This is a genomic window from Neobacillus sp. DZ-9 (genome assembly GCF_059587065.1).
In genome coordinates this window covers 1-114,863 of record NZ_JCAIOL010000010.1, presented here as the reverse complement: position 1 = coordinate 114,863, position 114,863 = coordinate 1, and the positions used below count along the sequence as shown (strand labels likewise).

At 40.4% G+C, this 114,863-nt stretch carries 124 protein-coding genes, 1 tRNA gene, 1 pseudogene and 2 riboswitches (1 of these 128 running past the window's edge); of the genes and pseudogenes, 41 read left to right on the top strand and 85 right to left on the bottom strand.

All coding sequences use genetic code 11. From position 1 onward, the window contains the following. The 7 genes from AC59HZ_RS24275 to AC59HZ_RS24245 all read right to left on the bottom strand — a co-directional run. Positions 1-856, bottom strand: the 5' portion of a protein-coding gene (locus tag AC59HZ_RS24275) for an MFS transporter (protein WP_496548327.1). It extends 425 nt beyond the left edge of the window; 856 of the gene's 1,281 nt are visible here — the first part of the coding sequence; its start codon is at positions 854-856; its stop codon lies beyond the left edge, outside the window. Position 857: 1 nt separating this feature from the next. Continuing rightward, positions 858-1,817: a sugar kinase gene (locus AC59HZ_RS24270; RefSeq protein WP_496548326.1), complete on the bottom strand. Its 960-nt coding sequence runs from the start codon at positions 1,815-1,817 to the stop codon at positions 858-860. Continuing rightward, complete coding sequence (locus tag AC59HZ_RS24265) at positions 1,805-2,575, bottom strand: sugar phosphate isomerase/epimerase family protein (protein WP_496548325.1); 771 nt, start codon at positions 2,573-2,575, stop codon at positions 1,805-1,807. Before AC59HZ_RS24265 ends, AC59HZ_RS24270 begins: the two co-directional genes overlap by 13 nt. 40 nt (positions 2,576-2,615) lie before the next feature. Continuing rightward, entirely contained in the window at positions 2,616-2,783 is a 168-nt protein-coding gene (locus AC59HZ_RS24260) for a hypothetical protein (RefSeq protein WP_496548324.1), read from the bottom strand. 79 nt (positions 2,784-2,862) lie between these two features. Continuing rightward, on the bottom strand, positions 2,863-4,038 hold the full coding sequence (locus AC59HZ_RS24255; RefSeq protein WP_496548323.1) for a NupC/NupG family nucleoside CNT transporter: 1,176 nt from the start codon (positions 4,036-4,038) through the stop codon (positions 2,863-2,865). 1 nt (position 4,039) lies between these two features. Next, entirely contained in the window at positions 4,040-4,687 is a 648-nt protein-coding gene (locus AC59HZ_RS24250) for an AmiS/UreI family transporter (protein WP_496548322.1), read from the bottom strand. Positions 4,688-5,031: 344 nt separating this feature from the next. Beyond that, positions 5,032-5,130: a hypothetical protein gene (locus tag AC59HZ_RS24245; RefSeq protein WP_496548321.1), complete on the bottom strand. Its 99-nt coding sequence runs from the start codon at positions 5,128-5,130 to the stop codon at positions 5,032-5,034. 245 nt (positions 5,131-5,375) lie between these two features. Here AC59HZ_RS24245 and AC59HZ_RS24240 point away from each other — a divergent pair, with 245 nt between their 5' ends. The 3 genes and pseudogenes from AC59HZ_RS24240 (at position 5,376) to AC59HZ_RS24230 (ending at position 8,593) form a co-directional block, all read left to right on the top strand. Continuing rightward, positions 5,376-5,843 carry a DUF8821 family protein gene (locus tag AC59HZ_RS24240; RefSeq protein ID WP_496548320.1) on the top strand — a complete coding sequence of 156 codons (468 nt, stop codon included), beginning with the start codon at positions 5,376-5,378 and terminating at the stop codon, positions 5,841-5,843. A gap of 293 nt (positions 5,844-6,136) precedes the next feature. Next, positions 6,137-7,327, top strand: a complete 1,191-nt coding sequence (locus AC59HZ_RS24235; protein ID WP_496548319.1) for an MFS transporter — start codon at positions 6,137-6,139, stop codon at positions 7,325-7,327. A 369-nt stretch (positions 7,328-7,696) separates the two neighbouring features. Beyond that, a pseudogene (locus tag AC59HZ_RS24230) lies at positions 7,697-8,593 on the top strand (PhzF family phenazine biosynthesis protein). A gap of 39 nt (positions 8,594-8,632) precedes the next feature. On the opposite strand, the gene AC59HZ_RS24225 reads toward AC59HZ_RS24230, so the two are convergent. The 4 genes from AC59HZ_RS24225 to AC59HZ_RS24210 all read right to left on the bottom strand — a co-directional run bounded on the left by AC59HZ_RS24225 (position 8,633) and on the right by AC59HZ_RS24210 (position 12,179). Then, positions 8,633-9,511: a LysR family transcriptional regulator gene (locus tag AC59HZ_RS24225; RefSeq protein WP_496548318.1), complete on the bottom strand. Its 879-nt coding sequence runs from the start codon at positions 9,509-9,511 to the stop codon at positions 8,633-8,635. 406 nt (positions 9,512-9,917) lie between these two features. After that, complete coding sequence (locus tag AC59HZ_RS24220; RefSeq protein WP_496548317.1) at positions 9,918-10,496, bottom strand: bifunctional transcriptional activator/DNA repair enzyme AdaA; 579 nt, start codon at positions 10,494-10,496, stop codon at positions 9,918-9,920. Positions 10,497-10,517: 21 nt separating this feature from the next. After that, positions 10,518-11,294: an isocitrate lyase/PEP mutase family protein gene (locus AC59HZ_RS24215; protein ID WP_496548316.1), complete on the bottom strand. Its 777-nt coding sequence runs from the start codon at positions 11,292-11,294 to the stop codon at positions 10,518-10,520. A gap of 294 nt (positions 11,295-11,588) precedes the next feature. Further along, on the bottom strand, positions 11,589-12,179 hold the full coding sequence (locus AC59HZ_RS24210) for an NAD(P)H-dependent oxidoreductase (RefSeq protein ID WP_496548315.1): 591 nt from the start codon (positions 12,177-12,179) through the stop codon (positions 11,589-11,591). Positions 12,180-12,298: 119 nt separating this feature from the next. Between AC59HZ_RS24210 and AC59HZ_RS24205 the strand changes: the two genes are divergently transcribed. Next, positions 12,299-12,727, top strand: coding sequence for a MarR family winged helix-turn-helix transcriptional regulator (locus tag AC59HZ_RS24205; RefSeq protein ID WP_496548314.1), 429 nt, complete (start codon positions 12,299-12,301; stop codon positions 12,725-12,727). Positions 12,728-12,782: 55 nt separating this feature from the next. On the opposite strand, the gene AC59HZ_RS24200 is transcribed toward AC59HZ_RS24205, so the two are convergent. The 4 genes from AC59HZ_RS24200 to AC59HZ_RS24185 form a co-directional block, all read right to left on the bottom strand. After that, complete coding sequence (locus AC59HZ_RS24200; RefSeq protein ID WP_496548313.1) at positions 12,783-13,073, bottom strand: hypothetical protein; 291 nt, start codon at positions 13,071-13,073, stop codon at positions 12,783-12,785. Between the two features lie 64 nt (positions 13,074-13,137). After that, positions 13,138-13,635, bottom strand: a complete 498-nt coding sequence (locus AC59HZ_RS24195) for a hypothetical protein (RefSeq protein WP_496548312.1) — start codon at positions 13,633-13,635, stop codon at positions 13,138-13,140. A 194-nt stretch (positions 13,636-13,829) separates the two neighbouring features. Continuing rightward, positions 13,830-15,284, bottom strand: a complete 1,455-nt coding sequence (locus AC59HZ_RS24190) for a M20 family metallopeptidase (protein ID WP_496548311.1) — start codon at positions 15,282-15,284, stop codon at positions 13,830-13,832. Between the two features lie 3 nt (positions 15,285-15,287). Then, positions 15,288-16,517, bottom strand: a complete 1,230-nt coding sequence (locus tag AC59HZ_RS24185; RefSeq protein WP_496548310.1) for an MFS transporter — start codon at positions 16,515-16,517, stop codon at positions 15,288-15,290. A gap of 135 nt (positions 16,518-16,652) precedes the next feature. Here AC59HZ_RS24185 and AC59HZ_RS24180 point away from each other — a divergent pair, with 135 nt between their 5' ends. Then, the gene (locus AC59HZ_RS24180) at positions 16,653-18,701 is read left to right on the top strand and encodes a helix-turn-helix domain-containing protein (protein ID WP_496548309.1); all 2,049 of its coding nucleotides are present in this window, start codon (positions 16,653-16,655) and stop codon (positions 18,699-18,701) included. A 53-nt stretch (positions 18,702-18,754) separates the two neighbouring features. Here AC59HZ_RS24180 and AC59HZ_RS24175 read toward each other — a convergent pair whose 3' ends face one another. Next, positions 18,755-19,402, bottom strand: a complete 648-nt coding sequence (locus AC59HZ_RS24175) for a response regulator (RefSeq protein WP_496548308.1) — start codon at positions 19,400-19,402, stop codon at positions 18,755-18,757. 16 nt (positions 19,403-19,418) lie between these two features. Between AC59HZ_RS24175 and AC59HZ_RS24170 the strand changes: the two genes are divergently transcribed. Both AC59HZ_RS24170 and AC59HZ_RS24165 read left to right on the top strand, forming a co-directional pair. Then, entirely contained in the window at positions 19,419-19,604 is a 186-nt protein-coding gene (locus AC59HZ_RS24170) for a methyltransferase family protein (protein ID WP_496548307.1), read from the top strand. A gap of 127 nt (positions 19,605-19,731) precedes the next feature. After that, positions 19,732-22,401 (top strand): phosphoenolpyruvate synthase, encoded by a 2,670-nt coding sequence (locus tag AC59HZ_RS24165; protein ID WP_496548306.1) that lies wholly within the window; start codon positions 19,732-19,734, stop codon positions 22,399-22,401. A gap of 61 nt (positions 22,402-22,462) precedes the next feature. Here the strand turns inward: AC59HZ_RS24165 and AC59HZ_RS24160 are convergent, their stop codons facing one another. From AC59HZ_RS24160 to AC59HZ_RS24120, 9 genes are all read right to left on the bottom strand, one after another. Beyond that, positions 22,463-22,855: a J domain-containing protein gene (locus AC59HZ_RS24160; protein WP_496548305.1), complete on the bottom strand. Its 393-nt coding sequence runs from the start codon at positions 22,853-22,855 to the stop codon at positions 22,463-22,465. 211 nt (positions 22,856-23,066) lie between these two features. Next, positions 23,067-23,624, bottom strand: a complete 558-nt coding sequence (locus AC59HZ_RS24155; protein ID WP_496548304.1) for a hypothetical protein — start codon at positions 23,622-23,624, stop codon at positions 23,067-23,069. Between the two features lie 3 nt (positions 23,625-23,627). Next, a complete protein-coding gene (locus tag AC59HZ_RS24150) occupies positions 23,628-24,260 on the bottom strand; it encodes an SCO family protein (RefSeq protein ID WP_496548439.1) in 633 nt (210 codons plus the stop codon). Positions 24,261-24,430: 170 nt separating this feature from the next. Beyond that, the gene (locus tag AC59HZ_RS24145) at positions 24,431-26,065 is read right to left on the bottom strand and encodes a cbb3-type cytochrome c oxidase subunit I (protein ID WP_496548438.1); all 1,635 of its coding nucleotides are present in this window, start codon (positions 26,063-26,065) and stop codon (positions 24,431-24,433) included. A 62-nt stretch (positions 26,066-26,127) separates the two neighbouring features. Beyond that, positions 26,128-26,595 (bottom strand): cytochrome c oxidase subunit II, encoded by a 468-nt coding sequence (locus AC59HZ_RS24140; protein ID WP_496548303.1) that lies wholly within the window; start codon positions 26,593-26,595, stop codon positions 26,128-26,130. A gap of 12 nt (positions 26,596-26,607) precedes the next feature. After that, positions 26,608-26,748, bottom strand: a complete 141-nt coding sequence (locus tag AC59HZ_RS24135) for a hypothetical protein (RefSeq protein WP_496548302.1) — start codon at positions 26,746-26,748, stop codon at positions 26,608-26,610. A 239-nt stretch (positions 26,749-26,987) separates the two neighbouring features. Further along, a complete protein-coding gene (cyoE, locus tag AC59HZ_RS24130) occupies positions 26,988-27,920 on the bottom strand; it encodes a heme o synthase (protein ID WP_496548301.1) in 933 nt (310 codons plus the stop codon). Positions 27,921-28,329: 409 nt separating this feature from the next. Continuing rightward, positions 28,330-29,529 (bottom strand): phosphoglycerate dehydrogenase, encoded by a 1,200-nt coding sequence (locus tag AC59HZ_RS24125; RefSeq protein ID WP_496548300.1) that lies wholly within the window; start codon positions 29,527-29,529, stop codon positions 28,330-28,332. A 68-nt stretch (positions 29,530-29,597) separates the two neighbouring features. Beyond that, positions 29,598-29,676: riboswitch (ZMP/ZTP riboswitch) on the bottom strand. A gap of 45 nt (positions 29,677-29,721) precedes the next feature. After that, positions 29,722-30,783 (bottom strand): NAD(P)/FAD-dependent oxidoreductase, encoded by a 1,062-nt coding sequence (locus tag AC59HZ_RS24120; protein ID WP_496548299.1) that lies wholly within the window; start codon positions 30,781-30,783, stop codon positions 29,722-29,724. Between the two features lie 250 nt (positions 30,784-31,033). Between AC59HZ_RS24120 and AC59HZ_RS24115 the strand changes: the two genes are divergently transcribed. Genes AC59HZ_RS24115 through AC59HZ_RS24100 form a run of 4 tightly spaced genes read left to right on the top strand, consistent with a single transcriptional unit; the run spans position 31,034 to position 34,760 of the window. Continuing rightward, positions 31,034-31,879, top strand: a complete 846-nt coding sequence (locus AC59HZ_RS24115; protein WP_496548298.1) for an ABC transporter ATP-binding protein — start codon at positions 31,034-31,036, stop codon at positions 31,877-31,879. Then, positions 31,830-32,750, top strand: coding sequence for an iron-hydroxamate ABC transporter substrate-binding protein (locus AC59HZ_RS24110; RefSeq protein WP_496548297.1), 921 nt, complete (start codon positions 31,830-31,832; stop codon positions 32,748-32,750). The genes AC59HZ_RS24115 and AC59HZ_RS24110 overlap by 50 nt, the downstream gene beginning before the upstream one ends. 10 nt (positions 32,751-32,760) lie before the next feature. Continuing rightward, positions 32,761-33,756, top strand: a complete 996-nt coding sequence (locus tag AC59HZ_RS24105; RefSeq protein ID WP_496548296.1) for a FecCD family ABC transporter permease — start codon at positions 32,761-32,763, stop codon at positions 33,754-33,756. Next, complete coding sequence (locus AC59HZ_RS24100; protein WP_496548295.1) at positions 33,753-34,760, top strand: FecCD family ABC transporter permease; 1,008 nt, start codon at positions 33,753-33,755, stop codon at positions 34,758-34,760. The genes AC59HZ_RS24105 and AC59HZ_RS24100 overlap by 4 nt, the downstream gene beginning before the upstream one ends. Positions 34,761-35,535: 775 nt before the next feature. On the opposite strand, the gene AC59HZ_RS24095 is transcribed toward AC59HZ_RS24100, so the two are convergent. Further along, positions 35,536-36,450, bottom strand: coding sequence for a DMT family transporter (locus AC59HZ_RS24095; protein WP_496548294.1), 915 nt, complete (start codon positions 36,448-36,450; stop codon positions 35,536-35,538). Positions 36,451-36,729: 279 nt separating this feature from the next. Here AC59HZ_RS24095 and tagU point away from each other — a divergent pair, with 279 nt between their 5' ends. Both tagU and AC59HZ_RS24085 read left to right on the top strand, forming a co-directional pair. Continuing rightward, positions 36,730-37,671 (top strand): polyisoprenyl-teichoic acid--peptidoglycan teichoic acid transferase TagU, encoded by a 942-nt coding sequence (tagU, locus tag AC59HZ_RS24090; protein ID WP_496548293.1) that lies wholly within the window; start codon positions 36,730-36,732, stop codon positions 37,669-37,671. Positions 37,672-37,832: 161 nt separating this feature from the next. Next, positions 37,833-38,750: a hypothetical protein gene (locus AC59HZ_RS24085; RefSeq protein WP_496548292.1), complete on the top strand. Its 918-nt coding sequence runs from the start codon at positions 37,833-37,835 to the stop codon at positions 38,748-38,750. 160 nt (positions 38,751-38,910) lie between these two features. On the opposite strand, the gene AC59HZ_RS24080 is transcribed toward AC59HZ_RS24085, so the two are convergent. From AC59HZ_RS24080 to AC59HZ_RS24070, 3 genes are read right to left on the bottom strand one after another with little or no spacing between them, the layout of a single operon-like run. Further along, positions 38,911-39,543, bottom strand: a complete 633-nt coding sequence (locus AC59HZ_RS24080) for a YcnI family copper-binding membrane protein (protein ID WP_496548291.1) — start codon at positions 39,541-39,543, stop codon at positions 38,911-38,913. A gap of 16 nt (positions 39,544-39,559) precedes the next feature. Continuing rightward, complete coding sequence (locus tag AC59HZ_RS24075) at positions 39,560-41,185, bottom strand: copper resistance protein CopC (RefSeq protein WP_496548290.1); 1,626 nt, start codon at positions 41,183-41,185, stop codon at positions 39,560-39,562. Further along, positions 41,182-41,775, bottom strand: coding sequence for a DeoR family transcriptional regulator (locus AC59HZ_RS24070; protein ID WP_496548289.1), 594 nt, complete (start codon positions 41,773-41,775; stop codon positions 41,182-41,184). The genes AC59HZ_RS24075 and AC59HZ_RS24070 overlap by 4 nt, the downstream gene beginning before the upstream one ends. A gap of 312 nt (positions 41,776-42,087) precedes the next feature. Between AC59HZ_RS24070 and AC59HZ_RS24065 the strand changes: the two genes are divergently transcribed. The 4 genes from AC59HZ_RS24065 (at position 42,088) to AC59HZ_RS24050 (ending at position 43,532) form a co-directional block, all read left to right on the top strand. Then, positions 42,088-42,432, top strand: coding sequence for a hypothetical protein (locus AC59HZ_RS24065; RefSeq protein WP_496548288.1), 345 nt, complete (start codon positions 42,088-42,090; stop codon positions 42,430-42,432). A gap of 168 nt (positions 42,433-42,600) precedes the next feature. Beyond that, on the top strand, positions 42,601-42,819 hold the full coding sequence (locus AC59HZ_RS24060) for a DUF1659 domain-containing protein (RefSeq protein WP_496548287.1): 219 nt from the start codon (positions 42,601-42,603) through the stop codon (positions 42,817-42,819). A gap of 122 nt (positions 42,820-42,941) precedes the next feature. Continuing rightward, on the top strand, positions 42,942-43,160 hold the full coding sequence (locus AC59HZ_RS24055; protein WP_496548286.1) for a DUF2922 domain-containing protein: 219 nt from the start codon (positions 42,942-42,944) through the stop codon (positions 43,158-43,160). Positions 43,161-43,394: 234 nt separating this feature from the next. Continuing rightward, positions 43,395-43,532 (top strand): YvrJ family protein, encoded by a 138-nt coding sequence (locus AC59HZ_RS24050; protein WP_223594024.1) that lies wholly within the window; start codon positions 43,395-43,397, stop codon positions 43,530-43,532. A 353-nt stretch (positions 43,533-43,885) separates the two neighbouring features. Here the strand turns inward: AC59HZ_RS24050 and AC59HZ_RS24045 are convergent, their stop codons facing one another. Further along, positions 43,886-44,026, bottom strand: coding sequence for a hypothetical protein (locus tag AC59HZ_RS24045; protein WP_496548285.1), 141 nt, complete (start codon positions 44,024-44,026; stop codon positions 43,886-43,888). A 94-nt stretch (positions 44,027-44,120) separates the two neighbouring features. On the opposite strand from AC59HZ_RS24045, the gene AC59HZ_RS24040 reads away from it, so the two are divergent. Together AC59HZ_RS24040 and AC59HZ_RS24035 are read left to right on the top strand one after the other, a co-directional pair. Continuing rightward, the gene (locus AC59HZ_RS24040; RefSeq protein WP_496548284.1) at positions 44,121-44,717 is read left to right on the top strand and encodes a DUF421 domain-containing protein; all 597 of its coding nucleotides are present in this window, start codon (positions 44,121-44,123) and stop codon (positions 44,715-44,717) included. 195 nt (positions 44,718-44,912) lie between these two features. Further along, the gene (locus AC59HZ_RS24035) at positions 44,913-45,737 is read left to right on the top strand and encodes a peptidoglycan recognition protein family protein (protein WP_496548283.1); all 825 of its coding nucleotides are present in this window, start codon (positions 44,913-44,915) and stop codon (positions 45,735-45,737) included. A 45-nt stretch (positions 45,738-45,782) separates the two neighbouring features. Here AC59HZ_RS24035 and AC59HZ_RS24030 read toward each other — a convergent pair whose 3' ends face one another. The 3 genes from AC59HZ_RS24030 to AC59HZ_RS24020 all read right to left on the bottom strand — a co-directional run bounded on the left by AC59HZ_RS24030 (position 45,783) and on the right by AC59HZ_RS24020 (position 47,602). Then, entirely contained in the window at positions 45,783-46,208 is a 426-nt protein-coding gene (locus tag AC59HZ_RS24030; RefSeq protein ID WP_496548437.1) for an OsmC family protein, read from the bottom strand. A gap of 212 nt (positions 46,209-46,420) precedes the next feature. Then, positions 46,421-47,011 carry a YiiX/YebB-like N1pC/P60 family cysteine hydrolase gene (locus tag AC59HZ_RS24025; RefSeq protein WP_496548282.1) on the bottom strand — a complete coding sequence of 197 codons (591 nt, stop codon included), beginning with the start codon at positions 47,009-47,011 and terminating at the stop codon, positions 46,421-46,423. Positions 47,012-47,023: 12 nt separating this feature from the next. Next, the gene (locus AC59HZ_RS24020; RefSeq protein ID WP_496548281.1) at positions 47,024-47,602 is read right to left on the bottom strand and encodes a YdcF family protein; all 579 of its coding nucleotides are present in this window, start codon (positions 47,600-47,602) and stop codon (positions 47,024-47,026) included. A gap of 329 nt (positions 47,603-47,931) precedes the next feature. Here AC59HZ_RS24020 and AC59HZ_RS24015 point away from each other — a divergent pair, with 329 nt between their 5' ends. Further along, a complete protein-coding gene (locus AC59HZ_RS24015; protein ID WP_496548280.1) occupies positions 47,932-49,014 on the top strand; it encodes a DUF3231 family protein in 1,083 nt (360 codons plus the stop codon). Between the two features lie 82 nt (positions 49,015-49,096). Continuing rightward, positions 49,097-49,282: a hypothetical protein gene (locus AC59HZ_RS24010; RefSeq protein ID WP_496548279.1), complete on the top strand. Its 186-nt coding sequence runs from the start codon at positions 49,097-49,099 to the stop codon at positions 49,280-49,282. Positions 49,283-49,337: 55 nt separating this feature from the next. On the opposite strand, the gene AC59HZ_RS24005 is transcribed toward AC59HZ_RS24010, so the two are convergent. From AC59HZ_RS24005 to ggt, 10 genes are all read right to left on the bottom strand, one after another. Beyond that, complete coding sequence (locus tag AC59HZ_RS24005; protein ID WP_496548278.1) at positions 49,338-49,460, bottom strand: hypothetical protein; 123 nt, start codon at positions 49,458-49,460, stop codon at positions 49,338-49,340. A gap of 485 nt (positions 49,461-49,945) precedes the next feature. Continuing rightward, a complete protein-coding gene (locus tag AC59HZ_RS24000) occupies positions 49,946-50,953 on the bottom strand; it encodes a MupG family TIM beta-alpha barrel fold protein (RefSeq protein ID WP_496548277.1) in 1,008 nt (335 codons plus the stop codon). Then, positions 50,950-52,311, bottom strand: coding sequence for a PTS transporter subunit EIIC (locus tag AC59HZ_RS23995; protein WP_496548276.1), 1,362 nt, complete (start codon positions 52,309-52,311; stop codon positions 50,950-50,952). Before AC59HZ_RS23995 ends, AC59HZ_RS24000 begins: the two co-directional genes overlap by 4 nt. A gap of 78 nt (positions 52,312-52,389) precedes the next feature. Then, on the bottom strand, positions 52,390-53,244 hold the full coding sequence (locus tag AC59HZ_RS23990) for a MurR/RpiR family transcriptional regulator (RefSeq protein WP_496548275.1): 855 nt from the start codon (positions 53,242-53,244) through the stop codon (positions 52,390-52,392). Between the two features lie 15 nt (positions 53,245-53,259). After that, positions 53,260-54,159, bottom strand: coding sequence for an N-acetylmuramic acid 6-phosphate etherase (gene murQ / locus AC59HZ_RS23985; protein ID WP_496548436.1), 900 nt, complete (start codon positions 54,157-54,159; stop codon positions 53,260-53,262). A gap of 121 nt (positions 54,160-54,280) precedes the next feature. Beyond that, on the bottom strand, positions 54,281-55,132 hold the full coding sequence (locus tag AC59HZ_RS23980) for a Cof-type HAD-IIB family hydrolase (protein ID WP_496548274.1): 852 nt from the start codon (positions 55,130-55,132) through the stop codon (positions 54,281-54,283). A gap of 276 nt (positions 55,133-55,408) precedes the next feature. Continuing rightward, a complete protein-coding gene (locus AC59HZ_RS23975; protein WP_496548273.1) occupies positions 55,409-56,305 on the bottom strand; it encodes an acetamidase/formamidase family protein in 897 nt (298 codons plus the stop codon). Positions 56,306-56,328: 23 nt separating this feature from the next. Then, complete coding sequence (locus AC59HZ_RS23970; RefSeq protein WP_496548435.1) at positions 56,329-56,856, bottom strand: chromate transporter; 528 nt, start codon at positions 56,854-56,856, stop codon at positions 56,329-56,331. After that, a complete protein-coding gene (locus AC59HZ_RS23965) occupies positions 56,856-57,431 on the bottom strand; it encodes a chromate transporter (RefSeq protein WP_496548272.1) in 576 nt (191 codons plus the stop codon). The genes AC59HZ_RS23970 and AC59HZ_RS23965 overlap by 1 nt, the downstream gene beginning before the upstream one ends. 24 nt (positions 57,432-57,455) lie before the next feature. Next, positions 57,456-59,066 carry a gamma-glutamyltransferase gene (gene ggt / locus AC59HZ_RS23960; protein ID WP_496548271.1) on the bottom strand — a complete coding sequence of 537 codons (1,611 nt, stop codon included), beginning with the start codon at positions 59,064-59,066 and terminating at the stop codon, positions 57,456-57,458. 159 nt (positions 59,067-59,225) lie between these two features. Here ggt and AC59HZ_RS23955 point away from each other — a divergent pair, with 159 nt between their 5' ends. Then, positions 59,226-59,675 (top strand): Lrp/AsnC family transcriptional regulator, encoded by a 450-nt coding sequence (locus tag AC59HZ_RS23955; RefSeq protein ID WP_430066897.1) that lies wholly within the window; start codon positions 59,226-59,228, stop codon positions 59,673-59,675. A 118-nt stretch (positions 59,676-59,793) separates the two neighbouring features. Here the strand turns inward: AC59HZ_RS23955 and AC59HZ_RS23950 are convergent, their stop codons facing one another. The 10 genes from AC59HZ_RS23950 to AC59HZ_RS23905 all read right to left on the bottom strand — a co-directional run bounded on the left by AC59HZ_RS23950 (position 59,794) and on the right by AC59HZ_RS23905 (position 69,405). After that, positions 59,794-60,285 (bottom strand): VanZ family protein, encoded by a 492-nt coding sequence (locus AC59HZ_RS23950; RefSeq protein ID WP_496548434.1) that lies wholly within the window; start codon positions 60,283-60,285, stop codon positions 59,794-59,796. A 140-nt stretch (positions 60,286-60,425) separates the two neighbouring features. After that, entirely contained in the window at positions 60,426-61,232 is an 807-nt protein-coding gene (locus AC59HZ_RS23945) for a prohibitin family protein (RefSeq protein WP_496548270.1), read from the bottom strand. 128 nt (positions 61,233-61,360) lie between these two features. Next, on the bottom strand, positions 61,361-62,095 hold the full coding sequence (locus tag AC59HZ_RS23940) for a ZIP family metal transporter (protein ID WP_496548269.1): 735 nt from the start codon (positions 62,093-62,095) through the stop codon (positions 61,361-61,363). A 274-nt stretch (positions 62,096-62,369) separates the two neighbouring features. Beyond that, positions 62,370-63,029: a glutamic-type intramembrane protease PrsW gene (prsW, locus tag AC59HZ_RS23935; protein ID WP_496548268.1), complete on the bottom strand. Its 660-nt coding sequence runs from the start codon at positions 63,027-63,029 to the stop codon at positions 62,370-62,372. Between the two features lie 208 nt (positions 63,030-63,237). After that, positions 63,238-64,590, bottom strand: a complete 1,353-nt coding sequence (locus AC59HZ_RS23930; protein WP_496548267.1) for an Nramp family divalent metal transporter — start codon at positions 64,588-64,590, stop codon at positions 63,238-63,240. Between the two features lie 339 nt (positions 64,591-64,929). Further along, positions 64,930-65,130, bottom strand: a complete 201-nt coding sequence (locus tag AC59HZ_RS23925) for a hypothetical protein (RefSeq protein ID WP_496548266.1) — start codon at positions 65,128-65,130, stop codon at positions 64,930-64,932. A 46-nt stretch (positions 65,131-65,176) separates the two neighbouring features. Then, positions 65,177-66,253 carry a CopD family protein gene (locus tag AC59HZ_RS23920; RefSeq protein WP_496548265.1) on the bottom strand — a complete coding sequence of 359 codons (1,077 nt, stop codon included), beginning with the start codon at positions 66,251-66,253 and terminating at the stop codon, positions 65,177-65,179. A gap of 2 nt (positions 66,254-66,255) precedes the next feature. Beyond that, positions 66,256-66,798, bottom strand: a complete 543-nt coding sequence (locus AC59HZ_RS23915; RefSeq protein WP_496548264.1) for a copper resistance CopC family protein — start codon at positions 66,796-66,798, stop codon at positions 66,256-66,258. Between the two features lie 110 nt (positions 66,799-66,908). Next, the gene (locus AC59HZ_RS23910; RefSeq protein ID WP_496548263.1) at positions 66,909-69,044 is read right to left on the bottom strand and encodes a heavy metal translocating P-type ATPase; all 2,136 of its coding nucleotides are present in this window, start codon (positions 69,042-69,044) and stop codon (positions 66,909-66,911) included. Beyond that, positions 69,037-69,405, bottom strand: a complete 369-nt coding sequence (locus AC59HZ_RS23905; protein WP_496548262.1) for an ArsR/SmtB family transcription factor — start codon at positions 69,403-69,405, stop codon at positions 69,037-69,039. The genes AC59HZ_RS23910 and AC59HZ_RS23905 overlap by 8 nt, the downstream gene beginning before the upstream one ends. Positions 69,406-69,589: 184 nt before the next feature. Here AC59HZ_RS23905 and AC59HZ_RS23900 point away from each other — a divergent pair, with 184 nt between their 5' ends. From AC59HZ_RS23900 to AC59HZ_RS23890, 3 genes are read left to right on the top strand one after another with little or no spacing between them, the layout of a single operon-like run. Beyond that, entirely contained in the window at positions 69,590-70,591 is a 1,002-nt protein-coding gene (locus tag AC59HZ_RS23900; protein WP_496548261.1) for a multicopper oxidase domain-containing protein, read from the top strand. Positions 70,592-70,606: 15 nt separating this feature from the next. Further along, positions 70,607-71,773 (top strand): ZIP family metal transporter, encoded by a 1,167-nt coding sequence (locus tag AC59HZ_RS23895; RefSeq protein WP_496548433.1) that lies wholly within the window; start codon positions 70,607-70,609, stop codon positions 71,771-71,773. A 16-nt stretch (positions 71,774-71,789) separates the two neighbouring features. Further along, positions 71,790-71,957, top strand: coding sequence for a twin-arginine translocase TatA/TatE family subunit (locus AC59HZ_RS23890; protein ID WP_223593965.1), 168 nt, complete (start codon positions 71,790-71,792; stop codon positions 71,955-71,957). A gap of 50 nt (positions 71,958-72,007) precedes the next feature. Here AC59HZ_RS23890 and AC59HZ_RS23885 read toward each other — a convergent pair whose 3' ends face one another. Further along, the gene (locus tag AC59HZ_RS23885) at positions 72,008-72,175 is read right to left on the bottom strand and encodes a hypothetical protein (RefSeq protein ID WP_496548260.1); all 168 of its coding nucleotides are present in this window, start codon (positions 72,173-72,175) and stop codon (positions 72,008-72,010) included. A 41-nt stretch (positions 72,176-72,216) separates the two neighbouring features. Continuing rightward, a complete protein-coding gene (locus tag AC59HZ_RS23880) occupies positions 72,217-72,660 on the bottom strand; it encodes an ArsI/CadI family heavy metal resistance metalloenzyme (protein ID WP_496548259.1) in 444 nt (147 codons plus the stop codon). 221 nt (positions 72,661-72,881) lie between these two features. Between AC59HZ_RS23880 and AC59HZ_RS23875 the strand changes: the two genes are divergently transcribed. Next, positions 72,882-73,202, top strand: coding sequence for an ArsR/SmtB family transcription factor (locus tag AC59HZ_RS23875; protein WP_496548258.1), 321 nt, complete (start codon positions 72,882-72,884; stop codon positions 73,200-73,202). A gap of 105 nt (positions 73,203-73,307) precedes the next feature. Next, a complete protein-coding gene (locus AC59HZ_RS23870; protein WP_496548257.1) occupies positions 73,308-73,454 on the top strand; it encodes a hypothetical protein in 147 nt (48 codons plus the stop codon). A gap of 391 nt (positions 73,455-73,845) precedes the next feature. Here AC59HZ_RS23870 and arsC read toward each other — a convergent pair whose 3' ends face one another. The 4 genes from arsC to AC59HZ_RS23850 form a co-directional block, all read right to left on the bottom strand. Beyond that, a complete protein-coding gene (gene arsC, locus AC59HZ_RS23865; protein ID WP_496548256.1) occupies positions 73,846-74,265 on the bottom strand; it encodes an arsenate reductase (thioredoxin) in 420 nt (139 codons plus the stop codon). A 13-nt stretch (positions 74,266-74,278) separates the two neighbouring features. After that, entirely contained in the window at positions 74,279-74,920 is a 642-nt protein-coding gene (locus AC59HZ_RS23860; RefSeq protein ID WP_496548255.1) for an aquaporin, read from the bottom strand. Positions 74,921-74,940: 20 nt separating this feature from the next. After that, positions 74,941-75,288, bottom strand: a complete 348-nt coding sequence (locus AC59HZ_RS23855; protein ID WP_496548254.1) for an ArsR/SmtB family transcription factor — start codon at positions 75,286-75,288, stop codon at positions 74,941-74,943. A gap of 225 nt (positions 75,289-75,513) precedes the next feature. Beyond that, on the bottom strand, positions 75,514-76,395 hold the full coding sequence (locus tag AC59HZ_RS23850) for a DMT family transporter (protein WP_496548253.1): 882 nt from the start codon (positions 76,393-76,395) through the stop codon (positions 75,514-75,516). Between the two features lie 112 nt (positions 76,396-76,507). Here AC59HZ_RS23850 and AC59HZ_RS23845 point away from each other — a divergent pair, with 112 nt between their 5' ends. Continuing rightward, positions 76,508-77,377 (top strand): LysR family transcriptional regulator, encoded by an 870-nt coding sequence (locus tag AC59HZ_RS23845; RefSeq protein ID WP_496548252.1) that lies wholly within the window; start codon positions 76,508-76,510, stop codon positions 77,375-77,377. Positions 77,378-77,403: 26 nt separating this feature from the next. Here the strand turns inward: AC59HZ_RS23845 and AC59HZ_RS23840 are convergent, their stop codons facing one another. The 5 genes from AC59HZ_RS23840 to AC59HZ_RS23820 form a co-directional block, all read right to left on the bottom strand. Then, positions 77,404-77,793: an MmcQ/YjbR family DNA-binding protein gene (locus tag AC59HZ_RS23840; RefSeq protein WP_496548251.1), complete on the bottom strand. Its 390-nt coding sequence runs from the start codon at positions 77,791-77,793 to the stop codon at positions 77,404-77,406. Between the two features lie 76 nt (positions 77,794-77,869). Beyond that, positions 77,870-79,321 (bottom strand): 4-hydroxyphenylacetate 3-monooxygenase, oxygenase component, encoded by a 1,452-nt coding sequence (hpaB, locus tag AC59HZ_RS23835; protein WP_496548250.1) that lies wholly within the window; start codon positions 79,319-79,321, stop codon positions 77,870-77,872. Between the two features lie 208 nt (positions 79,322-79,529). Continuing rightward, positions 79,530-79,655, bottom strand: a complete 126-nt coding sequence (locus AC59HZ_RS23830) for a YjcZ family sporulation protein (RefSeq protein WP_496548432.1) — start codon at positions 79,653-79,655, stop codon at positions 79,530-79,532. A 586-nt stretch (positions 79,656-80,241) separates the two neighbouring features. Next, positions 80,242-80,631, bottom strand: a complete 390-nt coding sequence (locus AC59HZ_RS23825; protein WP_496548249.1) for a YybH family protein — start codon at positions 80,629-80,631, stop codon at positions 80,242-80,244. Between the two features lie 126 nt (positions 80,632-80,757). Then, entirely contained in the window at positions 80,758-81,021 is a 264-nt protein-coding gene (locus AC59HZ_RS23820) for a hypothetical protein (RefSeq protein ID WP_496548248.1), read from the bottom strand. Positions 81,022-81,410: 389 nt separating this feature from the next. On the opposite strand from AC59HZ_RS23820, the gene AC59HZ_RS23815 reads away from it, so the two are divergent. Further along, positions 81,411-81,980, top strand: coding sequence for a YitT family protein (locus AC59HZ_RS23815; protein ID WP_496548247.1), 570 nt, complete (start codon positions 81,411-81,413; stop codon positions 81,978-81,980). 25 nt (positions 81,981-82,005) lie between these two features. Here AC59HZ_RS23815 and AC59HZ_RS23810 read toward each other — a convergent pair whose 3' ends face one another. Both AC59HZ_RS23810 and AC59HZ_RS23805 read right to left on the bottom strand, forming a co-directional pair. Continuing rightward, complete coding sequence (locus AC59HZ_RS23810; RefSeq protein WP_496548246.1) at positions 82,006-82,515, bottom strand: hypothetical protein; 510 nt, start codon at positions 82,513-82,515, stop codon at positions 82,006-82,008. A gap of 9 nt (positions 82,516-82,524) precedes the next feature. Beyond that, positions 82,525-82,998, bottom strand: coding sequence for a hypothetical protein (locus AC59HZ_RS23805; protein WP_496548245.1), 474 nt, complete (start codon positions 82,996-82,998; stop codon positions 82,525-82,527). A 156-nt stretch (positions 82,999-83,154) separates the two neighbouring features. Between AC59HZ_RS23805 and AC59HZ_RS23800 the strand changes: the two genes are divergently transcribed. Both AC59HZ_RS23800 and AC59HZ_RS23795 read left to right on the top strand, forming a co-directional pair. After that, the gene (locus AC59HZ_RS23800; protein WP_496548244.1) at positions 83,155-83,463 is read left to right on the top strand and encodes a hypothetical protein; all 309 of its coding nucleotides are present in this window, start codon (positions 83,155-83,157) and stop codon (positions 83,461-83,463) included. A 48-nt stretch (positions 83,464-83,511) separates the two neighbouring features. Next, positions 83,512-83,934, top strand: a complete 423-nt coding sequence (locus tag AC59HZ_RS23795) for a hypothetical protein (protein WP_496548243.1) — start codon at positions 83,512-83,514, stop codon at positions 83,932-83,934. A gap of 30 nt (positions 83,935-83,964) precedes the next feature. On the opposite strand, the gene AC59HZ_RS23790 is transcribed toward AC59HZ_RS23795, so the two are convergent. The 4 genes from AC59HZ_RS23790 to ftsZ form a co-directional block, all read right to left on the bottom strand. Beyond that, positions 83,965-85,224 carry a LysM peptidoglycan-binding domain-containing protein gene (locus AC59HZ_RS23790; RefSeq protein WP_496548242.1) on the bottom strand — a complete coding sequence of 420 codons (1,260 nt, stop codon included), beginning with the start codon at positions 85,222-85,224 and terminating at the stop codon, positions 83,965-83,967. A 136-nt stretch (positions 85,225-85,360) separates the two neighbouring features. After that, on the bottom strand, positions 85,361-86,398 hold the full coding sequence (locus AC59HZ_RS23785; RefSeq protein WP_496548241.1) for a serine hydrolase domain-containing protein: 1,038 nt from the start codon (positions 86,396-86,398) through the stop codon (positions 85,361-85,363). Between the two features lie 121 nt (positions 86,399-86,519). Beyond that, entirely contained in the window at positions 86,520-87,038 is a 519-nt protein-coding gene (locus AC59HZ_RS23780) for an LURP-one-related/scramblase family protein (protein WP_496548240.1), read from the bottom strand. 85 nt (positions 87,039-87,123) lie between these two features. Further along, on the bottom strand, positions 87,124-88,275 hold the full coding sequence (gene ftsZ / locus AC59HZ_RS23775) for a cell division protein FtsZ (RefSeq protein ID WP_496548239.1): 1,152 nt from the start codon (positions 88,273-88,275) through the stop codon (positions 87,124-87,126). Positions 88,276-89,296: 1,021 nt separating this feature from the next. Between ftsZ and AC59HZ_RS23770 the strand changes: the two genes are divergently transcribed. Beyond that, entirely contained in the window at positions 89,297-90,022 is a 726-nt protein-coding gene (locus AC59HZ_RS23770; RefSeq protein ID WP_496548238.1) for a TerC family protein, read from the top strand. A gap of 354 nt (positions 90,023-90,376) precedes the next feature. Then, positions 90,377-91,111 (top strand): SIS domain-containing protein, encoded by a 735-nt coding sequence (locus tag AC59HZ_RS23765; protein WP_496548237.1) that lies wholly within the window; start codon positions 90,377-90,379, stop codon positions 91,109-91,111. A gap of 265 nt (positions 91,112-91,376) precedes the next feature. On the opposite strand, the gene AC59HZ_RS23760 is transcribed toward AC59HZ_RS23765, so the two are convergent. The 8 genes from AC59HZ_RS23760 to AC59HZ_RS23725 all read right to left on the bottom strand — a co-directional run bounded on the left by AC59HZ_RS23760 (position 91,377) and on the right by AC59HZ_RS23725 (position 99,361). Next, positions 91,377-92,303: an aminopeptidase gene (locus AC59HZ_RS23760; RefSeq protein ID WP_496548236.1), complete on the bottom strand. Its 927-nt coding sequence runs from the start codon at positions 92,301-92,303 to the stop codon at positions 91,377-91,379. An 18-nt stretch (positions 92,304-92,321) separates the two neighbouring features. Beyond that, positions 92,322-93,083, bottom strand: coding sequence for an IclR family transcriptional regulator (locus AC59HZ_RS23755; RefSeq protein ID WP_496548235.1), 762 nt, complete (start codon positions 93,081-93,083; stop codon positions 92,322-92,324). Between the two features lie 187 nt (positions 93,084-93,270). Beyond that, complete coding sequence (locus tag AC59HZ_RS23750) at positions 93,271-94,539, bottom strand: M20 family metallopeptidase (protein WP_496548234.1); 1,269 nt, start codon at positions 94,537-94,539, stop codon at positions 93,271-93,273. After that, positions 94,536-95,486 carry a DUF1177 domain-containing protein gene (locus AC59HZ_RS23745; protein WP_496548233.1) on the bottom strand — a complete coding sequence of 317 codons (951 nt, stop codon included), beginning with the start codon at positions 95,484-95,486 and terminating at the stop codon, positions 94,536-94,538. Before AC59HZ_RS23745 ends, AC59HZ_RS23750 begins: the two co-directional genes overlap by 4 nt. Before the next feature lie 17 nt (positions 95,487-95,503). Further along, entirely contained in the window at positions 95,504-96,478 is a 975-nt protein-coding gene (locus tag AC59HZ_RS23740) for an ABC transporter ATP-binding protein (protein ID WP_496548232.1), read from the bottom strand. Continuing rightward, on the bottom strand, positions 96,471-97,484 hold the full coding sequence (locus tag AC59HZ_RS23735; protein WP_496548231.1) for an ABC transporter ATP-binding protein: 1,014 nt from the start codon (positions 97,482-97,484) through the stop codon (positions 96,471-96,473). Before AC59HZ_RS23735 ends, AC59HZ_RS23740 begins: the two co-directional genes overlap by 8 nt. Before the next feature lie 18 nt (positions 97,485-97,502). After that, positions 97,503-98,345, bottom strand: coding sequence for an ABC transporter permease (locus AC59HZ_RS23730; RefSeq protein WP_496548431.1), 843 nt, complete (start codon positions 98,343-98,345; stop codon positions 97,503-97,505). A gap of 50 nt (positions 98,346-98,395) precedes the next feature. Further along, a complete protein-coding gene (locus tag AC59HZ_RS23725) occupies positions 98,396-99,361 on the bottom strand; it encodes an ABC transporter permease (protein WP_496548230.1) in 966 nt (321 codons plus the stop codon). A 233-nt stretch (positions 99,362-99,594) separates the two neighbouring features. On the opposite strand from AC59HZ_RS23725, the gene AC59HZ_RS23720 reads away from it, so the two are divergent. The 4 genes from AC59HZ_RS23720 to AC59HZ_RS23705 all read left to right on the top strand — a co-directional run bounded on the left by AC59HZ_RS23720 (position 99,595) and on the right by AC59HZ_RS23705 (position 104,224). Further along, positions 99,595-101,211, top strand: a complete 1,617-nt coding sequence (locus AC59HZ_RS23720) for an ABC transporter substrate-binding protein (RefSeq protein WP_496548229.1) — start codon at positions 99,595-99,597, stop codon at positions 101,209-101,211. Positions 101,212-101,302: 91 nt separating this feature from the next. Next, entirely contained in the window at positions 101,303-102,391 is a 1,089-nt protein-coding gene (locus AC59HZ_RS23715; protein ID WP_496548228.1) for an amidohydrolase family protein, read from the top strand. Between the two features lie 4 nt (positions 102,392-102,395). Continuing rightward, the gene (locus tag AC59HZ_RS23710; RefSeq protein ID WP_496548227.1) at positions 102,396-103,544 is read left to right on the top strand and encodes an amidohydrolase family protein; all 1,149 of its coding nucleotides are present in this window, start codon (positions 102,396-102,398) and stop codon (positions 103,542-103,544) included. A gap of 8 nt (positions 103,545-103,552) precedes the next feature. Further along, complete coding sequence (locus AC59HZ_RS23705; RefSeq protein WP_496548226.1) at positions 103,553-104,224, top strand: AroM family protein; 672 nt, start codon at positions 103,553-103,555, stop codon at positions 104,222-104,224. A gap of 309 nt (positions 104,225-104,533) precedes the next feature. Here the strand turns inward: AC59HZ_RS23705 and AC59HZ_RS23700 are convergent, their stop codons facing one another. The 3 genes from AC59HZ_RS23700 to AC59HZ_RS23690 all read right to left on the bottom strand — a co-directional run bounded on the left by AC59HZ_RS23700 (position 104,534) and on the right by AC59HZ_RS23690 (position 109,671). Then, positions 104,534-107,563 carry an efflux RND transporter permease subunit gene (locus AC59HZ_RS23700; protein WP_496548225.1) on the bottom strand — a complete coding sequence of 1,010 codons (3,030 nt, stop codon included), beginning with the start codon at positions 107,561-107,563 and terminating at the stop codon, positions 104,534-104,536. A 368-nt stretch (positions 107,564-107,931) separates the two neighbouring features. Next, positions 107,932-108,747: a 5'-methylthioadenosine/S-adenosylhomocysteine nucleosidase gene (locus AC59HZ_RS23695; protein ID WP_496548430.1), complete on the bottom strand. Its 816-nt coding sequence runs from the start codon at positions 108,745-108,747 to the stop codon at positions 107,932-107,934. Between the two features lie 175 nt (positions 108,748-108,922). Beyond that, a riboswitch (purine riboswitch) is annotated at positions 108,923-109,026 on the bottom strand. Positions 109,027-109,152: 126 nt separating this feature from the next. Next, complete coding sequence (locus AC59HZ_RS23690) at positions 109,153-109,671, bottom strand: M1 family aminopeptidase (protein ID WP_496548224.1); 519 nt, start codon at positions 109,669-109,671, stop codon at positions 109,153-109,155. Between the two features lie 292 nt (positions 109,672-109,963). Here AC59HZ_RS23690 and AC59HZ_RS23685 point away from each other — a divergent pair, with 292 nt between their 5' ends. The 4 genes from AC59HZ_RS23685 (at position 109,964) to AC59HZ_RS23670 (ending at position 112,913) form a co-directional block, all read left to right on the top strand. Next, a complete protein-coding gene (locus AC59HZ_RS23685) occupies positions 109,964-110,131 on the top strand; it encodes a hypothetical protein (protein WP_496548223.1) in 168 nt (55 codons plus the stop codon). A gap of 102 nt (positions 110,132-110,233) precedes the next feature. Further along, positions 110,234-110,746 carry a hypothetical protein gene (locus AC59HZ_RS23680; protein ID WP_496548222.1) on the top strand — a complete coding sequence of 171 codons (513 nt, stop codon included), beginning with the start codon at positions 110,234-110,236 and terminating at the stop codon, positions 110,744-110,746. Between the two features lie 267 nt (positions 110,747-111,013). Continuing rightward, a complete protein-coding gene (locus tag AC59HZ_RS23675; protein WP_496548221.1) occupies positions 111,014-111,541 on the top strand; it encodes an NUDIX hydrolase in 528 nt (175 codons plus the stop codon). A gap of 781 nt (positions 111,542-112,322) precedes the next feature. Further along, positions 112,323-112,913, top strand: coding sequence for a hypothetical protein (locus tag AC59HZ_RS23670; RefSeq protein WP_496548220.1), 591 nt, complete (start codon positions 112,323-112,325; stop codon positions 112,911-112,913). A 188-nt stretch (positions 112,914-113,101) separates the two neighbouring features. Here AC59HZ_RS23670 and AC59HZ_RS23665 read toward each other — a convergent pair whose 3' ends face one another. The 4 genes from AC59HZ_RS23665 to AC59HZ_RS23650 all read right to left on the bottom strand — a co-directional run bounded on the left by AC59HZ_RS23665 (position 113,102) and on the right by AC59HZ_RS23650 (position 114,862). After that, positions 113,102-113,398: a hypothetical protein gene (locus AC59HZ_RS23665; protein WP_496548219.1), complete on the bottom strand. Its 297-nt coding sequence runs from the start codon at positions 113,396-113,398 to the stop codon at positions 113,102-113,104. A 90-nt stretch (positions 113,399-113,488) separates the two neighbouring features. Further along, the gene (locus tag AC59HZ_RS23660) at positions 113,489-113,764 is read right to left on the bottom strand and encodes a hypothetical protein (RefSeq protein ID WP_496548218.1); all 276 of its coding nucleotides are present in this window, start codon (positions 113,762-113,764) and stop codon (positions 113,489-113,491) included. A gap of 160 nt (positions 113,765-113,924) precedes the next feature. Further along, complete coding sequence (locus tag AC59HZ_RS23655) at positions 113,925-114,407, bottom strand: hypothetical protein (RefSeq protein ID WP_496548217.1); 483 nt, start codon at positions 114,405-114,407, stop codon at positions 113,925-113,927. Between the two features lie 379 nt (positions 114,408-114,786). Then, positions 114,787-114,862: transfer RNA gene (locus AC59HZ_RS23650), tRNA-Val, on the bottom strand. Between the last annotated feature and the right edge of the window lies 1 nt (position 114,863).

The window sequence follows — 114,863 nt, the reverse complement described above, 5'->3', positions numbered from 1 at the left end:
CAACTAACATAAGAATAATAGCTAAAATATAAGGAACCGAAGACAACCAGCCAGTTTTGACGATATCCATATTTGGCGCTGCTTTAATAATGGATGGGAGCCACATAACAAATCCATAGACCCCAATGCTCCAAAGGAAGTATTGCGCACTTAACAAAATAACCGGTTTTGATTTAAAGGCTTCGCCATAATTTTTAACAGGTTTAATACCTTCCTGCTCTTTTGCTAACTGTTGTTCAAAATCTTTCTTTTCTTGCTCGGTTAACCATTTTGCTTCTCTAGGTTTGTCATTGACAACCTTCCACCAAATAAATGCCCAAATCACGGCAGGAAGACCTTCAGCAATAAACATCCATCTCCAGCCAACCGAGTTTACTAAATAACCAGAAACAATCGACATCCATAATACCGTTGCAGGGTTTCCTAAAATTAAGAACGTATTCGCACGAGAGCGTTCTGCTTTTGTAAACCAGTTACTTAAAAGGACCAGCATGGAAGGCATAACGGCACTTTCCACGACGCCAAGAGCAAAGCGAATCACAAATAATAATTTAATATTCGAGACCATACCTGTAAAAGAAGCTAATAACCCCCAGGCAATCAATGACCAGAAAATGAGGACCTTCGCACTCTTTTTCTCAGCAAATGCAGCACCAGGCACTTGGAAAAAGAAATATCCTAAGAAGAAAAGTGAACCAAGCAAGGAAGATGTACCAGCTGTAATGTGAAGATCCTCGGCTAAACCGGAAGCAGCCCCGAAGCCATAGTTGGCACGGTCAAGATAGGCAAGACTGTAAGTAATGAAAGCAATCGGAATTAAGCGCAGCCATCTTTGTTTCGCAATCGTTTGTTTCATGTCATTTCACTCCCTGTAAATTTTCTTCTATATATTCTTGCAGTTGATTTTGAGTTGGATAGCCATCGTTGTCTCCTGGTGATTGAACAGCTAGAGAACCAATTGCATTTCCCCTTGCAACTGTTTCCTGAATCGAAAGTTTCTCCAAGAGTCCGCTAATGACACCAACAGCGAAACCGTCGCCGGCCCCAACCGTATCAATAACCTCTTTCACTTTAAAGCCTGGAACTGTTCCTTCTTCAAAAGCAGTTTTATAAAAGGCGCCTTCTTCACCAAGCTTGATCACCACAAGCTCAACACCACTTTCTAAGTAAAAAGAAGCAATATCTCGCGGATTCTTATAACCGGTCAAGATTACACCTTCTGTAATTCCCGGCAGCACATAGTTAGCTCGAAAGGCAACGGCATTGATTTGTTCCACCATTTCTTCTTTTGATGCCCAGAGTGATGGCCTTAGATTCGGATCAAACGAGACGGTTCGGCCGTTATTTTTCATAAAAGATAATGCATGTTTAGCATAAGCCCTTGCCTGTTCCGAAATAGCCAATGGAATCCCGGTTATATGCAGGTGTTTGGCGGATTGAAAATAATCTTCATTGAAATCAGCGATTTTCAGGTGGCTTGCAGCCGATCCTTTTCTGAAATATTGTACCTCAGGATCCCCCTCCAACACTTTGGATTTCAGTTGAAACCCTGTTGGATGCTGTTCATCCATTAATACCTGCTCAATGTTGACGTTTTCATTTTTAAGCCGTTCAATAATGAACCTTCCAAAAGCATCATTGCCTACCTTACTGACCCAGCCAGCCCGATGGCCCAGCCGGGCAAGGCCGATGGCCACATTGGTTTCCGCACCAGCAAGCTCGAGGGTGAATTGATTGATTTGGTGTAAGGAACCAGGCTGATTGGCCATAAACATCGCCATCGCTTCACCAAAGGTAATGACATCTAGCTGTTGCATGAAATTGCCTCGCTTTCTAATACTAATTCCGAGATTAAATCAATATAGTCCTTCGTTTTCTCTTTCGGCTCAATCGGGAATTCAAGCGCTTTCACCATTGTGCTAGGAAATTGCTGCATGACTTTTCTCCAGCTATGATTCCCTTCCCTTTGAAGTGGTACCGTAATTGGCCCCTCTTCCACTTGTTTTAAATGTAGATAAAGGACGTACGGTGAGAGCTTATCCAGAGCATCCTCTACACTTTGGCCAGAATAATACCAATTCCCGGCATCGAAGGTCATTTTAACGGGAACTTCCTGTTCGGTAACGTTTTCAAAAAAGGATGTTAACTGGCTGACATTCCCGCCATGGGGCGTCTGGTCATTTTCGACCAATAATTGAATCTCTTTGTATTGGTTTAGGAAAGCCGCAAGTTCACTCATGCTTGAAGTTTCCTTTTTATAGTACCCAAGTGACACCTTAAGCCACTTTGCCCCTAGCGTCAGAGTCTCTTGGAAAATCTCAGTTAATTCCCTGTAATTTAATTGATGATCCTCTTTCCATAATTCAATGGGAGCGGAGTATACAGCAAAAAGTCCATTGCTTGCCATTTCATTTTGAATGTTATCTAGCTGCGGATCTTGGACCGGCAATAATTCACGGCGAATCTCGACTCCATAAGCTCCTGATTGAGCAATAAGACTGATAAAGGATTCCTGCCCATTCGCTAACACTTCGAATCTATCAAAAGCATTCATCGGAACAATCACGTTTTGCATGTTAAAGATCCTTTCTAAGCTGTAATTTCGATAAATCGATTTAGTAAACCGATTTAGTAAATCGATTTATTTTTATTATAAAGACAATGTAAGCGTTTTTCAATAGGGGAATTTTTATTTTTTTTGGCACCGTTAAACTTGGTTGTTGATTTGCGCTCCAGGCACTTCGCTTTCCGCTCCAATCAACAATGGCTTTTAACACTGCCATTTTTTTATAGGAAAAATAAAAACCCCTCTCATCACTTTTGTTTGTAAAAGTGATAAGAGGGGTTTTCAATATTAAATGATTATAGGAATAGACCTACCATCGTTCCAGTTAAGACTGATCCCATTGTAGCTACTAACAATACCTTAAGACCAACCTTCGCTAACTCACTTGCCTTTTCATTATTGATTGCTTGTACAGTTCCCAAAATAATACCAATAGATGAAAAGTTAGCGAAAGATACCAAGAATGCTGATACGATGCCTACCGTCTTATGAGACATATGAGGGATCATTTTCATGAAGTCTAACATAGCAACGAACTCGTTAGCGGCTACCTTAGTACCCATGACTGAGCCAGCTTTAATAATCTCATTTGCAGGTATACCCATGATCCATGCGATAGGAGCAAATACATATCCAAGTACGCCAGTGAAAGAGATACCGAAGATGGAAGTGAAAATCCAGTTAACGGCTGCGATTAATCCTACATACGTGATAAGCATAGCGCCTACGATTAAGGCCGTCTTTCCGCCAAGCAATGTCCAGTTCCCGATTGCTTCGAAAAGAGATTTTTCTGGAATCATTCCCTTAATATCGATTATTTCATCTTCTTCTTTGCGAACAGGACATACGATTGTTGAAAGGATAAGTCCAGAGAATACGTTAATTGGTAACGCAACCAATACGAACTCCGCAGGAATCATTTGCATGTATGCACCTAAGATTGAACAGCTTACCGCAACAAGAGAAGAAGTAACAACTACGAACAAGCGATTACCAGAAAGATTAGGAATGAATGACTTAACAGAAAGGATAGCAGAAGTATCACCAAATACCATGGAATTTACCGCAACAAATGATTCCACCTTTGGTAGACCTGTTATTTTACTTACTGCACCACCAATGTATTTAATAGCCAATGGTAATATTCTTGAATAAGTCAGTATACCTAAAATAGCTGTTACGAATACAATCATCATTAGAACATTTACAAAGAATAAATTCTTTCCTGCAAGGTCACCGAATACGAATGAGATACCGTCATTACCGAAAGAAAGAACTTTGTTAAAACCATCTACGATCTTGTGCAGAACTTTTTTACCGATTGAAGTATTTAGCATAAACCAAGCAATTAACAACTGAACGACAGTCATGATACCAACGGCACGATAGTTGATGTTTTTCTTATCATTTGACATCATCCAGGCTATGCCCATGAGAAGAAGGATACCAACGATTCCAATTATGATTGACATATTATTTTACCTCCAAAGCATTGATTACATGGATTGTTTGAGTTCTTTTCTCTTTATTATTTGAAAACTTCCATCTAAAAAAACTAAAAATAAAATAAACAATAGCTAGAATTAATACGCAGGTCCAGATTCGGGAGACATTTGGTGTACCCCAGACACCTAAAAAATAAAGGAGCGCTGGGATGGTTAACGTTACCCAGGATTGAACAAAGGCAACCAGTCCAATATAATGTTCGATTTTTTTATTAAGCGCATTTGATAAAAAGAACAGAAACCATAAAAATGTCCACATGCCCCATGTTAATGCATTGACCGCATCATGAAAGTGAATAATAGATGTTAAGGTATATACGACACCAACTATACTAACCCAAAGACTAAACCAACCGAGTCCGCTTCCTTCAAGACCCTTTAAGGCGGTGAACCCAACATATAAATAAGTTAAGCCAAATAGAAAAATTGATGCATTATTATAAAGCTCCCAATGATCTTGATTCGAAACAACAATCAAATAGGATGGAATAATCATTTGAATGGTACCAACGAAAAGATTAAAAATACCAACACTTTTTGCATCCGCTTTCCCTAATAGCATAAGACTGTTTAGAAATAAGACGGCACCTGAAAGAAATAAACCAACAAAACCCATTATGTCCTCCTTCACCTTATCCACGAAATTTCCAGCTATATTTTTATCAAGATATAATTTTTCATGAAACGCTTTCATCGTTAAATACCTAAATAATATAACATACATTTTGAACAAAAGTTAAATTAAATTTGAACAAAATTTTAATTTATTTTTTTCCATTTTCTTTAAAAATGCCCATTTCTGAAGAATACTAATAATACATTCAAATTAATTTTAAAAAATATGAAATTTTGTAAAAGTTAGATGAAAAAATGTAAATATTAAGAACATAAAAAAAGCTGCCACAATGACAGCTCTGATTTATCTTTATAAAAGTTTTTTGGTGAACATCGAAAAGAATATTATTGCAAAACACCATTATTATCAAAATAATACCTTTTCCCATTAATGGTGTTAAACCCACCAAAAATACCAGACCGAAGATTTTCAAATATCCCCATTTTCTTCCTCTCCCTGATTATTTTTTCCTATAATTTTATTATATTACTAAATATTGCCTATTTTTATGAATTTTATAGATTACCAACTTCACAAAAAAATATAGCTTTCCACTGGATACAGAAGGAAAACTCGTCTTCTTATTGAAATAATAGTGACGTATCCCTATTCATCTTATTGTACATACTGATATCGTGAATGCGGATTCTTATTGTTAGGAAATAAAGAGAGAAATGGAGGGACGGAAATGTCCTATACTGTTGATTTTAAAAATGTGTCTGCGGTTGGTTTAGAGTCTTCACCTGTAGTAGAAGCGCTTGCTGGTTTACGAGCCAATGAAGCCCGTTACTTTATGACTAAGTACAAGCATGAATTTACGGTTGTACCAGCTAGCGAAAGCCAGGATACCCTTGATTATGTGAACCGAATTTTAAAAGAAGAACGTGATATAGAGTTTGCTGCCAAACCGTTAGAAACGTCGCGTTTTCAAGTGGAAAACATCAAAATGGCCTACGTCTTTTATGAGGATGGTCTTGAGGTCAACGTCATGTATACGGTTGATGGCCCCAAGCCGAAGCGGGCCGTTGGTTTTAAGCTTTCTGAGGGAATGGAGATACCAAAGGAGTTAGAAGAGAAGTTTAAGTTTGCTAGACAGAAGTCTAAACTAGCTGGAACCATTCGGGGCTCGTTTTTTGTCATTAAAGGAGAATATTAAAGTAAGCAAAAGCACAAGTTTTTTTAAAAGGATCTTTTTTAAGCCAAAAATATGCAAGTTTTTAACTTGTATATTTTTGGCTATTTATTTTTCCAACAAAAAACCTCATTTACTTATGGTAAGGTTCACCTTAACGATCATAACAGCGAAAAAAAGGTGGTCTTTAAAGATTGTAGCTAATAAATGGCTGGTAAAAAGTATGGGCTTTCCTAGTAAAAATGTTTTATGGTATGATGTTTTAATTGTTTACTACCATGTTTCACATCTACATTCATCTAAGAAAAGAGGTATTTATGTACTCTACTGAATTATCCAAGCGACATTGGTTGCTCATCTTTACACTTTCTTTATTAACATTTGTTCTCGGGACAAGCGAATTTGTTATCGTCGGGATCTTAACCGATATTTCCTCAGGTCTTCATATAGCAAATGAAAAAGCAGGCACACTCGTTTCTGCGTTCGCCATTACATTTGCCATTGCTACACCACTCGTGATGAGCGCAACAAGTCATTTTCCTAAGCGTAAATGGATGTTGTTTTTGATAGGAGCATTCATCATCCTGAATGCTTTGTGTGTGATTTCGACGAGCTACATCACGCTCCTTGTACTTCGGATGATGACGGCAATTGTAACAGGAGTTTTAATCTCCCTTGCCATGATTGTTGCCAGTGAAACCATTCCAAGCGCCAAACGAGGGCTTGCTATATCATTTGTTTTCGGTGGTTTTACCCTTGCGAACGTGATAGGAGTACCAATTGGCACTGCCATCGCTGAATGGTACAACTGGAATGCACCCTTCCTGTTAACGACTTTTCTGGGTGGAATTGCGTTTTTGGCATCTTTCTTCGTTTTGCCTAAAAAGCTCAGTCAATTTCGCAGTTCAATGCGTGATCAATTTTCTTTGTTGACACACCCACGAATCTTAATGGCGTTTTTCATTCCATCTTTAGGATTTGGAGCGACGTATGCCGTTTATACTTATCTTGTTCCGATCCTGAATGGAATGGAAGCACCGAGTAATTCAATCAGTTTGATATTGTTTGGTTACGGCTTTATTTCGATTTTCAGCAACATACTCGCTGGTAAAATTGCGAGCTACAATGCGATCGGGCGCCTTCGCATTGTTTTCCTTTTGCAAGCAATTGTTCTAGTCAGCTTATATTGGACGACAAATAATTTACTCTTTGGATTGATTAACATTGGCTTGATGTCTTTAATGGCCATCCTTTTAACCACATCTACCCAGCTTTATTTGATTGACCTTGCAGGTATTTATCAACCAAAAGCGACAGGACTCGCTGCTTCACTGATGCCAGTCGCAAGCAATATTGGTATTGCCTTGGGTTCCGCAGCAGGCGGAATGGTTTACCATCAAGGTAATTTGATGAGTGTGACATGGGTCGGCGGGTTGATTGCAATACTAGCAAGTCTTCTAACTTTTCTAAGCCATCACTTGGACCAAAAACAAACAAAACCCGCATAAGAGAGAATCTGCGTACGCTTTGGCAAGCTTTGTTTTGACACCTACAGATGGACAAAATCTTTCCGTGGCCTATTAAAAGAAGAAAGAAGTATCAAGAACGTTGAAGTTTTCTTTGATACTTCTTTCAATTACCTCAAAACCAATACCTCTAAAAAACAATCGGAATCCTACTACCTCTAATTGGCACAAAGACCTTTTGTCCCTTTATCCTCTCCCCTGTATATGGTACGGTTCACCTAATAATTCTAATTGAGGTTTAAAATGCATTAGTATTTTCGATTTATTACATAAGAAAGATTCATTTTACTAATGCATCGCCAAGGCATAGTATGGAGGTATCAAGAATTGTTTGAAAGGAGTTAATAAAAGATGAGAGAAATCAGAGTTTATCATGTAGATGCTTTTACAACTGAAAAATTTGGAGGTAATACAGCAGGCGTAGTGTTAGATGCTGAAAGATTAACTGAAGATGAAATGCAAAGTATTGCAAAAGAGCTAAATTTACCTGAATCTGTTTTTTTACTACCTTCAAATAATGAAAAGGTAGATTATAAAGTGAAATATTTTACTCCTACTGAAGAAATCAATTTTTGCGGACATGCAACAGTTGGGTTAACCTGGCTTTTGGCGACAGAGTTTGGTTTAGCAGAGAAAAAAGAAGGAATTGTGTTAGAAACGAACATTGGTAATGTACCTGTTATCTGGCATAAAGAAAATGGAACCATAATTGATGTGGAAATGACCCAAATTACACCCAAAACCCAAGATTTCTCCATTGACCTTGCACAGCTTAGTCAGCTAATCGGTGTCAAAGCTGCAAGCATCGACCTAACCTATCCAATCAAACTAGCTAATACAGGTAACTGGCATTTACTCGTTCCAATTAAAGATCAATTTGCGATCGACCAAGCCATTCCAGACTTAGCGGCTTTAGGAAAGCATAATAAAGAACATAATATCAGTACGACACATCTTTATACTTTTAACACACCAAATGAATATGATTTATATACAAGAGATTTCGCACCTGGTATCGGTATTCCTGAAGATCCTGTTACTGGTGCTGCAAATGGGGCATTGGCTGGTTTACTCTATTAAGAAGGGATTATCCCCCAAAGTGAACCGACACATCTTAAAATCGCTCAAGGAAATGCAATTGGAAGACCCGGAACGCTTTACGTGTCGGTCATCCCAACTGAATCAGAACCAGTCATCAAAGTAGCAGGAGCAGCAACCATTACCATTCGCGGCATTTTAACTTTATAAACAAGATCAGCTTGAATTAGATTCCTTCTTAAGGACCTCTTATTCAAGCTGCATTTGTTTAAATTTTTCCTTTGTAATCTCTATAAATTTCTTTACTGAAGGTGACGCTAGCTTAATAGATTTTATGGCTATACCTATTTCACGATACAAATCTGTTTCAAGCGGAATCACTTTCGTGTTAGGAATGTTTTTCGGTAAGACCATTTCTGGGATAATCGTTATCCCTAGCCCTTCTTGAACCATAGAAATGATTGTATTGTTATCTTCTATTTCAAAAATCACATTCAGATGTACGTTATTTTCTCTTAAAAGCCTTTTTACTAAAACTTCACAGCCTGCTTTCGGCATTATAAACGACTCATTATCTATTGATTTTACCGATACTCGTTTCAGTGTGTTCATTCGGTGACTTTCATGTACTAAAACAAATAATTCGTCTTTGAATAATTGAATGGTATCAAATTCCTTGGATGGAAGCGCTAAAAAACCCATATCAATTGCTCCTGAAGAGATCCATTCTTTAATATCGCCATAGCCACCTTCGTATAGCTCTATCTGGATACCTGGGTATTTTTTTATAAAGATACGAATGAGACCCGGGAGAAATCTTGATGAAAAACTAGGGAAGGTACCGATTTTTATGCTTCCTACTTCGATCCCTTGAATAAGTGCAGCTTCCTGCTCAAGCATTTTTCCATAATGAAGTATCTGACGAATATGTGGTAAAACTCGCTCTCCTGCATCGGTTAAAGCTATTCCATTCCGATTACGCAGAAGCAATACAATTCCTAATTCTGTTTCAAGTGTTGAAATGTTATGGCTTACCCCTGATTGAGTCAAACCTAGTTTTTCACCAGCTTTTGTAAAACTGCCACTTTCAACAACTGTTAAAAAAACTTCGTACTGGAAAATTGCCAACGCCCTCACCCCGTTCATCAAGCAAATCAAAGATTTATTTTTTATTGTTCAATACCATGAAACTGAAAAAATGCAATAATCCATAACAACGGAAATAAATTAATCAAAACCGTAAATCGTTTCTTTTTCACTCAGTCAAAAACCTCACTATACTATCAATATAACTAATTAAATAAGGGCAGTACAATAAGAATCTTTTTATTGGTAAAAGCTGACCCAAATGGCTGTAAAACCCTTCAAATTTAACGTTAATAATTAAAAATACAATAAATGAGCAGGCTTATGGTAGCCTGCTCATTTATTTTCTTGAAGTATTAAATAGGTAGTCATTCTTTTCTCCACAGACCTCCTGAATAACCAGTTAAATTCCCATTTGAACCGATTAGGATAAATCTCCAAATAGGATTCATGATCGATCCAATTCATTTAGGAGTTCCTTTCGATATTCACTAGGAGAACAGTTTTTTAAGCGTCGAAATACTTTATAAAAATTGGAAGTACTCTGGAATCCAACCTCATAGCAAATCTCAAGGTTCGTCAAGGTTGTGCATTTTAGAAGGTGGGCTGCTTTGTCGATGCGTATTTTTTCTAAATAAGCCCTTGGTGTCTCAGAGGTTTCCTGTTTAAATAAGCGTTCCAAATAAAAGGGACTCAAACCGACTTGATCCGCTATATCTTTTAATATCAAATTTTGTTTATAATGATTAACTAGGAATGTAATGGTATTTCTGACAAGCTCAATATGCGGGGAATGCTCAACTTCTGGCTGACATCTTTTGCAAGGACGATAACCAGCTTTTTCAACTTCATTCATGTCATAGTAAAATTCAACATTTATTTTTTTGGGCTTCCTTGATCTGCAGGAAGGCCGGCAGTATATTTTCGTGGTTTTTACTGCCGTAAAAAATAGCCCATCATATTTCCGATCACAAGCGATGATTTTCTCCCACTTTTCTTCAAATGAAAGAATGATATTATTCAGCATGTAACCCACTATCCTTTCACATTAGTGCTCGTTCTCATACAAAAGGGAAGTATCCTTAAAATCTAATAATTCACCAACCTTCTTTTCTAAATATGCAATCACTTTATCAGATAGGGCATTTCCAAAACTGAATCGTCTCACACCTAATTCTTTAACCTTATTACAATTCGTTAGTCCAGGTAAAGATAATACATTTACTGGCGCACTAACATTCCTTGTGATTTCTTTGATCTCATCATTCTCTCTTAAACCGGGAACAAAAATCCCGCTAGCACCGCTCTCAACATATGCCTTTGCTCGTTCAATTGTTTCCAATAGGGGATTTTCCATTTGAAAGTAAGTATCGGTTCTGGCGTTTATATAAAAATTATTATAACCATTATTTTCTAACGCCGTTCTAATTTTACTTAAAAGGTCACAGTGTCTTGACGCCTCTCTTAACCCCTTTTGTTTTTTGAATGAATCCTCAATATTGATACCGGCAACCCCTACATCTGCGGTCTTTAAAACATTATCAACAATTGTTTGGGTATCTTCGCCATAGCCCGCCTCGATATCAGCAGAAACAGGAATTTTCACATTCTTTACAATGGTTTTGATGATGCCTAAATGTCTGTCAAAACCAATCAGTTCTCCATCTGCATACCCTAGTGAGTTTGCAATACCCCAACTGGTTGTACCAATTGCTTTGAATCCTGCTTTTTCAAGCGTTAAGGCGGAAAGTAAGTCCCAAGCGTTTCCTAGAAATAATAGTTCCTCTGAAAAATGTAGTTCATTGAATACCTGAATCTTATTCATTTTATTTCCCTCCAAATGTTAGTGGACCCATTTTAACAAGTAATCAACCTCCATTTCGTCCTCATTCTTGCTCTTATGGTCTGCTCTAGGAAAAGAAAAAAGTGAAGCATTATTATGCTCCACTTCTAAAGTCGATTAGAAAAAACTCATTTACTTATGATACGGTTCACCGTGACTAGTCTAAATAAGGTAAAATAACTGCCAACTTTTTTAAAAATTCAATAAAAGCCAAAAAAAGAATTTCAATTCTTAATAAAACTAGCTTAATTAATGAGATTTCACTACTAAACATATTTAACAACATTCTATTTTTTTAAAATAATGGTAAACCTTCTCAAGTTTTTTTGTCTGTTTTCCTTTAGTGCTCTCCATTTTACCGAATTCAAAGAATTTAACTTTGTTAATTCCTACAAATTGAAATAAGGCCCTTTTCATTAATATTTTGTGGGCATTATTTAACCAAAGGAGAGGGTATTTTGCAGGCCCCTTCATAGTGGAAATACATACAACTGACTTTCCTTTCAACAGCCCCTCTGGCAGAAGCCCCTTCTTATCCCGATAAGCAAAGTTTGCTGCAAACATCTGATCAATGTATCCCAGCAGCATCGCGGGTGGGCGTCCCCACCAAATTGGGTAAACAAAGACTATCAAGTCAGCCCATATAATTTGTTTCCTGTATTTTTCTAGGTGAGGATCACGATGCATATCACGTCTTCGCTTATTCTCATTAAAAACCAGGAGAGGATTAAAACCCTCTTCATACAAATCCAGCACCTGCAATTCCGTAATGTTTAAGTTTTCGTTACATCCATTGATTACTTTTTGTAAAAAAGCATAGCATAAACTTTGGTGATTAGGATGTGTGTAAATAATTAACGTCTTCATAAACCCACCCCGTTTACTTATCAATTGATAACAAAATCATAGCATCCATTTAATTTAGTTGTCAAATGATAATTGTTATTTGATAACTTATTTGATACTTTATAAAAGAGGTGAGTTTTATGGACAAAATAAATCTTTTTAATAAATGTGTATCATTTATTACTTCTGTTCATCGAGTAACGCATGAATTAACAAAAAACTCTAAATCTACTTCCATTACACCAATTCAATATAAAATTCTTGAATATATAACCGTTAGTCAGCCTGTAACTCTTAGTGAAATTAGTGATTGCCAGCATATATCTATGCCAAATACCAGCCGTGAATTGAAAAAGTTAAGTGAGAAAAATTTAATTGAAAAGTTAAGTGATACTGCGGACCGACGAAAACAATACATTCGTCTTTCAGAGGTGGGAGAAGCCATGATGAGTGAAACCTTTAAGAGTTTAGAATCTCTTTTCCTCTCTCGTATACAAAATGCTTCGAAAGAAGACTTGGATGATATAGAACATGCAATTGAAATTCTGCAAACAAGATTGTTTTATTAATAATAGAAATCATCAAAATAGCACCCATTTGAGGGTGCTATTTTAATGATTTCTGTTAATGAATCCTTTGTTTCAATTGCTTCATAAGTTCTTCCTTTGTCAAATTAGGTTTTACCTCACCTAAGTACAGGAGTTCACCATACTTTTTCTCTTCAGCCCCCAACTTCACAATCTTATCTGAATACTGATTAAGCGAATTGTTTTGAGCTGTTTCAATATGATTGTGCAGTCCGACCGTATGGAGAAGCTCGTGAAGGATGACCCCGTTTCGATAATCTCTTGTGATTTCCTTATCCGTTCCAATCAGAGTTAATGCTTCCATGGTCCCGTATGCAGGTGAGATCATTCATCTATTAAAAATGAAATCTCTTTCGTAGCTGTTAATCCATTCGGCTTTGTCGCAGTAATCCTTAGTTTATGCTCTCCTGGCTGTTGAATCGGCTTATCCAGGGGAACTCTTTTCCATTTAGGGCAGCTTTATAGGTGACTTCCTTTTCCTTATCAATGGTGAAATTAGCTTTTTTAAAATAGACCTTTTGTATCCCCTCCTTTATGCGTGGTGTAATCGGAGGCTTATCATCCACGACAAAGGTATAGGAAACCTGCTTCTTTTTCCAAAGAATGGTGGACTCGCCTTTAAGGACGTAGTTTCCATTCTCTTTTACCGTATAGTTCGAAGTAATTCTCTTTCCATTTAATGTAACCTTTGTAGTCCCAAAGCTTTCATTCAAATGAATATTTGGATACACAGCATAAACCTCGCCATTTTCTATACCGCTGAGTTTTATTGAAGGTTCTATAAAAATAATAAATCCTAGCAAAAGAACAAGTATTCCTGCAAAAAACAAACTTAGGAAGGGCGTTCTTTTTCCCGCACTCTTCTTAATGACTTCCTCTATATTTCTCATGAACCAACCTCATTTCATTTTTCGACAGTTTTCTATCTTTATTATTCTGCTAAAGGATAAAGATTCCTGTTTCCGGTTCAATTTATGCTGTAATTTTTTAGAAAAACAAAAGACACCCATAATGGGTGCCAATTAAAAATGGTAGAGGTCTCTTCTGTAAAAACTTTTTTCCATTCCCCTCCAGACGAGGAATTTCATATTTGTTGATATACCTTTTGTTTATATTTCGGAGGTGTAAGCTCTTCCGGGATTAGGGATGTATAAGTTTCCCCATCGAGTCTTTTTATTAACTCCAATTTGGCCTTTTCAAGTAATTCAGGGTTTTCAAGAGCCGAAATAGCGGTACATGCGATTGCTTTTCCAGCTAATAACATGGCATCATGGGCATAGCTTTCTTTACCTTGTGCCACAGCCTGCCAAGTGTGAAACGGTGTTCCAAACGCCCAGGTGGAAGTAACACATTGTGCTGTTGGAACATTCCAACTAACATCGGCCACATCTGTAGAACCACCCATAAATGTTTCCTTTTCTGAAAAAGGAACTATAAACTCGGCAATAGGTCGTTCGGCTAATTGAGAAGCTCCCTGTTTCCCAACTTGTAAAGCTGCCGTGCGCTTTTCCTCATCAGTCAAAGTTTCATAGATTGTTTTTGCATAGTTTATATCATCCTCAGCAGCAAGTGGAGCTCCTATTTCTTGCATAAATTGATACATGACCTTTCCAAGAGTCAGGTTAGGAATTAAATTATGACAAGATCCTTGAATTTCAAAGTCAAGCTTCGTTTGCGTCATCAGTGACGCTCCGCGGGCACAGTCTACTACCCTGTCATAAAGCTCTTTTACCTGATATGGTTTCGGTGCACGGATTAAATAGGTCACTTCAGCCTCAGCTTGAACTACGTTTGGAGCCATCCCTCCCGTATTAGTTACTGCATAATGAATGCGTGCCTCATCAATCATATGCTCCCTCATATAATTGACTCCGACATTCATTAGCTCGACAGCATCTAAAGCACTTCTACCCAAATGGGGAGCTGCAGCAGCATGGGCACTTCTCCCTTTAAACTTAAAGTGTGCATGGATGACAGCATTTGCTGTGGAGTGCATGATAGCATTCATTGTTGCAGGATGCCATGAAAAGGCAGCATCAACATCTTTAAAAAGGCCGTCTCTTGCCATAAATGTTTTCCCGTATCCACTTTCTTCTGCCGGGCAGCCGAAATATTGTACCGTTCCAGAAAGATTATGTTCTTTCATATAATCCTTAACCGCAATAGCGGCAGCGATAGAACCTACTCCCAGCAGATTATGCCCACAGCCATGGCCATTTCCATTTTTCATAATAGGCTCAAACGTATTGCTGCCCGCTTGCTGGCTTAGCCCTGCCAAAGCATCGTATTCACCGAGAATCGCAATGACCGGATGACCAGATCCAAATGAAGCGATAAAGCCTGTTTCAAGCTCAGCTATTCCTCTTTTTACCTCAAAACCTTCTTTTTCCATTGCTTCGCAAAGCAAATCAGCTGAACAGAATTCCTCAAATCTTGTTTCTGCATAATCCCATATTTGATCACTTAGCTTTGTATACAAGGTGCGTTTATCATCTATTAAATTTGTAATCTCTTCTGATAGAGTAGTCAATGATTCCATCTCCTAACCTGCTTGATTATTAATAAAAGCAACTGCTTTTTTAGAACGGATTGTAAATAAAGATCCAGCACATAATAGAGCGAAAATGATAAGCATGGTAAAAGCAGCCGTATAAGAACCTTTAAAAGCATCTACTAAAAATCCTATTAACATGGGAGTAAGGACACCAGCAAATTGTGCACCAGTGTTAATGAACCCATTGGCAGTTCCTACAACCTCTTCAGACAGGATTTTTAATGGCGCTGAGATGATCAGAATAATATTAAAGGACAATAATACGGTAACCATACTAGAATAGACAGTAAACATGGCTACGTTTGGCGCATAAGCCATTAAATAGAGAAAAACGGCAATGAATACTGCAAATAATGCTGCAATGACCTTATCTTTTCCTTCAGGCAATTTATCTAAAACATAGCCGCTTAACAGCATCGCAATAATACCTGCAAACGCTGGAATAGCCGAAATATATCCAACTGAAGTTAAATCAAGATGACGTACCTTTACTAAATAGGTTGGCATCCATGCCATTAATCCCCATTGCACGGCATAAATGGAAAAGTAGGCAATGAACAAATTCCATATAATCGGTGTTTTTAAAATAACTTTAAAAGGCGCTTTATGGTTGGAAGGGTTTTCATTCTTTTCTACAATTGACTCCTTTTGCTCCTTCAAGAAAAAGATGTATAGCAGTGCAACGATAATACCAACGGAACCCGCAATGTAAAAGATCATTCTCCAGCCAATACTTTGCATAAATTGAGTGCCCAAAATGGGGGTAAGGACACCCATTATCGAACCAGATGTCAGCATAATAGACATGGCACGGCTTCGTTCATTTAACGGAAACCAATTGGCAATTCCTTTAGATGCCGATGGAAAAAAGCTTCCTTCCCCAAGTCCAAAAAGAAATCGAATAAGGATAATAGACATGAAGGACCATGCCATTCCAGACATCATCGTGAAAACAGACCAGGCTATAACAGCCAAGATTATAATTTTTCGGAAACCAAAACGATCGGCCAGCCACCCACCTGGAATTTGCATTAAGGCATAACCTGCAAAAAAGCTACTTAAAATAATTCCTGTCTGGGAGGCATTTAATTGAAGATCCTTTGAAATACCAAGAATCGCATAATTCATAAAAAATCGATCAAAATTTCCAATTGACCACCCTAAAAATAGTAAAAGGATAATGACATACTTCCAGTTCTGCGATAATTTGGATACCATAAAGCTCCTCCTAGCGAATTTTGTTGAATTCTATTTAAGTATAGAAAATTTATACTATTCAAACAATGTTTGATCCTATATAATAATTACATAAATTATGTAGAGTTACACATAATCTTGCGAGGGGTGGAATAAGTGGATACCATAATGAAAATCAAACAATTTTTAATGGATGATTGTTGCCTTTCACATTTTCAACTTTGGGAAAGCATGAAAGGATTAGATTTTTCACTTGTTTTATCTCATCAATTTGACCAGCAAACTCCCGAACCAGAGAAATTTTTCAATGATAAAAGGATCGCCTATAAAACGTACACCGATTTCTACTATTATTATTCCAATCATACAACCATTGTTATCAGACTCAGCAGTTCATCCATGCTAAACACGGAAAGGATGGAGAAACTTGAATCGATCATAGATTTACATTATTTGAACGTAATTCTAGAAAGAGAAAAATATATTAGAAACAAAATGATGGAGAGTATCCGTGATATATCCATACTCGAAGATTTAGATGACTTATTAAAAAGAATCCTAGAAAATGCCTTATCTGTTATTCCAGTTGCCGATATGGGAGTTCTATGGATGTACGAACCAAGTTTAGATGTGCTATTTCCTAAAGCTTGGACGGGCGGCCCTAGTGAAGAAATCAAAAAAATGCGGATGAAGGTGGGTGAGGGGATTATTGGGAAAACCTTTAGAGATAATAAATCTTTTATCCTTACAAATGTTGAGGAAATTCTCTCAGAATCATCTAACATTTCATCGGATAACCTTTTTTATCTGTATAATTCTGTCCAATTTAACGATTTACAAGCCATTATTTCAGTTCCGATAATGGTAGAGGATCGTACTTTATGTGTATTAATCATTTACCAAAATGGCCCTAATCCCCTTTTAACGAAAGATGATCAACAGTTGTTAGAAAGCTTTTCGGATCAAGTTTCTATTGCCTTAATAAATTCGAGGCTCTACCAAAATCTCAAAAAACATAATGATCTTTTAATTCAACGGGATACAATCCACAATACTTTAATGAAAATGTCTCTTCAAAGTAAGGGATTAAAAAAAATCGCACATGAAATAAGAAAGATGATAGACCGTCCATTAATGATAGTAGACTTAACAGATAATCAGCTATATTCAAGTCCAACATCCTGGAATTTGGAGCTGCCTGCAGAGGTTATAAAAATAATTACAAAACGGCACTCTCCATCTTTGTTTACCAAAATGGAGTCTTCCAATGGCAAATCCTTGTATATTCATCCTATTATTGCGATTGATGTTCCGATTGGCATACTGACAGTTGAAATGGAGGAAGATGAGCTTTTTCCTTTAAACAAAATGATTATTGAACAGGCAAGTTCAGTGATTGCATTGGAGATTATCAGAAAACAAACACTTGTTGATTCTTATTATCAAAAAACAAATGATCTATTTAATGATTTTATTCAATGTCGAGACTATAACCTGATGCGCCAAAAGGCCATTGATCTGGGAATTGATCATCATCCCTATTATATGGCAATCATCATTCATCTTCATCCTCATGCAGATTTTCATTTTCTTAATATGCAAATGCACAATCTAATTGCACAAATACAAAAATATTTAGGAATATATGTTTCAATCGTTTTTGGTTATGGAAATAAGGTGACGCTTATTTGTCAGTTTAATAATGTTGGAGATCAAGACTATGTAAAAAAGAAACTGGAACTTATTCATTCCCATTGGATAAATCTTCATGATGAATCGCTTAAAATAGGGATTGGTACTTGCTATCCGAGTATGGATAATATAGCAAAGAGTTATTCCGAAGCAGATAAAGCCCTTTCTTTTCTTATTTCGAGGCAGCTTAAAAAAATCATAAATTTTCAGGACATTGGCATAAATCGTCTATTTATTCACCAACCTATCGATGATTTAAACTCTTTTGTGAATGAAGTATTTCTTCCCCTCCAAGCTGATAAAGAAGGTTCTTCAGATTTGGAACAAACCCTGCTTGCGTATATGGAAAACGATCGTCAAGCTACACAAACTGCCAAACTTCTGCATATCCATGTTAATACTTTATATCAAAGGCTAAAACGGATCGAAGAAAAGCTTCAAGTTTCCTTTTCGAATCAAGAAGACATTTTAAAACTTCAACTTGCATGTTATTTTAGGCATTCAATAATATAACTAAAAAAGATCACTCCATTTAGTTTGGTGATCTTTTTTACATATTTTTTATACTATTTCCCTTTAAGATAAATAATTAATTCCGACCGGCTTTTGAGTTCTAATTTATCGAGTATACGAGAAACATAGTTTTTTACTGTACCCTCTGTTAAAAATAAGGTTGTGCTGATAGTCTTATTACTCTTCCCCTGCATAATTTGTTCAACGACTTCGATTTCCCTTGGTGTCAGCAGTTTTGATAAATCTTTCTTTTCCACAGTTGTAGCAGAAGGGTATTCGGGAACCTGCTGAAGTGCATTGATCAGCCTGCTGGTCACTTGTGAATGAAGCATAAGCGTGCCCTCATGTGCTGCTTTGATGCATTTAATAATCTCTTTTAAGTCGGAGTCCTTCAGAATGAAACCATCTGCACCATTCTTCAGGCCATTGAAAATATACTCATCCTCATTAAACGTGGTTAAAATGATGACTTTCACATTGGGATAGCGTTCCTTAACGGCCTTCGTAGCCTCGATACCGTTCATCTTTGGCATTCTAATGTCCATTAAAATAACATCCGGGACCTTGCTTTCCAGCAGGAAAAGGAGTTCCTCACCGTTTGCCGCCTCCCCGATGACCCGAATTTCTTCATTTAAGCTTAATAACATTTTTAATCCATCTCTTACAATTCCTTGGTCATCAACAATGATAATTTCAACCATCTTCATCACTCCACACTTGTCACAAATTGGCTTGGGGCTTGCTTTTAATACATGGGTTGGATCTTTGATTATGTTTGTCTTTTTCATCATGGTATTCGGTTATCGTATCCGGATCGAAGAAAAAGCCTTGATAGAAAGCTTTCCGGAAGAATATCCACGGTATGTTCAAAAAACTTCGAGATTAATTCCGTTTGTTTTGTAAATAAAAAACAGCGGTGCCACAAAAGGGCGCCGCGGCAGGTGCTTCTTTCGGTTGTTTATTTGGTCATTTATACTGAAACTCAAAATACAATTGATATCAGTGGTGCTAAGCTGAAAGGGTGATAGGAATGGAGAAATTCGTTTTGCACCTTAATGAAGTTGACAAAGAATCATTACCGTATGTTGGGGGAAAGGGTGCAAACCTTGGTGAAATGACGAAGGCTGGCTTCCCTGTGCCGCAAGGCTTTTGCGTGACCATATCAGCGTATCAGGCTCACGTGAGAAATAGCAAAGAGATGGATGGGTTCTTCACCGAGCTTGACCAAGTTCAGGCAGATAACCTAGAAGAAATTCGTTGGTTGGGACAGAAAATTCGTGAATCTATCGAGCACCTATCCATTCCATGGGATGTACAGACTGCCATCGTAGAGGCGTGGCAGCAGCATGGGATGGGGAAAGCATATGCAGTTCGTTCGAGCGCAACCGCCGAAGATTTGCCTGGCGCTTCTTTTGCCGGTCAACAAGAAACATATCTTAATGTGCGGGGTTTGCAGCAACTCCTTGATGCCGTTCGTCGCTGCTGGGCCTCGTTGTTTACGGACAGGGCCATTTCATACCGGGCGAAGAATGGTTTTGATCACCGGCAGGTTTTTCTATCCGTGATAGTTCAAGAAATGGCCTTCCCAACCGTATCCGGCATCATGTTCACCGCGGACCCCATTACGGGAAATCGGAAAGTCACCTCTATTGATGCCAGTTTTGGTTTAGGGGAAGCCCTAGTATCCGGACTAGTATCAGCAGATCTCTATCAGGTTAAAAGCGGTCAAATCATCCAAAAGAAGATTTCCGACAAAAAAATCGCAATCTACCCCGTTCCAGATGGCGGCACGATTACAAAGGATTTATCCCTTGAGCAGCAACAGTCACAAGCTCTTTCGGATGAACAGATCCTCCTGTTAGCGGAGCTCGGGCGGAAAATTGAAGAACATTACGGAACCGAACAGGACATTGAGTGGTGTTTCGTAAACGGCGAGCTTTACATTGTTCAAAGCCGCCCAATTACGTCACTCTACCCGGTCCCAAAGATTACTGATAATCGTCTTCATACCTTTATCTCGATGGGGCATCAGCAAATGATGACAGATGCCATAAGTCCTTTGGGCATTTCAATCCTTAGAACGATGTTTCCCTTTGGCAAGTCGGAGTTTGCTCAATCAGAGAGTTCAGCTGTCCTGGAAGCGGGAGGTCATTTGTTTTTCGACCCGACTGATTTGCTATATCTAAAACCGGTCAGACGAATACTGCCTCGATTACTGCGTCTCATTGACGAACGAATTGGCAGCGCCATGGGACAATTGGTTCTTCTTCCCGAATATCAGCATCCAGCAGACAAACATGTAAAAAAGGCATTTTATCGAACCGCCCGAACCGCTATTCGGACCGTTCTTCCCGGGTTGTTTGTAAAAGATTTCGCCGCAGCTAGGCAAGATATCAGCCTTTTCATGAACCAAAGAATTCAAGAGACTGAACGCCTTCTGTTTGAGGTGTCAGGTGCTGAACGTATTTCAAGGCTCCAAGAAAACCTCGGCAGCTTAATCCTATCAGTTATAAGAAAAATAGCACCCTACATGTTTTCCGGTATGGCTTCAAAAGTGTTGACGGAGGCTTTGGTAAGAAAATGGCTGGGCAATGATGAGAGAGTGCATTTGCTTAACAAGTCCTTGACCGGCAACGTCACCAGCGAACTCGGCCTAATGATTGGCGATCTTGCTGATATAGCAAGAGAATTTCCCCAGGTCGTCAAGTATTTACAAAGAGCCGAGGATAGCACCTTCTTTGATGGATTGTATCAAGTTCAAGGAGGAGATACATTCGGGAAGGAATTCGAGCACTTCATGAGCATATACGGTATGCGGTGTCCGGGGGAAATCGATATTGCGAATACAAGGTGGCGAGAATCACCAACAGCACTTGTTCCCTCGATTATAAGCCACATTCACAGTCTTGCACCTAAAGAACATCGGGATAAATTCCTTCAAGGCGAAAAAGAAGCACAGGAGGCAGAAAAGCAAATCATCTCCGACGTACGTAGAACAACCGGGGGGAACTTTAAGGCACGGATCCTTGCTCGGCTGATACGAAACTATCGAAATTTGGCAGGGCTTCGGGAGTTTCCAAAATACACCCTTATTCGTCATTTTGACATCTATAAGCGTGCTATCTTGGACGAGGCCAGAGTACTTGTAAAGCATGGAAAACTGTATAGAGAATCAGAAGTATTCTACCTTTCCTTAAGTGAGCTCTTAGCCGTTAAGGACGGTACCCTTGATGGGGGCATTCAAAAACTGATTGTAGATCGCAAAAGGCAGCATCAAGAAAATATAAAGCTCATACCGCCTCGTGTCATGACTAGTGATGGAGAAGTCATTACAGGGGAGCGGCGTGATGTGAAAGCCCCGGATGGTTCATTAATTGGAACACCCGTGTCATCTGGTGTGGTCGAAGGTTTTGTAAAGATCGTGCTTCGTGCTGAAGAGGCGAAACTCAATTCTGGCGAAATCATGATTGCTCCATTTACAGACCCAGGTTGGACACCGTTGTTCCACTCTGCAAAGGGTTTGGTGATGGAAGTCGGCGGCATGATGACGCATGGGGCTGTCGTAGCCCGTGAATATGGAATACCCGCAGTAGCCGGTATTGATAATGCCACCAAAATTCTAAAGGATGGAGCTTACATTCGGATCGATGGTACTCATGGTTACGTTCAAGTTTTAGAGGAACCGAATAGCCTTACCTGAATCTCAAAAAACAAAAACAGCAGCGATGGACAATAAAATCGGTTGTCCCACCGCTGCTGTTCTATTTCTTTTTATTTAAATACGCATTTCCTAAAACTTCAATAAAAAAAAGAGCCGCATTTAGGAGTACAGGGGAAAGGGTAACCTGCTTTCGATTTTTATTCTGTATATTTACTATTTTTATAGAAGGATTCGTTTCAGCAGGAGATTCCTGTTTTAGATTATGTGTGAAGTTAGGAGCTGTTTTGAAAAGGAGATCGTCATACCTCTTTCTTTTTTCAACATTTTTAAGAGTTTCATAGGCTTCTTTCACTCTTTTAAACTGTTCCGAATTCCCCTTGTCTTTATCTGGATGTACTTCTTTTACTTTTTTTCGATAAGCTTCTTTAATTTCACTAAAAGTTGCATCATAGGGTACGTCTAAAATACGATAGTAATTTCCAATGGATCCCATGTATTTCCCACCCTCTTTTAGTTAAAATAGCCCCTCTTCCCCATTTTAATCCTTCCAAAATAGTATTCAGGTTCTTTATTAAATATTCGTATTTTTAAGGTGCAAATTTGTCTATTAAAAAAGTAAATAGGATTCTAGCAACGAATTAATATTATAGATTTGCAATGAAATATCCCCTCGTCAGTCCAAACAAGGGGTTTCATTCATAAAACTATTCATATTTCGTCCGATCGGTAAAAGTGGCATATACCAAGTAGATGGCCATACAGATAGCAGTGGTCAAAAATCCCCAGCCAAGGGTTAATTGGTCCATCACAAGATAGTTGTTGCACAATTGGATGGGTATGTTGATATATAATAAGCCCATTCCAAAATATTTTACTGTAAAAATAAGAATAAGAACATTTTTTCCAAACCCGCTAAGCTTTTTCCAGCTATCCCGCAAAGAAACTCCGGCTAAAAACGGCAGCGTCACAAATTTCAATACCTCCGCACTCTGCACCGTTAACGTCTCATCCATCGTTTTCGGAATTGTCCAGTAGACCATTATGATAATAAACAGAAAAACCCCGGGAATCCCGTTTCGATTCCATTTTTCAAAAAAGCCAGGGAATAAGATTTGAAAAAAACGTGCCATTAGAAACCCAGAAAATACGAGCAACGGCATTTGCATATGCATGTGAACAATCATAATCGATTCCAATAAATGAGCAACAGGGGGAAGCGCCAAAATGATATAAATCAATAATCCATAGACAGCCTGTTTCATTGCTTACTCCCCCGCTTCCCTTTTAAGAATGGCGGCAACCTTCTTAGCCGCTTCATCCGTCTTTTTATAATCCATGACGTCCATTAACGTACCTTTCGGATCCACTAAATAGAAGGCTGAATTATGAGTGAAATTTCCATATCCATCTGGAATTACAATGACACCAAAGGCTTTTAGCAGGGAATCCAACTCCGCTTTATTGGGAATCCGGGCCATTCTCCAGGTTTCCCCGTCACTATGAAAATAGCTGCGATATTTTTCAAGTGTCCCCGGATCATCTCTCGCCGGGTCAAAACTAATACTTAGAAAAACGATATCTTTCCCAAGATATTTCTGCGGCAGCGCACTATACACTTTCGACATATTCATTTCCAATTGCGGGCAAACCGTGGTGCAGGATGTATACAGAAAGGTAATAAAAACATATTTACCTTTAAATTCAGAAATAGAATAATCCCGACCTTTGCTATCCTCTAAGGTTACGTTTGGGAACTTCGGCTTATCCTGCACCAGTTTATTGACCCGTGCCGTTTCTGCCGTAAATGCACTAAACCCATTGGTTCCGATATAGTATAGCGTTATGCCGAATAAAAGGACAATTGCACACGCGATTGTTGTACGCCAATCCTTGATCATCATGATCACTTCCCAAATCTATTTACTAATAAAAAGGAGATAGCCCACCGATTCGAGCTATCTCTTTTTCAAATACTGTCCAGCTACAGCGCCTAGGGACTCGAGGTCATAAGCCCCTAGGAAAAAAGCAGTTCATTTTTTCCCTAGTCAAGGCGCTTCCGCTTTACTTATTACCAAGTCTTGAATGGCGGTGATCCCGGAGGTGCATTGACAATAAACTCAGTTATCGGAATAACATACGCCATTGCCACCACTAACAGCATCACGACAATCCATAATCCCCAGCGTTCAGTCCAATATGGAGTGGCAGATCCGTCTTCTTCTGCTTCCGCAATTGGGAATTCGGTTTCTCCCTTTGGTGCAAAGAACATCATGTTGATAACGGCATACACTTGAAGAATGACACCGATGACCAACAAGGTTCCGCCAATCGCCAGCATGAACAAATATGGATCCCAGCCTAATGCCGTCGCATTATCGCCATACGTTGTATAGGAAGTTCTGCGTGGTGAGCCAAGTAAGCCAACTGTATGCATCGCCCCTGACATTAGCACCATACCAACTGTCCAAATCCAAGTTTGAATGACGCCTAATCGATTGATTTGTGGTGTTAACACCCGTTTTGAAATATACGGAACTAACCAGTAACTAATTCCAAAGAAAGTCATCACAACGGACATACCTAGTGTTAAGTGGAAGTGTCCCACAATCCACATCGTATTGTGAACAACCTGGTCTAATTGGTTCGTTGTTTGTGCGATACCGCCTGCGCCTGCTGGAATGAAGGCCACCATCGCGATAAAAGGAGCTAAGAAACGAACATCGCCCCACGGCATCTTTTTATACCAGCCGATAAATCCTTTACCGCCTTGTTTTCTTGCAGTCCGTTCAAATACTGCGAACATCGCCCATGCTGTCATTAAGGACGGGAAGCCGATTGCCAAACTCATAAATACGTGCAAGAACTTAACAGATTCAGAAATACCTGGGTCGATGATTTGATGGTGGAATCCACCGGTAATGTTCATCACAACTAATGCGATAATAACAACGCGGGTTAATGTATCACTCCAGCGTTTTCCGCCCATAATTTTTGGAACCACGACATACCATGCAGAAGTAGCGGTTAAATACCAAATATTAACGAGTGTGTGGCCAAATGCCCAGAATAGAGTACGGGCAAGCATTACATTGATGGTTTTAACCCATCCTAATGACCATGGAATGATCATAACGATTACTTCTACTGCTACAGGAAGCAGCGCGAACAATAACAGGATAAATACTCCAGTTGCAAAATAAGCAAGAATCGGAACATGCTGTCCTTTATGGTTCTTTCTCCAATCTGCTACATTGATGAAGGCCCCGATACAGCAAGCCCATACACCTAACACAATGAATACTAAACCAAAGTAAAACATTGGTGATGCTGCCATCGGTGGATAGAATGTATACATGACAGAGGCATTGCCCATTAAAATCGGGATAACCGCTAAGACAAATCCGATGATTTTCAGCCCAAATCCAGTCCAAGCGATTTTTCGAACTTTAGGAAGCAGCCCGCCTAATGTATGGGACATGGCTGCATAAAAGTAACCAATGGTGAAGAAAGCCGTTAAGACAACTACCAATAAAAGACCGTGTGCGGTTAAAACTTTATAATAATTAAGCCATGTCGGCAGTTCCAGCAGGCCTGCCCGGTTTAAGCCTTGCAGCAGCCCTAACAGTCCGCCTAAAAATAATGCGGCAAATGCGACAAAAATATATGATTTCGTTAATCTGCCATCCTCATTGCTGATCCCCATTACTCTATTTGCATTTTCTTTAAATGTGTTCAATTTTGCTGTTTGCACTTTGATTCCCCCCTTTATTTAACCGTAATCGTGGTACTCATCATCTGGTGGCCTGCACCGCAATATTCATTACATAACACTAAATATTTTCCTGGCTTATCAAATTTCTGTGTGATTTTTTGAATGTGTCCCGGCGGCACCATCGCATTTAAATTGGTTCCGGCCACTTCGAATCCGTGAACAACATCCTTTGAAGTTAAGGTAAAATGTACAGTTGAACCAGCTGGTACTTCAATATTGCCTGGATTAAAACTGAATACCTGCAGCGTCATCACCACGTTGTATTCCTTATCGCCCACTTTGGTAATCCCCGGCTTATCGAATGGCGCTGTTTGATCGACTTTTTGCGGATCGATGAGTTCTTTATTACTTGGAGGTGCCATATCTAATGCAAATGCTTGGTAGCCCGTGATCAGCATAAAGATTACAATGATCCCAAAGCTTAAGGACAGCCATATCTTTTCATCCAAATGCATTTTCATCTCTTTTCCCCCCTAAACCCGATCCATATATAGCCCGAAAAGGACTAAATACGTAAATAGAATGACGGCAGCGACGACTCCGACGGATATCCAGGTTCCTATATTCGTCTCTTTTTCTGCCCTTTTTTTCTGGTTAACTTTTGTTGCTCCCACCAAAATCAACCCCTTTAATTATTTCTTACCTACATCATAATTGGGAACGGTTTTCACTGAAGTGAACTGCGTCACACGAAATTACCAATTTTTAAAAAAAGGAGGCATCTTTCTTGACTTGTAGAAAAAAAGAGTGCTCTAAACCGTGCCGTTATCACGGTTTCTAACGTGTCTATGTACTTAAATAGCAAAAATGACAAATCCGTGAACAAAAAAAACTGCCTCCAATTGGGGCAGTTTTAAAAGATTGGTAAGGTTACGATCACCACTAACAGAAAAATAATCATGATATAATTCACGGAATAGAGAAAAACAAGACGAGCCCACTGCTGATCATTTTTTGTATAAAATCCTTTCATGCTCACAGCTAACCAGCCAACGTTAAGCAAAGAAGCAATGACAACAAACGTCATTCCGATCGGCACTAAGAAAAACGGCAAAGGAAGTAGGCAGACGGCATAGACAAAAATTTGCCGCTTCGTAACCGCAAACCCACGCACCACCGGAAGCATCGCGACTCCTGCCGCTTTATATTCGTGATATTTCCTCATGGCAATCGCATACGTATGCGGCATCTGCCAAATAAACAAAATCAAAAACAACATCATCGGGACAACATGAAAACCGGATTCAATCGCCGTCCAGCCAATTAAAGGAGAAACCGCACCCGAGACACTTCCGATAATCGTATTAAAGGTATATCTCCGTTTCGACCACATCGTATACAAAAATACATACGTGAACCAGCCGACAAAAGCATAAATGGCTGCTTCAATCGTGGTAAAAAGCAACAAGGTGAAACCCAAAATCGTAAAAGCAATTCCCATCGTTAATACAATTTTTAAAGAAATATTCCCAGTTACCGTTGGCCGATGTTTCGTCCTGTCCATGACGGAATCGATATCAACATCATACCAGTTATTAAGGACAAGGGCTCCGGCCATCACCAACGTACTTCCAATCATCGTTAGTAAAAAATCCCCCCAATGATTGGTTAAGGATGAATCTGTAAAATATAACGCTAACCAAAATCCGGAAAAAACAGGCAATACATTGGCAATTAACACACTTGCTTTGAAAAGTGCTTTTATATCTTTAATCAGACTGGCTGGTTTTCCAGCACACGATAATGAAGTACTCTGTATTCGATATGGCAATCCATCTCGGTTCATCGATTTCCCACCATCCTACTAAATTTTTTGTAGTTTGATTCCATTAAACCATACATCCAAAAACTCATAAATGATTTTCATCACTCTCATGTTGTTTTCTAGTTTAGCACCATTTGTGGGCATTGAAAAACTAAAAAAAGACGACCTTTAGCATTCAATAGGTTTGAATGAAAGTCGTCTTTTTAAAATTTGAGGATAATTAAGGACATTTCCCATGCTTCCGAGGCTAGTTTTGTCCTTAAGGAGCTTTATTAAGGACATTTTGCTTGCTCCCGAAACTAGTTTTGTCCTTAAGAAGCTTTATTAAGGACATTTTCCTAGCTCCCGGGGCTAGTTTTGTCCTCAAGGAGCTGAATGGGATTATAGGAACTATTTTCAGCGCCCATTAAATTTAAGTACTTTTTCTTATCTATATAACTCGGACGTTAACAATACCCTCAATCTGCTTAATTTTTTCTTCCAAGCTAGGAATGATATCGCCGTTTACTTTGTTATCAATATCGATGATGGTATAGGCATAATCCCCTCGGCTTCTGTTAACCATGTCAGCGATGTTTAATTGGTAGGTTGAGATAGCTGAGGTAATCTGGCCAACCATATTAGGAACGTTATGATGGAAAGCTGTGACCCGGCGCTTTCCGGTATACGGCAAGGAAACGTTTGGAAAGTTGACTGAGTTTTTGACGTTACCTGTTTCAAGAAAGTCCTTCACCTGACGCGCCGCCATAATCGCACAGTTTTCCTCCGATTCTTGAGTAGAAGCACCAAGATGAGGAATAGGAATAGCATTTTTCATTTTTAGCACATTTTCATTCGGGAAATCGGTGATATACTTGCCAACCACGCCGCTTTCCAGGGCAGCTGCCATATCGGTTTCATTCACAAGCTCGCCGCGTGAGAAATTCAATATATGAACACCAGGCTTCAACAGGCTAAAAGTGACTTGATTAAACATTTCCCTTGTATCATCTGTTAACGGGACATGGACCGTAATATAATCAGACTCAGCAAACAACTGTTCAATCGTCATCGCTCTTTGAACATTGCGGGACAAGTTCCAGGCAGTATCAACAGAGATAAACGGGTCAAACCCAATCACATCCATATCTAAATCAAGCGCATCATTCGCAACTAGCGCCCCGATCGCACCCAGGCCAATAACACCTAGTGTTTTTCCCTTAATTTCTTTTCCAACAAATTGCTTCTTTCCTGCTTCAACAAGCTTCGGAATTTGCGCACCCTCGCCTTCCAACGTCTTGGTCCAGGCAATTCCGGCAAAAAGGTTACGGGATGAAGCCATTAAAGAGGTAAGCACCATTTCTTTTACCGCGTTCGCATTCGCACCAGGGGTATTGAAGACAACGATTCCTTGGTCCGTACATTGAGTAACCGGAATATTATTGACACCCGCCCCTGCACGGGCGATTGCTTTTACATTATTGCCGATTTCCAATGAATGCATATTAAAGCTTCGAACCAAAATAGCATCTGGGTTTTCACAGTCATTGTCGATAGCAAATTGACCCTTTTGAAAAACCTTAAGCCCGCTTTCGGCAATATTATTGAGCGTTTTAATCGTTTTAACCTTTTCTAAAGTTGTTGTGTTCATCCTTATTCTCCCCTTTTCGCTTGTGGTGGTTTCTTAGAAAACAGAAAGAGGCAAGGGATAAAATCCCTTACCTCTGCCCAGGCGAACGGCTGCGACACTATGTGCTCCCTCACGGTGATCCGTGTTTCGCCAGTTACACATAGCCTTTTTCATTTATTTTAATTTACCAAATTGTCGCTCAACTTTCAACCCTTAAAATATTTGTTCTTTTATCAATTGTTTTACTAAAGCCTTATTCCGCTTTTTAAAGAGTTCATTGTGGGAAGAAACCATCCCCGCTTTATGGGCGTCCGGCTGGATAAATTGCTTGGCCTTATTCACAGCGTTGGCTGCATCCTGAAAAGCGCCCGCAATTAAATTCACTTTTCCATCGTACATGAGGATATCTCCAGCTGCGTAAAGTCCCTCTACCGATGATTCACTCACAGCATTCCCCGCAATATAGAATTCTTCGGCTAATTGAATATTCAAACTGCTATTTTCAAGCAAGGCCGCATCACGTTCATAGCCATGATTAATGATTACTTCATCAATCGGCAAATACGAGAGCTCTCCTGTTTCATGATTCGTCAGCTCTACTTTTTCAATGGCCTCATGATCGCGGCTTGCCATCAGCTTGGTAATCGATGTATGAAACAAACAAACCGCTGAACTCTTCATCAGTTGCGTTGCCTGTGCTTCATGGCCCTTTAAAGCATCCTTGCGATAGGCTATGTATACCTTTTGGGCAATGGACTCCAGTTCATTCGCCCAATCGATGGCTGAATTTCCACCACCTGAAATGATCACGGTTTTATCTTTGAAATGCTTTAAAGACTTCACGGTGTAATGTAAATTAGACACCTCAAATCGCTCAGCACCCTCTATCTCTAGCTTTTGCGGCTTCAATATCCCGCTCCCTATGGCAACAATGACGGTTTTCGAAAAATGGATTTGCCCAGAGGCAGACTGCATGACAAAAATCCCTTCTTCATTCCTCGTAATCGATTCTACTTTTTCGTTTAACACGACGGTGGGGTTAAAGGTTAAACCTTGCTCCACAAGCTGCTCCATTAATTTCGCTCCTGGGATCGGCGTCTGTCCGCCTACATCCCAAATCATTTTCTCTGGATATACATGAATTTTCCCGCCTAATTGCGGCTGGAATTCGATCAACTTTGTCTTCATTTCTCTAAGACCGCTATAAAATGCCGAGTAAAGACCTGCCGGCCCTCCGCCAATTACCGTCACATCATATAATTCCTGCTGCTCCATTTTTGAACACTCCCCAGCAATGAATGGTAACTTTAACCTTTACATATATTCTATTTTAAATGATAATGATTATCAATATCATTTTTAAAAATTATTCCTCCCCTTTTCAATACCCTTCAACACTCCGGTCTCCCTTTCAATTATTGTTCTTCCACCTCAAAAAAGTTGTTGACAAATATGAGAACGACAACATATAGTTATTTTTGATAATGATAATCATTTTCAATTACTTGAATAAGGAGGACTGGGAATGGTTCGCCTCTATACTGAAGCGTTAAACATTGGCTATGGGGAACAGCTTATTGTTAAAAATCTAAGTGTCAAAATACCCGATCGAAAAATTACCACCATAATCGGCGCAAACGGTTGCGGGAAGTCCACCCTTTTAAAAGCAATCACTCGGATTATTTCACAGCAATCTGGCTCGGTCATTTTGGATGGAAAAAATATCTCTAGTGAAAACACTAAACTTCTAGCTAAAAAAATGGCCATTCTGCCGCAGACACCGGAAAGTGCGAGCGGATTAACTGTCGGCGAGCTTGTTTCCTATGGACGTTTTCCCTACCAAAAAGGCTTTGGCCGCCTGACAAAAAGGGATTATGAGGTCATAGACTGGGCATTGGAAGTGACAGGGACCTTAGCATTTAAGTTTCGCCCTGTTGATGCCTTATCAGGAGGCCAGCGGCAGCGTGTCTGGATTGCCATGGCCCTAGCACAAGAAACCGAAATCATTTTCCTTGATGAACCAACAACCTACTTAGATATGGCCCATCAGCTGGAAGTATTAGAGCTTTTACAAAAGCTGAATCTCGAACAAGGACGCACCATTGTCATGGTCCTTCATGATTTAAACCAGGCTGCCCGCTTTGCCGATTATCTCATTGCCTTAAAAGAAGGACAAATCGTGAAGACCGGGAATTGCGAGGACGTCATGACCCCTGATGTCTTGAAAAAAGTGTTCCAGATTGATGCCCAAATCGGCAGGGATCCGTGGACCAACAAACCGATGTGTATGACTTACAATCTATTAAAAGGAGAAATGAAAAATGAAAAAACTGCTATTTCCGATTTTCCTGCTCTTAGTGTTAATTATTAGTGCATGCAGTAGTAACGAATCATCCGGCAAGGAAAAGAGTTCCTCAGAAGAAAAACCAAAAACGATTACATACCAATCTGAAAATGGACCAGTTGAAGTACCTGCCAATCCAAAGCGTGTTGTGTTGCTTTCCGGTTTCACTGGAAATGTCCTCTCACTAGGCGTCAATGTTGTCGGTGTCGATGTTTGGTCGAAGAATAACCCTACTTTCAAGGATGAATTAAAAGATGTGGCTGAAGTTTCCGATGAAAACCTGGAAAAAATCATTGAATTAGAACCTGATTTAATCATTGGTCTTTCCAATATTAAAAACCTCGATAAATTAAAGGAAATTGCCCCAACCGTAACCTATACGTGGGGAAAGGCCGATTATTTAACCCAGCACGTAGAAATTGGCAAACTATTAAACAAGGAAAAGGAAGCACAGGCCTGGGTGGATGACTTCAAAAAGCGCGCTGGGGCAGCCGGGGAAGAAATCCGTGCCAAAATTGGTGAGGATGCAACCGTATCGGTCTTTGAAGCATACGACAAGGATCTGTATGTATTCGGCAATAACTGGGCGCGCGGAACAGAAATCCTCTATCAGGCCATGAACTTGAAAATGCCGGAAAAAGTAAAGGAAGATGCCTTGAAATCTGGCTATTTCACGCTTTCTGCCGAGGTCCTGCCGCAATATGCCGGAGACTACGTGATCTTAAGTAAATATGCCGATGCTGATGCCTCCTTCCAACAAACAGAAACGTACAAAAATATTCCTGCCGTGAAAAACAAGCATGTATTTGAAATGAATGGTCAAGGCGCTTCCTTCAGTGACCCGGTTACACTGGATAAGCAATTGGAATTCTTTAAGAAATCGTTTCTAGGAAATTAGTAATCGCGTGATGAGAAAAGAAACTTTTGTATTTAAATTGGCAGCCGGTCTGCTGGTGTTTGCTGCCATGTTTTTTGCTGCCATGGTGTTTGGAGCGGCGGATACAACGATCAAGGATGTCTGGCTGGCGTTTACTTCCAACGTAAAAAATGATACCACGCTGATGCTTCGGGAAATTCGCTTTCCAAGAGAAGTGGCCGCCATTTTTGTCGGGTCTGCACTGGCTGTTTCCGGAGCGATTATGCAAGGGTTGACTCGAAATCCCCTAGCTGACCCAGGGCTGCTCGGATTAACGGCGGGGGCCAATGCGGCCCTTGCCCTGACCATCGCGTTTATTCCCTCAGCTAACTATTTCAGCATCACTATTGCTTGTTTTATCGGCTCCGCAGTTGGCACCTTGTTGGTTTTTAGTATCGGGACCATGAAAAAGGGCGGCTTTTCTCCGCTCCGGATTGTATTAGCCGGAGCCGCTGTTTCTGCCCTGCTTTATGCAATCGCGGAGGGGATAGGCCTTTATTTTAAGATATCCAAAAATGTTTCCATGTGGACTTCAGGAGGGCTGGTTGGTACGAAATGGATCCAGCTCCAAGTTATTGTGCCGTTTATTGTGCTGGGAATTCTAATTTCTCTCATTCTTGCAAGACAGCTCACCATCCTTAGTTTAAATGAAGAAGTGGCTGTCGGCTTGGGGCAAAAGACAACGAAAATTAAGGTGATTCTTTTTATTGTAATCATTTTCCTGGCGGGTGCCTCTGTAGCCCTTGTTGGCAATATGGCCTTCATCGGCTTAATGGTACCGCATGTCGTTCGGGCCCTTGTTGGAACCGATTACCGCTATATTATTCCGATGAGTGCGATTGCCGGAGCGACTTTTTTGCTGTTTGCCGATACAGTCAGCCGGACTATCAATGCACCTTATGAAACACCTGTCGCTGCCATTATGGCTGTGCTGGGACTGCCATTCTTTTTGATTATTGTTCGTAGGGGAGGAAAACTTTTTTCATGATTCAACCTTCTTTACTAAAAAAACAGCGGATGATTCTTTTCATTTTACTGGTACTCCTTCTGGCGACCACTGTTCTTGGGATGGGGATGGGACTCTCTTCCCTCTCGTATGACCGGCTGCTGCCAACTCTTCTTGGTCAAGGGACATTTAAAGAGGAATTTGTATTATTTTCTATTCGCCTGCCGCGGATGATTATTACGTTTTTAGCAGGTATGGCGCTGGCCTTATCCGGGGCTATTTTACAGGGGATTACCCGTAATGATTTAGCTGACCCTGGGATTATTGGCATTAATGCTGGCGCTGGCGTTGCCATTACCGTGTTCTTCTTGTTTTTTCCGATTGAGGCAGGGTCATTTGTGTATGTGCTTCCGCTAATTGCTTTTTGCGGAGCATTCCTAACGGCTGGCTTCATTTATGTATTTTCTTATAGCAGGAATGGCGGCTTAGAGCCTGTACCTTTAGTGTTAGTGGGGATTGGTTTTTCAATGGCTCTTTCCGGGGCCATGATTGTCCTTATTTCTTCTGCTGAACGCACAAAAGTAGATTTTATCGCCAAGTGGCTGGCGGGGAATATTTGGGGGACAGATTGGCCATTTATTTGGGCACTTCTTCCTTGGCTGGTCTTCCTGCTGCCGTTCACTTTATATAAGGCCAACCGCTTGAACCTTCTTGGGCTAAGTGAACCTGTTGCAATTGGCGTTGGGGTTTCGGTGGAAAAAGAGCGGATTGTTTTACTTTTAACGGCTGTTGCCCTGGCCGCCTCCGCCGTTTCAGTTACAGGAGGAATTACATTTATCGGCTTGATGGCTCCGCATATTGCCAAAGCGTTAGTTGGACCTAGACATCAATTATTTATCCCTGTCTCGATTCTTATTGGCGGCTGGCTGTTATTATTTGCCGATACCATCGGCCGGAATCTCGTTGAACCGAGCGGGATCCCAGCTGGAATTATGGTGGCATTAATCGGGGCACCTTATTTTATGTATTTGTTATTGAAGAAGTAATTTGAGAGAAGATTATAGTGGTGGCAAAACCAAGCGCCTAGCGGGAGCCTGTGGGTCTCTTTTTGGAGCCCCCGCGGGCACTCTGAATACCCGACATTGACCGCCTTCCTCTTTTTAGAGCTGCCACGGGCACTTTGAACCTCTGACAGTGACCACCGACCTCTTTTTGGAAGCGCCGCGAGCACTCTGAATACCCGACAGTGACCGCCGTCCTCTTTTTAAAGCTGCCACGGGCACTCTGAATACCTGACAGTGACCGCCGTCCTCTTTTTAAAGCTGCCACGGGCACTCTGAATACCTGACAGTGACAGTCGTCCTCTTTTTAAAGCTGCCACGGGCACTCTGAACCTCTGACAGTGACCGTCGTCCTCTTTTTGGAGGCGCCGCGGGCACTTTGAATACCCGACATTGACCGTCGTCCTCTTTTTAAAGCTGCCACGGGCACTCTGAATACCCGACATTGACCGCCGTCCTCTTTTTAGAGCTGCCACGGGCACTCTGAACCTCTGACAGTGACCGTCGTCCTCTTTTTGGAACCGCCGCGGGCACTCTGAATACCCGACATTGACCGTCGTCCTCTTTTTAGAGCTGCCACGGGCACTCTGAACCTCTGACAGTGACCGTCGTCCTCTTTTTGGAACCGCCGCGGGCACTCTGAATACCCGACATTGACCGTCGTCCTCTTTTTAGAGCTGCCACGGGCACTCTGAACCTCTGACAGTGACCGTCGTCCTCTTTTTGGAACCGCCGCGGGCACCCTGAACCACTTACCTCATTATGTTATTTCAACCTTTTGCTGCTTTTCGACAATCGATTCACGCTTCGAGCCTAGCAAATTAACAACAATGACACCAGCAATCGCGATCGCACCGCCATTAATCGAAATTAGAGTTGGCCATTCATTCAACCAGATTCCCGCAACTAATATAGCAATTACCGGTTCAATATATAACATGCTCGTAACGGCACCAGCCTTTCCTGCCCCAAGCGCAATTGCCCATGTGACGTAACCGATAGCTGTCGGAAAAATCCCAATATAAAGTGCAGATAGATTGGCCTCCATAGTCGCATGTTTGATATCGTCAAACAGACCCGGGAAAAAAATAAAAAATGGCAGTGTCCCTGCCCATGTAAAATAAGCGGTTAATTCCATAGAGGTATACCGTTTCAATAGTGGTTTTTGATAAGCAAACAACACCGACGTTGCTACAGCTGCCATAAGCACTAAATAGGAGCCTTTCGATATTTGAAGTGACGAACCTGCTGTAGCCATTGTAATCAATCCGATCCCAATAAAGCCTAGGGCTAATCCAATCCAGCCAAACAATCCCATGCGTTCTTTTAATATAAATACCGAAATAAGAGCGGTAAAAATGGGTGCAGACGACACCAACATACCTGCCGTCGCTGCTGATACGGTTTGTTCACCGAACGTAACCCCAATATGATAAATGCTAATGCCGACCCAGCCAAGAACTAATAAGCGCAGCAAATCCTCTTTTTTCGGCAGCCTGAATTTTGTCCCCGGCCATAAGGCATAAATAGCGAAAAGGGCCGATGCAATAAGGTAGCGGCTGAGGATTAAGTGGCCGGATGAATAGCCCCCTTGCAATCCTACCCGAATCGCTGCAAACGTCGAGCCCCAAATGATGACAGTGATGGATGCCATGGTAAATGCTTTGGTGTTCAATTCTTCTCACCTCAATCAAATATATACACACAAGATTATCACGCGAGAAGAATAGTTACAATAGTTTGAATTGTCGGGGTTCCAAGTTCATTTACCTTGGATGCTCGCTTTTTGGCCTTTTGGGCAATAAAACGGTCCTTCTCATATGTTTCTATTTTGTTAGTCCAAAAAAGTACTCACTATACAATTTCCATATTTTTTCCCTATCAACCGAGCTTTATTTTTGCTAAAATGAGTAGCAATTGCAATAAACTTTGTAAGTTTTTAGGAGGTTTTTTCATGAGATCTCAAAAAAGGAAAAGCAAAAAATGGATGAAAGTGACCAGTGCCATCCTTGCCATTATGTTACTAGGCGGAGGAGCATACGGGTACACTGTATATAAATCTTTAAATAACGCGGTTGAAACGATGCATCAGCCGATTGAACGAATACAATCTAAAAAACGGGAAAAGCCAGTCGAAGTGAAGGCCAAGGATCCATTTTCCGTTTTAATGCTGGGTGTGGACGAGCGCAAAGGTGACAAAGGCCGCTCCGATACGATGATTGTGTTAACCGTCAACCCTAACAACAATTCCGTGAAAATGCTCAGCATTCCGCGGGATACCCGCACCGAAATCGTCGGCAAAGGGAAAGAAGATAAGATTAACCATGCATACGCTTTTGGAGGCATTCCAATGGCGATGGATACCGTTGAAAACTTTCTTGATATCCCGATTGACTATTACATTCAAGTCAATATGGAGGGCTTCACAGAAATGGTCGATGCCGTTGGCGGGGTTACGGTTCAGAATGACCTTGATTTTACTCAGGATGGAATCCATTTTGCTAAAGGCGAATTAACGCTAAACGGCAAAAAAGCTTTAAGCTATACAAGAATGCGACATGAAGACCCGAGAGGTGACTTTGGCCGTCAATCAAGACAGCGACAGATCATCGAAGGAATCGTTAAAGAAGGCGCGAGCCTTTCAAGCTTAACCAAGTTTTCCGATATCTTTACCGTCCTTGGCAAAAACGTAAAAACGAACCTTACTTTTGACCAAATGGTTGCGATCCAACACGGTTATAAGGATGTAGGAACTTCGATTCAACAAATGGAGTTAAAAGAACAAGGAAAAATGATTAATCATATCTATTATGGATTGGTTTCAACAGAAGAAAAGCAGCGCGTTCGTAACGAATTGAGGACACAATTAGAATTGTCAGGGAATAGCGAAAGCTGATTGGAGAGAATCCAATCAGCTTTTTTATTTCCTTCGACAGCCAATTATAACAAAAATTAAAATTAGATTAAATAAATTAAAAAATGGTTAAAAATTTTAATTTACTAGATTGATATATTAATAGTAAAATACTCTAGAATAAATAAATAGGGGGCACTACATTGAAAAAAACATTTAAAGCTGTAGCATTAGTTGCAGGTCTTACACTCCTTTCTTCACCAGTATCATCCTTTGCTGCAACTAGCGGCACCACGGCTGTACAGTACCATAATCAGTGGGTAAAGAAAGGTTCTTACTGGACATACTACAACGCAAAGGGAGCTTTGCAAAAAGGCTGGCTTTCACTGAACAGCAAGTGGTATTACTTTGATGCAAATGGCTACATGAAAACGGGCTGGGTTTCAGTCAGCAACAAATGGTATTATTTCGATGCGAACGGAGTTATGAAAACGGGTTGGGTTAAGGTTTCCACTCAATGGTATTTCTTTGACGCATCAGGTGTTATGAAGACTGGCTGGGTGAAGTCTGGTTCTGATTGGTATTATATGAATACAAACGGAACAATGAAAACAGGCTGGCTTCAATCAGGCGGCAAGTGGTACTACCTAAATCCTACTTCCGGTAAAATGGCGCTTGGCTGGAATAACATTAACGGAAAAACATATTTCTTCTACAACACTGGAATTATGGCAGTCAATACCACGATTGAAGGCAAACAAATTGGTGCTGACGGTGCTGTTGTAGACCCAACTTTAAATAAAATTAAAGAAGTGGCTGCGGGGTACGGCGTAACAGTTGAGTATGACGCAGAATATGATGTTTATGATTTATTCCAGGGTGATGAATACATTGCGAGTGTTGTGGCAGATGGAATAGTATTTGCAGATGCTGCTCACGAAGAGTTATTTAAAAAACTTGCTCTTGCTCTTGGAGCACCGTTAACAGAGACTGAGCTAAATGATTTAATCACACAAGCTAAAGCAAGTGAAACATTTGACGTCGATACTGGCTCTATCTATGTTTCTGCTGATGAAACTGGATTTGTAATCGTATGGGGTACTGCATATACAGCAGAGTAAGACCCGTATATTTTTAAACCACCCACTTTCCTGGGTGGTTTTTGTTGTTGACTGAACATTTTATATTTTATCGACCACTTTTCTATTATCCCCACAAACTCCTTTAATCCCTCAAAAAAATGACCTATTCAACTTCTGAATAGGTCATTTTTTATACCATTTATTTTTTACGAGCCGCTACCACAAGTGCGGCCAAAGATAACACTACAGAAACAATCGATAAAATCAATGGAAGTGAATTAGAATCTGATTCTTCCTTATCGTCTACTGCTTTAACCTCTTCTTTTTTCGGCTCTTCCGTTTTCACATCATGATGATCGGCCTCTGCCGCACCCGCCACGATATCCGTAATCGAATGAGGGGAATCCGATCCTTCGTCACCTGTCCATTCTACAACACTGCCATCTTTATAATATTGAAAAGCATCCCAAGCGGCCTTGCCTGCATTGTCAGGGTTTTTTCCTACAAATGTGAAGGATTGGAATTGGCCTGGCAAAATGCCTTCGCCTGTTGCTTCAAACGTGAATGACTTTACAATGCCCTTTTCATCTTTTTCATCGGAATACTTCCAGCCAGGAACCGGCTGGTACGACTTAATTTCAATTCCGGCTGGCGCCTTAATGGTAACCTTTGTCGTAGCAACTTCCTTTTCAACCGGAACCTTAACCGTATACGTTTCCCAGGCACCTGTTGTTGACGTTTTTGGAACAACGGTCACGTGCGCACTTGCAACACTTGCGAATAAGAATAACCCTAAAACCGTTGGGATAAAAGCTTTTAATATACGTTTCATTATTATTTCTCCTCTTCTATTGGCTCCCTACAAGAACCTTAAAATTAGTATCCATTGTTTCTAAATCCTTGGTCAGGACGTGAACACGAACGTTCCAGCGGCCCGACATATTGAAATTCAACCCTTTTGAACCGTATTTGCCATCCTTGATCTTCGATAAACGGACCGTGTCGTTCCCCATCTCCATCTCAAGCGATGTAAACGTCAGCGTGACCTGCTCAACCGCCTTAATCGGTCGGCCGTTTCGGTCTTTCAAGGATACTTCGAAAGTGTTTTTTCCAATCACATTCGGTGTCGCCCCAAACGTGATGCTACTGCCTTTAACTTTATTCGTTTCCTTCACAGGCCCAGGTGACGCCATCGCAGTCGGCAGATTCGTCAGGATAACAGACAGAATCAGAACGATGATTCCGGCTGACATTTCCCCCCATAACGAACGTGAAATTCCACTTTCATTATTACGCTTTCCTTTTAAAAAATTAACCCCCGCAAACAGCACCATGATGACTAAGAGCAGAACCTTCCCTAGCAAAGCCTTTCCGTAATCCGTCACGAAAAGCGACCGCCAATTTGGAATGTATAACAAGCTTCCGTAAAGGCCTGTTGCGGATAAAATGATCACGATAGCAATTCCCCATTTTGAAAAACGGCGGACCGTTTCGAAATAGGCTTGTTTTTTACGCAATGGCAGCAAAGCAATCAGCGCAATCAAGCTGCCGATCCAAATGGATGCCGACAGTAAATGAACAAAGTCCATAATCATCGGCAGCAGACCACTTTGGGAGGAGGCCGCGTGGCTGGTGAAGGTCTTCGTCCTTAACATCCCGATCCCAAGCGCCAGCGAAATCCAAATCCATATTTGTTTTTGAAAAGGTTTATAACATAGTAAAAATGTTGACGGCCAGAGAATAAGCAGCATCACTATTGCTGTGATCCATGTTTTCCCAAACACACTTTTCGTCAACAGATCCCCTAATACTTTAACATGGAAAACCTTCCCCCACGGTAAACCCGATTCAATCGTTGCTTGAAGCGGCAAGCTCATAATAATGCTAAAACATAACGTAATAAACGAATAGACGATTATTTTTGTAAAACGACTTCGAACCCATGTGTCTTGCCCCAATTCTTTAGGGAGAACAAATAGGTAAAAGAATAGAATTCCAACAAAACCGGCGCTGCTCATATATTGCAGCCAGCGAATCAGGATCAAATCCAGTTTAGGCTTATACCCTTTCGACCCCTGGGTAGTGGCTGAACCCTTGGAATCGTGCCCAATTTGGAAAGGAATCACCCCTTCAACCGGGTGTCCATCACCAGATACCACCCTCCATTGGATGCTGTAGGTATCGTTGGGCAAGTTACTATTTAAGTCCGCCTCGATGATGGAGGGATCATTCGGATTGATTCTCTCATTCTTTTGGTCCACCCGTTTTCCGTTCGAATCGAATACCTCGATCGAATGATAATCAGGCTGAATCGGTTCATCAAACTGAATCGTTACTTTTTGAAGCGGTTCATCAAAAACCTCATTTTCAGTCGGCGTTGATTTTTTAATATAGGCATGGGCGGAAGGAAAAGTCGGAAATAGAAAAATTATTACGGCCGGAATAAGGAGAAGAAGCTTCCTGCTAACTCTCATTCGACCATTCCCTCTCTTTTACTGCAGCCGCAGCCCTTCTGACCGTTCATTCTTGCTTGGTTTTCTTCAATCGCTTCTTCAAATGAAAGTATTATTCCTCCAAAGCCCTTTTGAAATTGCTCTGCCTGTTTGAGCGAAGCAAAAGTCAGTACTTGCGGCTGGCAGCAATTCAAATTAAAATCCGCATCCATTAAAAAGTGCGCCATTTTTGCGCTGACGGTCGTATTTTGAAGGAAATCCCGACATATAATTTGCGAGACCTCTTTTTCAATATCCTTATATCTTAATAACCCGCAATGTGGACAGCATAGCTGTTCCACCCTTAAATCATGTGTGATGATTTGAAACGGGTGACGGTTATTCCCTTCCTTGAGACAATATGTACAAGCGGACGAGGAAACATCCGTAGCCGGTGCCAAACTGATGCCACCTGAAGTTTTGATGATTTTTTTATCATCTATCAGTGGCTTAATGTCACGATAGATGGTCATTTCCGAGACATTTAGACGCTTGCTGATTTCGGTAATCGAAAGCGTGCCTTCTTTTTTCAGCCACTCTAACAATTGTTGCCGGCGCTCTATTGGCAGCATTTTCACACCTCCTACTGTTAGGTTAGATTACTTTCTATCTTTAAACAACATGTAAATGTGAATATTATGTGAAAAAGCAACAAACTTTTCACATTTTTTAACATGATATTAACAATATGCACCGTCAGGCAGGACTATGACTAAAGTTGGATAGGTAACATAATTCTCAAAAAAGTATCATATATTGCTTTTAAAACAAAGGGGGAGAAGGCAATGGTACTTTTGTTGAGCATACTGTTAGTTTTTCTCCTAACGAGTTATGTTACCTACCTAACGTTCCAAAAGAGGAAGAGGATCACCACAATGACAGGTATGATGATTAGTATGTCGAGCTCCATGATAGCAAGCGTCACCCTTGGGACGATTTTGGGCATTAGTCTCCAGGATAATGATTTAACCCTTCCTACGATTATCGCGGTATCCATCGGAATGCTGGTCGGACATCTAACCGGAAAACCGGTCTCCCTTACCGCGTCATTAAACGGCGTACTTTCGGGCATCATGGGCGGAATGATGGGAGCGATGCTTGGCGTGATGCTAAATCCTAACACCGCCGCGGCAATGATTTACTTTATCATTGTTGTCTTTGTTTTTGTTAACATCTTGCTCATTCTATTAATTCATGAACAAACACAACTCTATGGCAGGAAGCCATAGAGTTGTTTGTTATTTCTTCATCTGGGTCAATAATTTAGTTTAGAACGATACTGGATTAAAAGAGCGGCATGCCTAGTCGCTCTTTTTCTATTTTGAAAAAAATTTCTCTCCCCCCTGCCCTTTCCGCCTCTAAATTCCTATATAAAAGGTGAAAGGAGGTGAGAGACAATGGCACAAGCGTTATTAGAAGGAACTAAGCTTCGTATCGTTTTCGAAGCCGGCATGGACGAAAAGGGAAATCCGCTATACAAAGCCAAATCGTTTAGCAATATCAATAACGATGCAACGGCTGACCAATTATACCAAGCAGCCCAAGCCATCACCACACTAACCAGCGACGTTTTAAACAAAGTAGAGCGAAACGACAGCTCCGAAATCCTAGCTTAGGCGTTAGCTTAGGTGTCATTTAGGTGTCATCATTTAGGTGTCAGGCACCTTCCGCGGACATTTGTGCATCTCAAAAGGACACGATTGATAAAAGGTAAATTTATTGATAGGAGGTGAAGAATATGGCTAAAACGTTGGAATTGCAGTTTGGTACGGAGTTTGGCAAGACTGCTCGTTTATCGATCGATAATCCAAAGGAACCGGTTGATGAGCAGGTTGTTAAACTTTCGATGGGACAGATTATTGCATCTGGGGTTTTCACTTCTGCCAGCGGCAAGTTTGTGGAAGCAAAAGGAGCAAGAGTCATAGACCGAAATGTAACTGAATATGAACTTGTTTAAATAGAAAAGCGGAAGCGCCTTGATCAGGGGCGACAAGCATAAGGCAAGCCGGCGGAAAGGTTGTTCTTTACCTTTTCGACGGATTGACTTATGACCTCGAGCCCCTAGGCGCTACAGCTGGACAATTCTCAAAGTCGATATTTACTTTTTTAAATAAAGAAGAGGCCGGATTCTCGTCAACGATGAAGCCGGCCTCTTTTTACAAAACTCTTAATTAAGAAAGGAGCGAATACCATGGATCAGATTATCCCGATCATAAACGAGGTGGGATTCCCAATTGCGGTGACCCTCTTCTTGCTTTACCGCGTTGAGTCCAAGCTTGATATGGTCGTCCAGTCGATTCAGGACCTTCCTGACAAAATGAAAGTGTAATTATGCATCAGTGGTTCGCCATTAGAAATCTACGTGACCGACTTGGGGCATAGGCAGTAAAAATGGTAACATAGAGGCTGTCTACGTGACACAATTAAGCCGTGAACTGAAAAAACGGTCACGTAAAGGCTGTCTACGTGACACAATTAGGCCGCGAACTGAAAAAACAGTCACTTAGAGGTTGTCTACGCGACCCGATTAGGTCATGAACTGAAAAAACAGTCACTTAGAGGCGGTCTACGTGACCAGATTAGGCAGCGAAAAGAAAATAAGGTCACATAAACTGCCTTATACTAATAATTTCATTTCAAATAAATGAAAATACCCCCAAACAAAAAATGGGGGTTTTGATTTCACTCAGGATTATCAATTGGTTTTCGCCGTGGCTGTGATTGAGCCAGTTTCTCCTTAATCCTTGGATCAATCTCTTCCGTCCGCGTTTGCCAAATACTATACTTAATCGAATTTGGCGGATTTGTGCTTTCATTCTTCATCCATGCCCACCTCCATTAAATATAGTTTCTACAATAAATAATTTGGATTATAAGTGGAAAATTATATAAAAACATATTATTAGGAGCTGAGCAGATGGATCTATCCATCATTTGGAAATCATTAATTTTAATTGCAGCAGGGACTCTCCTGTTAAGAATTTCCGGCAGAAAATCGATTGCCCAAATGACCTTGGCACAAACCATTGTCGTAATTGCCATTGGGACAATCATCGTTCAACCAATAGTAGAGGAAAGTGTAACAAAAACCATCGAAGGTGCTGCCGTTTTTGTCGCAATTTTATTGATTTTAGAATACTTACAAATAAAGTTTAATTTTGCTGAAAAACTTCTAAGCGGCAAATCGAAGGTCGTGATTGAGAATGGCATCTTGAATATCCAAACATTAAAAAGACTGCGGCTGACCGTTGACCATCTTGAAATGCGGATGCGCAACGAAGGCATTGCAAAAATCGAAGACATTAAATACGCCACAATTGAACCCAACGGCCTGCTTGGATATGAATTAAAAGATGATGCCAAACCAGTCACAGTCGGTGAGCTGAAAAAACTCCTGGACCACTATTTTCCTAATGTGCCTGCTGACCACACAGCATCGAATAAGGAACAGCCAAATATTTTCGCAGAAATCAATCAGCAGCAGAAACAGGATCATCCGGACTACTTACAATAAGGTTTGCCCTCGGAAAAGTCTTTTGAGACAGAAAGTCCGGGGGGATTTCTATTGCCTCGCACCATTTTTTACCGAACATCCCACAAATTCCAACTTATCCCATCCTAATAAGAGCAATTTACTCCCCTCGTGAATACCATAACAATGTTAGCGGAAAACACAGTGGATAAATTATATTGAAAGGAGAAGTAAGTCATGACTTATCCAATTAAAAAAGATTTAATCCCTGGTTTGCCAAGAGAACCGTATCGAAACGGTGTTGGCGCTTATGAGGGGGTAGTAGCTCATTCAACCTCAACCCCGGAAGCAACGGCAGAAGCAGAATCTGCTTATTTTCACAGGGAATGGGACAATCGTAATGCCTTTGTTCACTTTTTCGTCGATTGGGATTCGATTGTTCAAACAGCCAATACGGATTACAAAGCATGGGGCGCCGGGAAGGGGAATCCTCGTTATGTCCATGTGGAATTATGCGAGACAAGCGACCATGCTAAATTTATAGATTCCTATCATCGCTATGTCTGGCTAATTGCCCATCTATTAAAACAAAAAAATCTAGATATCATCAACGGCCAAACCCTGGTATCACATGCATGGGTCTCCAAGAATCTAGGCGGAACAGACCATATGGACCCGTTAGCCTATTTAACTTCCCATGGGGTGACCTGGACGGAGTTTGTAAATGATGTACGGGCTGCCAATGATACCCCGAAAAGAGGCTGGGTAAAAGAAAATTCCCTATGGTATTTCTATGAAAATGGCAAAAGACGGCTAGGCTGGCTGCAGGACAAAGGAAAATGGTATTACCTCAATGAGGTTACCGGTGCCATGGTAACTGGATGGTACATTGCCGGAGAAAACTGGGCCTACTTTGATAAGCAGGGAGTCATGCAGACAGGCTGGGCCCGTTCCAGCGGAAAATGGTACTTTCTCGATGAAAAAGGGAAAATGGTCACTGGAGAACGAGAGATCAATGGAACGAAATATACCTTTGACAGCAACGGCGCTTTAGTCCAATAATGCGAAAGGCCCTTCTCATTGGGGAAGGGCTTTTTCAGTGGCAATCTAAATTTTGTTTTCCCCTTTAGCCCCATTAATAGAGTAGCTGACGGTTATTTCGGCATTTAGGGAATGCGAAACGGAACAATATTTATCCTTCGACAATTGAATCGCCCGGACAACCTTGTCCTCAGGCAGTTCTCCTTCGAACGCATAATGAATGTTAATAGCTGTAAATCGCTTAGGATGTTCCTCGGCACGTTCGCCTTTAACCTCCATATGAAAAGACGAAGGCTCAAGCCTCATCTTATGCAGGATGGAGATAATGTCGATTCCGGTGCACCCCGCAACCGCCTGCAGCAGCAGTTCCGTCGGCCTGGCGCCGGAATTCTCTCCCCCCACCTCGGGAGCTGCATCCATGATCATTTCATGTCCAGAGGGCGTCACACCCGAAAAGGCCATTTTCTCTTTCCACTTAATGGTTAATTCCATATCCATACCCCTTTCCATTGATATTCTTACCAATCGGGCAATTCCATATTTAAGTTTTGTCTATTTTTCAAAGTGCTTTGTCTATTTTTTTAACGGTTTTGTCTATTTTTGATGGCCAATTGTCTATTTTTTAAGCCGTTTTGTCTATTTTTAAGGCAGGATCGTCAATTTATACAAAAATCGGAAAATCCTCCTCGAAAAATCCCTGCCGATTACGGCTGAATTTCAAACAATGGCCTAACCTTCGCATCCGCCGCAATATGCTCGGGAAAAATAAATCCCATCGGATCACGCCCAAATACAATATCCATTTGCTTGAAGCATACATCCACAAATTCCGAGCAAATAAACGCCTTATCATCCTTGTGCTTGCCGATCCCTAAACCTACGCGGGCCACAATCCGGGCGATTTCATCTTTATCATAATTATAATTAAGCAAGTCCACGGCATTTCCCAGCATTTTATTGATTTTTCCTAAATCAAAATGAGGACTGCCCACCTCTTCATGGCGCGCCAAGTACAATTCACCATTATACTTTTCGTTACTATTTTCATAGTTATAAAGGTAATGAGACAACGGAACCGCCCTGACACCATCATCCTCAACACTTTCTAATACTACTACGCGATCATTCCAATAGCATAACAAGGCCACATGGCTAAACATCGAATCCGAAACCTTCTTGATCAGCTCACTAACAATATGCCGGCCGCTGCAAAATAGCAAGTCACCCGTCCTGATTTCTTGTCGCGCCAATTGATACGACAGCTGCTTAACACCAATGAATTTACTTGTCCCCATCAGAAATCCCCCTCAATAGTTCTTCCCTAAGGCATACCCCGTCATTTTTATATATTCATTAACGGTAATCATGATGCTTTTGTTATTACTCCACCACTTCGTCTTGTTAAAATAACGATCCTTCGCACCGGCGTAATAAAGCTTGACTCCACTATGTTCAAAGTCGCGTTCAAAAATCATTTTGACTCTTTTCATATGATAATTGGACGAAACAACGATGGCAGAATCGATTGGATAAGACTTAATGACCTTCCTTGTGAAATCGGCATTTTCATAGGTGCTATCAGCACGGTCCTCTAGGATAATCGCACTTTCCGGAACCCCGAGCTTTAAAGCATGCTCCTTCATCAACTCAGCAGCTGTCACATCGTTATAAATGATGCCGCCAGAAATAACAAAATACTTGCCGTATCCCTGATGATACAGCTCTGCCGCTTTTTCCACTCGTTCGCCGTGGTCGCCGCTTAAGACAATAATGGCATCTGCTTTTTTTACGGCGTCCTCAACAACCAGGAACTTCCCGGCATTCACCAGCAACAGAAGCAATACCACTGCCACCGCTATTAAAATGACAAATTTCTTTTTGTTCATGAAATTCCAGTTCCTAACCTAATCTATTATTTTTAATCTTAGTATATTAAAGGCAAGGCCCAGATTCAATTGGATCTGGCCCTTGCCTAAAAAACTATTCTGTTTTTTTAATATCGCTTAGCTGATATTGTTCATTTTCATTTGTTACCGTGTAGATCCAATGATATTCCTTGATATCCTCCGTACCATCGCGGACAATCCCAATTCTTTCAAACGTTTCAACCTCGGAAATATGATCATTTACGGGTTGTATGAATTTTCAAAGGAATAAATTTTTTAAAAAAGAAGAAACATAACTAAAAAATGGTAAGGTGAATGATTTGGCAAAAATGATTAAACCAATAAAGATTGGTTCCAAAAAAATTGCTTCCATCGAAAAACTTTTGACTTCAGAAAAAGGTTCCGTTATAGAAAAAAGTTCCGTATCAGAAAAACTAACGGCAGCCGAAATAGGGAAACTTTGGGCGACCTATATGGGTAATAGCATGTCTTCATGTATTTTAAGATATTATCAGCAAAACGTAGACGATGAAGATATAAAAAAACTGCTGGATCATGCTCTATCGTTAACAACGGAATTTATGAGTTCAATCGCAGGAATTTTTAAAAAGGAAAACTTTCCGATCCCGGCTGGGTTTTCAGATGAGGATGTTAATCTTGGTGCTCCCAGATTATTTGAAGATCAGTACTACGTCCATTATTTAAAATATGCCGCAAAAGCGGGGCTCAGCATTTATTGTGTGGCGATCCCTCTAATGTATAGAGAGGATGTCAAGGAATTTTTTATTCACTGCTTGAATTCCACCATTGAATTGATGGAACACATAAATAATCTATTAATGAAAAAAGGCTTTATTATGAAACCGCCTGCCATACCAATACCGGAAAAAGTAACATTCGTTCATCGAGATTTTCTAAATGGGTATTTTGGTCAAGTACGGCCTTTACACGCCTTAGAAATCACCCATCTTTATGACAATATTGAAAATAACGTGACAAGCAAAGCGCTGATCATGGGTTTTAGTCAAGTAGTAAAATCGGAAAGGGTCCGTGATTTATTTTTAAAAGGCAGAGATATTACACATAATGATTTAGAGCGGTATATGCATAAGCTTCATGAAGAAAACTTACCATCACCGCCCTTTCTTGACCATTTAGTCACAACATCCACCTATTCTCCTTTTTCGGATAAATTAATGTTGTTTCATAAGGTAGATATGTTCTCGATGAAGATTCGGGCATTTGGAAATTCTGCAGCTGTAAATGGAAGACACGATATTGGGTTCATGTACACAAGAGCGTTAATGAATATCTCATTATTTGTAGAAGAGGGCGCAAAAATCATGATTGATAACGGCTGGATGGAACAGCCGCCCGAAGCAGTCAATCGAGATAATTTAGCCTCAAAATAGAACGTACTCCCCCGTATAATCTATGAAAAATTTGTCCATCCTTATTTTAAAGAAATAGATTAAAAATTTGGGAGGCTTCAAGATGGGGAGAGAATTAGGAAATATTTTTAATGAGCTTAAATTAGTTAAAAACAGGGAACTGGATGAATGCAACGTGGAGCTTAGCAACGATAATTATAGCTCCATCGTCAAAAAAGCGTTGCTTGCCTACAAGCACGAACTTTTGGAAAAACTGGAAATGTATGACCACTATCTTGATTTAAAATAACAATCGATGCTAAAAAAACAAAAGACTCCTGCAAAATGGAGTCTTTTGTTTTCTACTATCTCGTAATCACTCTCTCTTTTTTATCCTTCGAACGAATGAATACCTTATATGCATCATCCTTAATGATCTCCTTTGTTTCTTTGGAGGTTAAGAATTCACGAAGGGTGTCTTCGACCATTAAGACTGAAAAAGCATGAAATTAGTTTCATTTTTTTCAAAAAATAAGAACCATTTTATTGGGGATTTTCTTTATTACCGTTCACGCTAAATTCTCCTCCACTCAGGCATTAGGAGCTCTCCTAATTACCTTCCATGCTTAATACTCCTCCACTCGGGCATTAAGAGTCCTTCCTAATTACCTTCCATGCTTAATTCTCCCCCACTCGGGCATTAAGAGCACTTCCTAATTTCCTTCCATGCTTAAATTCTCCCCCACTCGGGCATTAGGAGCACTTCCTAATTACCTTCCATGCTTAAATTCTCCTCCACTTAGGCATTAGGAGCCCTTCCTAATTACCATCCATGCCAAATTCTCCTCCACTCAGGCATTAGGAGTCCTTCCTAATTACCTTCCATGCTTCATTCACCTCCGTCCTGGAATTAGGAGCCCTTCCTAATTAATGACCGAGAACACAAAAAAACCAAAGGAATATATCCCTTGGTTCAGACCTCAATTAATTTCACCATTTGACCCGGCTTCAGTAAGGAAAGCAGCGGCAAATCGCCCTCAACAACTTTTCCAACCACATTCACCCGCTCATCCGCCGGCAAATCATGAATCGTGATTTGCACCTCGCCGCGATACCGGCCATAACGGTCGTTGTCCATTGTAATCGTTCCTCTTGGCCGCGCCCCCGTATTCTCAGGTGCTACTGCCTCCGAACTCCTCGTATCCATGAACCTTAACACATCGCTGGAAAAATCAGGACGGAGTCGGAACTCACCTTCTTGGAACCCTTCGACTTGAATCGAAATCCGACCATAAAGGTCAAAATCCAATAACCTCCCAAGTAGCTCCTCGCTGACCTCGGGATCGCCGATATAAACATCACAGGCACCTTCCCGGAACAACTCCAGCGCCGCCACAAACGGATCGAGACCGCGATGTGCCTCCAAAGTCGGGAGCCCTTCAAACAGCGGACCGCGTTTCTCGCCGTCCCCAGGAATATACGCACTAACCGGAATGCCATACCGTCCAAAAAGTTCATTTTGCGCTTGAAAAAATGATTCCGCTAATCCTGTTTCGCGCCTTGGATAAAAATTATGCCAGGCCAGCAGCTGCCCCACCTCGAGCCCGCCTTCCAGCAAGGCGCGCAATTCATCCTCAAACATAATGCTGGCATTAAGCGCAAGCTTGAAATCCTTCGCTAACTCCAAAATCGTTTCATTATCAAAAAAATCATCCAGCCGTAAACCACCTACACCTAATGATTTTAACGAAGATAAGGTCTCCAATCCCAAATGCGCAGGCGTCCGCGCCGACACATCCGCATAAACCTCGATTCCAGCTTCCTTTGCGGTTTGCAGCAGCATTGTAGCACGGCCGGCTAAATCTCCGGACTCTTCAGGGATATGAAGCGAGGTAAACGCCCGCTTCACACCCATTTTTCCTGCAAAAATAATCCGCTCTTCCGCCAAAGGATCATTTAAATAGAAGGAAATGCCGATCAATCAAATTCACCAGCCATCTCATCTTTGAAGCCGAATAAATAAGTGAATAGAAAACCAGCTGCGTAAGCAATGACGACCCCTGCTAAATATAGCAGCACCTGACCAGTTACAACTAGGAAGGCAAGCGGTAAACCAGATACCCCTACTGCAATCGTAGCCACATGGAAGGCTGCCTGGAACGCACCGCCGACACCGGCCCCTAAACACGCTGTTAAGAATGGACGTCCTAATGGCAGCGTCACACCGAAGATTAACGGCTCCCCGATACCAAGAATACCGGCAGGAAGCCCCCCGCCAATCGCTCTTTTTAAGCGAGTTTTCTTCGTTTTAAAGTAAATCGCAAATGCCGCACCAACTTGGCCAGCACCGCCCATTGCCAGGATTGGAAGAAGCGGGTCATTGCCTAATGAATTGATCAATTCAAGATGGATTGGGGTTAACCCTTGATGCAAGCCCGTTACAACGAGTGGCAGGAAGGTTGCTCCAAGGACGAAGCCTGCAACGACACCACCCATATCAAGTAAAGACGTTAATCCTTTTGTAATCGCATCTGAAATAAAACCACCAAGCGGCATAAAAACAAGATAAGTTACAATACCAGTAATCAATAAAGCAACCGTTGGTGTAATAAATAGATCAAGAGATTGTGGAACCAACTTGCGAACTCGTTTTTCAACAAGGGCAATGAAAATAGCGGCAAATAGAACACCGATTAAGCCCCCGCGACCAGGAAGAAGCGCCGTATCAAACAATTTGATTCCTGCAACAGCCGGATTAATGATCAAGATACCGGCGATCGCTCCAAGTGCTGGTGATCCGCCGAATTCTTTCGCTGCATTGATCCCCACTAAAATACCCAGGTAACCAAACAATCCGCCGCCAATGACAGACAAAATCGTTGCCAGCTGTGAATCTCCTGCCAGCCACCCCGCCTGAACAATCGCTTTGGTGATCCCTGTGATCAATCCGGATGCCACAAGGGCAGGGATTAACGGAATGAAAATACTCGAGATTTTTCGTAAAAACAGCTTAAATGGTGTGGCATTTTTTTGATTAATTTCCGCCTTCTTGCTCGCGGCCTTTTCTTTCAAATCAATTCCGCCGGCTGCCTCTATTAATCTGCCAAACTCCTCAGTCACTTGATTTACTTTTCCAGGGCCAAGGATAATTTGCAGAGTTTCCTCTTCGACTACCCCAATGACCCCTTCAATTTTCTTAATGGCCGCTTTATCGATAATCGAATCATTCTTCGGTGTAACACGAAGTCTTGTCATACAATGTGTATAATTGCCGATATTCGCTGGGCCGCCTAATTGTTCCAGAATCTTTTCTGCTAAAATCTTATTCTCTCCAGCCATGTTCTTTCCCCTCTCTCTGATGTTTTATTTTTTTAAAAAAAGTCGACCGAATGGACGTCACATCACCCCCCGAAAGGATTATTTACCTTCCTTAATAAATCGGATTGCTTCTCTTGTTTTATCAATCGAATGAATCGTGTCTTCATATTGAACCGTTGCCATCGATAAAAACAAAATATCCATGATGTATAACTGGGCAAGCCGTGATGACGTGGCGGCACTTCGAAATGGCGCCTCGCCCGAATAAGAGGTAAACAGCTTAATATCCGCCAGGGATGAGACCGATGATTGTCCGTATTTCGTTAAACTAATCGTTTTCACTCCGCGCTCTTTCGCCAGTGACATAATTTTAAACACTTCAGAGGTTTCGCCTGAATGGGAGATCCCAAACACGACATCCTCCTGACTGGCATTTGCAATCAAGGTAGCGACCAGATGTGTATCCGTGAAAGCGGTAGCATTTTTATGAACCCGAAGGAGCTTTTGCTGGGCGTCACCAGCGATAATGTTGGAGGCGCCAATGCCAAAAAAATGAACATTTTGCGCAGCCGACAAGGTGTGAACAGCACGTTCCAATTCATCATAATTGATCATCTCTTCGGAATCGCGAATGCTTTGGATGCTGTTTGAGGTCGTCTTCTGAACAATCGAGAAAAACGATTCCCCCGGCTCGATATCACGATAGCCTTGTTCGACCGGTTTCACTAAATCCCCGGCGATTCGTACCTTTAAATCCTGAAATCCATTTAGGCCAAGCGACTTGCAAAGCCTGATCACGGCTGCACCGCTTGTATGGGCCTGCACGCCAATGTCCTGGACGGTACTGTTTAAAATCGTTTGCGGATTTTCAAGAATAAACTCAGCAATTTTTCGCTCTGAAGCCGGAAGCTGCTCCATCATGTTTTGAATCATTTTTAAACCACCTGCTGCCACACCAAGGACCACCTTTTACATTTGGATTGCTTTTTTCACATAACCGTTTGCTTCTCTTAATAATTGTTCTGCTTCTTGTTTCGTTGTATTCGTCTTAATCATGACAATCGCCGTTTTCACCTGCAGATCGGCTTGTTCCAATGTTTCCGAAGCCGTTTCATAAGAAACTCCGGTAATTTTGCGGATGATGCCAATTGCGCGTTCCTTCAGCTTCTCGTTGCTCACATGAACATCCACCATCAAATTTTCATAAGCTTTTCCTAAAAGAATCATCGAGGAAGTGGAAATCATATTCAAAATCATTTTGTGGGCTGTCCCCGATTTCAGACGCGTCGAGCCGGTTAATACCTCCGGACCGACAATGACTTCAATGGCTTGATCGGCTTCTTTGCTAATCACCGCATTTTTATTGCAGGAAAGTGCGACGGTTTTCGCGCCAAGGCTTCGTGCATAGCGTAGCGCTCCAATCACGTAAGGCGTCCGGCCGCTGGCTGCGATGCCGATGACGGTATCGTTCTTTGTCAGCCCCAACTCTTTCAGGTCACGCTCGCCGAGCTCCGGCTGATCCTCAGCCCCTTCTACTGCTTTTAAAAACGCGCCTTCTCCACCTGCGATTAGACCTTGCACCATTTCAGGATCCGTGCTGAAGGTCGGCGGACATTCGACGGCATCCAATACGCCTAAACGGCCGCTCGTGCCTGCGCCCATATAGATGAGGCGGCCGCCTTTTTTAAAGGAAGCCACTACAAATTGAACCGCTGCCTCCACTTCTGGCAACACTTCCTTGACCGCTAAAGCGACCAATTGATCCTGCTCATTCATAATTCGTAATATCTCAAAAGGATTAGCTGTATCGATCTGCATCGATTGTTCATTTCGCGATTCTGTCGTTAATAATTCGAGATTTTCGTTCATTGCTGCGTCTCCTCCTGTTAGTTTGTCTAAGATGTAAGCGATTACCTGTACCCTTATTATATTCCCTCTGAAACGAAATTTCAATATTTTTATAAAAATATTGAAATGTTATTTTAAAATCTTATTCTAATAAATAGCGTCGGATCGCCTGGGCAACCCCTGCTTCATTATTTCCCCCGGTTACCTGATCCGCCAATTGTTTTACTTTTTCCGGCGCATTTCCCATGGCAATTCCAAGGCCGGCTGTTTTGAGCATGAGCGAATCGTTATAATTGTCACCGATCGCCGCGGTTTGCGAGATGGGAATCCCGAGTTTTTCGGTGAGCTTAACCAAGGCAGATGCCTTTGTCACTCCGCTCGGGGTAATTTCTAAATTAAGAAAATCGAAACTGCTGCTGATTTCCATGTCGACGATTCGTTTGGAAAAATCATGGAGCTTGCTTTGATCATCAAAGACGGCAATTTTTGTAATGCTTGGTGTTTGTTCCTTCATGTATTGGTAGATATTATCAATCACTTTCACTTGGCACTGCTGCCGGAATTGGTCGCAGTTTTGTCGGCTGCCACCCGATTTTTCAAGAGTTGGAATGTTATTTTCAATCCATCTTTCATTCCATTTATTCAATTGCGGGACAAGAAGAGTATCCCCTTCGTAAAAATGAGCATAAATGCCATCGTCCTCACAAAGTTCCCAAAAGTTGATAAGAGATTCTATCGAAAAAACGGATTGCGCGCTGATTTCTCCGTTTTCATCGATGCGGATCGCCCCATTATACGCAATGATCGGCTCACCCTTAAGGCCGATGGTACTGGCAATCCATTTGGTTGAAAGCGGCGAGCGGCCGCTGCAAATCACGACCCTGCCGCCTCTTTGGCGATACTCCTGAATCGCTTCGATGGTTTCTATAGCAATCTCCTTTTGATCGTTTAATAATGTCCCATCTAAGTCCGCTGCCAATAGTGGATACTTCATTTTTTATTTCCCCTTTGTAATGTCATTTTGGTATTATTATATTTTTTGTGGAATTTTATTTCAAAATAAAGTTTGGATGGAGGGGCTGCGTGACTCCGAGAAGTGATTGGACATTTTTTGGGGTGCTTTGGACAATTTTTGCGGCTCTTTGGACAATTTTACATACACATTGGACATTTTATGCGGTTCTTTGGACATTTATTTAGATGATTCGGACATTTTAACAGTAACTGGAAAAAGAAAAATCAAAAAAAACCGAAGGAATACCCCCTCGGTTTAAAAAATCCCAGACCCATACTTTCCCAAAACCCACTTCGGAAAAAGAAACCTTGCTGTTACCAGCGGGTCCACCACCTGGCAGATTTGCGTCTGGCCAATGGCACTGCACAACATATTGATTTGATTGAAAGAAAGATCAATCCGATCCTCTAAAAAAGCAACCATGTCTTCCACTGAACGCTTAACCGCCAGGTCCAGCGTCTCCTCAGAAGCAATCGTACTAATAAATTCTTTCGATTCCAAGATCGGATTTTCAATACTAAATCCTTTAATGACCTTTAATGTGGCGGTTACCTTCGCGGCAATTTCAATTCCCGTCACGCCAATTTCCCCGTCCCCCATGGCGGCATGTAAATCACCCAATGCAAACAGTGCACCATCTGCATGAACCGGAAAATAAAGGGTCGCACCCGTGGTAATCATTTTATTATCCATATTGCCGCCATGAGACCCCGGTGTCCCACAGGAAACTGCTCCATCCTTCGGCGCCACACCGATTACCCCAATCATCGGGTTTAATGGGATTTCAATTAAATCATTAAAAATCGCCTTGCCATCACGAATCGGGATGAGCTTCGCTTCAAACTCTTCAAAACGGTCACCAAGTACCCCCATACCAGGACTAACCGCCATCACACCTTGGTCCGCAAGCTCTATCTCATCAATCGTAACAGCAAGAATATCTCCAGCCTCAGCGCCATTCACATAAATAGGGCCGGTCGCCGGATTGACCTTATCCCAATCCATCGCATGATAAGAAATATCCTCTGAAACAATCTGGTTCTCAAAACAATCACAGGTTTCGATGACAACCTGTGTGCCGGAATCCACCTGTAAAACCGGTTTGTTTTCCTGACTAAACGCGTAAATCAAATTGGACCGACATACTAACATAGTTACCCTCCTTCTACATCCTTTTATAAAAAGATCGCCCCATAAGCTAACGAGCCCACAATTACATAGGCCGGGTGCACCTTAAATTTTTCCAAAAGCAAAAAGCTTGCTGCAATTAAGAAGACCGTTTGGAGCACACCAGAATTATGGTAGGAGGTGAAGAAAAAATTAAACGTCATCACACCCAACAAAACTGCAATCGTCGGGCGGATATAGGTCGTCATCCGCTTCACCCTCGGCGAATCCTTATACTTATATAAAATACCTAACAGAACAATCATTAAGATCAGTGAAGGAGCAACGGTCGCAAACACCCCGACCACCGAACCGACGACTCCTCCGACTTCATAGCCGATATAACCGGCCATTTTCGTCGCAATTGGACCTGGCAGTGCATTTCCGAGTGCCAACACCTCACTAAACTCTTGAACGGTCATCCAGCCGTAATGGCCGACAACTTCATTTTCGACAAGCGGAATCGAAGAAGGACCTCCGCCATAACCCACTATTCCGGGTATGAAAAAGGCAAGGAAAATATGCCAATATAACATCATCCCACCCCCCTTTCCACATTTTTTTCCGCAGTCTTAGGGGCCTTATCCCGCTTAACAAGGGCAAAAATTAAGATCGCTGCAATTAAGATCCCTGGATGGATCCCCAAAACCTGTAATACTAGCAAACTGCCAATGACAACTAAACCGGCTTTTATTTTTCCAAGTGTTTGATACGATTTCTTGAAAAAATCCCAGGTTAACGTGGCCATCATCACACCTACAACCGGAACAACGGCTCTCGTCATCCCTGTTACCCATGGCAGGTCCTTCACAGAGGACAACGAGGTCAGCAAAATGATCATGAGTAAAATCGTAGGGAGAATGGAGGACAGAATGGCATTGACCATTCCCAAGTACCCTCCAACCCGGTAACCGATATAGCCCGCCATTTTCGTGTTAATCGGACCTGGGAGAGTATTTCCTAAGGCTAATACGTCTGCAAATTCATCATCATTCATCCACTTAAACCGCTCGACTACCTCTTTATGAACGAGCGGGATCGATGAGGGTCCTCCCCCGTAGCCTAAGATTCCAGATCGAAAAAATGCAATACTGATATCAAGCTGTTTCATTATTATTCATCACCTTTTTTCAATTTACCAAGCTGCAATCGTACCGTCCGTTCTCGATTCTGTTCCACCTGAAAGCACACCTGTACTTGGGTCGCGCCAAATGATCTGTCCTCTTCCGAATGGACCGCCATCTAAAGCAATCTCGATGTCATGCCCTTTTCTTGCCAGCGCCTGTGCAATATGGGCAGGGAAGGTATGTTCAACAAGAATTTTCTTGCCCTCCATCCATTGCCATCTTGGCGAATCCAAGGCCGCCTGCGGATTTAAATGGAAGTCGATTGTGTTCATGATGACTTGAGCATGACCCTGCGGCTGCATATATCCACCCATGACACCGAATGGTCCAACCGCTTCATTATCCTTTGTTAAAAAGCCTGGAATAATCGTATGGTACGTCCGCTTACCCGGCTCAAGGCGGTTTTCATGCGAAGGATCCAACGAGAAATCTGCGCCGCGATTTTGCAGCGCAATGCCTGTTCCCGGTACCACGATTCCTGATCCAAAGCCCATATAGTTGCTTTGGATAAACGAAACCATATTCCCTTCGCCATCAGCCGTCGCTAAATAAACGGTACCGCCTTTTGGAGGAGTTCCTGGTTCAGGGGTCAGCGCTGAATCCCCAATCAGGCTTCTTCTCGCTGCAGCAAATTCTTCCGATAATAATTGCTCGGACGTTACTGACATTTTTACCGGGTCTGTCACATATTTTTGGGCATCGGCAAAGGCTAATTTCATAGCTTCAATTTGTTTATGATAGGTCTCGACGGATTCTTTTTCAACAAATTCATAGCCTTTTAGGATGTTTAGCGCCATGAGGGCAACAATTCCTTGGCCGTTTGGCGGAATCTCCCAGACATCATAGCCCCTGTAATTCACTTTAATCGGCTGTACCCACTGAGGCTTGTAAGTCGCTAAATCTTCTATGGACAAGAAGCCGCCGTGCTGCTTGGAAAATTGGTCAATTTTGTCGGCTAAATCGCCGCGGTAAAAGCTTTCTGCTTTCGTTTCCGCAATTTCGCGCAGTGTTTTCGCGTGGCTTTCCGATTTCCAAATCTCCCCGATTTGCGGGGCCTTGCCTTCTGGAGCAAAGGTTTCGAACCAGCCCTTATACTCATCACCTGTATATAAATCTTTTAATCTATTAAAAGCTGCGTTCCAATACTGCCCTAACACGGGGGAAAGCGGGTAACCTTTTTCGGCATATTCGATGGCGGGCTGGAGGACCTCTGTTAATGGCAGCTTCCCAAATCGTCTGGATAGTTCTGCCCATGCAGCCGGTGCACCCGGAACCGTTACAGGCACAAGGCCAAACGTTGGCATTTTTTCATGTCCCATTTCCTTTACGGCTTCAATCGAAATGCTTTTTGGCGCCGGGCCGCTGGAGTTCAAGCCGTAAAGCTCGCCATTTGTCCAGACTAACGCAAACGCATCGCCGCCAATCCCATTGGAGGTCGGTTCCACCACCGTTAAGCAGGCAGCCGTGGCAATCGCCGCATCAATGGCATTTCCGCCCTTTTTTAAAATATCAAGCCCAGCTTGGGCGGCTAATGGCTGCGAAGTGGCGACCATCCCATTCCTTGCAATGGTGGTCATTCGTTGGGATGGGTAGGGATAATTTAAGTAATCAAAATGCATGATGTTTCTCCTTTCATTCATATCGTATGTTAAATGGAGTATTTAATTTCCTTTTGTAAACAATTTTATCTTATTTGCCTTACAAACGAAATATGTATTTTTACAAATAAATACTTTTGTTTTATAATTTTAAGTAAACAAGGGAAATGTGGTGGGCTGATGATAATTGATGAAGTCGATCGAAAAATACTTCAGTTGCTAAGTGAAAATGGCAGAATGTCATACGTTGATATAGGCAAAGAATTGAACTTATCCCGGGTCTCCATCCGTGAACGGGTTTATCAATTAATTGAAAATGGCGTGATTGAAAAATTTACGGTCGTCATTAATTCGGACAAAGTGGGAAAAGGCGTTTCTGCTTTCTTCGAGGTGGATTGCGAGCCGGCCTCCCTGGTCAGAGTGGCGGAAACCTTAGCCAATAATCCCGTGGTGGCAAGCTGCTACCAGATGACGGGGCCAAGTACTTTACATATGCACGTTCTGGTGGAAGACTTTGTACGGCTCGAGAACTTTATTAATGAGGAATTATATAGCTTAGAAGGCATCACTCGAGTAGAAAGCCATATTTTATTACGCAGATTTAAAAGCAGGACGGGGTTGAAATTATAAACTTTTCCCGTTCGGGAAGGTTTGTCTATTTTTTGCGTGGGTTTGTCTATTATTGATGGCACTTCTAAAAAAAACGTCTAAAACAAAAAAACCAAGGTTCCCCCTTGGTTTCTTTCAGCTATTTATTGTTAGCCTTCCGACCGCGAAACTGATTAATAACATAATAGATTGCGATGCCCAAAAGAGCTCCCGAACTATCGATGAAAACATCTTTTACCTGCGGCCCCCTGCCAGGAACAAAGATTTGGTGTATTTCATCGGACGAGGCGTAGAGGACGCATATCCCTTGAGCTAGGAGCATCATCAATCCGCTTAATTTTCCGCCTCTTCTAAGAGCATGCACCGTCAAAACAGCGAGCACCAAGTAAGCAAAGAAATGCGCATTTTTTCTCACCACGTGATTGACCGTTTCCATGTTCAAATCTGCTCCCGACTTCACTTTGTTCACCGTTTCGATCACTTTCTCGGTCACTCCCATACTAAGAGAGTTAGATTCAGTAGCAGGTTTAGCGGACATATTAAATATAAGAAACATCCAAAGGAACACCAATACCCATGGTAATAAGGCTTTGATCCTCTGATTAACAGATACCGTCTTTTCCGTTCTCATTTGCAAGTTAATTACCCCTAAACAATTAAGATAAAACCTATTCTATCATTTTTTAAAAAAATGTCCTATTAACTGCGCACAATTGCCAGTCAATCCCAAAACCCAAAAAAGAGAAGTGCAAAGAACACTTCTCCATACAACTACTTTTTCGCGCCGGCCCCGCCCAAATCTATAAACGGAGTAGCCCCTCCGGTTACGCTTGGCAAATGCCCATCCCATTTTTCCAATGCTTTCTCCTGCACCTCGATTTGTTTCAATTCGATTAACTCAGGTGTGACTTCCTGCTTCTTCAGCTTTAACGATTCCGCCTCCGCACCAGCCTGTGTGATTTGCTGCTGGGCTTCGATTTTGATTCTTTCTAAATCTCTTTGGGCCTTTAATGCATTTTGTTCAGCGGTTTGTTTTTGTTCAATCGCTTTATTGAATTCCTCGCTAAAAGCAAATTCTTTAATGTTGATATCTTCAAGTTTCATATAATACTTGGTTAACTTTTTGGCCAGCATATCCTTCACCTGCGCCGAAACCTCCGGCCGTTTCGAAATCAACTCTTCTGCTGTATATTGTGCCGTGATCGCCTTAAGAGATTCGGCAATGGCAGGGTCGACAATGCGGGAGCGATAATCGAGCCCAATCTCTTGATACAGCTTATTAACGGCCTCCGGATCCACTGAAAAGTTAACTGCGACCTTTGTCGTCACCATTTGCAGATCCTTAGAAGCAGCCGACTGCGAGCTTTCCTCCTTTTGAACCCGGACCTCGACCTCCTGAACAGATTGAAGAAACGGAACCTTAAAGTGAAGCCCTTCTGTTAAAATCGTTGGCTTAACCTCACCCATTTGCAACAGAACTCCTCTATTCCCAGCAGCAACCGTAGCAATCGAAGCAGCAATAAGACCCAAGACAACGACCACGATAATACCAGTAACCACATATCGTGTGTACTTCATGCTTACTCCCCCTCTACAAACGGATCATGCAAAAAGAGTTACATTTAGATAAATTTATGAAAATAGCACCAAATTTATACAATATTTTGCTGTTTTCAGAACCGTTCGTTTTGAACCATCTTATAGTCTTATTGATGAGTAGGAAGAAGTTGCAAGAAAAAATGGATACTCGCTATTCCCAAAACCACCGCTAAAGCGACTTTTGCTTTCGGAAGGTATTTTGATTTTTTCCAAAGAAGTTCATAAAAAGTGACATAACCAATCGTTCCAATTGTCATTCCCATCATGATGGTGGTCCACTTTATGGAGTCTACTCTCATATTCATTCCCATAAATATGTTGACGCCGATTACCATGGAGAGCGTAAAACAAAAGGTTACAAACCATTTATTTTTCTTTTTTATAAGTGGCATTGATGCCATAATCACCATACCTTCTGGGATATTATGAAGAAAAAAGGCAATCAATAAACCATAGTTGATCATTTGACCTGGTTGTAAGCTCATGCCAAAAGATATTCCTGTTGGAATACTATGAATCAGCAAAGCAACTAATAAAAGAAAAATGGTATCTGTGTGCCTTGTTTGAAAGGTATTCTTATGTAAGAGAATCTCTATCATAAACATAATAAAGATACCAATTGAAATTCCTGTGAAAATTCCAATGATCTGAAAACTCCTAAAAACATCTGGAAGTAATTCCAATCCAAATAAACCGAGCAGCAATCCTCCGCAAAAGATCTGTAAATACAAGGAGTTTCTTTTTAATAAAAGGGACATGACTTGGATTGAACTTCCCCCAAAAAACATGCCACTGAAAATAAGCAAAGTGACAAAAGAGCTTAACTTTATTTCTTCAATCATTCAAGTCCCCCCTTTTAACCATCATATGCGAACAACTTTATGCTTAGACGATTCTAAAGTTTTTTGGCTTAATAAAGAGGTTTCATGCAAACAAATAATAAAAAAGATTCGGCTCAGTGCCGAATCTTTAAAATAAGGGGTTTGGTTTGAAAGGCTTGCAAATTGTCCTAGTTTGCAAAAATTATATTACACATAAAATATGAATATCTTATGAACAGAGTTTTACAAGATAATAAACGTTTAATAAGTGTACACCTCACTTATATTAACCTTTTTATGCTTTAAAATGATTTTTACTTAAAAAGGCTGCCCTTCGAACTTTTTCCATTCCTATCAACCATAAAAAAATCATAAATGGAATCATTGTAAATACCCATGAATCTTCTTTTAACATTAAATAATTAAAAGCACCATGTAACGCTGAAGGAACGATTAATGATAAGACGGTCGAATATAACTTCTTTCCTTTGGTAAATTTTAATTTACTCATATAAAAACCCATAATGACCCCAAACAATGCATGGCTAGATACAGGAAACAATGCTCTGTTAAAAGCAACATCAAGCCCGTTTGTTATCAAATATACAATATTTTCAGCAGTTGCGAACCCTAAAGCAACGGACGCGCCATAAACGATTCCATCAAAAGGCTCATCAAATTCGGCATTCCGATACGCAATAAAAAATAACACCAACCATTTAGAAATTTCCTCCAACATGCCAGAAGAAAATAAGAAATGAACAATATCAGTTCTGATAAGATTTTCTGATTCAAATATATATTCAACAAATGATATTGGAAAGATTAGAATAGCACCAAAAATAAATGTGCGAATTACCAACGATAATGGTTCAGGTTCATACTTATCTTTTAAATAAAAATAAATTAATAATGCTAAACCTGGAGCAACCCCAGCTAGTATAATTGCTAACATTTCTTACTCCTTCCTATAACAAAATAATTTAATATATCATACTAATTATATATTATTTTTTATCATAAACTAAAACTTACAATTTTCAAAAATGAACTGGCGGCTATGTTTTAGGGGTCCATTAAGTATTCCTCTTCCAAATTCCATAATTAAATACAAAAAGGTATAGTATTAACCTATACCTTTCTAATATTTATTTAGCACTTCATTACCCGAAAAATGTTCGGAATAATAAATATACATTTAAGATGATGATGACTGTTGCAACAATCCATGCCAAAACTTTAAGCCATAGCGGATTGACAAACTCACCCATCTTCTTTTTATCGCTGGTAAATTTAATTAAAGGTACTACAGCAAACGAAAGTTGTAGAGACAATATTACTTGACTCAAAATCAGAAGTTGAGCTGTTCCACTTTCACCATACAGTGCTGTAACAACAACAGCAGGGACAATAGCAATTAGACGTGTTATCAGCCTTCTAAGCCAGGCAGGTAATCGAATATTTAAAAAGCCTTCCATGACGATTTGGCCAGCCAATGTACCTGTTAACGTTGAGTTTTGGCCAGAGGCAAGTAACGCTACCCCAAATAAGATGCTTCCTATTGTAGTTCCTAAAATAGGAGTCAGTAATCGATAAGCGTCATTAATTTCTGCAACATCTGTCATGCCCGCCTGGTGAAACGTGGCGGAGGAAACAATTAAGATAGCCGCGTTGATAAATAAAGCGAAGAACAGGGCAATAGTTGAATCCCACGTTGCATATTTTATGGCTTGGCGTTTCCCCGAACTAGTTTGAGAATACTTTCTTGTTTGCACAATGGACGAATGAAGGTACAAGTTGTGCGGCATAACAGTTGCCCCTAAAATACCAATCGCAATATAAAGCATAGTTGGGTCACTGATAATCTCTGTGCTTGGGACAAACCCTTTTAAAATTCCACCTACATCAGGCTTTGAAAGAAAAATATCGATTGCAAAACAAGCACCTATAGTAATAATTAATACAATCACCAATGATTCAATATAACGGAAGCCCTTGTTTTGTAGAAGTAGAACCACTAGTACATCCAGGGCAGTAATGACTACACCATAAATCAACGGTATTCCAAACAATAGATTTAGTGCAATGGCCGACCCAATCACTTCTGCTAAGTCACAAGCTGCTATTGCCAACTCACATAATATCCACAAGCCCATAGCAACTGGTTTGTTGTAGTGATCCCGGCACGCTTGAGCTAAATCCCTTCCCGTAACAATACCCAACTTCCCCGCCAATGCTTGAAGGAGAATTGCCATCAAATTTGACAGCAAGATAACCGATAGCAACGTGTACCCAAATAACGATCCACCCGCAATGTCCGTGGCCCAGTTACCTGGGTCCATATAGCCAACTGCAACTAAATATCCTGGCCCTGCAAAAGCAAGGAATTTTTTAAACCAGGATCCCGTCTTTGGAATAGGAAGACTTCTATAAACTTCTGGTAAAGTAGGCTGCGTTCTTCTGTTTTTCCAACCTTCCTCAGTCGCTATTGGCATTTTTTTCACATCTTCACTCATGATTCTCCCCTCCATTATTGGTACACGTTAAATATTTTGCATTAAGGAAACTTTTTGGGTAAAAAAAATCGCTCATACATTTTTGGAGTTTTATTATATGTTAGAGCCATCAAAATGTTAATAATAAAATTTGCATTTCTCAAATTATTTTAGATAAGGGAAACAGGTAGAATAATTTTTCTCCTGATAAATCCGAATGGTTATTAAGCAATTCTGTACCTATTTTAAAGCCAAACCTATTTAAGTTGCAAATATGCGGTTTTTGTCTCGTTTTTATATGAGAAACGGGTAGCTAAAGTGCTACGCTTTTTTAATTCATAAATTTGGATTTTACAGCATTTATTTATTCATTTTTGCATCCACACGTTCAACATCATGCTTAGACATGAAAAAGGTAGACACGCCTGATAGGAGTGCCCCTCCGACAGCTATAAGTATACGCAATTGAAGCGGTACGGCTGAATGATACTTTCCCAGCATCCATATCGCCAAAACAGCTACAAGGATCATAGTAGGTATTACGATCTTGAATCGGTTCATGCTGACACTTCCTTTATTCGTTCTTTTCAACGTAAATATAACCTGTTCAAATGGACAGGGACATGATCAAACCAAAATACAAAGCAACAATAAAACCCACACCAAATAATACTCCCAATATAGGCTTATACCTTTTAAAACTAATGATAATCAATAACAAAAATAGGATAGATATAATGATTAGCAATCCCGATTGGAATGACGGTACTAAATGCAGCTGTAATGTTGAAAGGATATTCTTCCCCAATAACCATTCTACCCATTTAGATGCCCCCTCCGACTTCACAGTGAATTCCACTTCATGTGGTGGCGATAACGTCCCCATCACTGCTGTAAAATAGAAAACTATTAATAATATAATGCTCTCTGCTATTATCCAGGGTTTAGGATTGAAAGAAGGAAGTTTTAATGCTTTTCTTGAAAGTACACCATTTATAAAAGCAAAAACCAACACAGGGATGATACTAATATGCTTTAAAAGGAGCATTTGTCCATATGGCAACACCCAAGACTTTACATAGTCTTTAGGGTCAACAACAAATAACATTAGGTAGATTCCACTAATAATAATGATGACAATGCAGAAAACGGCAAAGGGAGTAAACCACCGTAAAAATTTAGACCAATTGGGTTCCTCTTTGGAGAACCAAGCAACATGAATCAATATGCCTGTCCATAATGTAATGATTAAAAAATGCGTGCTATGTGATAGCAAACCGGGCCAAAATGAAAGAGAGGCTACATGACTGGAATATCCAACAGCTACTATCATCAATAATAGAAATATGGATTGTACGTATTTGGAGCCTTTTAGAAAAATGGCTAGATATAAGAATGTGGCCATAAACCCTATAAAAATCCAAGCTCTGCCAACTTGAAAGTCAAATAAGACGGATTTTATCGCTATTGCAAGGCCGACTCCACCTTGGAAATAAGCAACCGTCTGAACGATCGGTCCTAAAGAGAAAATAATAATTCCAAGTGTTGAAAGAAGTAAAACAGGGATTGGAATATTTACTTTAGGTTTATTTGCTTCAGGCACAAATTGTAAAGCAACATGTCCGACAAGAATAGCATACAATAAATAATTTCCGAATTCTCCAATAGGAATGAAATAACTCATAATTAGCGCTTCTTTCTAAATAACAGGAACAACCCGATGACTAAAATGGCGGCAATGACCACCGTTATGATGGTTTTAAAATTAATGGATGAAGCAGTTGTTTCCTTACTGGTTTGCTCTTGTTGTGTATTATCTTTTTTAGTTTCTTCTTTTTTTGTCGTTACTGGAGTTTGGGTTTCCGTTTGTTCTTGTTTTACTTCCTTCTGGACAGTAAAAGGAATTTCCCCTTTTAAGGGATGCCCGTCTTCACCAGCAATACTCCATTGAACCGTATAGGCGCCATTTTCTAAGGGTGATGATAAGGTTCCTATTAGTTGATTTTCTTTTGGGGTCACACTAACTAGGGGTATTTCCTGGCCATCTTTTACTAAATTCATTGTACTTAAAGATTCAATCTTACCTTCATATGTAATGACAATTTCTTTAAGGTCTTCTTTAACAACTTGTCCTGAAGCAGGATTGGAAGAAGTTATTTCTGTATGTGCACTGGCAATCGTAGGAATCATGACCAGCATTCCAATTAAAATGAATAGTATTTTTTTCAATTCAAATTTCCTTTCTTTTTACAACAATTTTTCTATACATCCCATTCAACATAACCTCTTTACATGGGTCCCTTCCCATTAAAAGGCTCCCCATAATGGGAAGCCTCATGTTATTTATCTTTAACTTGAAGAAGCCGCAACCCATTAAGTGTAACGATCAGTGTTGCTCCCATGTCTGCAAAAATCGCTATCCATAAAGTTAGCCACCCTGGAATCACTAATAATAAGGCTAACAGTTTGATTCCAAGTGAGAAAGTGATATTTTGTTTGATGATAAATAAGGCTTTTCTACTTAACTTAACCGTAAAAGGCAGTTTGCCTAAATCATCAGCCATCAAAGCAATATCAGCTGTTTCGAGAGCCGTATCCGTTCCAGCTCCTCCCATGGCAATACCGACAGTTGATGCTGCTAAAGCCGGAGCATCATTCACACCATCTCCCACCATGGCCACACGTTCGTATTTATTTCTTAATTCTTTAATAAAGGTAAGTTTATCTTGAGGTAAAAGGTCTGCCTGAATATCAGAAACCCCTACCTGATGGCCAATTGCATCAGCAGTCCCTTTATTATCGCCAGTTAACATGATTGTTTTATTAATACCTAACGAGTGAAGTTTCTGGATAACCGATTTGCTGTTTTCTCTCACTTCGTCCGCAACTGCAATCAGAGCTAAAATTTCTGATTCAGAACCAGCTGCCATAACAGTTTTGCCCTTGTTTTGCAGGTCAGAAATGGTCGTTTTAAGATTTGAAGGTACTCCGTTAGATAAAATTTCATCGAACAAATTAGGACTGCCCACATAATAGACTTTATCGTTGACTCTACCTTTGATCCCTTTACCTGTAATGGAAGAGAAGTCTTCAATAGCAAGGTCCTGATAAGGTAAATTTTCTTGTTCAGCCTTTTTCATGATTGCTGAAGCCAGTGGATGCTGCGAACCATTTTCTAAAGCAGCAATAATGGTTAGCAGTTTATTTGCATTTGTATTACTTTGAGGAAGATAATCCGTGACAACTGGAATTCCTTCCGTTAAGGTCCCTGTCTTATCAAAGGCGATCGCTTTAATCGCCCCCATTTCCTCTAAATGGATTCCTCCTTTGATCAGAACCCCATTTCGTGCCGCATTACCAATCGCAGTTACAATCGATACTGGAGTAGAAATGACCAGTGCACATGGACAGCCGACCACTAATGCAGCTAGCCCCTGATAAACCCATTTACTCCAATCCCCATCAAATAATAATGGTGGGATTACGGCAACTAATAAAGAAACCAACATTATGACAGGTGTATAATACTTAGCAAACCGATCCACAAATGCTTGAGATGGAGCTCTTTCTGCTTGAGCTTCTTCTACAAGATGAATGATTTTTGCAATCGTTGTATCGTCTACATGTTTGGTAACTTTAACTTCAAGAAGCCCTTCTTCGTTAAGAGTCCCAGCGAATACTTCATCATCAATTGTTTTAGAAACAGGGACAGATTCCCCTGTAATGGCAGCTTGATTGACAGACGATAGTCCTTTTACAACCGTTCCATCCATGGCGATTTTCTGCCCAGGTTTTACGATTAAAATATCGCCGATTCGGATATCATCCACTTCAACGTTAAACTCTTGATTACCCCGACGAATTAAAGCTTCCTTTGGAGCAATATCCATTAAGGAACGAATGGATTGTCTAGCTTTATCCATCGAGTAAGACTCTAGAACCTCACTGATGGCGAACAGGATGACAACCGTTGCTCCTTCCCCCCACTCCCCGATAATAGCCGCTCCGATGACAGCAATGGTCATGAGGGTCCTCATATCAAAATCTAAACGGAATAAGTTTTTCAATCCAGTTGTAAAAAGGCGATAACCACCAACTAAAATGGCAGCACCATAAGCTAAAATCGAGTATATATTTTCTTCCCCATACATTTGTGCAGAAAACCAGCCAATGAGCAAGAAAACCAATGAGACAATAACATTTGAATGTTTTTTCAAGAAAGGCTCTTTTTTCTCTTCAAATCGTTGCTTTTCAGGAATGACTTTTATATTTTCAAAAGCGCCTGCTTTTTCTATTTCCTGAATTGTTGTTTCACCATAAACCGTAAGTTTAGCAGCTCCGAAGTTAACATTTGCATTAACAACACCATCCAGGTGTTGTACGTTCTTTTCGAACTTTTTCGCACAGCCTGCTCAGGTGAATCCCTGTACACGGAAAACCGTTTTTTCTATTGATTTTTCAAATGCCTCACTCAAGAGGTTTCAGCTCCTTTTGATGCTCAAAAGCAATTTGAATCAATTGTTTTACATGGTCATCATCTAAAGAATAGAAAACCAATTTGCCTTCTTTTCGATATTTTGCTAATCCTAAATTTCGAAGAAGTCGTAAATGATGAGATGCTGTTGCAGTAGTACTCCCTACGATGTTAGCTACATCACATACACACAATTCATCTTCCTCCGTTAAAGCATAAGCTATCTTAATCCTAGTGTCGTCGGACAACGCTTTAAATATTTGTGCAACAGACGAAGTATCTTGTTGTGAAATTGATTCTCTTACTCTTTTTACTTTATCTCCATCCACGCAGGTTACTTCACATACATCATCGTGCTTCAAGATTGCACCTCCATAATCAAACGCCTATTTGATTATTAGTATATGAACTTTCGTTAAAATGGTCAAACAATTATTTGAATGTTTTTTCAAATCCGTATTGACAGATAGAATGTCCGTATCATAAAGTATTGACTAAGATAAATAAAGTTGCATTAAGGAAACTTTTTAGGAGGAGGTAAAAAGCATGTCAGACAAAAAAATTTCTCGGCGAGATATGTTAAAAATCGGTACTACTGGGGCAATAGGAATAGCTGGGAGTTTTTATTTAAACAAAGTTGCACCTTTATCCAATGTAGTACATGCAGAAGATTACACATCAAGTCACAATAATCACTCAAACATGTATGACTCTTCCAAACCAGAAGGATATAAGATGGCTGAACGTCTCTTAACTGAATTTGATTATGGAAAAGTTACAAAACGATTAGACGGTCGTACTGTGCGTGAATATGAAATTGTCGCAGTTGATAAGGAAATAGAAATCGCAAAGGGAATAAAGTTTCCAGGCTGGACCTATAATGGGACGATTCCAGGACCCACCTTTCGTTGTACCGAAGGAGACCTCTTACGATTTCATTTTATGAACAGTGGGAGTCATCCGCACTCTATACATTTTCATGGTATCCACCCGCCAGAAATGGATGGGATAGAACCAATCGCTCCAGGTCAATCCTTTACGTATGAATTTGAAGCAAAGCCATATGGATTACAAATTTATCATTGCCATGTTCTTCCTTTACGCCGGCATATTCATAAAGGGTTATACGGTAATTTTATCATTGATCCAAAAACACCAAGGGAGCCAGCACTGGAATTAAATATGGTCATGAATGCATTTGATTTGGATTTAGATGGTGCAAATGAATTTTATACGGTGAATGGATATGCGTTTGCCTTTATGAATCATCCAATTAAGGTCAAAAAGGATGAGCTTGTCCGTATCTATTTAAGTAATTTAACCGAATTTGACTTATTAAACTCCTTCCATTTACATGCAAACTATTTTACCTATCTACCAACAGGCAGGAATGACAACCCTTCACAGTTTACTGATACCATTATGCAATGCCAGGGTGAACGCGGGATTATCGAAGCTCGTTTTCCATACAAGGGAAAATATATGTTTCACGCTCATGTAAGCGAATTTGCTGAGCTTGGCTGGATGGGATTCTTCGAGGTTGAATAGGAAGGAGTGTAAATGATGAATTCAAAATGGCTGATTACAGGTCTCATACCACTTGTTCTTCTAATCCTTGTTTTGGGATGGGTATTTAAAAATGGGGCTGGTGTAGAACGAGATCCTGCTGCTCCGATTGAAGTGCTCAATGTTGAAAAAATTAAAATCGTGCCTTCTGGATTTGAGCTTGATGTAAGTAATACTGGACCAAAAGCACTAACAATCTCCCAAGTAATTGTGGATGATTCGGTATGGAATTTTTCGATAACACCAAGTCAAACACTTAAACGGTTTCAAGATGGAAAGGTAACCATAAATTATCCGTGGGTTGAAGGTGACCCACATACTATATTATTAATATCTGAAAATGGAATCATCACAGAAGCGGCTATCGATGCGGCTACCTTAACACCTGAATTCTCATGGGATAATGTGTTGAATTATGGATTTATCGGTTTTTATGTAGGGATTGTTCCTATTACTTTAGGGTTACTATGGTATCCGTTTATGAAACGATTGAAAAAAAGATGGATTAATGCCATTCTTGCTCTCACAGTAGGTCTCTTATTATTCTTATTTTTTGGCACCCTATTTGATGGCTTTGAAATAGGAGCTGAAGCCCCATCAGTCTTCCAAGGCAACATGGTCGTGATCGTATGTACGGTTCTATCTTTTTTATTACTAGTTGGATTTGATCAATATCAACACCATAGACAAAAACGAACTGGGTATACACCGTTAGGCATAGCCTTATTAATGGCCACAGGGATTGGTCTCCATAATTTTGGTGAAGGATTGGCCATTGGGTCATCATTTGCACTCGGTGAAGTTGCATTGGGAACCTTTTTGGTAATTGGTTTTACTCTTCATAATATTACGGAGGGGATTGGGATTGCTGCCCCACTATTGAAAACTAAGCCAAAGATGAGCCAATTTATTCTTTTAGGCACTATCGCAGGTGCACCAGCAATAGTGGGAACATGGTTCGGAGGTTTTATTTTTTCACCAATTTGGGGTGCAGTATTTTTAGGAATCGGTGCAGGTGCCATTTTACAGGTTATTTTCGTAATCTCCAAAATGTTGATAGACGATCACAAAAAGAATAATGAACCTTACGTGTCATGGATGAATTTTACTGGATTTACAGCAGGAATCTTAATCATGTATTTTACGGCTTTTTTCGTAAAATAAACAGGGGGAATTCAATATGGGGAATATAGGAATCAGTGGTGCTATATTAATTTTTGTGATTGTATTAATTGTTTTTGGACCGAAAAAACTCCCAGAGCTCGGTCGTGCGGTTGGATCTACCCTTAAGGAATTTAAAAAGTCAACAAAAGGGATAATGGATGAAGATTACGATAAAGAAAAATAAATATTTTTGAGGTGGTTCGTAGATTTACACGGCGAACCACCTATATATATTTAATCTTCTTCCTGTTTACTTACCAAATTTCCGGAACTAGGGCATGTGTCGTTGTCTTTTAAAACACTCATACCATGAGGGTATTCATCATTAATAATTACGTTAGAGTTACTTTGTGTAGCACCCATTTCATTCATTGCCATGGGATATTTATTTTGTTTATCCAAAAAGTATCACCTCCATTTTTATTATTTCTTTTTTGAGTTAATTAACAACAGGAGGAATTTTTAATTTCTACCTTTGATGATGGTGTTGTTGCGCAGCATGTCTTTTCAGAAACCATGGTCTCTACATCACCCTTTGTATAAAAAAACTCCCATTCATTCCCATCAGGATCCGTTACCCAAAATTTATCTTGTGTCGCATAGCAGCAATTAACATCCATCTCTTCACGAGCAAAGAACCCTAATTTCTCTAAACGGTCTTTATGCTGGAGAACTTCTTCATGATTTTCCACTTGAAAGCCAAAATGTCCGACTTGGTTGCCTGAAACGGCATCTTTTAAGTTTAAAGTGAAATTAAGGCCAGGATTATCAAGCAAAAATTTAGCATAGTCTGGCTTTACTTTAACGGGCTCCGCATTAAATACTTTTGAATAAAAATCAATCGACTCATTTAAACTAGTGACATTAATCCCTACATGCATTTTCATTCTAACCAGCTCCTTCATATTCAATATTAACTTAATCAAATAAAATTGATTTAAAATGAATAAATCAACTTTTTTTGATTTTACAACCTAAGTATATTAGCAATTTTTTCTAATTGCAACTACTAAATCAAAAAAAATTGATTAAATAAATTGACACAAGAAAATATTGGTTATAATATAAATGTATCAAGATTATTTGATTTATGAAGTTGGTGAAAAATATGAACGAAGAAATCCCATTACAGGACGTCTCATTAGAAAAAGTATTTGAAAAATACGAGCTAAAATTTAAAGCAATAGCGGATAAAAAGAGACTCCAGATTATGAACATATTAACGCAAAAAGGTGCCGTGTGTGTATGTGATCTTGCTCCGATGATGGATATGGCCCAATCCAAGCTTTCTTACCATTTAAAGATTTTATTGGATGCCAACATTATCACAAAAGAAACACGAGGAACGTGGAGTTATTACGAACTGAATCAAGAAGAACTCAATCATTTGTTATCCCATGAACTTTGTTGCCTCTTCAAGCCGTCCTGAGGCAAACTTTTTCATCGTATTTATCAATTTTTTTTGATTAATATATCAATATAATTTGATTAATAGGAGGAATTTATGATGTTTAATGAGTATTCAGTGTTTCAGATGATGAAATTTCGCCAAGAAGAAATCGAGAGGAAAGCGATCGAAGCTTGGAAATCTTATGATCAGGCCGAGGATGAAGAATTATTGGTGTACACAAGACCAATCCCATCCGTGAACCCGGGCTGCCAGTGTCCGTGTGCACAGTAATATTATTTTTCCCGGCCACGGAAAAACGAAACCCTTCTGTGGCCGTAGTTTATTTAGTAAGCTTTTACTAACAACATCTTCCAGTATCACCAATCATTGATATCCCTTTTCCATCCCCGCTGCGATCAAGAATAAGGTCTTCTACATTTGGTTCTATGATGGGGTCAATAGCAACCTTTACCCCATTAATAGTAACAATGATATCATCTGCTCCTGGCTCATCCAGAGCCAGTCCAATTCGTGGCTGTCCTCAGCCAAAGCCATCAAAAAAGATACGAATGTTATTAACATTCTCTTCTTTGAACATTTGTAAAAACATATTACGAGCTTCATCTGTAATTTTCATGTCCAATTCCTCCTATCTTAATAATTTCCTCTCCTTCTCCTCTATTTACTCTCCAGTTTCTGCAAAACGCTTTATACGATCTCCGACTTCGTCACGGACCCGTTGGAAGAATGCCCATTTTTCTTCGTCTGTTCCTTCAGCTTTAGCAGGGTCATCAAATCCCCAATGTACACGTTTTACGTGAGGTGGAGTTACAGGGCAATGGTCTGCTGCATGACCGCATAATGTAACCACTAAATCTGCGTTATTTAGAATTTCAGGATCGATTACATCAGATGTTTGATTTGAAATATCAATACCAGACTCCTTCATCGCCTTAACTGCCTTTGGATTTAATCCATGTGCCTCAAGACCAGCACTTTTCACATCCCACTCATCACCTAAATAGTTTTTAGCCCAACCTTCTGCCATTTGGCTTCGGCATGAATTACCAGTACAAAGAAAATAAATTGTTTTTTTAGACATGATGTATGCTCCTTTATTTTTCGTGTAGTATTTTATAGATAACTGCCGCACAACTGGCTCCTAATATTGTCGCGACTATATACACCCATAAATGTTGAGTTGTTCCTGATACAAGTGCTGGTCCAATGGATCTTGCGGGGTTCATAGAAGCACCACAGATGGGCCCTGCGAACATAGCTTCTAAGCCGACTGTTGCACCTATAGCAATTCCTGCGAAGGATTTTACTGCTTTACCATGGACAGCAGAACCGAATATAACCATCATCAAGAAAAATGTAAGGATAAATTCCAAAATAAACGATTGACCCCATGAACCACTTGGCAAGGTGGTACCAAGGGCTGCAACGTTTCCAAATAAGCACAGCAAAGTTGCACTAGCTGTAATCCCAGCAATGACTTGAATAAGAATATAATAAAGTGCTTCCTTCTTATTAATATCCCCATGAATTAAAAATCCAATGGTAACCGCTGGATTAAAGTGAGCGCCTGAGAGGTGGCCAAACGTGAAAATTAAAGCCATCACCACAAGCCCAAATGTAAGAGCTACGCCAACATGAGTTAAACTTTTCGTAATCGAATCAATGACTACTGCACCCGTTCCAGCAAAAACAAGAAAATAGGTTCCTAAAAATTCACTGATTAGCTTTTTTTTCATTATGTCTTATCCCCTTGGTGTTAACACCCACAACGAAGTGTAGGATTGCTTTTCTCAATCTGTTTGATTTTCTCTGTTTGAACTGGTACATGCTCTAATATATCTTCAATAAGTCCATATAGATCGCTTTGTGAATTCAAAGAATAGTAAATCCACTGACCTCTTCGCTCCTCTTTAACCAACCCTAAATCCTTCAGTTTTCGAAGATGCTGGCTGATAGACGGCTGACTCATATCAAACACTTCAAGAAATTCACACACACAGCATTCCCTTTGTTTTAATATGGCCACCATGGTTAAGCGTGTTTTATCGCCTAATAGCTTTAAAACGTTAGCAGCATTATCCACATCAACTTTTGATTTCAACATAAACACCTCCAAACATATAAGTAAATAATAATTTACTTATATAAAACATTTATTATTTTCTTTTTTATCCAAGACCATTCATGGATTTTTGCTTGCATATTAACATATAACTATTTGCTTATATATTAAATCGACTTTCAGATGTTTTCAATCACTTTAATTGTTAAGTTATTGTAAATAAAAAAAGATTGAGAACCGTAGCTTTCAATCTTTTTTTGGATACTATCATATTTTCATTTCTTTAATTAAAAGTTGTTTTTTAGATATAGAGTTTGCTATTAAAACACCAGCTAAAATGAGCAACGCACCAACATACCCTTGCTTCCCCATATTTTCATGGAGGAAGAGGAAGGCAAATACGGCTGAAAAAATCGGTTCGAGGGAAAAGAGAAAACCAGTGCTTTCAGGTGTTGTGTACTGCTGGGCAATGGTCTGCATGACAAAGCCATAGGCAGAAGAGATGAGTGCCAGACCAAGCAGAGCCAACCAATGAATCGCTTCATGCGGTAAAACAGGTGTTTCAAACATAAAAGTCCCGATGATGGCATAAAAGCATGTAAATCCAAGCTGATAAATCCCCAGCTGTAAAGCATCAACCCCTCGTGCAAAGAGGTTTGTGACCACGATGTGGAACGCATAAAGGAGCGCGGCAGCCAAGCAATATAGCGAGCCATCAGCAAAAGTGAAATCATTTCGAATAGTGAGTAGTCCTAAGCCAAGCGAAACAACCAGAACTCCTAATATAATTTTATTACTAGGTCTTTTTCGCGTAATAAAGGCTTGTAAAATCGGCACTAAAATCACGGTTGTGCTCGTCAAAAAACCTGCAGAAGAAGCGGTTGTATTTTTCATCCCATACAAAAGCGCCAGGAAAATACCGAATAGCAGCGCGCCGACAATCGCACTGTATCTCAATGTTTTAGCATCAATACGAATCATTTTTTTGAAAAAGATCGCCATCATCACAATAAAGGCAATTCCAAATCGTAAAGCAATAATGGTTAAGGGAGATACCGTATCCACACAGAGTTTCATAAAAATATAAGAGGTTCCCCACCCCATCGAAACAGTAGCTAATATCAGGTTTGCCTGTTTTTGTGTCATCATTGTCGCCCCAAACTTTCAAGATTGGCTCTATCGTATCACCCTCATTTACATTAGTAAAACGAATATTTATAATGAAACTATTAGAAATACTAATGCAAAGGGTCTGGTGGGCATGAATTCGTATTATGCTTTTATCAAAGCAATTGAAACAGGCAGTTTTACCAAGGCTGCGGAAGAACTGGGCTATACGCAATCCGCCATTAGCCAAATGGTCCATTCCTTAGAGGAGGAACTTTCTACTACTCTTATTCTCCGCTCTCGGACAGGTATTACCCTGACACCGGATGGCGAAGAATTTTTGCCTTTTATTAAAAATATTTGTAATTCACATAGGGAACTGCAGGAAAAGCATAAAGAGATGGAAGGGCTGCATAGCGGACTTATTCGCATTGGCACCTTTTCTAGTGTGTCCTGTCATTGGCTGCCCGGTTTGATCAAAGATTTTAAGAAACAATACCCGGCAGTACAGTTCGAATTGCATCAAGGGGATTATACGGATATCTTCCATTGGATTAAAGATGGGAGCGTGGACTTTGGCTTTGTGAATCCAAAAGCGGTATCAAATCTGACGACCATTCCCTTGCAAGAAGATGAGATGCTCGCCGTATTGCCAACAGAACATCCTTTAGCTGCTCACCACAAAGTCTCATTGAAGGAATTAACGAATGACCCTTATATCCTTTTAGATGAGGGGGAAATTAGTGAACCCTTAACAATATTTAACCAACATAACTTTCAACCAAATATTCAATACCGTGTATATGATGATTATTCGATTATGTCGATGATCGAACAGGGACTTGGCATTTCCATTTTACCAAAGCTTGTTTTAAGCAGGTGTCCCTATAAGATTGTCGCAAAATCCATCTCTCCATCTGTTGTTCGGACCATTAGTCTGGCATACAAAGACAAAAGAGTTTTGCCGATCGCCAGCAGGTATTTTATCGATTTTATCATGGAGAGGTATAGTAAAACCATATGAAAAGCGTTCCTGCTTTTATATAGGATTTAATGGATTTCCGCATTAGAGATTGATTTGGACAAACGCTTCGGCGCTGCCCGGCAATATCCTTCATAAATGTATCCCTTAAGGTCTTCCCAGTTTTGATTTTGCGTGATGAAAAGGGAGGTCCAGCCATGCTGACCAATGTAGGGTGTCTTAAAATACCCTGGCTGCTGAATCAGAAACTCTTGCGTGGTCGGCAAAGTCTTGATTGCTGCCGAAACACCCTCCTTATTCTCCCCCATCATGACAAACGGTTTATCTTTCACGCGGAACGAAGTATGGCCAAAGCCATCAATTTCCTCTGTGACCTCAGGCAGTTCCATACAAATTTGCCTTATCCTATCCAATGCCGCTAAACCTTCTTTGGATGAAACCTGTTTATGGTGTTCCATAAATGTAGCCCCCTATTTTTTTTCTAAATAAAATCATACCCCAAAGAAGGCTAAAACTTCCATATGATCTGCCTACTTAACTTTCATTTTTCAAATTCAAAAAGTCACTAATTCCCTTAACATGTTCCCCTTTAGGATAGTTATGGTACAGTAGACTCGCTAAGCGCACTGGATCGCCAAAGAAATACCGTTCATAATGGGTTTGTCTAGTGCCAAAAGAGCTCATCGTCAAATCCCATGCTAAGCGGAATATCTTCACCCGATCGTCCGCGGGCTTGCTTGCCCCCTGCAGATATTTATCGAGATCTGTCCGAATTTCAGAATGAAAGTCATTTTCGGTTGGCAATGATACCATTCCGCTTGCCCCAATTAACTGAATGATTTCTGTGAAGCGGGGATAAATGCGCGGGAAGAGGCTATTGGCCACTTGAAGAGGGATCATACTAGGTCTCATAAATCCCCATTCATCCAGAGCCGCATCATTTTCGGATTTCTCTAATAGTGCTTTCATCGTTTCAAGACCAGTAATGATTTCAGACAGCTTTTCCTGTATATGCTGATACTCTCTGACATTAATCGTCTCCACCAGAAGCTCCGCAACACCGAGCATAAATTCTGTTTTGGCAATCTGCCTTGTCACCGCTTGATGTGTAGCAAAGGGCTGAAACGAGCATTTATACATAAAATCAGCAGCCGCTTCGACATTATCGTAAAAAAAGACGCGCTCCCATGGCACTAGGACATGATCAAAAACAAGGATTGTATCCATCTCTTCGTATCTTGAACTAAGCGGATGATTAAAAATCGATTCACCGCCGACAAACGATTCGCGGCAGATAAATTTTAATCCTTTTGTATCTGTAGGAATCGAAAAGGCAAACGCTTCATCTGTATCAAAGTACATTTTTGGTGCATTATATACCAGAATTTCATCTGTTAAACCGCCTTGAGTAGCTAGGAGGCGGGCCCCATGAATCACCATTCCCTTTTCATTTTTATCAATGATCTTAGCCGAAATCGGCTCCTTTGAATTTCCATAATAGAGCTGTGAACGATTTACTTGCGGGGTAATAAAGGTATGGGTAAACGAGAGATCGTTTTCCCTGGCTCTTTCATATAACGCCTGGATATTTTCAGGAAAGCAATTTTCCCTATTTTCTAAAATAGCCGCGGAGGAGGCAAAGCTCATGACCACCGAATTCATGTAGTCAGGGCTTCTCCCCATCATGCCATTCGTGTGCCTTGCCCAGATTTCCATCATCCTTCGTCTACGTCTTAAATCCTCTTTCGTTTTTGGCTGCAAAAAAGAAAGTCCAATTGTATCTTGGGTTTCTGGTGATGTATATGTCAAGATCTCTTTTAAATCAACGTTTTGCTGCAAATCATACAGAGAAGCTTTCGTTTGCAGAACCCCTTTGAAAGCCGGATGTTCAGAGATGTTACCGGCAATTCTTTTTCCGTCATACCAAATTTCCGCATTCATCCGATTTATTCGATCAATAAATTCCTTTCCGTTTATAGCACCCATAATTTCACTCCCATATTCGTACGAGTATAGCTAGTTTCATTTTATTGACAAACAGGGAAGCCTGTTCCTTATTTTTGAGGATGGATAAGCCTTGTTTTCAATAAAAAGGCCCTTCTTGCTTTAAGAAGGGCTTACTTGGTCACTCATAAATTAAAAAGGTCACGATTCAAAATTAGAATCGTGACCTCATTCCATCCTGGTTAGCCCATTAGATGACTGAAGTACCAACGATGATTAACAGGATGAACAATACAACAATCAACACAAAGGTGCTGCCCATGCCGAAGCCACCGAAGCCGCCGCCGTAGCCAAAACCGCCGCATCCGTACCACATACTTATCACCACCCAATCCAACAAAGATTCTTCTTTCACTTTTATATGTATTACGAAAGACAAGTATTGATTGGACAAATTCACTAGGATTTCGACAAAATAAGTAATTTGACTACAAAAGCTCATCATTTGGATTCGGCTTGGCGGAATTAAGTACTGTATGATGTTAGACTGGGGGGGCTATGGGACAACCTCTCTTTCATTTCTTCTCGAAATGTCCCATAGATTGGTTCTATGGGACAAAACCTCCTTGAATTCAACACGAAATGTCCCATAGACGGTTTCTATGGGATAAACCTGCCTTGATTTCTTCTCGAAATGTCCCATAGACTGCTTCTATGAGACAAACCTGCCTTGATTTCTTCTCGAAATGTCCCATAGATTGGTTCTATGGGACAATACCTACTTGAATTCAACACGAAATGTCCCATAGACGGTTTCTATGGGACAAACCTGCCTTGATTTCTTCTCGAAATGTCCCATAGATTGGTTCTATGGGACAATACTTCTTTTAATTCTTCTCAAAAATGTCCCATAGACCGCTGCTATAGAACAACAACCGGCTGCAAATTGCCCGAACTATCCCTTATTTATTAATGAGGTCAGTACCATAAGAGTTATCGATGGCGCAAAGCCATTCACCATGTGAATTTTTCTTAAAGACGTAGGTCGCCCTTCTCTCCATCGAAAAATCCGACTCCTTTTTATCGGCATCCAGCAACGTTTGCGACAGGACTAGAGCCGTATCACCGGCTTCTAAAATAATCATTTCCCCCTGTGTTGGCACAAGACTATTATTAAAATACTTGGCGATGGCGATAAAGGCGTTTTTGATTTCCTCTTTACCCCGTGCAATCATTCCAGGCTTGACAATCAAAATGGCATCGTCCGTATAGTAATTCATCAACATATCAAAGTCCTCTTGCTTAATGGCAATATCACACTTCTTAATCAGCTCTTTTAACTCGTATTCCATCCTGGATCCCTCCCTATTGACTCCATCCTAATAATTTCATATTTTCCAACCAAATACCAATAATTATTTGAACAAAAAAGACAGCCTGGTGAGAGATGGTCTCACCAGGCAAGGATCGGGGCATTTTTATTTATGCATATGATGCCATTTTTGAAATTGCTCTTGACCGTGTCCATGGCCATGGTGATGGTCGGAATGGGAAGCGACTCCACCGCCAAAGCCAATCACCAACCCAGCAGCGAACACACATATTGAATAAATCACTCTGTGTTTTCGTTTATGACGATAATGGCCAAATTCTTCTTTTAATTCACTTTTAATCTCATTTTTCAATGCTTGGCTATCAAACTGAGGCTGTTCTTGAGGTTGTTCTTGTGGTTCATCGGGCATTTTACCACACCTCCTTTTCTCTAATATATGGAGGTAAGAACAAATCCTTTATGAACAAATTGTTAAATTTTTTGAAATTTTATTTGGAATGGGGCTGCTTCGGGAAGAATGGGAACCAATTTTGTAGCTTCAGTATAAAATTACGCGAAGAAAATGATGCTTCACGGAGTATTGGACATTTTTTGAGGTACATTGGACAATTATCCGAGTGGTTTGGACATTTTTGAGGTGATTTTGGACATTTTTTTTCTAGCTTTGGACATTTTCCAAGCCGTTTTGGACAATTAGACACAAAATGGAAAACAAAATACTTCAACCCAACCCGGTGAAAGTCACTGCTTCTTTTTTCCAAAGAGCCGTCATATGATAAATCAAAAAGACTGGACAAGGTGATTGTTATTATTCAGACATTATTGGCGACGATTATTGGTAGCTTGCTGGTGGGAATTGGAGTGAATGGGTTTCTTGTACCTCATCATTTAATAGACGGCGGAATCCTTGGAATTGCCTTAATCCTTCATTATTTTTTTGAGTTTCAAACAGGGATTACAATGGTGGTTTTAAGCCTCCCTATTTGTATTTTTTCGTGCATGCACCAAAGAGGTTATTTTCTCACCAATATCCAAGGATTGCTTGCTTCTTCGTTTTTCATTGATATGCTCGCTCCATTAAGAACTCAATTTCTCATCTCCCAGTTCGCGAGTGCCTTAATTGGGGGAGTCATCATTGGAACTGGTGTCGGGCTTATGCTCCGCTATAAAACCAGCACAGGAGGCACCGACCTGCTTGCCAAAATCATATCGAGAGTTACCCCAATAAATTTGGCACTTGCCATTATCATCCTGGACGGACTCATTATTTTGGCAGGGTTTGCTGTTCTGGAAGTGGACAACTTCCTTTATTCCTGTATGGCGATTTGCACCGTTGGTTTAGTGACAGCCTTAATTGAAGGGAGCTAATTTTTGCATATAGGTTTTACCGACACTAATGAGAGCCAGCTTTTTCAACTTGCTGCCGTCTCCGTGTGAAAGGCACTACCCAATGAAAAAAAAGCAACACTAAGCATTGAATCGCTAAATATACACTAAAGGAATAAGAAAGCTTCCAGCCTTTATAGGTAAACACGCCAAACTCTTTATTAATCCATTCAAATAATGTTCCGCCTGAGGTGCAAAGAACGAGATAAAGCAAAATCCAGTACCCTTTGATGTTCCATTTGTCATAAAAGTAAATAAACAAATACGAAAAAGGAGCATACAAAAAATAGGTCATCAAATCAAAGAAATCGTAATTGGGTGTATCCATGATATTATATAAATCGAGTTTCGGCGAGGCGAGAAAATGATCGGAAAGCCTCGCAATCGTTGTGCCGATTAACATAAAAAGGACCGTTAAACTTCGAGGAAATCTTCTCGGCAAAAGGAAAACAATAACATAGGATACACCAATACATAAAAGCAGAAACCATTCGTTTTCATCAAATTTCTCAGGCAAAGGAAGCATCTATTCGTGGATCCCTTCTTTTCTCAGTAGATTTCTGTACCATGTTAATGCCAAGTGGACCATCAACACAATCAATATTTGGAGGATGAAAGAAAACCAAAAATGCCAGCCCTTATAGGTAATGACATCCCATTCTACCAGCCATCGTTCAACCCCAGATTGAATGCTTACAAATAAACCTGTCAATATCCATTTAGAGAATCGAGATTTAAAAATGGGAAGTAAATTGAAATAACCCATCCAGATAAAGGGATAAATAATCGCTTCATAGATTCGAAAGATTATAAAGAGAGCCGTTTCATTTGTCACAGTCCAAACATCTAAATTAATATACAAGATGGCGCAATAGCTGGTAACGAGAAACTCCAAGATCATGAGTATAAAAATGTTTTCAAATAAGTGGAGTCTCTTTTTCATGATAAAATAAGAAACCAACAGCATAATTGCGGCATCTATGATTAGGGTAAGTTTCATATTTAACCTATCACCGTTTCATCAACCTTCTTTATTAAAAACTTCTTTTTATAGTATTCTTAAAGAAACGTGAAACTATTCAGCGAAAAAAGGAAAATAGAAGGATTTCACTTTCTTCTATCATTTCTTACAATACTTACGAGGGGGTATAGGAAAATGTTAAAAAGAGTGGTCATCCTAGCGATACTTTCATCCATATTAATAATATTAGTATTAATTAAATCTCATTCAGTTGCGCCTGTTGACAATACAAGTACTAATTCCGAGCAGTACACAACGCTAGAATACAAGATTAGCGAAATTAAAGGAAATCAATATTACGGAAAAAGTGAAGACGGGACAGGAATCCAATTTTCTGCTGATAAAATCGTGTCAGGTGACAAAATAAACGTTGATGATGAGGTCATTTGCTATTTTGAAAAAGATAATTTAGGTAAAGGAATAGTGAAAGTCGAGAAGAAATAATTCGATTTAGCTTACATAGTTTACTCTGAAAGGGCAGGGATAGAATAGATGCTGTACATATGGGATATCGAAAAGATCATTGAAAATACATTGAGCGAGCACAATTTAAAGATTGATTATGAATTTAACAATAATCTGCCTGCTCCGATGAGTTATAACGTATCGACCAATACAATAAAGTTTAACTACATACAAGTTAACGGCTACTTGGCTAAAATTAATTTTAAAATAAAAGAAACCGATGAAAACTTAATTAAAGTTATTCTTTATCATGAAATCGGATACTATTTAGATTTTAAGAAAAACAAACATGACTTGAGGATTCTAAAGTACGGTGAAGATGATGAAATCGAACAGCTTAAATCTAAAATAGAAACGAATGCTTGGGAATATGGCAGAACCTTGGTGCCTGAACAACTCGTGAAAGCCTATGATCAAGTACGTGAATTGGATAAAATGATGCTAAAATAAAAAAGGCCCACATTTGGGCCTCTATACATTCTATTGTAAATCGATCAGGGTCATGGTTTGACCCCTTTTTCCCTCAAGAGTTAGAGTTGCTTGTCCCCCTTGACGGGTAAATAATTCATTGATCATATTGCCTGTAGCTTTTGCACAATTCGTTTTCCCATCATCAGTGATAAAACGAAACGTTCCATGAGAGTCTACCCCACTTATATAAGCGGTTACTTGAATGCGATAGGTGTCAGCTTCAGCAGCGGCAGGAACTTTAATTTTTTGTCCAATCTTCAGCTTTGATGGATCTACCGTTGGATTCAGCTCTTGAATCGCTAAAGCAGGAACCCCTAATGCTTTGGCGATTTTCGTGAAAGTATCACCGCTCTTGATCACATACTCAGACGCATTTGTTGTTACCTGTTCCTTTGTTGTTACCTGTTCCTTTTTCGTTAAAAAGTCTGCACTAACAAATGCCGTTTGCCCACGAAGACTAACTTGAGCCCAACCACTCACAATCGATTTCACCATCACAGGATCATTTAATTTTAACGAGCCCACTACCGCACTGGACGTGGAAGCCGCCGCTCTCACCCGTAACGTATCTGCCGTTACATACATTGTCTGTGATTCAGCTGTGCCAGTCGTTTGGCTCGGAATGGACGAAAGATAATCAACCTTCACAAAACAAACTCGTCCTTTGATCAGAATGCCTGCCCATCCGTTTTCTACGAATGAAACCTTCACAATATCCCCTTTTTTATATGTATCAAGAATACTGCTTTCCGTGCTCGGGTTTGACCGGACATTAAGTGCTGTCGCGTTAACCATTCTGTTTTCCACTTTGGGTAAAAGAATTTTTTTACCGTCAATCGAAGTCAGCCCATTGGCATCTAATATTTCTTGTGCTGTCACACCATGTTCCGCAGCGATCGCTTCAATACTGTCACCGTTTTTAACCTGATAAGTATATTCCTGAATAAAGGCAGCATTTGCATTCGTTCCTAAAAAACCAAGAACAATGGTAAATATGCCCGTCACAACTAGTTTTTTTATAGAACTTTTTTGAATCCACTGGTGAACCTTTGAAACATAGGTATCCCAATGATCACGAATATCGCTTAAGAATGCTTTGATATCTAATACATGACGAATATGAAAAAAATGCTCGTTATAATATTCGCGTTTTTCCATCCTTGTAGTGAACACAGGTGTACTTTGGGATCGCTTGCTTTTCCCATAAGTTTCCTTCCTGCTTAAAGTTAATTCCCCACCGGTAAAAATTTCTTTAGTTATAATAGTCAATTCTCTTTCTCCCCCACACATGCTGTAAAATGCTGCGTTCTTTATATAATTCCCTATATATATGTATAATTCGACGTTATCCTTCATTTTCTGTCCATATTTGCTATAAATAGTCGAATATAGATATAGAGGAATATTATTCCTGTGAAAACTCTTCCTTCACAATGCGATAAATGTCAGCTGCAATCTTCTTGATATCACCCTGTTTATCGCGGACATTTAGAACAACAACGATGGAAGTTTGATCTTTGTAATACACATGGAGGGATTCCCAGCCACCGACAACTCCTCTGCTGTAAATGCGGTCGTCTTTATGGTAAACACCAAGGCCATAACTGGATTTGGGACCTGGTGTGACCATTTCCTTTATACTTGGATTGGAAATGAGTTTCCCAGTCATCAAGGCCTCATCAAACAGAGAGAGATCCTGTGCCGTAGCATAAATATCGCCGCAGCCAAACAGCAAAGACGGATTCAACTTACTTGAATTTAAAAACTGCCCTGCTATTTTGACATAACCTTTAGAAGAAAATGTCCCTGAGTTAATAAAACCTGCATTCACCATGGAGGCCTTTTGAAAAATATTTTTTTCGATATAATCATGCAGAGCGCCGCCTGTAACCTGTTCGACAATATAGCCTAGGAGGATGTAGTTTATATCGTTATAGTCCCATTTTGTCCCTGCTGGGAATTTAGCAGAGGCTTTATTAATAATGTCCTTAGTTTTTTTGTCCCCTGTGTGCCATATTGGCCCCTTGATTCCTGAGGTATGATTGAGCAAATGAATGATTTTCACATCTTTCGGAAGGCTTGGAACATATTTGGAAACGGGGTCTTGTATCCTCAACTTTCCTTTTTCCTGAAGCTGAAGTATACAGACCGCAACCATGGTTTTCGTGATCGAACCGATCGGATAAGTGGTAGTCGGACGATTCAACGTTCGCTTCGAAATGTCTGAATACCCCACTCCTCCAGAAAACAACGAATTACCATTTTTTACGACCGATATGCTCCCACTAACATGGTTGGAAGCCAAATACTCTCTAATTTTTTGCTCCATTTCAGAATGGGAGGCAGCAGCAGCCGGCTTCACCGAATCTTGGACAATATGGGGTGCAGAACAAGTGCTGCTGAGAAGTCCAAACGAAATAATGACTATTAAAAGGATATTCATTAAAAAACCCCATTTTCAAGTATTTACTCAGTTTATTATATTTAAAAAAACACCCCCATATACTTTCACCATCAAATCAAAAAAAGGCAACTGCACCATGCAGTTACCTTTGTCGAATTTCTTAATTTACGCCGCCTGAGTTTGAAGCTGCGCTTGCATTTCTCTTCTGAATAGCATTGATTCCCATTACGACGGCTATAAGCTCCTCATTCGTAACCTTTTCATTAAAATTACTAAGTTGGTAGGCTGGGGACGAAAAGAAGCCACTAACCTTTTCAAACCGTCCAACTGGGTTCGATCGCTCATCCATAATTTCATACAGTCTCGAGAAGGGCTCAGCTTTAATTTGATAGACTCCTCGTCCGTAGGCATCGTATTCATATTTTTTTGATAAAAAGGTTAACTTTTCTTTAAGGATACCCATTTCTTCTTCATTAGAATTGTAGATTCGCCACTTATTACTAAAGAAAGTGAATTTACCGGAAACTACAATATTTTCGTTCCTATCCAACACATCAATACTTGAAGAGAAGGCACTTTTTAAATCCAGCTCTCCCACTATTTCTTTTGAACTATTAAAAATTTCCGTCCTTCCGGATGAAAAAAAATTATCTTTAAAATAAAGTGTTTTATCGTTCATCTGTCTTCCCCCCTAGTACTTTTACGATTATATTAGAAAAAAGTTCCATTTATATCGAAAGTAGGGGGAATACGGATAAGATTTTTTATCTAACTCTTCTTCTTCGCTGTCGCAGGAACGTAGGAACATCCAGAGATTCTTCTTGCTTATCTGAATGTCGGTCATAATCCTTATCAGGTTCGACATGGTTTACCCGATTATGTTGTGTACGTGGTTCCCGTTGATACGGATTAGACCTTTCAATAATAGGCGGCTGGGAAGACGTTTGTACTTCTGCCTCTACTTGCTCATTGAATCCAGTAGCAATAATCGTGACAATGATTTCATCTTTTAAGTTCTCATTAATGACGGAACCAAAAATCATATTTAATTCCTCATGAGAAGCAGCAGCAACGATTTCGGCTGCCTCTTGGACTTCAAAAAGGCTAAGATTTTGACCGCCAGTGATGTTCATGATCACGCCATGGGCTCCATTGATGGAGGTTTCGAGGATCGGGCTGTTTAAAGCTTTCTGTGCAGCATCAGCAGCACGATTGCTGCCAGTAGCAATCCCAATTCCCATTAAGGCAGTTCCTTTATGGGACATGACCGTTTTCACATCTGCAAAATCAAGGTTGATTAAACCTGGCACAGCAATTAAATCGGAAATCCCTTGAACACCCTGGCGGAGGACGGCATCCGCTTCACGGAAAGCCTCAACAATAGGGGTATTGCGATCTACAATCTCCAATAAGCGATCGTTTGGAATAATAATTAAGGTATCTACTGCTTCCCTCATGGCCTCAATTCCACTTTCCGCGTTCATTGCCCGTTTCTTGCCTTCAAATTTGAACGGACGCGTGACCACTCCAATGGTAAGGGCACCAAGCTTTCGGGCAATTTTTGCAATGGCTGGCGCTGCACCTGTCCCTGTACCACCGCCCATTCCAGCTGTAACGAAAACCATGTCAGCTCCTGCTAACACTTCTTCAATCTGCTTTTTGCTTTCTTCAATCGCCAATTTTCCTATTTCCGGATTAGCACCTGCTCCTAACCCCCTTGTTAATGATGAACCGATTTGCATCTTGATCTCTGCCATAGATTGATGTATAGCTTGGGCATCCGTATTAACGGCAATAAATTCTACACCTTCCACTCCGTCCTCAATCATCCGGTTCACGGCGTTGTTACCCCCGCCGCCAACACCGACAACTTTAATATTGGCCAATTGGTCCATATTTGCAGCAAATTCCAACATGATCCTTCCCCCGTTTCCACTGATTTGTTTCTCTACGAATCAAGGCTATCCGAAGAACTTCTTCATATTATTTCTTTAACTTAATAGAGTGTTTGTTTTTTAGTCTATTTAACATTAATTTGCCTGTCCAGTTAAGTTTTACCTACTTTTTATAAAACAGGAAAATAAGCACAAAGTAATTAGAAAAAAGGTCCTGCTCAGGGAGGTATTCTACAATTTTAAGATTGCGTTTCTACAATTTTGAGTGGGTATTCTACAAAATTTAAGCCTTATTCTACAATTGCGGTATATTCTTTTAATTCGAAGATGGGTTTCTACAAAATTGTGGAGGTATCCTACAATTTTCAGGTTAGTTCCTACAAATTTGAGTGGGTATTCTACAAAATTTAAGCCTTATTCTACAATTGGGGTATATTCTTTTAATTCGAAGATGGGTTTCTACAAAATTGTGGAGGTATTCTACAATTTACAGGTTACATCCTACAAATTTGGATGGGGATTCTACAAAATTTAAGTCTTATTCTACAATTGCGGTATATTCTTTTAATTCGAAGGTGGAATTCTACAAAATTGTGGAGGTATTCTACAAATTTCAGGTTACATCCTACAAATTTGGTTGGGGATTCTACAAATTCTCAGCCTTATTCTACAATTGGAGTTATTTTCTTTTAATTAGAGGGTGGGATTCTACAAAATTGGATTTTGTTGTTTCTTTTATTAAGGCTAGATGAAAATTTTTTTACAATTTGGTGAATTTCTGTTAATTCGACAATTTCCTCTTAATTCCTTGTTATAATGGCTTTGTTTTATAGGAAAGATATTTAAATTTTAATGTAAAAAGAGGAGGAATCATGGCGGAGATTTTACTTGGTCTTGGTACATATCTGACAGTGGCTCTTGCTCTTGGCTGGCTGGTTTCACTTGCCTTTGATCTTTTCATTAAATAATCTTAAACTCTTAAAAATTAATATCTCCTTTCTCCCCTGAATATATATGTACAAGCGAGTAGGGGGAGGAATTTATGGAGGTATCGTTATTTTTAGAGTATGGTTGGGTTTTTATTATTTTGATAGTTTTAGAGGGATTACTCTCAACCGATAATGCATTGGTGTTAGCGATCATGGCAAGGCATTTACCTGTTAAACAGCAAAGAAAGGCGATTAACCTTGGATTGTTATTCGCCTTTATCTTCAGGATTGCAGCAATCTTTATCATTTCGTCTCTATTCGACGTGTGGCAAATCCAAGCGGTTGGCGCTGCCTATTTAATTTTTATCGCATTAAAACACTTGCTTAAAAGTGACCACGAAAAAAAGATCCATAAAAGAAAAAGCTATCGCGTGACGGTTGCTCAAATTGCTTTAGCAGATATCGCCTTCGCTGTAGATTCCATTTTAGCGGCAGTCGCTCTTGTCATTGACTTGCCAGATACACCGATAGGGGAAATTGGCGGGATGGACGGCGCCCAATTTATCGTAATTGTATTAGGAGCGATTGCGGGTTTATTGGTGATTCGGTTTGCCGCCGGATTCTTCGTCAAGATCCTGGCTAAACGCCCGAGTCTGGAAAAGGCCGCCATGTTGCTAGTCGGCTGGGTCGGGGTTAAGTTATTGATGCATACGCTTGCCCATCCATCTGTCCACATGATTCCGCATGGATTTATTGAAGGCTCCCTATGGAATACAGCTTTCTGGTCCGTTTTGCTTCTTATTACGATGGGCGGATGGTTTTTGTCTAAGGAAAAATAACAAGGGAACGCTGAAGCGTTCCCTTTTTGAGTTGTTTTCGTTATGGGCTATTCGTGTTGTTTGGACTTCGGAATTAGATTTCATTTTCATTGACCGTGTGACTTGCTTTTTGTCGGCTATGGGCAATGAATTACCGTTTCATTTACCGTGTAACCAGCTTTTTGACGGGTACGGGCAATGAAACTCTCTTTCATTTACCGTGTAACTGGCTTTTTGACGTGTACGGGCAATGAAGGCCGGAAGTAACCGGTATTTACCAAAACGGGCCCCCTAAATATAAGATAGTTGGAGTCATGCATAGACAAGAGTATATTATAGTTAAGCAAGCTATTCGTAGTCAGGAGCTGAGGAAAAGTGCTTACTCAATATTTTGCAAAAGCTATGGAAAAAATCGAGCAGGTGGAAAACAGTGAAAAGGAAAATCTCAAGAAAGCGGCTGAAAAAGTGGCCGAGGCCATTCAAAATGGCGGGATTGTTCAGTTATTTGGCTGCGGTCACTCACACATCTTAACAGAAGAAGTTTTCTACCGTGCCGGCGGCCTTGTCCCAATCAAGCCCATCCTCGTGGAACCGTTAATGCTACACGAAGGAGCACTTCGTTCCTCCCAGCTTGAAAGACAGAATGACCTGGCCGAAGGATTTTTGAAGGATCAGGATTTCCGCCCAGAGGATGTTGTTTTTGTAATTTCCACTTCGGGACGTAACCCTGTTCCAGTTGATGTTGCCCAAGAAGCACAAAAAAAGGGAGCCTTTGTGATCGGAATCACCTCAATGGAATATTCACAAAGCCAACCTTCGAGGCATAAAAGCGGCCGTCATCTCTACAATTCCGTGGACTTAGTCATCGATAACCATTCTGCAAAGGGCGATGCAGCATTATCGTATGAAAAGGTTGCCGTTCCGTTTGCTCCGACGTCAACCGTGGTTGGTGCTGTCATCCTAAATGCGATTTTCGCCGAAGCGATTAAAATAATCGCCGACAATGGCAAAGAACCACCCATCTTCCTAAGCGGCAATATTGATGGATCTGATGAACATAATAATAGGCTGGTAGAGCAATATCGAAGCAGAATTCCACTATTATCATAAAGAAAACGAGAGGGATTGCCTCTCGTTTTCTTGTCTCTCCATCAATAAATAAAAATGACGAACCTCAATTGGCGAACGTAAAGACCCTCCGTCACATTAATGCAACAAAGAATCTCAACCGCACCAGAACAGGCACCTTAAATATAAGATTTAACAACCACAATGATACTTAGGACAAATCCGATTAGCACGAGACATGAAATGACGGCCAATTCTTTCATTGCTTTGTTCCTTCAATCAACTGCTTGAAATCATTCTCCATGATTTACAATGATAATTCCTTGTCATCAATAGTGACAATAGGATCTTTTATAACACAATCGATATGTACACCTGCTTCATTTGTACCACCAAACGGCTTGTTGCTGCCGAAGGCGATGTGCACAGTTCCGTAGACTTTTTCATCTTCCAAGACGTTGCCGGTTAATCGTGCTTTTTTATTGGTGCCAATGCCGAACTCCGCAATGATTCTGCCGTTGCCATCGCCGAGTATTTGAAGTAATTGTTTTCCTTCTGTACCTGTAGCATCTACTAACCTTCCGTTTTCAACAGTTAACATGACAGGTTCGCTCACAACTCCGATTCCTGCTATCGATCCATCTACCAGAATTGTTCCATTTGCGGAATCTTCAATCGGGGCAATATAACTTTCACCTGACGGGAGATTCCCAGACTCCCCTTTTTCTCGAAAAATACCTGTGCTTGGAATACCCTTTCTTCCTTTGATCGAAAACGATAATTTTGTATGTCCCTTCTCGATGGTCACTCTTTCGCCAGATTCCAGGAGATCACAATAGATACCGGTTAACTGCTCTACTTCTAAATAATCTGCCGTAATCGCCCCCTCTTGAAGCATATCCATGGTAATTCCTGGCATAGTAGCCACACGTGCCCCTCGAGATGATGCTTCTTTTCTAGCCTTTGTATGAGTAAGAGAATGCTTTGTAATGCAAAGCACAACCTCGGCAGACTTCATGGCTCCGGTAACTGGTTGTGGAGGTTCTTCTCCAGACTTCGTTCTCGTAACCATTTTCATTACGATGGTTTCATTTCCCAAACTAGTACCTGCTTGATAAAACACATCAGCAATTTCGCAAGATTCCAGATCCGTCACAATGAGGATATGCTCATTTTCCTTAACGTTTAAATTATGTTGCAATATTGATTTTGTAACTTCTATCATACCTTGCATTTTTCTTCCCCCAAGATGTTATACTTTCAATTTCAATTGATATCGTTGGATGACAGCGCTTACCTCGTCTCTTGTCTCTTTTAAAAGAGGAAGGTATTCCTGGATTTTCTCGTCAAACATTCGGTAAATGGGACCGGATACGGTAAGCGATCCAAGTATCTCGCCTTTATCAAAAACCGGTACGGCTATAGCAATAACATCAGCGGTATACTCTCCCTGGCTTTGCGCCCAGCCTTGTTCCTTTATTCTTTCTAATTCAGCTCGAAGTTCCTCCGGGTCTGTCATCGTCGTTTTTGTGTATTTCACCAAACCGCGTTCAATCACCGATTCAATGAACTCATCCGGCATGTATGCTAGAATGGTACGATAAGATGCGCCCACATATAATGGAGACCTGCTTCCTGCAGAAACAGAAAACTTTACCTTATTCTCTGGTTCTACTACATCAAGTGTAACAGCTTCATCCCGATCCAATATAGTAAGAAAAATGGACTCTCCCGTTTTATCCCTTAATCGTTCAAGTATGGGGTGAATTAATTTATCCACATTTAGGCTTTCATACATAATCATCCCTAATTCCCATGTAGCATAACCTAATGAATATTTTTTTGTCTCTTTATCTTTTGAAATAAATCTATTTTTTTCTAAGGTTTCGAGAATCCGATAAATATTGGTATGATTCAAGCCAAGCTCATTTGCTAATTCTCTTCCTCCCCAAACGGGTCTTTCCTTTGTAAACATCATTAGTACCTTAAGTGCTAAATCTAAGGTTTTTAACATGTAGAATTAACTCCCCCTTACAATTACAAAACACCTATTTTAATTAGATAATTAAAATTTGAAAAATGCAATAGTAATTACATTAATATGCAGTTATCCTCTAACTTTAAAGGGAGTAAAAGTTAAAAAGGATAACTGCAACAAAAAGCCTGGACAGCTTCATGCAAAAAAGCCGCCTTTATCTGAATTATTTTTCATAAAGAAAATCAATAACCGCTGCTATATATACCTTTGCACAACGAACGATATCTTCAACGCGAACTCGTTCATTGTATCCGTGGATCGTAGGTAAATAGGCAGGACCGTATTGTAAAACTGGAATGTGATAATCCCGGAAGTGCCGGGCATCACTGCTCGCCCATTGCATGACACCATAAGCCTCTTCACCAGTGACGAAAGTAATATTATCAACAATGGCCTTGCACACCGGGTCCTCAGCACTAGTATAGTTGGCATGACTTCTAAATCCAAATGGCCGAATTTCATAGCGGATTCCTAATTCATCAAGGTGTTTCTGCAAATAGGAAGTAACTTCATCACGAGTAATCCCAAATGGCAAACGGCAATCCACTTGTACCTTACAGCTTTCAGGAATCACATTTGATTTCGTTCCCCCTTGAATGGTACCAATATTGACAGTAACTTTTTCAAGTACTGGCTGGAACTTTTCACGTTCTTTTTCAACTTCCCGCATATACCGTTTGGAGACGTCAATTAAACCCTGAACCTTTTCTGGAATATCAATTTTCAGATCCCAAAGCGTTCTTATTTTTTCAATCGCAGCAATCGCATCGGTAATGGCGTTATTTCCAGCGAGCGGTGACAGACTGCCATGGCCAGGTTCGCCGAATACTTCAAGCTCGAACCAGTAAGAACCTTTTTGGCCGATGGTCGGATTCAACCGTGAAGATGGTTCTGCTATTAAAGCACCGTCCCCTTTAATCAATTTCTTTTCGAGCAGCCACGGGACACCAAATTCCCCGCCCGTTTCTTCATCCGGCACAATCGCCAGCGTTAGTTTTCCTGGGAGCTCTACATCTAACCGTTTTAATAATGCAAAGACAAAAATTAATCCGGCAAGACCCGCTTTCATATCACTAGCACCTCTGCCCAGCATCCAGCCGTCCTTTACTTCCCCGGAGAAAGGATTAAAATCCCATTTTGATAAATCACCTGCAGGAACGACATCCGTGTGTCCACAGTAGATTAATTCTTTCCCCTTTTCAATTCCGATACTAGAAATTAAATTAAACATTTTCTCACTTGATTCGTGCCATGCTGTTTCGAGTCCATATTGGTGAAGATAATCCGTGATAAACTGAGAAATTTCAGTAGAGTCCCCTGGGGGATTTTCACTAGGGATTTTAATTAATGAACCACATAGCTCAATCAACTCATCTTTATGTGCTTCCACTTCATCGATCAATCTTTGTTTTAAGGCTGTTAGATCACTCATCCCGCAGTCACCTGATTTCCTTTTGTTTGTAAATGCGTCATTTTACCATATAACTGCTCGAGGCGGGCAAATTCGGCTTCATCATAGAAAGAACACTTATTTTCGCCAAAAAGTTTGGCCACCTCGATCACATAGCGGACAACCTGTTCCACATCCATTGGGTGTGTTGCCCCAGTGCCGCAGCCGGCAACCGCCGTTTCCGTCGTAATAGCAATCCCAACAACTGGACTTTTCGTTGCAACCGCAGGCTGAAGAATACTATTTACATGGTAAACCCCGTTTCCATATGGGGTAATATCTTGTGTTGTAATCGGCAGCGTAACGGGAAGACGGCCTGCCGATTGAGTATACACATGTAATAAATCCTGGCTGATTTTTAATACATAGCCCTCTTTAACAGTCGGTGTAATCGCGAACCCTTTATGGTTGGTAATCATATTGCCTTTTGTTGTATCAATTGAAAGAATCGCATCCATTTCTTCTGTCACTTCGTGCTGGTTCATCGCTAAGATGTCCACGGGTGAATCCATAAATGGAACAGGATCATGCGGCAAGGTTGGCGCTGTTGGGCAAATATGTGTCGTTAAAATGATATCCCCATTAAGGCGGTCACCCTTTCCGCTCATATCGAGAAGCTTCGCGGCAGCCGCCATACAGGATAATGCTCCATCCCCGTCAGAAACAAAGCCTTTAACCTCAGGACGAGCACCAATTCCGCCTAAACGTCCGATTACTCCAAGTGTTGGCGCATTTCCCCCGTTAAACTTTCCATTTTCACCAGGAATTACAACTTTAATAAAATCAGTTGAACCTGCTTTTCCCTCCACTGTTTCAACCGAGATCTTCCCAAGATTTGAAATCCCTTCGAGGTAGCTTTTTACATCCTCTCCGGTTGCATGAATACTATCCATAATTTCTAATACTTCCGTAACATGTTTAAATGACATTTCAAATTCCCTCCAAATTAAGATTCAATAAGATGACAGGCAACACGCTGCTTGGCTTCATGTTGTTTAAGCTCTGGTCTTGCCGTTTTGCAAATATCCATCGCATAAGGACATCGTTGATGGAAATGACATCCTGCGGGCGGATTAACGGGACTAGGTACATCCCCTTTTAATAGAATTCTTTCTCTTTTGTCATAGGGACTTTCCTTTGGAATAGCTGACAGCAATGCCTTTGTATAAGGATGAAGCGGAGTTTCATAGATTTCAGCAAAAGTCCCGATTTCGACGATTTTTCCTAAGTACATGACGGCAATTCTGTCACACATATATCTGACCACATTTAAATCATGTGAAATAAAAATATAGGTTAAGTCGAATTTCTTTTGTAAATCTTTTAAGAGATTAATAACCTGTGCCTGAACGGATACATCCAAGGCAGATACAGGTTCATCACAGATAATGACATCTGGATTTAAGGCAAGGGCACGGGCGATATTAATCCGCTGACGCTGTCCACCTGAAAATTCATGCGGGAAACGATCAGCATGATAACTGCTTAAACCCACTACTTCTAATAATTCCTGAACACGCTTTTTCCGTGAAAGAGAATCGCCCACTTTATGGATTTCTAAAGGTTCTGCAATTAATTGCTTAATCGTTTTTCGCGGATCCAATGAGGCATATGGATTCTGAAACACCATTTGAATCGATTTCCGAGAAGCGCGGATTTCTTTGGTCCCCATCGATGCTAAATCCTGACCTTTAAAAACAACCTTTCCATCAGATGGACGGATCAGTTGGTTGATTAACCTGGCCATTGTTGATTTCCCACACCCTGATTCCCCAACAATTCCAAGTGTTTCACCACGGAAAACCTCAAAACTGACTCCATCCACCGCTTTCACACTTAGCTTTGATTTTTTGAAAGGGAGCGGATCCTGTATCGGAAAATGCTTTTTTAAATTTTCTACTTTAATAATCGCTTCAGCCATGATACGCCATCTCCTTTCTCGTAAGCTGACTCTCTTTCGTTTGGAAATGGCAGGAAGTAAAATGGCCTTCCTCTACTTCTATTAAATTCGGCCGAGTAGAAAAACAAATTTCCTGTGCATATGGACAACGATCGGCAAAATGGCAGCCCTTAATCTCCTGTCGCAAATCCGGCGGGGCTCCTGGAATAGCAGAGAGCTTCGCTTCATTCGCAATATCACTCGTAATCTGTGAATCAAGCAATCCCCAAGTATAGGGATGAAGCGGGTGATCGAAAATAGTTTTCACACTGCCTGATTCCACGGTATTACCTGCATACATGACGATGACCTTATCACACATTTCCCAAACTACCCCTAAATCATGGGTAATCATAATAATGGAAGTGTCGATCGTTTCCTGCAGATGCCTCATTAAATCAAGAATTTGTGCCTGAACCGTAACATCCAATGCAGTTGTTGGCTCGTCGGCAATTAACAGCTTCGGATTACATGCAAGCGCAATCGCAATCATTACCCGCTGTCTCATACCGCCTGAGAATTCATGGGGATACATATCAATTCTTTTTTCTGCTTCTGGGATACCCACCAGCTTCAGCATGTCAATCGCTGCTTTTTTGGCTTCTTTTTTTGACATCTTTCTATGTGTGCGAATCGACTCCATTATTTGGTTACCGACTGTATAAACTGGGTTTAAACTTGTCATCGGATCTTGGAAAATCATGGAGATTTCATTACCTCTGACAGAACGCATTTCTTTTTCCGATAAAGAAAGCAGGTCTCTTCCCTCAAACAACATCTTCCCTCCAGCTATCTTTCCAGGGGGGCTTGGGATCAAACGAAGCAATGCAGTCGCTGTCACACTTTTTCCCGAACCAGACTCTCCGACAATTCCGATAGTCTCTTTTCTGTTCAATGTAAAACTAACACCGTTTACCGCTTTAACTACAGAAGACGAAGAGCGAAAATGCACTTCCAAGTCTTCCACCTTTAGTAAAAAATCGGCCATATATCTCACCTCCAGCTTCTACACTCTCATTTTTGGATCCAATGCATCCCTCAGGCCGTCTCCAAACAAGTTAATCCCAAGAACGGTGAACAAAATCGCTAGCCCTGAAAAAGTTGCCATATGGGGACTTAACACTAAAAAGTCTTTTCCATCTTTTAAAATACTTCCCCATGATGCGGTTGGAGGCTGTACACCTAAACCTAAGAAGCTTAAGGCAGCTTCCGAAATAATCGCACCAGCAATGCTCATTGTTCCATACACAATTAATGGAGCTAAACAGTTTGGCAGGACATGTTGAAAAATAATCCGACTGTTCGTCGCGCCCAATGATCTGGTGACTTCAATGAATTCTTCTTCCTTTACACTTAGTACCTGCCCGCGTACAATTCTTGCAAATCCCGGAATATTAGCAATGCCAATCGCGATGATGACATTCACGAGACCCTGCCCTAAAACAGTCATTAAGGTAATCGCTAGCAAGATAAAAGGAAAAGCGAACAAACCATCCATGGTTCTCATAATGATGGCATCAAGCCGTCCGCCAAAATAACCTGAAACTAAACCGAGCAAGGTTCCAAAAAAGGCCCCAAAAACTACAGCAGAAATGCCGACAATTAAAGAAATTCTCGCACCAAAAACAAGGCGGCTAAACAAATCCCTTCCATAGTTATCAGTTCCTAATAGATGGCCTGCGGTACCTGGCGTTACCAGTGAATTAGCCACATCCATTTGATTAGGAGGATAGGGAGCAATCAACGGTGCGAATATAGCAATGATGGTCATAACTATCGAGATAGTTATTCCAATTGCGGCCAGACGATTACGAATCAGCTTTTTAAAAAAGCCTGCTTCTTTTTTCATTTTCCGCTTTTTCGGTTCGGCAGATGAAATCGAGGTTTGCACAGAAGCCATTATTTACTTCCTCCTTTATTGGAAGATAAATTCACTCTTGGATTAACCACTTTGTACATCACGTCAATAATCAAATTGACTAGTACAAAAATAACGGCAATAAATAAAACGGTACCTTGAACCACAACGAAATCCCGTTTATCAATGGCGTCCACGATTAAACGCCCCATACCCGGCCAACTGAAAATAGTTTCAGTTAAAACTGCACCGCCAAGCATCATCGAAATTTGCATGCCTAGTACCGTCAATAATGGTGTTAGGGCATTTTTAAACGCATGCTTGCAGATGACCCAAAACTCACTCAAGCCTTTAGAACGAGCTGTTTTAATGTAATCCTGAGATATGACTTCCAACATACTTGACCGCGTAATCCGGGCAAAGGTTGCCATCGGAATGGTTGCGAGCGTAATACTAGGAAGGATGAGATGTTTTAAATAAGGAATCAGTCCATCCTCAATTGCCCCCATGCCGGTAGCCGGAAACCAGCCAAGATTGACACTAAAGTAAAGCACCAGCATAACCCCAAGCCAAAAGATTGGCATCGATACTCCGATTAAAGAAACCAGCATAACGGTATAGTCTAATAGAGAGTTCTGTTTAGAAGCTGAAATGATGCCTGCTGGGACACCAATCATAAAAGCAATAATGAGAGCGCTTATCGCTAAAACTAGAGTATTTGGAAAACGCTCCAATATTAACTGGACAATTGGTTCATTATAAGTAAGCGAAACACCAAAGTTCCCACGGAGCAAGTCACCAATATAATGGAAAAATTGAACATATAAAGGATCATTTAATCCGAGTTTTCCCCTTAATGCTTCAATATCCTCAACACTTGCCTGCGGTCCAAGCATGACACTTGCAGGGTCACCGGGAATCAGCCGGGTAACGATAAAAACGATAACTGCAACGACTAAAATGGTTGGCAGAAGATCAAATAGTCTTCTTATAATATATTTCCCCATTTGTTACCTCCCTTTTAATTAATCACAATTTGAAACACTGATTCAGTATGTGAATTACGATTAAGTGTAGCACCAAGATAATTGATTGTAAATATAGAAAAATTAAACTAAATAATATTTTTAAAAAATTTAAAAAACTTATTTACTAGTCTTCTTTTGTGTGATAAATTTATTTCTAAATTCAATATTTGAAATGCTGTTTCACAATGTGAATCAATAGGAGGAGTTGTCGTATGAAAAGTAAGCGTATAGGTCATTGGATGTTATTGGTCATTGCCTCTCTTGTTCTACTATTAAGTGCCTGTTCTTCAGGAAGTAATTCAAGTTCTACTAAACCATCTAATAAGGAAAAAACAGCTGCATCTGATAAACCGCAAGATGGTGGTGTATTGAAGGTTGGACTTTCCGCCAATCCAAAAACATTAGATCCAATTAAATATACCGGGGTCTATGAATCCCAAGTTATGCGTTCTATTGCAGATACACTTGTCGTGTATAACAAAGATTTGAGTGAATTTTTACCATCTCTAGCAAAAGAGTGGAAAGTGTCCGATGATGGGAAGGTTTACACCTTTACATTACGTGATAATGTCTTTTTCCAACCTGGTAAATATCAAGACGGACGAAAAATGACGGCTGAGGATGTAAAATACAGCCTTGAACGCTCTGCGAAAGAATCCGCTATGAAGCGCTTAAACGGTGTAGAAAAAGTAGAAGTTACCGGGGAAAATAAAGTGGCGATGTATTTAACAAAACCGAATGCTGCCATTTTACCAATGCTGACAGATGCCGGAAACGTGATTGTACCTAAAGAGGAAGTCGAAGGCTGGGGCGATGAGTTTGGCAGTCACTTAGTTGGTACTGGTCCTTTTAAAATTGACAGCTGGGCTAAGGATTCAGAGGTTAAGCTTTCCCGCCACGATAAATACTGGGGAGAAAAGCCTCACTTAGATGGATTAACATACAAAATCATTCCTGAACCAAACACGATGACGAACGCATTACGTTCTGGAGACATTGATGTGGCGATGGATATTAAAGGGCAAAACCGTGAATTGATGAAACAGGATGAAAAACTGGAATTGCTATCAAAACCAGCCCTTTCATTAACCTATTTAGATCTTAATAACAAAAAAGGGCCAACGGCCGACCCAAAGGTTCGCGAAGCCATCTATAAAGCAACAAATGTCGAGGAAATCGTTAAAGGCGTCAATAAGTGGGGCGGCGCGGAAAAATCCTTTATGCCACTTCCAAAAAAATCTTGGGGATATAGCAAAGATTTAGAAAAGCTTACACCAACATATGATCCGAAAGCAGCAAAAAAACTTTTAAAAGAAGCAGGCTACGCAAATGGCTTTAAAACAGAGCTATATCTTTCAGAAGCTCGTGTTCCATACGGAACTATTTTCCAAAACCAAATGAAAGAAAACCTAAATATTGATGTTGAACTGAAGGTTGTTGAATGGGGAACTTATAGTGACACGGTTTCAAAAGGAAATGCACCAATGTCAATTGGGGGATGGACTTGGTATCCAGATCCTTATTTCTTCCTATATCAATTGTTCTCCACAAATCAAATCGGTGCACTTGGAAATGGAAAAGGCTACACAAATCCTGAGGTAGATACACTTTTAGATAGAGCTGTTTCAGAAACGATTGATCAAAATGAAAGAGCCAAACTATACCAGCAGGCACTTGAGATTATTTTAAAAGACGTACCTCGAATCGAGCTTGATAATCTTGATGCAACAGCAGGTATTAACAAAAAGGTACAAGGCTTTGATGTTTCTCCGGACTTCTCCGTTCAGATTGTAAATCCTAACGGAACGAACGTCTGGATTAAGCAATAATTTGCAGTACATCCATAGGTGCTTTTTTGAAAAGTAGAGATACCCTATCTCTACTTTTCTTCTATTCCCTCATGAAAGAAGGTAATGAAAAATGGCCATTACCGCCATTATAAATGCAAATATTTATGAACATGATACCGGGGATTTCAGCAAGAAAACCGTCTTAATCGAAAACGAGAAAATAAATGCGATTCTGTCTCCTAATGAAGACTTTCCTGCAGATTATTTGATTGATGCTGCTGGTTTCTATTTAACACCCGGAATGATTGATACATGTTCTCAAATTGGATTAAAGGAGATTGGCATTCGCTGGGAAGGAAATGATGGGTATGAACCTTTTGAAGAAAATGGCGGAGAGCTGCAGGTAATAGACGGCATTTACCCATTTGATAATGCCTTTAAAGACGCCGTTGCTTCCGGAGTAACAGCGGCCCACATTGTTTCTGCCCCAGAATCTGTGGTTGGGGCGAAAACGTCCGTCATTCACACCTCCGGAAAAACAGTTGATGAAATGCTCCTTAATAAAAATCTAGGCTATAGCTTTTCGATGGGAGATATTCCGAAAAATTCCTTTTGGGAGAAAACCAAATTCCCCCTCACTCGAATGGGGATTGCACAGAAAATCAGAACGGCATTAAAGAATTTACAAAGCACCGCGAATCTACAAGGAGTGCCTATTTTCATTCGTACTCACCGGGCTGATGACATTGAAACGGCCATTCGCATTGCAGATGATTTCAGGCTTCCTATTATTTTAGTCCATGCTACAGAATATCCACTCGTTACAAGCATTCTGAAAGAACATCATCTTTCAGTTATTGCCGGGCCTTGCTTTCAACCAATAGAACGAGGGGAATTACAACATTTAGATCCGTCCTTATATTCCGCCCTATTCAAGCAGGAAGTTCCATTTACCTTTGCGACCGATCACCCAGTAAGTTCCGTCACGCATCTGCAATTGGAAGCAGCTTTAGCACTAAAAGCCGGTGTTCCTGAAAAAGTGATTTTAAACGGTTTGACACGTGATGCGGCCAAGCTGCTGAAGATTGATCAGCTTACAGGAAGCATTCAAAAAGGATTATTTGCCGATTTTGTATTGTGGAATAAGCATCCTCTTGATTTAACGGCACGAGCTGCCCGCACTTTTATAAAGGGAAAAGAGGTATATAGATGGGAGTGATACGATGCTAACAGTTTTTCGTGGGGCTAGCATCCATACAATGGATAATGCCAATACCGTTTTAAAGAATGCAGATCTTTGGGTAAGCGGCGGTAAAGTGATCAAGGTAGGGGTGGATACGGATATCCCTAGCAATACCCAGATTGAATCTGTCGATGGGTGTGTGATAACCCCTGGACTCATTGACATCCATACACATGTTGGGCTTTGGGGAGAAATAACAGAACGGAATAATGACGCTTGTGAATACTCGACACCTTTCACACCGTTAATGCAGGCGATTGACGGAATAAATCGACATCACTTTTCGTTTCAATTGGCACGCCGCGGTGGAGTAACTACCGTTCAAACTGGTACAGGAAGTGCAAATCCCATTGGCGGGGTTTGGACGATTTTAAAAACTGGGGGAAACTCCTTACAGGAAATGATTATCACGGAAAAAAGCGGCTTAAAGGGGGCTCTTGGCGAAAATCCTAAAAATGTTTTTGGCCAATCTAACAAAGCTCCCTACACAAGAATGGCTGTGGCCCAATTAATCCGCCAAGGATTTACACAAGCTGCAACACTATCGGAACCAGAACGCATTGAATGCTTAAAAAATCAAACAGAGCTTGTTCCGTTTATTGAGGTTCTCGAAGGGAAAATGCCACTTCATTTACACTGTCACCGTGCAGATGATATTGCCACAGCCATTCGAATTGGCAAAGAATTTAGCATCAAACTATGTTTGGAACATTGTACAGAGGGACATCTGATGCTAGATGCCATTAAAGAAAGCGGTGCAAATGTGACATTGGGACCATTTATGCTTCCGGCAACAAAATATGAAACGCGCAATCTAACACCTGAAGCACCAAAACGGTTTCATGAAGCCGGCATTCCCTTTGCCATCATGACAGATCATCCGTTTATTCCTATTCACTATTTGATTCTTTGTGCAGCAGAGGCTGTCAAATACGGTCTCGATGAAGTGACTGCCTTAAGAAGTATTACAAGCGAAGCAGCTAACCTAGCTGGAATTCACGACCGTGTTGGTTCACTCGAACCAGGAAAAGACGCCGACTTTGTGATTTGGTCGCATCATCCATTTGACACCCGCTCAAATATTCTCGGAACCTTTATTAATGGAAATAAAGTTTATAGTCAGGAGTGAAATAAGGAATGAAGCAGACTGTCGCTGTAATTACGATTGGACAGACGCCAAGAATGGACATGATCCCTGCCATCAGCAGGTTTCTTCCAAAAGAAACGGACATAATTGAAAAGGGCGTTCTGGACGGTAGATCTGATATAGAGATCCATGAACTTAAACCCGAACCAGGACAAACCACCTTAATATCACGATTGCAAAATGGGGAAAGTGCTATAATGGCGAAGGAAAAAATCCTTCCAATCATTCAATCACTTATTGATGAACTGAATCATGAGAAGGTGTCGTTAATCATTCTCGCTTGTACCGGGAAGTTTCCGTTATTTACGAGCAGGATACCGGTTATATACCCAGATTTTTTACTCAATCATGTAATAAAAGGGCTGCTGCGTGAAGGATTGCTTGGCGTCATTCTTCCTCTTCCGGAACAAGCAGAATCTATCATAAATAAATGGATGGAAGCACAATTTATTGCCATCCCAGCAGCAAGTTCCCCCTACGCCTTCCAAGAGGAACACTTGATTAGCGCAGTGAAACAGATTGACCAATTTCCAGTCAAAGCCATCCTCCTCGATTGTATGGGATACACCCAGGAAATGAAGTCAATTGCCCAGGCCTATACCACTAAACCGATTATTTTATCTAGAAACATTATTTATGGGATAGCAGGAGAAATTTTGTGATAGGTAAAACCGTCCTTTCTCATACAGATAGGTTTGACCTGTTAAGAAAAAAGCTCGGTACGGGGCTAAAAGAAAAACGGAAGCCTCCTGCCTCCGTTTTTCTTTTTCACTTTCATACCATGAAAACTGCTTAAACTCACCAGAATGTAATAAAAGCGTCATTATTTTCTCTGGTTAGCTTATATGAAATACTCTCCAATCGCTTATTCAATCCTTTTTGTAATTTACTTAAAGCAAATTCTCCTTACATAAAGATCCTCTATGTCAGTGTCTCTACTCTCTTTTACCTGTGCAACCCTATCTAAAAATTCACGCCGGTTCCTTTTCAGTTATCATAGGAGTAGTCTTCTTAGTTAATCGCCCTTTTACCGATTTCATCACATGATAAGTAGTCGGCACAATAACCAAGGTTAACAGTGTAGATGTCAACAACCCGGAAATCACCACAATCGCCAGTGATCTCGAAATCAATCCGCCATCACTAGATAGCGCCAATGGCAACAGTGCCCCAATGGTCGCTAGAGCCGTCATCAAAATTGGACGAAGGCGTGTTTTTCCTGCTTCCAGCAAAGCTGCTTTCAGCTCCATGCCCTTCTTCTCATTCTGCTTCACGCGCTCCATCAAAACAATCGCATTCGTGACCACAATCCCAATTAACATCAAGAACCCTACCAAAGCTGGCATTCCAAGAGCTTGATTAGTCAAATACAATCCCAGCAATCCGCCAGAGAACAAGAATGGTAACGAAGACAAAATGGCTAATGGCATTAACATATTTCCAAAAGCCACCAGCATCACGATAAACACAAGCACAACAGCAACGGCCATCGCAATCGTCATATTCGTGAAGCCTTCATTCATCGCCTGCGCCTGACCTTCAGAATGATAGGTTATCCCTTTTGGCAGATCCAAGGTTTTCAATCTCTTATCTACCTCTGCCTGCACACCGGAGGAATTATCGGTCGTGATTCGTCCTGTTACCTCGACATACTGCTGCTGATTTAAGCGGTATAACGCGGAAGGACTCGGTACTTTTTCCAGTGTTGCCACTTCCGATAGGCTTACCTGCTGTCCCAGCGGATTGGTCATTTTTTGACTCATAATCTCATCGATTGAATCCGCTGACTGGCCCGCCAATGACAATTGAACATTTGTTGTTTTTCCGTCAACCTGCATGTCGCCAACATGATCCCCGGCGATAAGCTCTCGTACGAAGCCGGCAACCATGATCGGGCTCAGACCTTTTTCCGCCGCCTTGTGATCATCAATCTCTAAATGAAGCTGTTCCTTCACGCCAGAAAGATTGGATTCCACATTTTCCAAGCCATCGATACCCTTAATTTTATCCGTAATCATTTTTCCGGCCGTTTCTAAATCTTTGGCATTTCCACCCTCAACAATTAACGCTAACCCGCTTGTTCCCGCAATCCCAACTGGTGTAAGCGCCACTTGCATGTCAGCATCCAGTTTCTCAACATTTGATCTTACTCTTTTTTCAAAATCAACCGTTTGTTCTTTCGTAACATCATCCTTTAAATCAATCGAAAAACGAATATGTTCCCCATTCACAACTGTTTGCAAATGGTTGATACCCTTTTCGCGGCCTAAAATATCTTCTACTTTAACCGCTACGGCATTCGCTTTATCTAATGATGTCCCATCAGGTAAATCTCCCGTTAACCGATAGGAAAGGGCTTTTTCCTGAGGTAAAAAGTTCTTCGGAATCAACGGAACTAAAGCGAGCGATCCCGCAAACATCACCAAAGCAGTAACAACCGTAACAGCCCGCTTATTTAACACCCATGACAGCACATGCTTATAAGCTTTTTCAAAAATGGTTTCCTTTACCTCTTTATGTTTAATCTTCAGTAAAAATAACTTTGCCAATAACGGCACGACCGTTAACGACACAATCAAGGAAAACGCGAGTGCCACAATGACCGTAATGCCAAACGGGGCAAAGAATCGGCCAATGATCCCCGGCACAAACGACAGCGGTCCGAAAACAGCAATCGTTGTAAGGGTCGAAGAGGTAATCGCGCCTCCCACTTCTTTGGCTGCCGTCAAAACCATCCGTTCATCCCGGTTCGTGCTCGTTAAGGTACGGCGGTACACATTTTCAATGACGACAATCGAGTCATCGATAACGCGTCCGACCGCTACAGCAATTCCGGCAAGCGTCATCATGTTTAAGCTATAATCTAAATATTTCATGGTGATCATCGAGGCCAAAATCGATAACGGAATCGAAAGAACGGCGACAATCGTTGCTCTTATATTGCGAAGGAATAGGAACGTGACAATCACAGCAAACAAGGTTCCCAGCAGAACTTCCCGCAGCATTCCATCGACAGATGTTTTCACTTCTTTTGACGTATCATATAATTTCGTTAACTTGTACCCAGCCGGAAGATCGAGCTCATCCAGCTTTTCCTTTGCCTGATTCACTACTTCGACGGTATTGGAGCCTGGCTGTGCTTTCATTTCTACTAGAACAGCAGGCTTTTCGTTTAATCGAGTGTAAACTGTTTCCTTTTTATTGCTGTAAGAAACGGTGGCGATATCAGATAAACTCACGTTTTGAATGCCAGTTGGTCCTTGCGCCAAAATTTCAATTTCTTCAACGTCCTTTACTGAATTCATCTTGAAATCAGCCTGAACATTTAAGGTTTTATCATCAACATTGACCTGCCCGGCAGGAAACGAGAAATGGTTCGCTAAAAAGGTTTGCTTAACCGTTTCATAAGAAATCCCGTAGCTCTTCATCTTTTCAGGATCCAGCTTGACGGCCACTCCCTTTTCGGTCTCACCCGAAATATCGATGGCCCCTGCTCCATCAATTCCTGTTAGAGCCGGTTTGATTCGTTCATTAATATATTGTGTCAGATCGGATTGATTGGCAGTTTCCGATGAAAGCGCAAATTGAAATACTGGTGCCGCAGAAGGACCGTCTTTTAGAATTTTTGGTTTTTCAGCCCCTTCCGGCAAATTGATGGTAGCAACCGCCGTCGTGACATCCTTTTCAGCTTCATCCATGTCCTTGCTCATCTCAAATTCGAGAATCCCCACGACCACATTGCTGTGCGCTTCAATATACAAATTATCCAGTTTCTTGATTCCCGAAAGCGTTGTTTCTAAAGGCTTACCAATATCCTCTAACCCCTGTTCTGGAGTGGCCCCCAAATATGGAACCTGCACAACAATATATGGAATATCGACGTTCGGCATCGATTCCATTTTCATCGTTTTGACGGAATAAATTCCGCCTGCAATCACCATTAACATGGCGATAAAAATAACCCCTGCATTCTTTAAAGAAAACTTAATCCAAGACTGCATATCTTCTCTCCCCTTATGTTTATTTTTTCGATCCCCTCGTGGATTGGTTTGATTTTCCTTTTTCATTATAGGTTTTCCAACTGGTCATCAACCTCGGGCGGCTGCTGTAAAATTATCTGCGACTTGAGACCTAGAAGACCCCCAGCTTTTTTGGAATTTGTTCTTCACAGCGGTCTTTTGGACAATTTTTGAAGCGTATTGGACATTTTTTACGAGGCTTTGGACATTTTTGATTGCACTTTGGACAATTTTTGGAACACTTTGGACAATTTAATCACCATTTTGGACAATTAAACTAAAAATGGAAAAACAAACCTCAAAAAAAAACAACCCCGCCAGTTCTGAGGCGAGGTTGTCGTTTCACATAATTATTTACTTTCAATCGTTGAGATATATTTCTTGACCACTTCATAAACATATTCCTGGTTGGCTGCGGCCGTATTCGGGTTGTATTGGCCGCCATTGGTTTTATTATTCGATAGCACCCGGATACCTAGGAATGGCACCTTATATGCCTCAGCAATTTGTGCCGCTGCCGCACCTTCCATTTCTTCTACAGATGTTCCATAGTTATCATGGAACCATTTGATTCGATCCACTTCATTATTCCAAACATCTGCTGAACCAATCGTTCCTTCGACTACTTTGCCTTTTGTGTACTTATCTTTTACAGCATTAGCTGCCGCCAGTAAATCTTTATCTCCTTCATAATAACGAATCTTTTCAGCATTCGGATCGGAGCCGCTTCCTTCAGAAGCCATTAAGTCCATCGGGATCCATTGACTTGGATCCATTCCTTCGTTTTCATTCTTGGTTTCTGTTTTTAACGAACCGATGTTGGTCACTCTTTTTCCTAAAACTATATCAAAAACGTTCAAGCTTGGATCATGTCCGCCAGAAGTTCCCTGGTTGATGATGGCGATCGGGTTATATCTTTCAATCGCCACGGCCGTAGCAGCCGCTGTATTTTCCATCCCCTTACCGGTTTTCACTACGATGACAGGATAATTATTCAGCTTTCCTTTGTAAAAAACAAACGTTCCGGATTTCTCTACCTTCACTTTTTCTAATTTTTGCGCAAAATTTTCCGCTTCAATCGGCATTGGACCTTGAATGATAATCGGCCGCTCGGCACCCTCTACAACTGTTTCATTTTTTGATTTGAAGCCAGCAAATACAGCCAGTAACAACACCGCAACCGCAGCTAATAAAGTATACTTTTTCAAAAAAAGCTCCCCCTTGTTGATAGACTCGAAAACTGGATCCAATGAAAAAGGTCTAGAAATGTAGATGGATTTCTACCTTCTAGACCTACGAAAGTTAAAGTATTAGAAGGCAGAGATCAAAAAGCCGAACGATCCGCCCAATACTTTAACTCGTAGTCTAGTTCTTTCAATGGGAACCAGGTAGAAACGCTCAGACCATATTACCGAGCATATACGAGTCACTCTATTTAAATTAATTACTTTTATAATATAACAAACCGGCAAGGGATATTCAACAATAATACGAATATTAATATATTTTAACTATAAAATGTTCGTGTTTTAGGGGAATATTGTTAAATAACGTGCCAATATACCTATCCCTTAAAAGGAAATCCAATCCCCCAGCGCTTTCGGGTCTTTTATTTTAAAATAGGCTCTGGTATAGCGCAGCCATTCGTTAGCGTCTACTTCTTTATAAGCATATAAACGATAATAATTTTTCAAGTAATCCAATGCGCGGTCGGCGCTATTGCCTGAAAGTGCCCATAATTTTAAGCTGGGAATTTCATATACGGATGCACTGTAGGTTAACATATTCTCCGGTTCAAATTCCTTGAGCGAATAATTGGAAGGAACAATCTTTCCCTTATCTTTGGCCATTTTAATATGGTCATCCGCTGCTGCAAACGCGTCAGCAGGAACTTGTTTTTCATTTTTTATGAAAAATAAATACGTCGCAAAATTGGTAGTGGCTTCATCAATCCAAGGCGTATAGTACGGATTGATGCTGACCGTACCATAAAACCATTGATGGGCCATTTCATGGACGACAGCAAACGTGTTTGTGTTCCCCTGTGCTACCGTGACAATCCCCGAGTATTCCATTCCCTCTTCATCCATTATTATATCCAGTTGTTTATGAGGATACTTCCCAATGTTGGCATTAAAGAAAAAATGGTAAAAATCACATTTTAAATAGGAACTCCAGTTGGTCCGTTGAACCAGAATGGCCCCTATATCTGGATTAACACCATTTACAACGTTTTTAATCTCTTAAACTTAGAAATGTGACAAAAATATAAACATTACTTCTAGATTAAATTTAAATCCCATTTTCCGTGATATTAGTCACATTGAAATAATTTAAAATCCATTAAAATCAACTTAAGTTATTACAAAAGGGGGAAATAAAATGTTTGTAGCTTGGTTGATCGTAATCAGTACATTTTTAATTTGCCTATATGCAACAGTAATCATCATCAATGGCCTGAAAGAAAAAGAACATCAGGAATTAGCAGATTTGCACACTCAACTTAACATAGCCATTAATAATATAGAAATAACAAAACAAGCAATCTAGATACTCAAAACAGCTTCCTTTTGAAGCTGTTTTTTTTATTGGTGGTGCCAGCTTGGAATAATCACTGCTTGGATGCAGAATAATAGGGTTGGAGGTGAATATGTGACAAAAACAATCATTCTCATTAGCTGTTTGTTCGTATCCTTCAGCATCCATTCATTACATGCCCGCGCCGATTTTCCAAGATTGACGCCAGAATGCACAGAGATGGTTAAATTGCGAGATGACCAATACATAACTCTCATAATGAAGGATATTATTACAAGCTTCAACCTGGATATCGACGACAGCAGCTATATTGAGGTAACCGACAGAGATTTAGATGCCGCAAACCTCATTTATGGCGGCAAGGAAAACGACGACTATTATAACTCGTTAAAACATCATTTTATAGTGGCATCCCGCGGTAAGCCCAGATTATTTGTGAGACCCCAGGAATTATATCTTCTATACAAAGAACCTGATAATACCAACGTAATGGTTCATTTAAAGCTCAAGGATTCCAGATGGGAAGTAATCGAGCGAAAAAAGAAAAGCGGCAAGGAAATTGCATATAAACTTCTTGACTGTGAGCTAGAGTACCTCAAAAAGAAAAAAGATTATTACGTGGATTAAAAGAAGCGCTGCAGGAACTCGGGCAGCGCTTCTTTATGTGCCTTTGCAGCTAAACCTGCACGTCAATTTTCCAATTAATATCCAAGAAATGTCGTTATTTTCGTGTATTATGTAGTAAGTATCTGAAAATATGTCGTAAATGACCTAAAAATATGTAGTAAGTAAATGAATTTGGAAAGTCGGCTCTTAGCTATCCCTTTTCATAGGTGCTATCTATACTTATTAGCGGTAAAATAGAAATAATGTTGAAATTGAAAGGTGATTAAAATGACTTGGAAAATTAACAGCTCAATAAAAGCAAAGGTAGACCGTTTCGGGGTGATTTTAGATAAGGTCAGTCTACCAAATGGCGATGAAAAGACTTTTTCCTATTTAGATTTTGCTAAAGGAGTATGCATTCTCCCTATTACAGATAACAAAGAAATTCTTTGTCTAAAACAATATCGCCATGCTATAAAAAGCTGGGAGTGGGAGCTGCCTGCCGGGATGATTGATCAGGAAAGCGATTCTCCCCTAGAAACCGCCAAACGAGAGCTGGAGGAAGAGACAGGCTTTAAGGCTGAACATTGGCTCGATTTAGGAAGCTTCTATCCGTCCCCCGGTTCAACTAGCGAGGAAATTCATCTTTTTGCTGCAGCCGGTTTAACAGCAACCGAACAAAACCTGGAAAACAGCGAACAAATAGAATTACACAAGCTATCTATGGATGAATTGAACTCCCTGATAAAAAATGGAGAATTTAAGCATGGAGCGGGACTGGCGGCTGTATTGCGGTATAAGTTAATAGTGGATTAATGGTTGATGAAGATAGAAATGGCGGGAATATCGAAGGCTGTGCCCCTTATCATGGGCCCATGTGGACAATTTTGTTTATAACTTAGGCGTTTTTGTCCTCATAGATGGTTTATGAGGACAATTTTGTTTATAACTCAACCGTTTCTGTCCTCATAGACGCTTTATGAGGACAATTTTGTTTATAACTCAACCGTTTCTGTCCTCATAGACGCTTTATGAGGACAATTTTGTTTATAACTCAACCGTTTCTGTCCTCATAGACGCTTTATGAGGACAATTTTGTTTATAACTCAACCGTTTCTGTCCTCATAGACGCTTTATGAGGACAATTTTGTTTATAACTCAACCGTTTCTGTCCTCATAGACGGTTCATGAGGACAATTTTGTTTATAACTCAACCGTTTTTGTCCTTATAGACGCTTTATGAGGACAATTTTGTTTATAACTCAACCGTTTTTGTCCTCATAGACGGTTCATGAGGACATTCTTGTTAATAACTCAACCGTTTTTTGTCCTCAAAGAAGATTTATGAGGACAATTTTGTTTATAACTCAGGCATTTCTGTCCACATAGACGGTTCATGTTGATAAGTTTGTTTATAACTCAGGCGATTTGATTAGATCAAGTGAGGTTTGTGCACATCTGAGTTAAAAAGGAGGTAAAATGGAGCAGCTTTTTTCAAAACAACATGATTCAAAACTACCGATTTAGAAACTTGGGTGAGAAATAAAAAGGAAACCCTCAGCGTCAAATAGAAGTGTTATAGTGGAGGTGTTATGTTATGACGGTTAAATATTCCCCTGGCGACGTACAAGAATTGCTTGGAATTGACAGCAATACATTACGGAAGAATGCCACTCTCTTGGAAGGGCATGGGTATCACATACACCGTAATAATAGAGGCCACAGATGCTATTATGAGAACGATGTTATCACACTCCGCAAATTAATCGACTTCAGTAAGCAAGAGGGTCGGACCATGGAACAGGCTGCCGAAGCAGTGATGACCTGGGTTTATCAAGAAAGTAAAACGACCGTCGTTACGGAAGTAGTTCCGGTGGAGACCACTATTGATCAGGATAAGGCGCAGGTTCCGATAGAATGTACGGATGAACGGGATAGGATGCATGATTCCAATTATGCTGAGCTTTTGGAACGTATAGAGCATTTAGAGCAAATAAACTTAGATTTAATCAAACATTTGAAGGAAAAGGCAATATCAGAAGCGATGCAGGAAGAAAAGCTTAATGAAATCATGAAGTATGTAAAAAGAGCGGAGCAGCTAGAGGAAGAACGATATAAAGTGATAGAAGAAACAAAAAGGCAGATTGCTGCGGGCGGCCAAAAAAAATGGTGGAAATGGTGGAAATGAAATAAGTTATAGGCCTAAAGGTACAGATTATTTGACACGAGTGATTGGAAATCCTCCGTCTAGTCGATTAAATCTCCTCACTCCATAAGATCCTCATCAGCAAACTTTCAAGCTTTGGTACAATTTTATGAATAGAACAGGAAGTGATTTTTCCCACTTCCTGCGAATGGTCATTATGCCAGTAAAGTCTATAAAGTCCAACTTCTTCTTCTACTTTGCTCGGGCCTATCTTGTGATGTTGATTTACTTTCAATAGATGTAGTAGTTGAATGCTGATTTCTCTTACTCCTTTCTATTAACTTATCAAGTTTTTGAATGGCCCTTTCAAGCTCCAATTCTGTCAATTCTCCTTTGGCATATAAGCTGCACAACATTCCATATGCAATTGCTTTTGTATCAATATCTACATGTACAGTTAAATCTACATCGGAGTTGCCGCTATCTCTAATTAAACTATTTAGTTGATTTTCGCTCAGTCTTTCCAAATTTCACCCTCCTTATCTAGCATAATAGGGATACTAGATAATAGTATCCCTAGCACAACTATCCTTTAATGAAGGAGCATTATATTAGTCTTAATATTTTTCTTTCTCTTTTTTCTCCTTGTGGCCCTCTTCCTTCTCTGCATTTGTACGTACTTTTGCACGAGCTTCACTATCTACGCAAATGTCCACAGAAACGCTCGAGTTTCCACTATTCATAACTTTTGCTGTAGCAGTGTTACTATTTTTGTCCTTTACACTAACCTCTGTCTCATTTTCTGCTTCATTTTCGGCTTTATTATTAAACATATTTTCTATATCTACATTTTTGCTACTTTTTTTACTAGAATACTCTTTATTACTACTCAATATGATGTCCCTCCTTTCAAATTCACATACTATAATTTATTCATATAACTATTAAGTGTTCGTACAAGTAGATATATTAATTGCGGATTTTTATGTGAAAATTTTAGGTATAAAAAAAGAGAGTGCCCCAAAAGTAACTTCGGGGCGCTCTTTTTTCACGTTAGGATTTGCATTTTATTATTTTCCGGTGTATTGGAAGTAAGAAACTATATACTACTAAATACAAAGGGACTGAAATGATGAAGCTCCAGCCATGGATCTTCATATATCCTACCTTCCTCATCCCCCATTCAATTAAAGTAGAAATAATGGTAAAAATAATGACCAATGTCCATTTGTTTGTCTTCTTCAAATAATTTAAATAAATTACGGCGAGTGAGGAAGGTATTAAACTGTAACTTAAAAACTCAGCTATTCCCGTGACTTCCGGGTTGCCAAAATCCACGAGATCTAACATTTTTCCAAATAAAGAATCAGAAACCCAGGCAAAGTAACCAATGAATCCAAAAGTAATATAAAATTCTCTCCAACCTATCTCTTTCTTAGGCATAAATAGAGCATACAAAAACAATAGCAACGATACCGTAATCGGTAACCAGATCCCTTGTGCATGTAAATCTAAATTCCTCGTTATCGAACTCAAGGACATCACCTCGGACTTATTATTTCCAAATCTAAGGTGAATATTTCTAATTTAAAACCTATTCCCAGGAAACCCTTGACCCTCAACACTCAACATCCATAAAAAGTATGTCGAAAACTAAAATGACCCTCAAAATTCATTTTTGAAGGCAAAAAATAACGTTATGAAAGTTTGGATTTGGGCCATAAAAATTTGTTTGACTGGTTTGAGATTTAACATTGATATATAAGCATTTGCTCTCATATTCTATAAAAAAACTGTCGAAAGTATACAGAAAGGAATAATAGTGAGGTTAACTATAGCACGGAAAAAGAAGCGGTATTGAAGGAACACTATTTAGTCTTAAAAATAAAAAAGCTCCGCATAATTTAAATTTATATGGTGGAGGATGACGGGATCGAACCGCCGACCCTCTGCTTGTAAGGCAGATGCTCTCCCAGCTGAGCTAATCCTCCA

Excerpts from the sequence above, each read along its gene's own strand:
- AC59HZ_RS24270 (WP_496548326.1), bottom strand. The coding sequence starts at position 1,817 with ATGCAACAGCTAGATGTCATTACCTTTGGTGAAGCGATGGCGATGTTT.
- AC59HZ_RS24265 (WP_496548325.1), bottom strand. The coding sequence starts at position 2,575 with ATGCAAAACGTGATTGTTCCGATGAATGCTTTTGATAGATTCGAAGTG.
- AC59HZ_RS24260 (WP_496548324.1), bottom strand. The coding sequence starts at position 2,783 with ATGGCAGTGTTAAAAGCCATTGTTGATTGGAGCGGAAAGCGAAGTGCC.
- AC59HZ_RS24255 (WP_496548323.1), bottom strand. The coding sequence starts at position 4,038 with ATGTCAATCATAATTGGAATCGTTGGTATCCTTCTTCTCATGGGCATA.
- AC59HZ_RS24250 (WP_496548322.1), bottom strand. The coding sequence starts at position 4,687 with ATGGGTTTTGTTGGTTTATTTCTTTCAGGTGCCGTCTTATTTCTAAAC.
- AC59HZ_RS24245 (WP_496548321.1), bottom strand. The coding sequence starts at position 5,130 with ATGGGGATATTTGAAAATCTTCGGTCTGGTATTTTTGGTGGGTTTAAC.
- AC59HZ_RS24240 (WP_496548320.1), top strand. The coding sequence starts at position 5,376 with ATGTCCTATACTGTTGATTTTAAAAATGTGTCTGCGGTTGGTTTAGAG.
- AC59HZ_RS24235 (WP_496548319.1), top strand. The coding sequence starts at position 6,137 with ATGTACTCTACTGAATTATCCAAGCGACATTGGTTGCTCATCTTTACA.
- AC59HZ_RS24220 (WP_496548317.1), bottom strand. The coding sequence starts at position 10,496 with ATGCTGAATAATATCATTCTTTCATTTGAAGAAAAGTGGGAGAAAATC.
- AC59HZ_RS24215 (WP_496548316.1), bottom strand. The coding sequence starts at position 11,294 with ATGAATAAGATTCAGGTATTCAATGAACTACATTTTTCAGAGGAACTA.
- AC59HZ_RS24210 (WP_496548315.1), bottom strand. The coding sequence starts at position 12,179 with ATGAAGACGTTAATTATTTACACACATCCTAATCACCAAAGTTTATGC.
- AC59HZ_RS24205 (WP_496548314.1), top strand. The coding sequence starts at position 12,299 with ATGGACAAAATAAATCTTTTTAATAAATGTGTATCATTTATTACTTCT.
- AC59HZ_RS24200 (WP_496548313.1), bottom strand. The coding sequence starts at position 13,073 with ATGATCTCACCTGCATACGGGACCATGGAAGCATTAACTCTGATTGGA.
- AC59HZ_RS24195 (WP_496548312.1), bottom strand. The coding sequence starts at position 13,635 with ATGAGAAATATAGAGGAAGTCATTAAGAAGAGTGCGGGAAAAAGAACG.
- AC59HZ_RS24190 (WP_496548311.1), bottom strand. The coding sequence starts at position 15,284 with ATGGAATCATTGACTACTCTATCAGAAGAGATTACAAATTTAATAGAT.
- AC59HZ_RS24185 (WP_496548310.1), bottom strand. The coding sequence starts at position 16,517 with ATGGTATCCAAATTATCGCAGAACTGGAAGTATGTCATTATCCTTTTA.
- AC59HZ_RS24175 (WP_496548308.1), bottom strand. The coding sequence starts at position 19,402 with ATGGTTGAAATTATCATTGTTGATGACCAAGGAATTGTAAGAGATGGA.
- AC59HZ_RS24165 (WP_496548306.1), top strand. The coding sequence starts at position 19,732 with ATGGAGAAATTCGTTTTGCACCTTAATGAAGTTGACAAAGAATCATTA.
- AC59HZ_RS24160 (WP_496548305.1), bottom strand. The coding sequence starts at position 22,855 with ATGGGATCCATTGGAAATTACTATCGTATTTTAGACGTACCCTATGAT.
- AC59HZ_RS24155 (WP_496548304.1), bottom strand. The coding sequence starts at position 23,624 with ATGAAACAGGCTGTCTATGGATTATTGATTTATATCATTTTGGCGCTT.
- AC59HZ_RS24150 (WP_496548439.1), bottom strand. The coding sequence starts at position 24,260 with ATGATCAAGGATTGGCGTACAACAATCGCGTGTGCAATTGTCCTTTTA.
- AC59HZ_RS24145 (WP_496548438.1), bottom strand. The coding sequence starts at position 26,065 with ATGGGGATCAGCAATGAGGATGGCAGATTAACGAAATCATATATTTTT.
- AC59HZ_RS24140 (WP_496548303.1), bottom strand. The coding sequence starts at position 26,595 with ATGAAAATGCATTTGGATGAAAAGATATGGCTGTCCTTAAGCTTTGGG.
- cyoE (WP_496548301.1), bottom strand. The coding sequence starts at position 27,920 with ATGAACCGAGATGGATTGCCATATCGAATACAGAGTACTTCATTATCG.
- AC59HZ_RS24125 (WP_496548300.1), bottom strand. The coding sequence starts at position 29,529 with ATGAACACAACAACTTTAGAAAAGGTTAAAACGATTAAAACGCTCAAT.
- AC59HZ_RS24120 (WP_496548299.1), bottom strand. The coding sequence starts at position 30,783 with ATGGAGCAGCAGGAATTATATGATGTGACGGTAATTGGCGGAGGGCCG.
- AC59HZ_RS24115 (WP_496548298.1), top strand. The coding sequence starts at position 31,034 with ATGGTTCGCCTCTATACTGAAGCGTTAAACATTGGCTATGGGGAACAG.
- AC59HZ_RS24110 (WP_496548297.1), top strand. The coding sequence starts at position 31,830 with ATGAAAAAACTGCTATTTCCGATTTTCCTGCTCTTAGTGTTAATTATT.
- AC59HZ_RS24105 (WP_496548296.1), top strand. The coding sequence starts at position 32,761 with ATGAGAAAAGAAACTTTTGTATTTAAATTGGCAGCCGGTCTGCTGGTG.
- AC59HZ_RS24100 (WP_496548295.1), top strand. The coding sequence starts at position 33,753 with ATGATTCAACCTTCTTTACTAAAAAAACAGCGGATGATTCTTTTCATT.
- tagU (WP_496548293.1), top strand. The coding sequence starts at position 36,730 with ATGAGATCTCAAAAAAGGAAAAGCAAAAAATGGATGAAAGTGACCAGT.
- AC59HZ_RS24080 (WP_496548291.1), bottom strand. The coding sequence starts at position 39,543 with ATGAAACGTATATTAAAAGCTTTTATCCCAACGGTTTTAGGGTTATTC.
- AC59HZ_RS24075 (WP_496548290.1), bottom strand. The coding sequence starts at position 41,185 with ATGAGAGTTAGCAGGAAGCTTCTTCTCCTTATTCCGGCCGTAATAATT.
- AC59HZ_RS24070 (WP_496548289.1), bottom strand. The coding sequence starts at position 41,775 with ATGCTGCCAATAGAGCGCCGGCAACAATTGTTAGAGTGGCTGAAAAAA.
- AC59HZ_RS24065 (WP_496548288.1), top strand. The coding sequence starts at position 42,088 with ATGATGATTAGTATGTCGAGCTCCATGATAGCAAGCGTCACCCTTGGG.
- AC59HZ_RS24060 (WP_496548287.1), top strand. The coding sequence starts at position 42,601 with ATGGCACAAGCGTTATTAGAAGGAACTAAGCTTCGTATCGTTTTCGAA.
- AC59HZ_RS24055 (WP_496548286.1), top strand. The coding sequence starts at position 42,942 with ATGGCTAAAACGTTGGAATTGCAGTTTGGTACGGAGTTTGGCAAGACT.
- AC59HZ_RS24050 (WP_223594024.1), top strand. The coding sequence starts at position 43,395 with ATGGATCAGATTATCCCGATCATAAACGAGGTGGGATTCCCAATTGCG.
- AC59HZ_RS24045 (WP_496548285.1), bottom strand. The coding sequence starts at position 44,026 with ATGAAGAATGAAAGCACAAATCCGCCAAATTCGATTAAGTATAGTATT.
- AC59HZ_RS24040 (WP_496548284.1), top strand. The coding sequence starts at position 44,121 with ATGGATCTATCCATCATTTGGAAATCATTAATTTTAATTGCAGCAGGG.
- AC59HZ_RS24035 (WP_496548283.1), top strand. The coding sequence starts at position 44,913 with ATGACTTATCCAATTAAAAAAGATTTAATCCCTGGTTTGCCAAGAGAA.
- AC59HZ_RS24030 (WP_496548437.1), bottom strand. The coding sequence starts at position 46,208 with ATGGAATTAACCATTAAGTGGAAAGAGAAAATGGCCTTTTCGGGTGTG.
- AC59HZ_RS24025 (WP_496548282.1), bottom strand. The coding sequence starts at position 47,011 with ATGGGGACAAGTAAATTCATTGGTGTTAAGCAGCTGTCGTATCAATTG.
- AC59HZ_RS24020 (WP_496548281.1), bottom strand. The coding sequence starts at position 47,602 with ATGAACAAAAAGAAATTTGTCATTTTAATAGCGGTGGCAGTGGTATTG.
- AC59HZ_RS24015 (WP_496548280.1), top strand. The coding sequence starts at position 47,932 with ATGATTAAACCAATAAAGATTGGTTCCAAAAAAATTGCTTCCATCGAA.
- AC59HZ_RS24010 (WP_496548279.1), top strand. The coding sequence starts at position 49,097 with ATGGGGAGAGAATTAGGAAATATTTTTAATGAGCTTAAATTAGTTAAA.
- AC59HZ_RS24005 (WP_496548278.1), bottom strand. The coding sequence starts at position 49,460 with ATGGTCGAAGACACCCTTCGTGAATTCTTAACCTCCAAAGAAACAAAG.
- AC59HZ_RS23995 (WP_496548276.1), bottom strand. The coding sequence starts at position 52,311 with ATGGCTGGAGAGAATAAGATTTTAGCAGAAAAGATTCTGGAACAATTA.
- murQ (WP_496548436.1), bottom strand. The coding sequence starts at position 54,159 with ATGAACGAAAATCTCGAATTATTAACGACAGAATCGCGAAATGAACAA.
- AC59HZ_RS23980 (WP_496548274.1), bottom strand. The coding sequence starts at position 55,132 with ATGAAGTATCCACTATTGGCAGCGGACTTAGATGGGACATTATTAAAC.
- AC59HZ_RS23975 (WP_496548273.1), bottom strand. The coding sequence starts at position 56,305 with ATGTTAGTATGTCGGTCCAATTTGATTTACGCGTTTAGTCAGGAAAAC.
- AC59HZ_RS23970 (WP_496548435.1), bottom strand. The coding sequence starts at position 56,856 with ATGTTATATTGGCATATTTTCCTTGCCTTTTTCATACCCGGAATAGTG.
- AC59HZ_RS23965 (WP_496548272.1), bottom strand. The coding sequence starts at position 57,431 with ATGAAACAGCTTGATATCAGTATTGCATTTTTTCGATCTGGAATCTTA.
- ggt (WP_496548271.1), bottom strand. The coding sequence starts at position 59,066 with ATGCATTTTGATTACTTAAATTATCCCTACCCATCCCAACGAATGACC.
- AC59HZ_RS23955 (WP_430066897.1), top strand. The coding sequence starts at position 59,226 with ATGATAATTGATGAAGTCGATCGAAAAATACTTCAGTTGCTAAGTGAA.
- AC59HZ_RS23950 (WP_496548434.1), bottom strand. The coding sequence starts at position 60,285 with ATGAGAACGGAAAAGACGGTATCTGTTAATCAGAGGATCAAAGCCTTA.
- AC59HZ_RS23945 (WP_496548270.1), bottom strand. The coding sequence starts at position 61,232 with ATGAAGTACACACGATATGTGGTTACTGGTATTATCGTGGTCGTTGTC.
- AC59HZ_RS23940 (WP_496548269.1), bottom strand. The coding sequence starts at position 62,095 with ATGATTGAAGAAATAAAGTTAAGCTCTTTTGTCACTTTGCTTATTTTC.
- prsW (WP_496548268.1), bottom strand. The coding sequence starts at position 63,029 with ATGTTAGCAATTATACTAGCTGGGGTTGCTCCAGGTTTAGCATTATTA.
- AC59HZ_RS23930 (WP_496548267.1), bottom strand. The coding sequence starts at position 64,590 with ATGAGTGAAGATGTGAAAAAAATGCCAATAGCGACTGAGGAAGGTTGG.
- AC59HZ_RS23925 (WP_496548266.1), bottom strand. The coding sequence starts at position 65,130 with ATGAACCGATTCAAGATCGTAATACCTACTATGATCCTTGTAGCTGTT.
- AC59HZ_RS23920 (WP_496548265.1), bottom strand. The coding sequence starts at position 66,253 with ATGAGTTATTTCATTCCTATTGGAGAATTCGGAAATTATTTATTGTAT.
- AC59HZ_RS23900 (WP_496548261.1), top strand. The coding sequence starts at position 69,590 with ATGTCAGACAAAAAAATTTCTCGGCGAGATATGTTAAAAATCGGTACT.
- AC59HZ_RS23895 (WP_496548433.1), top strand. The coding sequence starts at position 70,607 with ATGAATTCAAAATGGCTGATTACAGGTCTCATACCACTTGTTCTTCTA.
- AC59HZ_RS23890 (WP_223593965.1), top strand. The coding sequence starts at position 71,790 with ATGGGGAATATAGGAATCAGTGGTGCTATATTAATTTTTGTGATTGTA.
- AC59HZ_RS23880 (WP_496548259.1), bottom strand. The coding sequence starts at position 72,660 with ATGAAAATGCATGTAGGGATTAATGTCACTAGTTTAAATGAGTCGATT.
- AC59HZ_RS23875 (WP_496548258.1), top strand. The coding sequence starts at position 72,882 with ATGAACGAAGAAATCCCATTACAGGACGTCTCATTAGAAAAAGTATTT.
- AC59HZ_RS23870 (WP_496548257.1), top strand. The coding sequence starts at position 73,308 with ATGATGAAATTTCGCCAAGAAGAAATCGAGAGGAAAGCGATCGAAGCT.
- arsC (WP_496548256.1), bottom strand. The coding sequence starts at position 74,265 with ATGTCTAAAAAAACAATTTATTTTCTTTGTACTGGTAATTCATGCCGA.
- AC59HZ_RS23860 (WP_496548255.1), bottom strand. The coding sequence starts at position 74,920 with ATGAAAAAAAAGCTAATCAGTGAATTTTTAGGAACCTATTTTCTTGTT.
- AC59HZ_RS23855 (WP_496548254.1), bottom strand. The coding sequence starts at position 75,288 with ATGTTGAAATCAAAAGTTGATGTGGATAATGCTGCTAACGTTTTAAAG.
- AC59HZ_RS23850 (WP_496548253.1), bottom strand. The coding sequence starts at position 76,395 with ATGATGACACAAAAACAGGCAAACCTGATATTAGCTACTGTTTCGATG.
- AC59HZ_RS23845 (WP_496548252.1), top strand. The coding sequence starts at position 76,508 with ATGAATTCGTATTATGCTTTTATCAAAGCAATTGAAACAGGCAGTTTT.
- AC59HZ_RS23840 (WP_496548251.1), bottom strand. The coding sequence starts at position 77,793 with ATGGAACACCATAAACAGGTTTCATCCAAAGAAGGTTTAGCGGCATTG.
- hpaB (WP_496548250.1), bottom strand. The coding sequence starts at position 79,321 with ATGGGTGCTATAAACGGAAAGGAATTTATTGATCGAATAAATCGGATG.
- AC59HZ_RS23830 (WP_496548432.1), bottom strand. The coding sequence starts at position 79,655 with ATGTGGTACGGATGCGGCGGTTTTGGCTACGGCGGCGGCTTCGGTGGC.
- AC59HZ_RS23825 (WP_496548249.1), bottom strand. The coding sequence starts at position 80,631 with ATGGAATACGAGTTAAAAGAGCTGATTAAGAAGTGTGATATTGCCATT.
- AC59HZ_RS23820 (WP_496548248.1), bottom strand. The coding sequence starts at position 81,021 with ATGCCCGATGAACCACAAGAACAACCTCAAGAACAGCCTCAGTTTGAT.
- AC59HZ_RS23805 (WP_496548245.1), bottom strand. The coding sequence starts at position 82,998 with ATGAAACTTACCCTAATCATAGATGCCGCAATTATGCTGTTGGTTTCT.
- AC59HZ_RS23800 (WP_496548244.1), top strand. The coding sequence starts at position 83,155 with ATGTTAAAAAGAGTGGTCATCCTAGCGATACTTTCATCCATATTAATA.
- AC59HZ_RS23795 (WP_496548243.1), top strand. The coding sequence starts at position 83,512 with ATGCTGTACATATGGGATATCGAAAAGATCATTGAAAATACATTGAGC.
- AC59HZ_RS23785 (WP_496548241.1), bottom strand. The coding sequence starts at position 86,398 with ATGAATATCCTTTTAATAGTCATTATTTCGTTTGGACTTCTCAGCAGC.
- AC59HZ_RS23780 (WP_496548240.1), bottom strand. The coding sequence starts at position 87,038 with ATGAACGATAAAACACTTTATTTTAAAGATAATTTTTTTTCATCCGGA.
- ftsZ (WP_496548239.1), bottom strand. The coding sequence starts at position 88,275 with ATGTTGGAATTTGCTGCAAATATGGACCAATTGGCCAATATTAAAGTT.
- AC59HZ_RS23770 (WP_496548238.1), top strand. The coding sequence starts at position 89,297 with ATGGAGGTATCGTTATTTTTAGAGTATGGTTGGGTTTTTATTATTTTG.
- AC59HZ_RS23760 (WP_496548236.1), bottom strand. The coding sequence starts at position 92,303 with ATGCAAGGTATGATAGAAGTTACAAAATCAATATTGCAACATAATTTA.
- AC59HZ_RS23755 (WP_496548235.1), bottom strand. The coding sequence starts at position 93,083 with ATGTTAAAAACCTTAGATTTAGCACTTAAGGTACTAATGATGTTTACA.
- AC59HZ_RS23750 (WP_496548234.1), bottom strand. The coding sequence starts at position 94,539 with ATGAGTGATCTAACAGCCTTAAAACAAAGATTGATCGATGAAGTGGAA.
- AC59HZ_RS23745 (WP_496548233.1), bottom strand. The coding sequence starts at position 95,486 with ATGTCATTTAAACATGTTACGGAAGTATTAGAAATTATGGATAGTATT.
- AC59HZ_RS23740 (WP_496548232.1), bottom strand. The coding sequence starts at position 96,478 with ATGGCTGAAGCGATTATTAAAGTAGAAAATTTAAAAAAGCATTTTCCG.
- AC59HZ_RS23735 (WP_496548231.1), bottom strand. The coding sequence starts at position 97,484 with ATGGCCGATTTTTTACTAAAGGTGGAAGACTTGGAAGTGCATTTTCGC.
- AC59HZ_RS23730 (WP_496548431.1), bottom strand. The coding sequence starts at position 98,345 with ATGAAAAAAGAAGCAGGCTTTTTTAAAAAGCTGATTCGTAATCGTCTG.
- AC59HZ_RS23725 (WP_496548230.1), bottom strand. The coding sequence starts at position 99,361 with ATGGGGAAATATATTATAAGAAGACTATTTGATCTTCTGCCAACCATT.
- AC59HZ_RS23720 (WP_496548229.1), top strand. The coding sequence starts at position 99,595 with ATGAAAAGTAAGCGTATAGGTCATTGGATGTTATTGGTCATTGCCTCT.
- AC59HZ_RS23715 (WP_496548228.1), top strand. The coding sequence starts at position 101,303 with ATGGCCATTACCGCCATTATAAATGCAAATATTTATGAACATGATACC.
- AC59HZ_RS23710 (WP_496548227.1), top strand. The coding sequence starts at position 102,396 with ATGCTAACAGTTTTTCGTGGGGCTAGCATCCATACAATGGATAATGCC.
- AC59HZ_RS23705 (WP_496548226.1), top strand. The coding sequence starts at position 103,553 with ATGAAGCAGACTGTCGCTGTAATTACGATTGGACAGACGCCAAGAATG.
- AC59HZ_RS23700 (WP_496548225.1), bottom strand. The coding sequence starts at position 107,563 with ATGCAGTCTTGGATTAAGTTTTCTTTAAAGAATGCAGGGGTTATTTTT.
- AC59HZ_RS23690 (WP_496548224.1), bottom strand. The coding sequence starts at position 109,671 with ATGGATGAAGAGGGAATGGAATACTCGGGGATTGTCACGGTAGCACAG.
- AC59HZ_RS23685 (WP_496548223.1), top strand. The coding sequence starts at position 109,964 with ATGTTTGTAGCTTGGTTGATCGTAATCAGTACATTTTTAATTTGCCTA.
- AC59HZ_RS23675 (WP_496548221.1), top strand. The coding sequence starts at position 111,014 with ATGACTTGGAAAATTAACAGCTCAATAAAAGCAAAGGTAGACCGTTTC.
- AC59HZ_RS23670 (WP_496548220.1), top strand. The coding sequence starts at position 112,323 with ATGACGGTTAAATATTCCCCTGGCGACGTACAAGAATTGCTTGGAATT.